The organism is Microbacterium sp. NPDC055683 (genome assembly GCF_053617895.1).
Genome location: NZ_JBSHGQ010000012.1, coordinates 1 through 85,570 on the forward strand (window position 1 = coordinate 1; position 85,570 = coordinate 85,570).

Annotated in this window: 72 protein-coding genes, 1 tRNA gene, 1 other RNA gene and 2 pseudogenes; 28 read left to right on the plus strand and 48 right to left on the minus strand. The window is 71.3% G+C overall.

Annotation, left to right across the window (positions count from 1 at the left end):
* Together ACWGPF_RS06655 and ACWGPF_RS06660 are read left to right on the plus strand one after the other, a co-directional pair.
* Positions 1-316 (plus strand): hypothetical protein (locus tag ACWGPF_RS06655; protein WP_452332082.1); only part of this gene is annotated, 316 nt, incomplete at its 5' end.
* A 308-nt stretch (positions 317-624) separates the two neighbouring features.
* Positions 625-1,176, plus strand: a complete 552-nt coding sequence (locus tag ACWGPF_RS06660) for a hypothetical protein (protein ID WP_452332083.1) — start codon at positions 625-627, stop codon at positions 1,174-1,176.
* 679 nt (positions 1,177-1,855) lie between these two features.
* Here ACWGPF_RS06660 and ACWGPF_RS06665 read toward each other — a convergent pair.
* A tRNA-Lys gene (locus ACWGPF_RS06665) sits at positions 1,856-1,928 on the minus strand.
* Between the two features lie 171 nt (positions 1,929-2,099).
* Here ACWGPF_RS06665 and ACWGPF_RS06670 point away from each other — a divergent pair.
* Together ACWGPF_RS06670 and ACWGPF_RS06675 are read left to right on the plus strand one after the other, a co-directional pair.
* Complete coding sequence (locus ACWGPF_RS06670) at positions 2,100-2,924, plus strand: inositol monophosphatase family protein (protein WP_452332084.1); 825 nt, start codon at positions 2,100-2,102, stop codon at positions 2,922-2,924.
* Entirely contained in the window at positions 2,921-3,469 is a 549-nt protein-coding gene (locus ACWGPF_RS06675) for a hypothetical protein (RefSeq protein WP_452332085.1), read from the plus strand. Before ACWGPF_RS06670 ends, ACWGPF_RS06675 begins: the two co-directional genes overlap by 4 nt.
* A gap of 7 nt (positions 3,470-3,476) precedes the next feature.
* Here ACWGPF_RS06675 and ACWGPF_RS06680 read toward each other — a convergent pair whose 3' ends face one another.
* Entirely contained in the window at positions 3,477-4,814 is a 1,338-nt protein-coding gene (locus ACWGPF_RS06680; RefSeq protein WP_452332086.1) for a hypothetical protein, read from the minus strand.
* 59 nt (positions 4,815-4,873) lie between these two features.
* Positions 4,874-5,407: an RNA polymerase sigma factor gene (locus ACWGPF_RS06685; protein ID WP_452332087.1), complete on the minus strand. Its 534-nt coding sequence runs from the start codon at positions 5,405-5,407 to the stop codon at positions 4,874-4,876.
* Between the two features lie 89 nt (positions 5,408-5,496).
* Between ACWGPF_RS06685 and ACWGPF_RS06690 the strand changes: the two genes are divergently transcribed.
* Both ACWGPF_RS06690 and ACWGPF_RS06695 read left to right on the plus strand, forming a co-directional pair.
* Positions 5,497-6,324 carry an aldo/keto reductase gene (locus ACWGPF_RS06690; RefSeq protein ID WP_452332088.1) on the plus strand — a complete coding sequence of 276 codons (828 nt, stop codon included), beginning with the start codon at positions 5,497-5,499 and terminating at the stop codon, positions 6,322-6,324.
* 24 nt (positions 6,325-6,348) lie between these two features.
* Positions 6,349-6,642: a DUF1905 domain-containing protein gene (locus tag ACWGPF_RS06695; RefSeq protein WP_452332089.1), complete on the plus strand. Its 294-nt coding sequence runs from the start codon at positions 6,349-6,351 to the stop codon at positions 6,640-6,642.
* Positions 6,643-6,648: 6 nt separating this feature from the next.
* On the opposite strand, the gene ACWGPF_RS06700 is transcribed toward ACWGPF_RS06695, so the two are convergent.
* Both ACWGPF_RS06700 and ACWGPF_RS06705 read right to left on the minus strand, forming a co-directional pair.
* Positions 6,649-7,542 carry a D-alanyl-D-alanine carboxypeptidase family protein gene (locus ACWGPF_RS06700; RefSeq protein WP_452332090.1) on the minus strand — a complete coding sequence of 298 codons (894 nt, stop codon included), beginning with the start codon at positions 7,540-7,542 and terminating at the stop codon, positions 6,649-6,651.
* Between the two features lie 53 nt (positions 7,543-7,595).
* Positions 7,596-7,898 (minus strand): annotated as a pseudogene (locus ACWGPF_RS06705) (DUF427 domain-containing protein).
* Positions 7,899-8,006: 108 nt separating this feature from the next.
* On the opposite strand from ACWGPF_RS06705, the gene ACWGPF_RS06710 reads away from it, so the two are divergent.
* The gene (locus ACWGPF_RS06710; protein ID WP_452332091.1) at positions 8,007-9,572 is read left to right on the plus strand and encodes a DHA2 family efflux MFS transporter permease subunit; all 1,566 of its coding nucleotides are present in this window, start codon (positions 8,007-8,009) and stop codon (positions 9,570-9,572) included.
* A gap of 9 nt (positions 9,573-9,581) precedes the next feature.
* Here the strand turns inward: ACWGPF_RS06710 and ACWGPF_RS06715 are convergent, their stop codons facing one another.
* The gene (locus ACWGPF_RS06715; RefSeq protein ID WP_452332092.1) at positions 9,582-10,562 is read right to left on the minus strand and encodes a LacI family DNA-binding transcriptional regulator; all 981 of its coding nucleotides are present in this window, start codon (positions 10,560-10,562) and stop codon (positions 9,582-9,584) included.
* A 118-nt stretch (positions 10,563-10,680) separates the two neighbouring features.
* On the opposite strand from ACWGPF_RS06715, the gene ACWGPF_RS06720 reads away from it, so the two are divergent.
* Together ACWGPF_RS06720 and ACWGPF_RS06725 are read left to right on the plus strand one after the other, a co-directional pair.
* Positions 10,681-11,697, plus strand: coding sequence for a Gfo/Idh/MocA family oxidoreductase (locus ACWGPF_RS06720; protein ID WP_452332093.1), 1,017 nt, complete (start codon positions 10,681-10,683; stop codon positions 11,695-11,697).
* Positions 11,698-11,732: 35 nt separating this feature from the next.
* Positions 11,733-12,479, plus strand: coding sequence for a TIM barrel protein (locus ACWGPF_RS06725; protein WP_452332141.1), 747 nt, complete (start codon positions 11,733-11,735; stop codon positions 12,477-12,479).
* Positions 12,480-12,672: 193 nt separating this feature from the next.
* Here ACWGPF_RS06725 and ACWGPF_RS06730 read toward each other — a convergent pair whose 3' ends face one another.
* Positions 12,673-13,329, minus strand: coding sequence for a hypothetical protein (locus tag ACWGPF_RS06730; RefSeq protein ID WP_452332094.1), 657 nt, complete (start codon positions 13,327-13,329; stop codon positions 12,673-12,675).
* Positions 13,330-13,381: 52 nt separating this feature from the next.
* Here ACWGPF_RS06730 and ACWGPF_RS06735 point away from each other — a divergent pair, with 52 nt between their 5' ends.
* Together ACWGPF_RS06735 and ACWGPF_RS06740 are read left to right on the plus strand one after the other, a co-directional pair.
* The gene (locus tag ACWGPF_RS06735; protein WP_452332095.1) at positions 13,382-13,654 is read left to right on the plus strand and encodes a hypothetical protein; all 273 of its coding nucleotides are present in this window, start codon (positions 13,382-13,384) and stop codon (positions 13,652-13,654) included.
* Between the two features lie 170 nt (positions 13,655-13,824).
* Positions 13,825-14,079 (plus strand): annotated as a pseudogene (locus ACWGPF_RS06740) (tyrosine-type recombinase/integrase); the annotation flags it as partial.
* Between the two features lie 60 nt (positions 14,080-14,139).
* Here ACWGPF_RS06740 and ssrA read toward each other — a convergent pair.
* Positions 14,140-14,509: a transfer-messenger RNA gene (ssrA, locus tag ACWGPF_RS06745) on the minus strand.
* 154 nt (positions 14,510-14,663) lie between these two features.
* On the opposite strand from ssrA, the gene ACWGPF_RS06750 reads away from it, so the two are divergent.
* The 6 genes from ACWGPF_RS06750 to ACWGPF_RS06775 all read left to right on the plus strand — a co-directional run bounded on the left by ACWGPF_RS06750 (position 14,664) and on the right by ACWGPF_RS06775 (position 24,330).
* Positions 14,664-16,307, plus strand: a complete 1,644-nt coding sequence (locus ACWGPF_RS06750; RefSeq protein ID WP_452332096.1) for a hypothetical protein — start codon at positions 14,664-14,666, stop codon at positions 16,305-16,307.
* Positions 16,308-16,348: 41 nt separating this feature from the next.
* Positions 16,349-17,821, plus strand: a complete 1,473-nt coding sequence (locus ACWGPF_RS06755) for an MFS transporter (protein ID WP_452332142.1) — start codon at positions 16,349-16,351, stop codon at positions 17,819-17,821.
* Positions 17,822-17,923: 102 nt separating this feature from the next.
* Positions 17,924-18,703: a hypothetical protein gene (locus tag ACWGPF_RS06760; protein ID WP_452332143.1), complete on the plus strand. Its 780-nt coding sequence runs from the start codon at positions 17,924-17,926 to the stop codon at positions 18,701-18,703.
* Positions 18,700-20,280: a DNA polymerase Y family protein gene (locus ACWGPF_RS06765; RefSeq protein ID WP_452332097.1), complete on the plus strand. Its 1,581-nt coding sequence runs from the start codon at positions 18,700-18,702 to the stop codon at positions 20,278-20,280. Before ACWGPF_RS06760 ends, ACWGPF_RS06765 begins: the two co-directional genes overlap by 4 nt.
* A complete protein-coding gene (locus ACWGPF_RS06770) occupies positions 20,280-23,750 on the plus strand; it encodes an error-prone DNA polymerase (protein ID WP_452332098.1) in 3,471 nt (1,156 codons plus the stop codon). Before ACWGPF_RS06765 ends, ACWGPF_RS06770 begins: the two co-directional genes overlap by 1 nt.
* 58 nt (positions 23,751-23,808) lie before the next feature.
* The gene (locus ACWGPF_RS06775) at positions 23,809-24,330 is read left to right on the plus strand and encodes a hypothetical protein (RefSeq protein WP_452332099.1); all 522 of its coding nucleotides are present in this window, start codon (positions 23,809-23,811) and stop codon (positions 24,328-24,330) included.
* Positions 24,331-25,081: 751 nt separating this feature from the next.
* Here the strand turns inward: ACWGPF_RS06775 and ACWGPF_RS06780 are convergent.
* Both ACWGPF_RS06780 and ACWGPF_RS06785 read right to left on the minus strand, forming a co-directional pair.
* Entirely contained in the window at positions 25,082-26,449 is a 1,368-nt protein-coding gene (locus tag ACWGPF_RS06780) for a DUF6716 putative glycosyltransferase (protein ID WP_452332100.1), read from the minus strand.
* Positions 26,450-26,459: 10 nt separating this feature from the next.
* Entirely contained in the window at positions 26,460-28,178 is a 1,719-nt protein-coding gene (locus ACWGPF_RS06785; RefSeq protein WP_452332101.1) for an acylneuraminate cytidylyltransferase family protein, read from the minus strand.
* 183 nt (positions 28,179-28,361) lie between these two features.
* On the opposite strand from ACWGPF_RS06785, the gene ACWGPF_RS06790 reads away from it, so the two are divergent.
* On the plus strand, positions 28,362-29,276 hold the full coding sequence (locus ACWGPF_RS06790) for a 5'-3' exonuclease (RefSeq protein WP_452332144.1): 915 nt from the start codon (positions 28,362-28,364) through the stop codon (positions 29,274-29,276).
* 21 nt (positions 29,277-29,297) lie between these two features.
* Here the strand turns inward: ACWGPF_RS06790 and ACWGPF_RS06795 are convergent, their stop codons facing one another.
* Both ACWGPF_RS06795 and trpD read right to left on the minus strand, forming a co-directional pair.
* The gene (locus ACWGPF_RS06795; RefSeq protein ID WP_452332102.1) at positions 29,298-30,527 is read right to left on the minus strand and encodes an MFS transporter; all 1,230 of its coding nucleotides are present in this window, start codon (positions 30,525-30,527) and stop codon (positions 29,298-29,300) included.
* Positions 30,524-31,588, minus strand: coding sequence for an anthranilate phosphoribosyltransferase (trpD, locus tag ACWGPF_RS06800; protein ID WP_452332103.1), 1,065 nt, complete (start codon positions 31,586-31,588; stop codon positions 30,524-30,526). The genes ACWGPF_RS06795 and trpD overlap by 4 nt, the downstream gene beginning before the upstream one ends.
* 166 nt (positions 31,589-31,754) lie before the next feature.
* On the opposite strand from trpD, the gene ctaE reads away from it, so the two are divergent.
* Genes ctaE through qcrB form a run of 4 tightly spaced genes read left to right on the plus strand, consistent with a single transcriptional unit; the run spans position 31,755 to position 35,961 of the window.
* Positions 31,755-32,348 (plus strand): aa3-type cytochrome oxidase subunit III, encoded by a 594-nt coding sequence (ctaE, locus tag ACWGPF_RS06805; protein WP_452332104.1) that lies wholly within the window; start codon positions 31,755-31,757, stop codon positions 32,346-32,348.
* 21 nt (positions 32,349-32,369) lie between these two features.
* Positions 32,370-33,170 (plus strand): cytochrome bc1 complex diheme cytochrome c subunit, encoded by an 801-nt coding sequence (gene qcrC / locus ACWGPF_RS06810; RefSeq protein ID WP_452332105.1) that lies wholly within the window; start codon positions 32,370-32,372, stop codon positions 33,168-33,170.
* A 35-nt stretch (positions 33,171-33,205) separates the two neighbouring features.
* Complete coding sequence (gene qcrA, locus ACWGPF_RS06815) at positions 33,206-34,270, plus strand: cytochrome bc1 complex Rieske iron-sulfur subunit (protein WP_452332106.1); 1,065 nt, start codon at positions 33,206-33,208, stop codon at positions 34,268-34,270.
* Positions 34,267-35,961 (plus strand): cytochrome bc1 complex cytochrome b subunit, encoded by a 1,695-nt coding sequence (gene qcrB, locus ACWGPF_RS06820; protein WP_452332107.1) that lies wholly within the window; start codon positions 34,267-34,269, stop codon positions 35,959-35,961. Before qcrA ends, qcrB begins: the two co-directional genes overlap by 4 nt.
* 74 nt (positions 35,962-36,035) lie before the next feature.
* Here qcrB and ACWGPF_RS06825 read toward each other — a convergent pair whose 3' ends face one another.
* The 6 genes from ACWGPF_RS06825 to ACWGPF_RS06850 form a co-directional block, all read right to left on the minus strand.
* Positions 36,036-36,995, minus strand: a complete 960-nt coding sequence (locus ACWGPF_RS06825; RefSeq protein ID WP_452332108.1) for a D-2-hydroxyacid dehydrogenase family protein — start codon at positions 36,993-36,995, stop codon at positions 36,036-36,038.
* A 78-nt stretch (positions 36,996-37,073) separates the two neighbouring features.
* A complete protein-coding gene (locus tag ACWGPF_RS06830) occupies positions 37,074-37,496 on the minus strand; it encodes a cytochrome c oxidase subunit 4 (protein WP_452332109.1) in 423 nt (140 codons plus the stop codon).
* Between the two features lies 1 nt (position 37,497).
* Positions 37,498-39,240 (minus strand): aa3-type cytochrome oxidase subunit I, encoded by a 1,743-nt coding sequence (ctaD, locus tag ACWGPF_RS06835; RefSeq protein WP_452332110.1) that lies wholly within the window; start codon positions 39,238-39,240, stop codon positions 37,498-37,500.
* A 2-nt stretch (positions 39,241-39,242) separates the two neighbouring features.
* Positions 39,243-40,142, minus strand: coding sequence for an aa3-type cytochrome oxidase subunit II (ctaC, locus tag ACWGPF_RS06840; protein ID WP_452332111.1), 900 nt, complete (start codon positions 40,140-40,142; stop codon positions 39,243-39,245).
* 169 nt (positions 40,143-40,311) lie between these two features.
* The gene (gene erpA / locus ACWGPF_RS06845) at positions 40,312-40,677 is read right to left on the minus strand and encodes an iron-sulfur cluster insertion protein ErpA (RefSeq protein ID WP_345434755.1); all 366 of its coding nucleotides are present in this window, start codon (positions 40,675-40,677) and stop codon (positions 40,312-40,314) included.
* Positions 40,678-40,778: 101 nt separating this feature from the next.
* Positions 40,779-42,173, minus strand: a complete 1,395-nt coding sequence (locus ACWGPF_RS06850) for a M20/M25/M40 family metallo-hydrolase (protein ID WP_452332112.1) — start codon at positions 42,171-42,173, stop codon at positions 40,779-40,781.
* Between the two features lie 48 nt (positions 42,174-42,221).
* Between ACWGPF_RS06850 and ACWGPF_RS06855 the strand changes: the two genes are divergently transcribed.
* Entirely contained in the window at positions 42,222-42,788 is a 567-nt protein-coding gene (locus ACWGPF_RS06855) for a DUF3043 domain-containing protein (RefSeq protein WP_452332113.1), read from the plus strand.
* A 67-nt stretch (positions 42,789-42,855) separates the two neighbouring features.
* Here the strand turns inward: ACWGPF_RS06855 and ACWGPF_RS06860 are convergent, their stop codons facing one another.
* The 24 genes from ACWGPF_RS06860 to ACWGPF_RS06975 all read right to left on the minus strand — a co-directional run bounded on the left by ACWGPF_RS06860 (position 42,856) and on the right by ACWGPF_RS06975 (position 69,522).
* Entirely contained in the window at positions 42,856-43,887 is a 1,032-nt protein-coding gene (locus ACWGPF_RS06860) for a quinone-dependent dihydroorotate dehydrogenase (protein WP_452332114.1), read from the minus strand.
* Between the two features lie 26 nt (positions 43,888-43,913).
* Positions 43,914-44,396 (minus strand): transcriptional regulator NrdR, encoded by a 483-nt coding sequence (gene nrdR, locus ACWGPF_RS06865; RefSeq protein WP_345434747.1) that lies wholly within the window; start codon positions 44,394-44,396, stop codon positions 43,914-43,916.
* Positions 44,397-44,401: 5 nt separating this feature from the next.
* Complete coding sequence (gene hisD / locus ACWGPF_RS06870; protein ID WP_452332115.1) at positions 44,402-45,709, minus strand: histidinol dehydrogenase; 1,308 nt, start codon at positions 45,707-45,709, stop codon at positions 44,402-44,404.
* 63 nt (positions 45,710-45,772) lie between these two features.
* A complete protein-coding gene (locus ACWGPF_RS06875) occupies positions 45,773-47,290 on the minus strand; it encodes a hypothetical protein (protein ID WP_452332116.1) in 1,518 nt (505 codons plus the stop codon).
* A gap of 61 nt (positions 47,291-47,351) precedes the next feature.
* Positions 47,352-50,864, minus strand: a complete 3,513-nt coding sequence (gene dnaE / locus ACWGPF_RS06880; protein WP_452332117.1) for a DNA polymerase III subunit alpha — start codon at positions 50,862-50,864, stop codon at positions 47,352-47,354.
* A 48-nt stretch (positions 50,865-50,912) separates the two neighbouring features.
* Positions 50,913-51,836: an RluA family pseudouridine synthase gene (locus ACWGPF_RS06885; RefSeq protein ID WP_452332118.1), complete on the minus strand. Its 924-nt coding sequence runs from the start codon at positions 51,834-51,836 to the stop codon at positions 50,913-50,915.
* Positions 51,833-52,447: a signal peptidase II gene (locus tag ACWGPF_RS06890; protein WP_452332119.1), complete on the minus strand. Its 615-nt coding sequence runs from the start codon at positions 52,445-52,447 to the stop codon at positions 51,833-51,835. Before ACWGPF_RS06890 ends, ACWGPF_RS06885 begins: the two co-directional genes overlap by 4 nt.
* An 8-nt stretch (positions 52,448-52,455) precedes the next feature.
* Entirely contained in the window at positions 52,456-53,079 is a 624-nt protein-coding gene (locus ACWGPF_RS06895) for a DivIVA domain-containing protein (protein ID WP_345434735.1), read from the minus strand.
* Positions 53,080-53,203: 124 nt separating this feature from the next.
* On the minus strand, positions 53,204-53,500 hold the full coding sequence (locus ACWGPF_RS06900; protein WP_345434733.1) for a YggT family protein: 297 nt from the start codon (positions 53,498-53,500) through the stop codon (positions 53,204-53,206).
* 37 nt (positions 53,501-53,537) lie between these two features.
* Positions 53,538-54,038: a cell division protein SepF gene (locus tag ACWGPF_RS06905; protein WP_452332120.1), complete on the minus strand. Its 501-nt coding sequence runs from the start codon at positions 54,036-54,038 to the stop codon at positions 53,538-53,540.
* A gap of 34 nt (positions 54,039-54,072) precedes the next feature.
* Complete coding sequence (locus ACWGPF_RS06910; protein ID WP_452332121.1) at positions 54,073-54,759, minus strand: YggS family pyridoxal phosphate-dependent enzyme; 687 nt, start codon at positions 54,757-54,759, stop codon at positions 54,073-54,075.
* Positions 54,756-55,937 (minus strand): cell division protein FtsZ, encoded by a 1,182-nt coding sequence (gene ftsZ / locus ACWGPF_RS06915; RefSeq protein WP_345434726.1) that lies wholly within the window; start codon positions 55,935-55,937, stop codon positions 54,756-54,758. Before ftsZ ends, ACWGPF_RS06910 begins: the two co-directional genes overlap by 4 nt.
* A 170-nt stretch (positions 55,938-56,107) precedes the next feature.
* Positions 56,108-57,106 carry an FtsQ-type POTRA domain-containing protein gene (locus ACWGPF_RS06920; protein ID WP_452332122.1) on the minus strand — a complete coding sequence of 333 codons (999 nt, stop codon included), beginning with the start codon at positions 57,104-57,106 and terminating at the stop codon, positions 56,108-56,110.
* 6 nt (positions 57,107-57,112) lie between these two features.
* Complete coding sequence (gene murC, locus ACWGPF_RS06925) at positions 57,113-58,522, minus strand: UDP-N-acetylmuramate--L-alanine ligase (protein WP_452332123.1); 1,410 nt, start codon at positions 58,520-58,522, stop codon at positions 57,113-57,115.
* A gap of 52 nt (positions 58,523-58,574) precedes the next feature.
* Positions 58,575-59,651 carry a UDP-N-acetylglucosamine--N-acetylmuramyl-(pentapeptide) pyrophosphoryl-undecaprenol N-acetylglucosamine transferase gene (locus ACWGPF_RS06930; protein WP_452332124.1) on the minus strand — a complete coding sequence of 359 codons (1,077 nt, stop codon included), beginning with the start codon at positions 59,649-59,651 and terminating at the stop codon, positions 58,575-58,577.
* A gap of 39 nt (positions 59,652-59,690) precedes the next feature.
* Entirely contained in the window at positions 59,691-60,920 is a 1,230-nt protein-coding gene (ftsW, locus tag ACWGPF_RS06935) for a putative lipid II flippase FtsW (RefSeq protein ID WP_452332125.1), read from the minus strand.
* A complete protein-coding gene (murD, locus tag ACWGPF_RS06940) occupies positions 60,886-62,442 on the minus strand; it encodes a UDP-N-acetylmuramoyl-L-alanine--D-glutamate ligase (RefSeq protein WP_452332126.1) in 1,557 nt (518 codons plus the stop codon). Before murD ends, ftsW begins: the two co-directional genes overlap by 35 nt.
* Positions 62,439-63,551: a phospho-N-acetylmuramoyl-pentapeptide-transferase gene (mraY, locus tag ACWGPF_RS06945; protein ID WP_345434714.1), complete on the minus strand. Its 1,113-nt coding sequence runs from the start codon at positions 63,549-63,551 to the stop codon at positions 62,439-62,441. Before mraY ends, murD begins: the two co-directional genes overlap by 4 nt.
* Positions 63,548-64,960, minus strand: a complete 1,413-nt coding sequence (locus ACWGPF_RS06950; RefSeq protein WP_452332127.1) for a UDP-N-acetylmuramoyl-tripeptide--D-alanyl-D-alanine ligase — start codon at positions 64,958-64,960, stop codon at positions 63,548-63,550. Before ACWGPF_RS06950 ends, mraY begins: the two co-directional genes overlap by 4 nt.
* Positions 64,961-64,988: 28 nt before the next feature.
* Positions 64,989-66,779 (minus strand): peptidoglycan D,D-transpeptidase FtsI family protein, encoded by a 1,791-nt coding sequence (locus tag ACWGPF_RS06955; protein WP_452332128.1) that lies wholly within the window; start codon positions 66,777-66,779, stop codon positions 64,989-64,991.
* Between the two features lie 45 nt (positions 66,780-66,824).
* Positions 66,825-67,415 (minus strand): hypothetical protein, encoded by a 591-nt coding sequence (locus tag ACWGPF_RS06960; RefSeq protein ID WP_452332129.1) that lies wholly within the window; start codon positions 67,413-67,415, stop codon positions 66,825-66,827.
* Complete coding sequence (gene rsmH, locus ACWGPF_RS06965; RefSeq protein WP_452332130.1) at positions 67,412-68,365, minus strand: 16S rRNA (cytosine(1402)-N(4))-methyltransferase RsmH; 954 nt, start codon at positions 68,363-68,365, stop codon at positions 67,412-67,414. Before rsmH ends, ACWGPF_RS06960 begins: the two co-directional genes overlap by 4 nt.
* Positions 68,366-68,462: 97 nt before the next feature.
* Entirely contained in the window at positions 68,463-68,894 is a 432-nt protein-coding gene (mraZ, locus tag ACWGPF_RS06970) for a division/cell wall cluster transcriptional repressor MraZ (RefSeq protein WP_345434704.1), read from the minus strand.
* 241 nt (positions 68,895-69,135) lie between these two features.
* Entirely contained in the window at positions 69,136-69,522 is a 387-nt protein-coding gene (locus ACWGPF_RS06975; RefSeq protein ID WP_452332131.1) for a DUF3040 domain-containing protein, read from the minus strand.
* Between the two features lie 65 nt (positions 69,523-69,587).
* Between ACWGPF_RS06975 and ACWGPF_RS06980 the strand changes: the two genes are divergently transcribed.
* The gene (locus tag ACWGPF_RS06980) at positions 69,588-70,670 is read left to right on the plus strand and encodes a polyprenyl synthetase family protein (RefSeq protein WP_452332132.1); all 1,083 of its coding nucleotides are present in this window, start codon (positions 69,588-69,590) and stop codon (positions 70,668-70,670) included.
* 25 nt (positions 70,671-70,695) lie between these two features.
* Here the strand turns inward: ACWGPF_RS06980 and ACWGPF_RS06985 are convergent, their stop codons facing one another.
* Positions 70,696-71,046: an Rv2175c family DNA-binding protein gene (locus ACWGPF_RS06985; RefSeq protein ID WP_452332133.1), complete on the minus strand. Its 351-nt coding sequence runs from the start codon at positions 71,044-71,046 to the stop codon at positions 70,696-70,698.
* A gap of 160 nt (positions 71,047-71,206) precedes the next feature.
* Between ACWGPF_RS06985 and ACWGPF_RS06990 the strand changes: the two genes are divergently transcribed.
* Both ACWGPF_RS06990 and pknB read left to right on the plus strand, forming a co-directional pair.
* A complete protein-coding gene (locus ACWGPF_RS06990; protein WP_452332134.1) occupies positions 71,207-72,493 on the plus strand; it encodes a LysM peptidoglycan-binding domain-containing protein in 1,287 nt (428 codons plus the stop codon).
* Positions 72,494-72,590: 97 nt separating this feature from the next.
* Complete coding sequence (gene pknB / locus ACWGPF_RS06995) at positions 72,591-74,564, plus strand: Stk1 family PASTA domain-containing Ser/Thr kinase (RefSeq protein ID WP_452332135.1); 1,974 nt, start codon at positions 72,591-72,593, stop codon at positions 74,562-74,564.
* 62 nt (positions 74,565-74,626) lie between these two features.
* On the opposite strand, the gene ACWGPF_RS07000 is transcribed toward pknB, so the two are convergent.
* Together ACWGPF_RS07000 and ACWGPF_RS07005 are read right to left on the minus strand one after the other, a co-directional pair.
* Entirely contained in the window at positions 74,627-75,964 is a 1,338-nt protein-coding gene (locus ACWGPF_RS07000) for a class II 3-deoxy-7-phosphoheptulonate synthase (RefSeq protein WP_345434692.1), read from the minus strand.
* 49 nt (positions 75,965-76,013) lie between these two features.
* Positions 76,014-76,697 (minus strand): lysophospholipid acyltransferase family protein, encoded by a 684-nt coding sequence (locus ACWGPF_RS07005; RefSeq protein ID WP_452332145.1) that lies wholly within the window; start codon positions 76,695-76,697, stop codon positions 76,014-76,016.
* An 88-nt stretch (positions 76,698-76,785) separates the two neighbouring features.
* On the opposite strand from ACWGPF_RS07005, the gene ACWGPF_RS07010 reads away from it, so the two are divergent.
* Positions 76,786-78,654, plus strand: a complete 1,869-nt coding sequence (locus ACWGPF_RS07010) for an AMP-dependent synthetase/ligase (protein WP_452332136.1) — start codon at positions 76,786-76,788, stop codon at positions 78,652-78,654.
* Between the two features lie 4 nt (positions 78,655-78,658).
* On the opposite strand, the gene ACWGPF_RS07015 is transcribed toward ACWGPF_RS07010, so the two are convergent.
* The 3 genes from ACWGPF_RS07015 to ACWGPF_RS07025 are packed head-to-tail and all read right to left on the minus strand — an operon-like array spanning position 78,659 to position 84,618.
* The gene (locus ACWGPF_RS07015) at positions 78,659-79,153 is read right to left on the minus strand and encodes a peptide deformylase (protein WP_452332137.1); all 495 of its coding nucleotides are present in this window, start codon (positions 79,151-79,153) and stop codon (positions 78,659-78,661) included.
* A gap of 11 nt (positions 79,154-79,164) precedes the next feature.
* On the minus strand, positions 79,165-81,168 hold the full coding sequence (locus tag ACWGPF_RS07020) for a nucleotide-binding protein (RefSeq protein ID WP_452332138.1): 2,004 nt from the start codon (positions 81,166-81,168) through the stop codon (positions 79,165-79,167).
* Positions 81,169-81,210: 42 nt separating this feature from the next.
* Positions 81,211-84,618 (minus strand): pyruvate carboxylase, encoded by a 3,408-nt coding sequence (locus tag ACWGPF_RS07025; protein ID WP_452332139.1) that lies wholly within the window; start codon positions 84,616-84,618, stop codon positions 81,211-81,213.
* An 88-nt stretch (positions 84,619-84,706) separates the two neighbouring features.
* On the opposite strand from ACWGPF_RS07025, the gene ACWGPF_RS07030 reads away from it, so the two are divergent.
* Positions 84,707-85,531 (plus strand): ParA family protein, encoded by an 825-nt coding sequence (locus tag ACWGPF_RS07030; RefSeq protein ID WP_452332140.1) that lies wholly within the window; start codon positions 84,707-84,709, stop codon positions 85,529-85,531.
* The last annotated feature ends 39 nt before the right edge of the window (positions 85,532-85,570 follow it).

Genomic DNA, 85,570 nt, shown 5'->3' on the forward strand with positions numbered 1-85,570 from the left:
CGACCCGGCTCTTCAGCGTCTCATCGGTCTCGACGATCATGTGCGCGTCGATCCCGAACCCCGCCATCACCGCGAACGCCTGGCGCTCGATGCCGGTGCCTTCGATCCATCCGAGGTCGATCTTCCGCGACTCCGCAAGACAGTCTTGATGTTGGGTGCAGCGGTATCCACATCCATCTTGTTCGCGTCGTCGGCTCAGGCCTCGGTTGCGCCGGATGATCGGCGAGCGGCGATGAGGCGCCGTGGATCCAGGAATTTGACGATGAAAGCCTGGCGTTTCTCGATGAAGAGGAGGCGGCAGCTGTATGGCAGCTAGAAGCTGGACCAGTCATAAAGACTCTTCGTGAACGGTTCCCTGATGACTTCGCGGTGGCATGGATTCGCGACAAGTACGTAGAAGTAGCGTTCGCAGCCGCAACTCCCCCTCGCGCAACAGCGATCATTGACGGCAGTTCGTTTCCGATCAAGACGATTGAGGTTTCAGTGCGTCAGAGGTGCAGATGGCCACCATAAGCAGAAAGATCCACGACACTGCATTGACCTACGTTGGGGAAGGCGTAGCGGTCACCTCGGGGCCGATTCCCGATCGCAAGGTCTACCAAGTCGAGTTTGCATTGGAGAACGATGACGCAGTGGCGCGCGAGCTGCACGTCCGGTTTCGTCGTTAGTGCGAGAGTTGGCCCTGACATCGGGGTCGTGACTGCGGGCCACTGCTCAAACAACTTGCGCCAGATCTCGCCGAACGGAAACTTCAACTTCAATTTCCGCGCTCAGCATATCGGGACATACGGCGATATGCAGTGGATGCGAAGCCCCGTCATGATGGATGCCTGGTTCCATTACGATCATGGCCTGGGCCGCGCGCAGAAGGCCCGCAGTGACGTAAGTATCAACTCGGCTGTCTACGTTTACGGCCAAAATGGCGGACGACAATCAGCGAGGGTGATTGGCCTCAATCAATCACATACCAGTGGTGGTCAGACCTCCTATGGCCTCGTAAGAATTAACGGGTCGACGGTGCAGCCCGGAGACAGCGGTGGACCGGTGTACCTGGGAAACACTGCCTACGGGATCGTCAAGGGGTACGGAGCCTTTGACGACTTCTACACCCCGATCAATCCAGTTCTCAACCAGCTTCAGGTCGACCTGTGCATAGACCCGCCCGGTTGCCAGTGATGAAGAAGCTCCTCGCTGCCGCATCATTGGCGGCAATCGCCGCTCTGCTGCTCTCACGTTCGGCGCGGATCACTATCGACGAGGCGACACCATCACGTTCGTCGGCAACGAGATTGGCGATCTGAGCGAGCTAGACGCAACAATTCCAGCGGGCTGCTCTGCGGGACCCTTCTGGATTGTCGGTGCGCTCCGCGATGAGGACACGGACACGCCGATCAACGAGGGAACGAGAGTTGCGACGAGCTTCTCTTCTTCGGTGACAGCTGGGGGCAGCTGAGCGCACCTCGCCGCACTTGCGGCAGATACCGAGAGCACAAGGCGTGAGAACGGAGCAGCCCGCGACATCGTCGGCGTACAGCCACGACGAGCCGTCCGCGAGGACGGCGACCTCTCTCGCTCGCGGCCCACTTCCGCCGCTCGATAGCGCAGCTCGGGAGACAGGTCCCGCCAACTGCGCGCATCACATGGGACGACCGAAGGTCATCGAGGGCGAGGTCGTGATGATGGGGCCCGCCCGTTCGGGTCATGTCGGGAGACGTGTTCGCCCTCGACATCCCCAGCGCGCCCACGCCGCACCGCTGAGGCACACGCGCTGTTCTCGCGCTGTTGCCCGATCCTGCCGGAAACGGGAGAAGGCCCGGACTCTGATTTCGCTCAGAGATTCCGGGCCTTCCTGGTGTGCACCCCCTGGGACTTGAACCCAGAACCCACTGATTAAGAGTCAGTTGCTCTGCCGATTGAGCTAGAGGTGCGTTCCGTTCTCGGGAATGCCTTCCCTCGAACCGAGAGACTACGTTACCAGCGCCACCGCCCGCACGCGAATCGACGTCCGCATCCGCGCGTGTCTGAGCATCCGCTGTGCGCCCGTCACGGGTCGACCGAGCCTCCCGACAAGCCGGACAGCCCGCGGATATCCTGGGCGGGTGACCTCCGCCGCGCCCGCCTCCCGCCCCGGACTCGCCGACGATCTCGCGCTCGCACTGCGTCTCGCCGACGCCGCCGACGCCGAGACGCTGCATCGCTTCGACTCCGCCGACCTCCACGTCGAGCGCAAGGCCGACCGCACGCACGTCACCGACGCCGACCTCGCCGCCGAGCGAGCCATCCGCGCCGTCCTCGCCGACGACCGCCCGGACGACGGAATCTTCGGCGAGGAGTACGGCGAGGGCGAGACCGCGCCGCGCCGCTGGGTGATCGACCCCATCGACGGCACCGCGAACTTCCTCCGCGGCGTGCCCGCCTGGGGCACGATGATCGCCCTCGACATCGACGGCTACCCGCGCCTCGGAGTCGTCAGCTCGCCCGCGCTCCGTCGCCGCTGGTGGGCCGCCGAGGGTCTCGGCGCCTGGACGAGCGTCGAAGGCGGCGCGCCGCGCGCCATCCGCGTCTCCGCCGTCGACGATCTCGACGACGCCAGCGTCAGCTTCCAGAGCATCGCCCAGTGGGACGAAGCGGGCCACCTCGACGAGCTCGTCGCCCTCTCGCGCCGTGTCTGGCGCGATCGTGCCTACGGCGACATCTGGTCGTACATGCTGCTCGCCGAGGGGCGCCTCGAGTTCGTCGCCGAGTTCGGCGTGAAGGAGTACGACCTCGCCGCCGCCGCCGCCATCGTGACGGAGGCGGGCGGACGCATGACGTCCTTCGACGGCGCGCCCTCGATCGCGAACGGATCGGCGCTCGCGACGAACGGCGTGCTCCACGAGGCGTTCCTCACCCTCCTCGCGCCCCCCGCCGGGACGACGGCATGAGCACCGGCGCCGCGCGCCGCCGCAGGACGGCCGTCGGCGCCCTCGTGCCGAGCATGCTCCTCCTCGCGGCCTGCGCGTCGCCCCTGGCGCCAGACAGCACGCCCTCCGAGTCCCCCGATGCGGCCGGCTCCACGGGATCCGGCCAGGCCCCGGGCTGCGACACGATCATCCCGACGGCACTCGTCGACGAGTTCGCCGACATCGGATGGTCGTCGCGCGCCGATCCCTTCTATATCGGTCCGAACGAGCTGTCGGGCGGAGTGAGCTGCACGTGGGGCAACTTCGACGTCGGCGCGACCGACATCGTCCAGATGTACGGGTGGGCACCGCTCGCCGCAGAGGACGCGTCGGGTTACCAGGAGTACCTTGGGAGCGAGGGCTGGATCCGCGAGGAGGGCGACGGCGTCGTCTACCTGACCGAGAGCATGCCCTCGTCGGAATGGGCGGATGAGAACGGCTACGGCATGACGTACGCCTTCGGCGACGGGTGGGTCGCGCTCTCCGACACGAAGAGCGGGCTCGACGTCATCACGTGGCACGGCTGACCGTCGGTCAGTCGATGACCTCCGCGCCGCCGAAGACCATCTGGCCGCCGGCCGAGAAGTCGAGCGACTCGTCCGCCACGGCGATGACCGACCACTCGCCTCCGCCCGCATCCCCGAAGACGTATGTCGGCACGAGAAGCACCGAGCCGTCGGCCTGCCACTGGCTCGCCAGCCCCAGACGCACCGAGACGATCTCGACGTCGTTCACCCCCCACGACACCGCCGAACCCGGCGCAGCCAGCGCGGGAGGCTCGGTGGGCGGCATCCACTCCGTCCCGGCATCGCCCTCTCGTGCTGCGAGCGGGAGGGTCGTCAGCTGCGCGCCGAACCGCGGGTCCGAGAGGCGATCGAACGCCTCCTGCTCGCTCACGACGGGGTAGTCGCCCATCGGCACGACGTCGGCGAGGCCGCCGTAGACGCTGACGATCCCGTCGGCCGCGAACTCGAGCCACCACGACTGCCCGACCTGCTGGCCGTCGATCGTGCGGGAGGCGTACGCCGTGCGCGTCGCCGACCCCTCCCACGTCTCGGAGGAGTACGTGAACGCGTCAGCGTCCTCGCCGATCCGCGTGAGCAGATCGCGCAGCGCGGCGATCGCGGGAGCCTCCTCCGGGGCTGTGCACGCCTCCCCGCATGCCGACCACGGGTCGAGCGTGCTGTAGTAGCCGGCGCTCAGCTGACCATCGAGGCTCACCCACAGCGACGGGCCCGTCCCATCCGCGGCCCCGACCTGCCACGACCCGTCGCGGATCTCGGGTGTTCCCTCGACGCCGAGTGCCGAGGCGAGAGCCGCGATCGTCTCGGCATTCGAGGCCGACACGGCATCGAAGCCGTAGGCCGCGGCCGCCCCCGCACCGGGCGAGAGGATGGTCGAGGCATGGAACGCGTTCCGACCCGTCCAGCCCCACGGGACCATCGAGTCGGCTGTGAGGAAGGACTCGGTCGACGAACCGGCCCCGCCGCTCATCCCGCCAGCCTCCGCCCCGCCGCCTGCCGCCCCGCCGCCCAGGGTGACCGGGGGCAGCACGCCATCCGGCGCGGCTCCACCCGACACCCCGCCATCCGACGGCGAGTCGGCGGATGCCGTCGTCTGTCCCGCGGTCGCGATGCCGTACCCCGCGACGCCGCCGATCACCACCGCCGCGGCGATCGACGCCGCGATCGACGCGATCACGAGCCCGCGTCGGGGCCTGCGGCGAGCACGCTCCGCGTCGAGATCGGCCGGCGCCGGCACCGCCGTCGTCGCAGCGATGACGTCCGCCCCGAATCCCTCGCGCGGCTCGACATCCGCCGCGGGGTCGGCGGCGCGCAGCCGGTCGACGGGGTCCTCGTCGTGATCGCTCATGGTGTCCTCCTCGTGCTCTCCCCTGTTCATGTCGCGGGAGGGGCGGATCTTGCACGGGATCAGAACTCGAGGCGCCGCCCCCACGCCGCGCGCAGGCGCGAGCGGGCGCGCGACAGGGCGGCATCGGCACCCGAGCGCGTGATGCCGAGGACGGCGGCGAGCCCGTCGCCGTCGAGCCCCTCCCACGCATGAAGGAGGAGGATCCGCCGGTCGCGCTCCCCCACGCTCGCGAGCGCGCCGCGAAGCTCGTCGTCGAAGAGCGCGCTCAACTCCGGGTCGTCGCGCACGCGCCCCGTGCCGCGCTCGGGGACCATGTCGACCGCGAGGTCGTGGTGCTTCCGGCGTGCGTTGGCGAGCGTCAGCTCGGCCGTGCGGTAGAGCCACGGCAGCTCGTCGCCGCGCGGCACGTCCGCGCGCCGCCGCCATGCCGTCGCGAGCACGTCGGCCGCGAGATCCTCCGCGTCCTGCCGAGGGCCGCGGCGTGCGAAGTACTTCACGAGCGCCGACGCGTGCGTCTGCACGACCGCGGTGTACCACCGGATCTCGTCGCGCTCGGCGGCATCTCCGTCGGCGCGGCCCCCTTCAGCGGTCACGGTCGTCACACCCTGCCTATGTCGCGAGCACGCCGGATCTTGCAGCGGTCATCCGAACTCTATCGGCGCCCTGCGGCAGAGTGGTGTGCATGACGACGCTCCCTGTGCCGGCCATCCCGCTCCCCGACGGACGCACCATCCCGCAGCTCGGGCTGGGCGTCTACAAGATCCCCGACGACGAGGCCGCTGCGTGCGTGCGCACGGCGCTCGACGCGGGCTACCGCCACATCGACACCGCCGCGCTCTACGCCAATGAGCGCGGGGTCGGCGAGGGGCTGCGCTCGAGCGGCGTGCCGCGCGGCGACGTCTTCGTCACGACGAAGGTGTGGAACGACGACCACGGCTACGACGAGACGCTGCGGGCGTTCGACGCGAGCCTCGACCGCCTCGGCACCGACTACGTCGACCTCTACCTCGTGCACTGGCCCGTCCCCTCGCGCGACCGCTACGTCGAGACCTACCGCGCGCTCGAGAGGCTGCGGGCGGATGGCCGTGCCCGCTCCATCGGGGTCTCGAACTTCGCGATCGCGCACCTCGACCGGCTCCGCGCCGAGACGGAGGTCGTGCCCGCCGTCAATCAGATCGAGCTGCACCCGCTGCTCCCCCAGCACGAGCTGCGTGCCTACGGTGCGGCGCACGGCATCGTCACGGAGGCGTGGTCGCCCCTCGCGCGCGGGCGGCTGCTCGACGATCCCGTCCTGGCCGCGATCGCGCGCAAGCACGGGCGCAGCACCGCCCAGATCGTCATCCGGTGGCACCTCCAGCTCGGCACCGTCGTCATCCCGAAGTCGGTCTCCCCCGACCGCATCCGCGCCAACGCCGACGTGTTCGGGTTCGCGCTCGACGACGACGACCTCCGTGCCGTCGCCGGACTCGAGTCCGGCCTGCGGACGGGCCGCGACCCCTCGCTCGACTGAGGTCGTCGAGGCTATCCTCGGCTCATGGTGTGGACGTTCGCGAGCGTGCTCATCGAGTGGCGGGGTCCCGCACCGTACGTGTTCGCCCCGTTGCCGGGCGATCTGACCGACGACATCAAGGACGCCGCGCGCGGGCTCGCGTACTGGGGTCAGATCCCCGTCACGGCGACGATCGGCGAGAGCGAGTTCGACACCGCGATGTGGCCGAAGGACGGGCGCTTCCTGCTGCCCGTCAAGGCCGCCGTGCAACGCGCGGAGCGCATCGACATGGGCGATCCCGTGACGGTGGTGGTGCGCCTCCCCGGCGAGATCGGATGAGCCTGCTCACCGGGAGACGATGGCCTCCGCCTGCGCATAGAGCGCACGCGACTCCGTGAACCGGGCGTCGTCATCCGGCTGCCCGAGCACGACGGCGAAGACGCGCACGGTGCCGCCGTCGCCGTCCGGCACATCCTTCGCCGACAGCAGGCTGCTCCCCTCGAGGGTGCCGGTCTTGATCCCCACGACGCCGGCGTCGGCGAGCAGGTCGTTCGTGTTCTCGACGAGACCCGCGCCGGGAAGGTCGACCGTCGCCTGCGCGACGATCTCCGCGACGACGGGATGGGCGAGCGCCAGGCGTCCCAGCGCGATGAGCGCGGCGGGGGTGGCGGTGTTGCGAGGGTCGATGCCGGTGGGCTCCACCATCGTGATGCCCTCGAGCCCGTGGGCGTCGACGAAGCGTGCGGCCGCGTGCGCGAACGCCGCCTCATCGCCCCAGATGCTCGCGACGAGGATGTCGGCGTAGTTGCAGGCCGAGCCGACGAGCATCCCGTCGAGCAGCTGGCGCTCGGTGAGCATCCCGCCCACGGGGATCTTCAGCGCCGACTCGCCGCGCGCGAGGTACTCGCGGTAGGCGGCGTCCCACTCCTCCGTGAACCAGTAGTCGCCGCCCGTCTCGCCCGGCTGCAGCGGACGCTCCTCGAGCACCATGAGCGCCGTGACGACCTTCGAGATGCTCGCCATCGGCACGGGGGCGTCCGAGCTGGCGACGACGGGGCCATCCGCCACGGCCACCGCGGCCGATCCCGAATCGGGCCAGCGGACATCGCCGAGCGCCTCGGGCTCGCCCGCGGCGGCGGCCCACGTCACGACGCCGACGACGAGGGCGATCAGCGCCGCGACGGCCGAGAGGAGGACGACGAGGCGAAGCGGACGGGTGCGCGGCGAAGAGGAGGACATCGTCCTCCAGTCTGGACAGCCGCCCGCTCCAGCGGATCAGGGACGTCCCTGATTCACTCCCCCTCGATCGACACCCGCGGGTCGAAGGCGACGTAGCCCGAGAAGTCCGCGCCGACGCGGTCGGCCGCGCCGTCGAAGGGATGCGGATAGCTCCACGCCCCGTCGGAGAGGCCCGACCCGCTCCGGATGTCCCAGTACTGCGCGATGCCCTTCCACGGGCACGTGTACGGGGTCGCGCTCTCCGTCAGGGCCCCGTCCCTCACCGACGACGGAGGGAATTACCAGTTCCCCTCGATACGCACGAGGTCCTCGCGCGCCGCCTCCGCCACGATCTCGCCATCCCATATCGCTCTCATGAGGAGACGGTAGGCATCCGCCCTCCCGCGCGGCAACCCCTCGACAGCGGGAGTACGATATCGACCGAGGCTTTTATCACGCCTGGCACTTTAATAGATCGGCTAGCAATGACATCCACGGATCCGCGCCGGTGGTGGGGACTCGGCTTCATCAGCGTCGCCGTCTCGCTCATCATCGTCGACTCCACCATCGTCAACGTCGCGGTGCCGGCGATCGTCTCCGACCTGGGGATCTCGTCGACCGAGGTGCAATGGGTGCAGGAGGTCTACACGCTCGTGTTCGCCTCGCTGCTCCTCCTCTTCGGCGCGACGGCGGACCGCATCGGGCGTCGTCGTGCCCTGCTCACGGGCGTCGCGCTCTTCGCCGGCGCGTCCGTGGCGGCGGCGTTCGCACCGATCGGCGGCCTCCTCATCCTCGCCCGCACGGTGCAGGGCGTGGGCGGCGCGCTCATCCTGCCCGCCACGCTCTCGCTCCTCAACGCCGGATTCCGCGGTCGCGAACGCGCGATCGCGTTCGCCGTGTGGGGCTCCACGATCGGCGGGATGGCCGCTGTCGGCCCCCTGCTCGGCGGCTGGCTCACGACGGCGTTCTCCTGGCGGTGGGCCTTCGGCGTCAACGTACCCCTCGGCATCCTCGTCGTCGTCGGCGTGCTCGCGACCGTGCGGGAGTCGCGGGAGACGTCGGCGCGCATCGATCTCGTGGGATCCGCGCTCTCGGTCGTCCTGTTCGGGACGCTCGTCTTCGCCCTGATCGAAGGGCGCACGTTCGGATGGTGGACGGCGGAGGACGGCATCGAGCTGGGTTCCGTGCGGTGGACCGCGACGATCTCGCCCGTCCCGATCGCCTTCGCGGTGAGCGCGGCGGCGCTCGTCCTCCTGCTCATCTGGAGCCGTGCGCGGGCGAGGAGGGAGCGCCCCGCGCTCCTCGACCTCTCCCTCTTCCGCGTGCCGACCTTCGCGCGCGGCAACCTCGTCGCGCTCGTGGTGGCGCTCGGCGAGTTCGGCATCATCCTCTCCCTGCCGCTGTGGCTGCAGTTCGCCCAGGGGTTCGACGCGCTGCAGACCGGGCTCGTCCTCCTCGCGCTCGCCATCGGCTCATTCGGCGCCAGCGGGCTGATCGGCGCGCTCAGCGCGCGCGTCCGCCCCGTGATCGTCGTGCGCGCGGGCCTTCTCGCCGAGATCGTCGGCATCGTCGGCGTCGGGCTCGCCGTGGGCTCTGGCACCGGATGGGGATGGCTCGTCCCGGCCCTCTTCGTCTACGGGTTCGGCGTGGGGCTCGCGACGGCGCAGCTGACCGGCGTCATCCTCGCGGACGTCCCCGTCGAGCGGTCCGGCCAGGCATCCGGGACCCAGTCCACGGCGCGGCAGGTCGGCTCCGCGCTCGGCGTCGCGATCCTCGGAACCGTGCTGTTCACCGGCACGGGCGCGGCGCTGTCGTCGTCGCTCGACGATGCCGGTGTCGACGCCGGTGCGCGCGACGCCGTCGTGTCCCGCGTCGTCGACTCCGCGGGAGCGGCGATCTCGTCCCTCGAGGGAGACGAGCACGTCCTGGCGGAAGAGGCGTTCACGACGGGAACCCAGCTGTCGGCGTTCACCGCGGCCGGCTTCCTCGCGATCGGCTTCGCCGCCTCGTTCGGGCTCGGATCCGCGCGGCGCGAGCAGCAGCCGGCCTAATGGGTCGCGTCACCTCGCCGTCGTACGACGCACGACGAGCCGTGGCGCACGGACCCGTTCGGCCCCCGGTCGCCCGTCGACCACGAGGTCGACGGCGTCGGACGCGAGCCCTGCGGCATCCTGGGCGATCGTCGAGAGCCCGATCGTCTCGAGCCGGCCGGCCCGGATGTCGTCGAACCCGATGACGGCGACGTCGCGCGGGACGTCGACGCCGGCGCGCAGGAGCGCATCGAGCACGCCGATCGCGCAGCGGTCGTTGAAGGCGGCGACGGCGTCGGGCAGCTGCGGACGATCGAGCAGCTCCCGCGCTGCGCGCACCCCCGCCTCCTCGTCGAGACCGCCGGCGATGATGTCAGCAGGGAGGCCCGCCTCGGCCATCGCCTCGAGATGCCCCTCCCGTCGTTCGCGTCCTCCCGCCACGTCGCCGCCGTCGAGGTACACGACGCGGCGGCGGCCGAGCTCCACGAGATGCCGCGCCGCGAGCCGTCCGCCGGCGCGATCATCGGTGCGGGCCGCCGGCATGGCTCCGCCGGTCGGGCGCGCCACGGCGACGGACGGGATGCGATCGGCGACGTCCAGGAGTGCGGCGGCCGGCAGCGCGCTGCCGAGGAGCACGAGCCCTTCCACCCGCTCGTCGAGGAGCGACTCCACCGCGACCCCCTCCGTCCGCATCGGCGTGATGGCCGACAGCGAGAGGGCGAGCCCGCGGCTGGCGGCGGCGAGGTACAGCTCCTCGACGAGCTCGCCGTGGAAGGCGGCATGCACGTCGAAGACGACCCCGAGCGTACGCGTTCGGCTCTGCCGAAGCAGTTGCGCGCGTCGATCCATGCGGTACCCGAGGCGCTCAGCCACCTCGCGCACATGGCGGCGGGTCTCCTCCCCGGCGCCCGGCGCATCCCGGAAGACGATCGACACGAGGGCGCGCGAGACCCCGGCTGCCTCGGCCACGTCCTTCATCGTGGGGCGGCCGCGCCCCTCCTGCTGCGCCATCCCCCCATTGTGTCGGCCGGATGGCACGACGGTCGATGTTGACAGGACAGCCCGATCCCCTCATCATTGACTAGATCGATCTAGTTCGATTTGACATCGTCGTCCACGGAGGACCCCCATGACCGCACCCGCCCCCGTCCGCCTCGGACTCCTCGGCTCCGGATGGATCGGCGCCTACCACGCCGAGAGCATCGCGCGCCGCATCGCCGACGCCGAGCTCGTCGCCGTCGCCGACCCCTCGCCCGGTGCGGCCGCCCGCGTCGCCGAGCCGCTCGGCGTCGCACGCACGTACACGGATCCCGCCGAGCTCCTCGCCGCCGACGACATCGACGGCGTCGTCATCTCCTCTCCCGCATTCACGCACGCCGACCTCGTCGTCGCGGCGGCGCAGGCCGGCAAGCACGTGTTCGTCGAGAAGCCGATGGCGCTCACGCTCGAGGATGCCGACCGCGCGATCGCGGCGGCGCGCACCGCGGGCGTCGTCCTGCAGGTGGGTTTCAACCGGCGGTTCTCGCGCGACTTCGCGGAGGCGCACGGCATCGTCTCGGGAGGCGGGGTCGGCGAGCCGCAGCTGCTGCGCTCGCTCACGCGCGATCCCGGGTTGGCCGACCCCGCGGCCGTGAAGCCGAACGTCATCTTCACGGAGACGCTCATCCACGACTTCGACACGCTGAACTGGTTCAACGAGGGGGCGCACGCCGTCGAGGTGTTCACGGCAGCCGACGCCCTCGTCGCTCCCGATTTCAAAACCTCGGGCCTGCTCGACACGGCCGTCGTCACCATCCGCTACTCGAACGGCGCGATCGCGACGGCCGAGGCGAGCTTCTCCGCCGCGTACGGCTACGACGTCCGCGGCGAGGTGTTCGGTTCGGCCGGGATGGTCGCGGCCGGAGACGTGCGCACGACGAGCACGCGGCACTACCGCGCCGACGGCGCCGCGGCGTCGACGACGCGGCTCAACGTCGATCTGTTCGCGCAGGCGTACACCGACGAGCTCGCCGCGTTCGCCACGGCCGTCCGCACGGGAGTGCACGACGGGCCGCGCGGGGAGGACGCGCGGGCCGCCCTCGCGATCGCCCTCGCCGCGATCGCGTCGCACGAGTCCGGTGCGCCTGCCCCGGTCGCGGCATCGTGACCTCGGCGCCCATTCCGCTCGCCGTCTGCGCGGAGATGGTCTTCACCGACCTTCCCGTCGTCGAGCGTGCAAGCCGTCTGCACGAGCTCGGCTTCCTCGTCGAGATCTGGGACTGGTCGGCGAAGGACCTCGGCGCCCTCGCCGGCACGGGCGCCGTGTTCTCGTCGATGACGGGCTACCTGCGGGGCGACCTCGTCACCGCCGACGGCGCCGACGCACTCGTCGAGACGGCGGAGGAGTCGCTGCGCGCCGCCGAGACGATCGACGCGCCGCGCCTGAATCTGCACGGGACGGGACTCGACACCCGAGGGCTGCCGGTCAGGGCCGGCGAGACGGCGACGGGCGCCGACTGGGTCGCCGCCGCCCGCACGCTCGAGCGGCTCGCTACGCTCGGCGAGCGCCACGGCCGTGTGTTCACGCTCGAGAACCTCAACACGGCGGTCGACCATCCCGGCGTGCCGTTCGCCCGTGCCCGCGACACCCTCGCTCTCGTCCGCGCCGTGGACCATCCGCACCTGCGCCTGAACCTCGATCTCTACCACGCGCAGATCGGCGAGGGGAACCTCATCGAGCTCGTCACCGAGGCGCTGCCGTGGATCGGCGAGATCCAGGTCGCCGACGTCCCCGGTCGGCGCGAGCCGGGGACGGGCGAGGTGCACTACCCCGCGATCGCCGACGCGCTGCGACGCCTCGGCTATACGGGCGTCGTCGCGATGGAGGCGTGGGCGTCCGACGACTCCGCGACCGCCGTGGAGCGGTTCCGCACGGCGTTCGGAGGGTGAGACGACAGAAGGCCGCCCCGAGGGGCGGCCTTCTCTCGGTGCGGCGACAGTTCTCTCGTGATGAGTTCGGCGACGCCATATCGCTGCAGCAGTAGCTGGACGGTATGATGCGCTCTGGAATACAACGATGAAAGCGCCTATCCCGGCCGTAGCTGAGAGGGGGGCGGTCTTTCGTCGCGCGGACGGCCACAGGTCAGCGCGTGCTGGTGAGCTCTTCCCAGGTGTACTCATCGGCCAGGTCCGCACGGACGAAGCGGAGCTCGACTTGTACGTCCTCAAGGGCGCCCGCCGGCGAGAGTCGTGCGAGTCCGCACGCGACTTTCACCTCACTGCCGTCCTTGCTGAACGTGGCACTTCCGGAGAGCGTGTAGCCGGCCGGTGCCTGGATCGTGCCGATTCCGCGGCCGAGGAACGTGCCGGGGCCTTCGCTGCATCGGGTGGCAGCGTTGGAGGAGACGGTCTTCTTGTACTGCACGACCTTCGGCGTGCCGACCCAGCGCCCGTATGGGTTGACCCGGTACAGCTCCGTAGCCAGACGGATGTTGGCGGCGGCGATCTGGCACGTCACGGTGGACTCGACGTTGATCGTGCCGGAGACGTGGGTGGAGCCGTGCGGGTGATGAACCTTGAGGTCGCAGGTGAAGGTCTGCGCCATGGCTGCGAGCTGCTCGCTGGAAAGGTCGGAGTCGGGCTGCGTGACCACGGTCACCTGTGCGCCGTCGGTTCGGAAAGTCTCAGATTCGGTGTCGTCGATAGTCTGCGCGTTGGCTGGACCCATGAAGCCTGCAGTAAGCAGCGAGGCGACGACCGCGGTCAGGCCGATCCGTCGAAAAGGGTGTGCGGGATTCATTGAGTTGTACCCCCTGGTACGTCGGCGGACTATCCGCCATACAGTGCTCTACATGCAAGCAACAAACGTCGGAGAAGGCGACGCGACGATCAAGGTCAACGCGCCGACCTATCGAGTCGAGTTCTGGGAACGCCCCGGACCGGGTTTCGGATGGAATCTCGACGCATGGGAGCTCGAAGACTGCGCGTCAGCCGACGAAGCCGCCGCATGGGCAAGAGAGCACGCGAGGGGCCGGCTGTTCACGCTGTACGTCGCCTTGCGCGACCATGAGGCCTCCGAGTCAATTCACGTTCGCCTGCTCGGTTCGGACCCCAACGAGGTCTGAGCACGACGAAACCGCCCCCTCCCGGAAGCCGAGAGGGGGCGGTGGTGTGTCAGGCCGCGAGGCCGTAGCGGTTCGCGATCCAGGCGATGGCCTTCGCCATCGTGGCGTCGTCGTGTGCCTTCGCGAACAGCCAGCCTCGCGACCAGCTGGCTGTGGTGCTCGCCGTGACGCCGTCGCGCCCTTGCTGTCGCGCGCACAAAGGCCCGGACGACCTCCCATTCCCGAACGACATCGAAGGCTTCGTCCGGCGACCGAAGACGGACGAGGACAGCGTTTCGTGGTTCCGGGCGGCTCAGCGGGCGATCGGCCTGGAGCGGCTCACGCTGCACGATCTGCGGCACACCGCAGCATCCCTCGCCATCCGCGCCGGCGCGAATGTGAATGCCGTGCAGCGGATGCTCGGACACAAGTCAGCCGCGATGACAAAAGCCCCGCGCCCCCTACGGAGAGCAGGGGGCGCGGGGCTTCCGCGTGGCGACAGCGATCGGTGGAGCTGGGGGGAATCGAACCCCCGTCCAGCGCTGAGTCTCTGGGGCTTCTCCGGGCGCAGTCCGTGAAAGTGTTCTGCTCGGCTCCGACCTTTGTCACGAACACCTAAGTCGACGAGCCCAGTCGAGAAAGAGTCCCGCGCGGCGTCCCGACACCGCCGCGCAGCGAGATCCCTAGATGACGCCAGAATCCGTGTCGGGATCACCCACGGTCTGACGGACTATCGGGCTCGCTTAGGCAGCGAGGGCGAAGTCAGTGCGCTTGGTTTCGGCACTTATTGGTTCGCAGGGAGCGTTTACGAGATAACCCTGCATCCTCGGCCCGCTTCTCGCAGATTCGCAAGCACTGTCGAAACCGATCAGCCCCGGGAATCCTTCCTGCGAAGGGAACCGCTGTCGCACTGTGGAGTTGTCAACCTCGGGCACGCCCGAGCACTACAGACTACAACGGATGGCGACGACACGCCATTCCGCGCCTCCCGCGCGTCGCGCGCCCGTGCGCGCGTCACTAACCTGGAGGCGTGATCCGCCTCCTCAGCGCCTTCGCCCTCGGAGCCGGCCTCGCGGCTGCGCTGTTCGGCCTCCTCGTCGACGACCGGTTCATGTGGGTCTGGATCACGGCGATCGTCGTCCTCTCCATCGCCCTCCCGCTGTTCCTCGTCGGACGCACGATGGGCTCGCTCGCGACGGCCTCGCCGAAGCTCGTCGCCGAGGCCCGCGCCGCCGGCCGCATCGCCGCGGCGCGTGTCGACGCGATCCGCCGCACCGGGACGACCATCAACGACCAGCCCGTGTGCGAGCTCGACCTGTCCGTCGCGCCTTCCGACCATGCCCCGTACCGGACGACCATCCGCCAGCTGGTGGACATCGTCGACCTGCCGCGCCTGCAGCCGGGGGCGGCCGTCGCCGTCGCCCGCCTCCGGGCCGACGCCCCCGACGTCGTCCTCGTCGACGACCGGCTCGACGACGGGGAGGCACGCCTCGCGCGGCTGCCGAGCCGCGACCGCATGAGCGACTGGAGCGCCGGCCCCGTCGTGCTGGGGGCGGAGCCGCCGAAGCCGCGCCGCAGCGGTCCGCTCATCGGCATCGGGAGGAAGGGCCGCGGATGGCGCTTCGCCGCGTACGCCGCTCTGTTCGCCGCCGGCGCCACGGCCGTCCTCCTCCCCGCGTCTGCCGACGTCGAGCGCGCCGTCGCGGAGATCGCGACGGGCGAGGACCGCACGTCCTTCTTCGCCGAGGGGCGCCTGGAGACCGCGATCGCCGCGATCGCCGAGGCCTCCGGGACCGACGAGAGCGTGGGCGTCAACGTCTACGGCGAATACGTCATCGCCGACATGGCGACCTCCGACGGAGCGTCCACCTTCGACACCTGGACGTTCCGCGACGGCGCGGCGACGCGCGATGGAGCCGCGACCATCCAGCCGAGCGATCCGGAGCTCGAGCGGTTCCACCTCGACGAGGTCGCGTGGAGCACGTTCCCGGCCCTCATCGAGCGCGCCGTCGAGGTCGCCGACGTCGACCGTCGCGATCTCACGAGCGGCCCCTACGCGTTCGTCGAGCGAGGATGGCCCGTCGACGACGTGCGCGAGCCGCTCGTCGTCCGGGTGTCGTTCGGAGACGACTACACGTCGTACTCCTCCGACGCGACGGCCGACGGGCGCCTCCATGACGACGTGCTCGCCTCAGGCCCGAAGGCGACCGGCGTCGCGAAGCCCGCGGAGGACCTGCTGGCGTCGGGCCTTCCCCTCGCCATCCAGCGACTCCAGGCCGCCGGCGACTCGGACGAGACGACCGGCGTCACCGTGTTCCCGACCTGGATCGACACGGCCCTCGCGACGGCGCCGGGCGCCGACACGTTCGACGACTACTCGTACGAGGAGCGCAGGGCGACCGCCGATGGCACCGGGTCCACGGCGTCCGACCCGGCCCGCGACGTCTTCCGCCTCTCCGACGTTCCCTGGGAGCGCGTGCCCGAGCTGCTGGCCGACGCGTATTCCCGCGCAGGCATGGATCCCGGCGGCGACGACGACCCGTACGTGATCGTCGACCGCTCGCCGTTCTGGGGCGACGCGTACCCCGTGACGATGCTCTTCTACCTCCCCGGCGCCTACGAGACGACGGTCGTCGAGTACGGCGTCGACGGCGCGTTCCTCGATCTGTTCTGACAGCGGGCTCGCGAGGGGTCTACCGTGACGGTGTGACCCGAATCGCGCGCCCGGCGCGCCCCCGCCCCGCACCGCGCTCCACAGCGCGCTCCGCACCGCGCCTGGGAGTGCTCACGACGGTCGTCGGCTTCCTCGCCGCCGTCGAGTTCACGAGCGGCGTGCTGCAGGGCTACTACACGCCGCTCCTCACCAACATCGCGCGCCACCTCGGCATCCACGACGCCGACGTGAACTGGCTCGAGGGCACGCAGCTCATGCTGTCGGCCCTCGTCGTGCCGGCCTTCGCGAAGCTCGGCGACCTCGTCGGGCACAAGCGCATGCTGCTCGTGTCGACGGCCGTCACGGCGGCCGCCTCGCTCGCCCTCCCGTTCATCGACTCCTTCCCCCTCTTCCTCGCCGCCTGGGCGCTGCAGGGCTTCTACGTCGTCTGGCTCCCGCTCGAGATCGCCCTGATCTGGTCGCGGTCGCGGGCGCTCGGGGCGCCCGCCGTGCTCACCGCCCGCGCCGCGGGCATCCTCGTCGCGTCCCTCGAGGCGGGCGCCATCTCCGGAGCGCTCGTCGGCGGAGCCCTCGTCGACGCGCTCCCGCTCCGGGTGGTCCTGCTCATCCCCGCCCTGTGCGTCGCGGTATGCTTCGTCGTCATCCTCTTCGGCGTCGCCGAGGGGCCGCACGCGGATCGAGGCCGCTTCGACACGGTCGGCCTCGTGCTCGTCTCCCTCGCGCTCATCGCCTTCACGGGCGGTCTGTCGCTGCTGCGCCTGGGAGGGCCGGGCGACCTCGCCGCCTGGCTCGTCGTCCTGCTCGGCGTCGGCCTCTTCGTGCCGTTCGCCCTGTGGGAGCGGCGCCATCCCGATCCGCTCATCGACGTGCGGATGTTCGCCGATGCCGCGCTGTGGCCCGTCTTCCTCACGGCCGGACTGTTCGGGGTGAGCGTGCTCGGCGCGCAGGCGCCGCTGTCGACCTTCGCCCGCACCGATCCCGCCGTGCACGGCTACGGCCTCGGGACGAGCGGGTTCTCGACGTCGCTCATCATCGGCCTCTATCTCGTCGCGATGATCGCGGGCGCGCTCCTCTACCCGCTCGCCGCTCGGCGGGCGACGCCGCGGTCGGCGCTCATCGCGGCCTCCGTGCTCGTGGGCGCGGGGTACCTCCTCTTCTTGCCGCTGCACGACGCGTACGGGCAGGTCGTCGTGAACATGATGATCGCCGGCGTCGGCTCCGGCGCGCTCGTCGCCGCCCTCCCCGCCGCCGCGGCGGCGGCGGCCCCGCCCACGCAGACCGGCGTCGCGACGGGCCTCACGAACTCCGTGAAGACGGTGGGCGGTGCCATCGCCTCCTGTGTCTTCGGCATCGCCCTGCTGCAGGGCGTCGCGGATGGCGCGGGTGCGGCCGAGGGCACGGCGGGGTCGTTCACGGGCTATGTCACGGTCTGGCTCGTGTGCGGCGTCACGGCCCTCGTCGCCGCCGCGGCGCTCCTCCTCGTCCCGAAGGGGGCGTTCTCCGACCCCGCCTGAACGGGCCCCGCCCCTCCGACGCCGATGTCGGAGGTCGGAAATAGTGTTCGAACATCCCCGCTGGACGGGGTAGAACATAGTTTCTATGATGGTGGGGTGGGTATGGCGCTTCCGGTCGAGGTGCTGCGTCTGCAGACCGAGATCAGCAGGATGCAGCGGGCGAGCGCGCGGGTCGACGCGCTCCCCGTTCACGGCGCACTCTCCCCCCTCTTCCCCGAGGGCGGTCTCCGCCCGGGCGCGGCGTACGCGCTCGAGCCCTCGACGAGCCTCCTGCTCGCCCTGCTCGCCGAGCCGTCGCGCGCGGGATCGTGGTGCGCCGCCGTGGGGATGCCCGATCTCTCGTCGGAGGCCGCGGAGGCGGCGGGCGTCGACCTCTCCCGTCTCGCCCTCGTGCCCGAGCCCGGCGAGCGCTGGCTCGCCGCCGTCTCCGCGATCGCCGAGGTCTTCCCCGTCATCGCCGTGCGCCCCGTCGGCGTCCCGCGCGACGCCGACGTCGCCCGGCTCTCGGCGCGCCTGCGCGACCGCGGCGGCGTCCTGCTCGTGACGGGCCGCTGGCCGCAGGCCGAGGCCGTGCTGCGCCTGGAGGATCCGACCTGGTCGGGCATCGGCGACGGGCACGGCCTCCTCTCCGCCCGCACCGTGACCGTCGCCGCGACGGGCCGGCGCTCCCCCGTGCCGCGCCGCGTGCGCGTGCAGCTGCCCGGCCCGCAGGGTGCGCCCGTCGCCGTGCCCCGCCCGCGCCTGACGCCCGTCACCGAGCCCGAGCCGACGAAGACGACGACGACGACCGAGGACGACAGGACAGCCCGTGCCCGCGACGTGCTCGCGCGCGCCGAGCAGAGGATGCGCGCGCCGCGTCGCGGTCTGGCGGCGATCGGATGACCCGGTCGCTCGTCGTGTGGCTGCCCGACTGGCCTGTCACGGCGCACCTGCGCACCGCCGCGCGGACGGCGGAGCGCCGTTCCGCGCGCCACGGCCCCGTCGCACCCGCCGCGGGCCCGACGACGGCCGACGCCGCCCCGCCGATCGCCGTGCTGCACGCGAACCGGGTCGTGGCGTGCTCGGCCTCCGCGAGGGCGGAGGGGGTGCGGCGCGGGCAGCGGCGTCGCGACGCCCAGTCGGCGTGCCCGTCGCTGCGCATCGTCGCGGCCGACCCCGGGCGCGACGAGCGCGCCTTCCTCCCCGTGCTGGCGCGCCTCGACGAGCTCGCCCCCGGCGTGCAGCCGCTCCGCCCCGGCCTCGCGGCCATCCGCGCGCGCGGTCCCGCGCGCTTCTACGGGGGTGAGCACGAGGCGGCCGCCCGCCTGCTCGAGGCGCTCGGGGGGCTCGGCCTCCCCGGCGCCCGCGTGGGGATCGCCGACGGCGTCTTCACGGCCGACAGGGCCGCGCGCCTGACGACGCCCGCTGCCCCCGTCCGCCTCATCGCGCCCGGCTCCTCCGCCGCGTTCCTCGCGCCGCTGTCGATCGCCGCGATCGACGACGAGGCGCTCGTCTCGCTCCTCGTGAAGCTCGGGGTGCAGACCCTGGGCGGGTTCGCCGCCCTCGACGTCGGGCAGGTCAGGGCGCGGCTCGGTGCCGACGGCGTGCGCCTGCACGACCTCGCACGCGGGGCCGACTCGCGCGCCGTCGAGCCGCGCACGCCCCCGCCCGAGCTCGCCAGGGAGCTCGCCCTCGAGCCGCCCCTCGAGCTCGCCGACCAGATCGCGTTCGCCGTGCGGCAGATGTGCGACGACGTGTGCACGGCGCTCGGCGAGGAGGGGCTCGTGTGCACCGAGGCGCGCATCGTCCTCACCGACGACCACGGCACGCGCAGCGAGCGAGTGTGGCTGCACCCCACGCGCTTCGACCCCGCCGCCCTCGTCGACCGCGTGCGCTGGCAGCTGCAGGCAGAGGAGGGCGGCGCCCTCGCGGGCGGCATCGTGCACGTGCGCATCGAGCCGGAGGCCGTCGACGACAGCGTGCACCACCAGCCCGCGCTCATCGGCCAGGGCCCCGACGAGCGGCTGCACCACGCCATGTCGCGCGTGCAGGCGATGCTCGGCCATCGCGGCGTCGTCTCCCCCGCGATCGGCGGCGGCCGCTGGCTCGAGGAGCGCGAGGTGCGCGTGCCATGGGGCGACGGCGAGCGGCCGGCGCAGAGCAGGGATGAGCCGTGGCCGGGCTCCCTGCCCGCCCCGCTCCCGAGCGAGGTGCTCCATCCGCCCCGCCCCGTGCGCGTGACGGGAGAGGGCGGGGTCGCGGTCGACGTCGACGAGCGCGGCGCGCTCACGACGCCGCCCGCCGTCGTCGACGGGCGGGCCGTGATCGCCTGGGCGGGCCCGTGGCCCGTCGTCGAGCGCGTCTGGGACGCCGAGCGGATGCGGCGAGCGCACCGGTTCCAGATCGTCGACGCCGCGCAGGACGCCTGGCTGCTCGTGCTGGAGGGCGGGGCGTGGCGCGTCGAGGGCAGGTATGCCTGATGGGCTTCCACAACCCTCCCGTCCCGTGGTCGACGCTCGAGAAGGCGCTCAACGGCAGCCGCCCCGATCCCGTTCCCGCCGGGGCCGACGGCGGCGACAGCCCCGCCTGGAGCCGCAAGCGCGGCGCCTATGCGCCGCCGTCCATCGAGCGGCCGGACGACGCCGTCCCCTACGCAGAGCTGCACGCGCACTCGTCGTTCTCGTTCCTCGACGGCGCGTCGTCGCCCGAGGCGCTCGTGGAGGAGGCGGAGCGCCTCGGGCTGCATGCGCTCGCGCTCTCCGACCATGACGGCTTCTACGGTCTGGCGCGGTTCGCCGAGGCCGCGGAGAGCACATCGGTGAAGACCGTCTTCGGGGCGGAGCTGTCGATCGGGCTGCGCGAGCCGCAGAAGGGGCACGCCGATCCGGAGGGGTCGCATCTGCTCGTGCTCGCACGCGGGGAGGACGGCTACCACCGGCTCTCCGCGGCGCTCACGCGGGCTCAGCTGCGCGGCGGGGAGAAGGGCCGCCCGTTCTACGACGTGGAGGAGCTGGCCGCGCAGGCGGACGGCCACTGGGCCGTGCTCACGGGGTGCCGCAAGGGCTCCGTGCGCCGACGGATCGAGCCGGCCGTGCGGGCGGCCGGCTCCCTCGACGGCGGGCGCGCCGAGCTCGACCGGCTCACGGCGCTGTTCGGCCGGGAGAACGTGCACGTCGAGCTCGTCGACCACGGCGACCCGCTCGACTCGCGCCGCAACGACGCCCTCGCCCTGATCGCGCACGACGCCGGCCTCCCCACGGTCGCGGCCAACAACGTGCACTACGCCGCGCCGTCCGACGCCCGCCTCGCCGCCGCCGTCGCCGCCGTGCGCGCGAACCGCAGCATGGACGATCTCGACGGGTGGCTGCCCTCCCACACCGCGGCGCATCTGCGCTCGGGGGCGGAGATGACCCGGCTGTTCTCCCGCTACCCCGGCGCCGTGGAGCGCACCGTGCCGCTCGCCGACGAGCTCGCCTTCCCGCTGCGCCGGGCCAGGCCGGCGCTGCCGAAGCTCGACCTCGACGACGGCTGCACCCCCATGGAGCACCTGCGGCATCTCGTCTGGGAGGGCGTCGACCGCAAGTACCCCGGGCGTCGGGAGGAGGTGCGCACCCGCATCGAGAAGGAGCTGCACGTCATCGAGCAGAAGGACTTCCCCGGCTACTTCCTCATCGTGCACGGCATCGTGCAGGAGGCGCGTCGCCGGGGCATCCTCTGCCAGGGGCGCGGCTCGGCCGCCAACAGCGCCGTCTGCTACCTGCTCGACATCACGGCCGTCGACGCGATCTTCTTCGACCTGCCGTTCGAGCGGTTCCTCTCGGCGCTGCGCGACGAGGAGCCCGACATCGACGTCGACTTCGACTCCGACCGCCGCGAGGAGATCATCCAGTGGGTCTACGAGCGGTACGGGCGGGATCGTGCCGCCCAGGTCGCCAACGTCATCCAGTACCGTCCGAAGAACGCGGTGCGCGACATGGCGAAGGCGCTCGGCTTCTCCCCCGGGCAGCAGGACGCCTGGTCGAAGCAGGTGGAGGGATGGGGAGCCTCGCTCGAGACCGGGCCCGACCACGACATCCCCGCGGAGGTCGTGCGCTACGCGACCGAGCTGCTGAAGGCGCCGCGGCACCTCGGCATCCACTCCGGCGGCATGGTGCTCACCGAGCGCCCCGTCGGCGAGGTCGTGCCGATCGAGCACGCGCGCATGGACAAGCGCACGGTCATCCAGTGGGACAAGGACGACGCCGCGTGGATGGGCCTGGTCAAGTTCGACCTGCTGGGCCTCGGCATGCTCGCCGCCCTGCAGCACTGCTTCGACATCATCCGCGAGGCGACAGGCGAGACGTGGACCCTCGAGACCCTCCCGAAGGAGGAGGCGGCCGTCTACGACATGCTGTGCCGCGCCGACTCCATCGGCGTGTTCCAGGTGGAGTCGCGCGCGCAGATGGGCCTGCTCCCCCGGCTGCAGCCGCGACGCTTCTACGACCTCGTCGTGCAGATCGCGCTCATCCGGCCCGGGCCCATCCAGGGCGGTGCCGTGCACCCGTTCGTGAAGCGCAAGGCCGCCCTGCAGGAGTACCGCGCGGCCCATCCCGAGCTCGACCTCGAGGAATGCATCGCCGCCGTCGTCGAGTACCCGCATCCGAAGCTGAAGAAGGTGCTGCGCCGCACCCTGGGGGTGCCGATCTTCCAGGAGCAGCTCATGCAGATGGCGGTCGCCGTCGGCGACTGCACGGCGGCGGAGGCCGACCTCCTGCGCCGCGCCATGGGCTCCAAGCGCGGGCAGGAGAAGATCGAGACCCTCAAGGACAAGCTGTACGCCGGGATGGCCCGCAACGGCATCGAGGGCGCACTCGCCGACGACCTGTACGGGCGCATCCAGGCGTTCGCGAACTTCGGGTTCGCCGAGTCGCACTCGCTGTCGTTCGCGCTGCTCGTGTACGCGTCGTCGTGGATCAAGCTGCACTACCCCGCCGCGTTCCTCGCCGGGCTGCTGCGCTCGCAGCCCATGGGGTTCTACTCCCCCGCCTCGCTGACGGCCGATGCCCGCCGCCACGGCGTGCGCGTGCGCCGCCCCGACATCAACCTGTCCGGGGCGGTGGAGAACCTGGAACCCCTCGACGACGTCCGTCCTCCCGTCCCCAGCCCCACCGGCCGATCGTCCTGCGCCGAGCCGGAGCAGCCGCCCGTGCCGCCGTTCGACCGGTCGGCGCCCGACGAGTCGGGCGCGCACCGCCGCGACGGCGCCCACGTCGTGCGGCTCGGGCTCGCGGGCGTCACGGGCGTCGGCCTCGCGACGGCGAAGCGGATGGTCGCCGAGCGCGATGCGCACGGCCCCTACGCCGACCTGCACTCGCTCGTGCGGCGGACCGGCATCACGGAGGCGCAGGTCGAGGCGCTCGCCACGGCCGGCGCCTTCGAGAGCCTCGGGCTGACCCGGCGCGAGGCGGTCTGGATGGCCGGGGCCGCCGCCCTCGACCGGCCGGAGTTCCTGCCCGGCACGGTCGCCGCGGTGCAGCCTCCCCTCTTCCCCGATCCGTCGAGCTTCGAGCGGCTCGCCGACGACCTGTGGGCGACCGGGATCTCCGTCTCCGACCATCCCCTCGCGCACTACCGGACGGCGCTGAACGCCCGCGGCGTGCTGCCGTCGACCGCCCTGCGCGGCCACGAGCCGGGGCGGCGCATCGAGGTCGCCGGCCTCGTCACACACCGGCAGCGGCCGGCGACGGCGTCGGGCATCACGTTCCTCAACCTCGAGGACGAGCACGGCCTCATGAACGTCATCTGCTCGCAGGGGGTCTGGAACCGCTACCGACGCGTGCTGCGCGACAGCCCCGCCCTCATCGCGCGGGGCATCCTCGAGAGCACGCCGGAAGGGGTGGTGAACCTCGTCGCCGACGCATTCGACGACCTGCGCGTGGGCGTGAAGCACGCCTCCCGCGACTTCCGCTGACGTGATGGGGCTGTGGACAACTCGCGCGCGCAGACCGCGACCCCACTACCGTGAGGCCATGCCGTGCCGTCGTCTCGCCATCGCCGTCGTCTCCGCGACCCTCGCCGTCGCGCTGACCGCCTGCACGCCCGAGCCCGCCGCGACGCCGACCCCCACCGGCTTCGCGAACGAGGAGGAGGCCTTCGCCGCCGCCGAGGAGACGTACCGGGCGTATATGACCGCTCTGGAACTTCAAAACTCCGGGGATGAACGAGCTGATCCCAAGCAATATCTCACCGGAGAAGCGCTCGATTCAGAAATAGCCGCGGAGCAAGCGCTCGCGGAGGCGGGAAACCACGTCAAGGGCGCCACTGAACTCGTCGAGTTCATTCCATTGGAATACACCGCCCTTGGACTCTCGGCACAAATAGAAGCTGACGTATGCCTGGATTCCTCTAAAGCAAAGGTGGTGGATGATTCCGGAAGGATAGTAACGCCAAACGACCTCGACCCCATCTATGTCCTGCATATTACGTTCGCCACAGTCGACGCAGAGCTACGGATCGCCACAACAGATCTGAAATCGCAAGGATCATGCTAAGCGTATTTCCCATCGCCACAATTCTTCTAGCCGCACTAACTCAACCCACACTCAATACCGATTCGTTCGCCGCAGGGTGTACCCAGATCGAGTACATCTCGGGAATGTGCCCCGACATCGACAACGGCGGCGATCACGTCCAGGTCGGCGGCGAGCAGGAGCTGCCGGGGTCGCAGGGCGAGACGCAGCCGCAGCCGATCGACATCTCGGGAGGCGTCCCCGGCGGAGGAGGCGGCGGCGGAACCGGCGGCTCGGGCGGAGGCGACGGCGCTCCCGCCGAGCCGGAGGAGTGCACGATCGACGAGTGGAACGAGTCCGGGCACCGGTGCATCCTCGAGAAGCCTCCCGTCGAGAACGAGCCGGAGGAACCCCAGGCGCCGGTCATCCCCGCCATCACGGATCGCGACGTCGCGACCTTCGCTCCTCCCGGCCCTGCGCTCTCGACCGAGCCGGCCGGCGCCGCCATCGTCGGCATGCCCTTCAACGCGATCGCTCCCGCGCAGGAGACGGTGGCCGGCGGCTCCCTCTTCGGGCTCCCCGTCTCGGTCGTCTTCACGCCGATGTCGTACGCGTTCGACTTCGGCGACGGCACGATCGTGAGCGCGACGTCGGGCGGCTCCTCGTGGGACTCCCTCGGCCTGCCCGACTACGCCGCGACCGCGACGAGCCATGTGTATGCCGGCCGCGGCACGTTCACGGTCGTCGCCTCGGTCTCGTACCGCGCCGTCGTCGGCTTCGGGCCGTGGGGGGTCTACCCCGTCGACGGGCTCGTGACGGTCTCCTCGTCCGCGACGACCGTGCGCGTCGTCGAGACGCACACGGCGCTCGTCGAGTCCACCTGCATCGAGGATCCCGCCGGCCCCGGCTGCTGACGATCCCGTTGACGACGGGCCCTCCGCGCGGCCCGCAGCACCGTGCGCACCGGCACGCCGACGGCGTACGCGACGGCACCCGCGAGCGAGCGGTCGGACGTGCCGAGCGCGAGCCGCCGCTCCCATGCGTCCCGCGCCCGCCCGCCCCACCGCACGTACGGCGGACGGCCGGGCGCCCCTCCGGCCCGACGACGCTCCACGAGCTCGTCCAGCCGCGTCGTCCAGTCGTCGTCCTCGGCCGGATGGAAGTAGTTCTCGCGCAGCCACTCCTCGCGCGGCGTGCGGAACGCGCGCCGCACGACGTCGTCGAGACCGCCGAGCACGCCGCTCCCCTCGAACACGAGGTTGATGAGCCGCGCGGAGACGCCGAAGTCGTCGATCGCGATGACGGGCACACCCCGCGCGATCGCCTCGACGGCGGCCGTGGAGCTCACCGTCACGAGGCCCTCCGCCGTCTCCAGCGCCTCCCCCATGGGCGCGGTCGAGAACACGAGGTTCCGGGGCACGGGGCCGAGCTCCCGGATGAGGCCGGGATATGCGTCGTGCTCCTCGTGCGTCTGCTTCTCGCCGGTGGCCCCGCGGAGCTTCACGACGACCCTCCGCGACGGGTCGGCGCGCGCCGCGTCGACGAGCGTGCGCGCGATCCGCACCCGATCCTCCCGCTCCCGCGGCACGATCGCCTGCCCCGCGAACACGAGATCCCGCCCCGATGGACGATCGCCATCCGCCGCATCGACATCCGACCCCGCGCCCTGCGCCGCTCGCGCGAACGGCAGCCGTGCCAGCGCGAAGTCTTGCACCATGCCGCGTTCCGCGGCGAGCGCCCGGAACGCCCGGATCTCGCGGTGCGCGTGGAGCACGAACAGATCGCATTGGCGGCGGAAGTGGAGCGCGAGCCACGTCGCGGGCACCGAGATGCCCGGTAGGCCCGTGACGAGCACAGGTCTCGGCGTCAGCGCGGCGATCTCCCGCGCGACGACGCGCACGAGCGGGCCGCGCGCCGCGACGAGCACGGCGTCGGCGCCCTCGACGAGCGCGGGCAACTCGTCGAGCCCCGCCCGCCGGACGCGACCGGCAGGCAGCCCGCTCCCGGCGAGCGCCGAGGCGAGCTGGGCGTCGCTCACGACGAGCTCGGTGTCGAGCACGACGAGCTCGGCGACTCCCTCCGGCAGCGTGCCGAGGAGCGCCGCCGCCCACTTGACGTACGAGTCGGTGTCGGCGACGCCGACGATGCGACCCGCCCTCACGCCAGCGCCGTCATGCGCCGATCGCGGCGGCCTGCCGGGCGAACCGGTCGATGAGGGGCGCCATCGCGCGCGACATCTCGAGCTGCTCCTCCGAGTCGATCTCGATGGCCGTCCGCTCGGGCACCTCGACGATCTCGATGCGGCCGAAGAACCGGTGCCGCGCGCGGCGGAAGCCAGCGGCGTCCAGCACGTAGAACGCGCCCGTCTCGAGGTAGTGCGGTTCGCGGTCCTGACGCCGCGGGCGATGCCCGACCTCGTGGTTGACGGCGTCTGCACCGTCGGCCGTGCGACGCCACAGGAAGCCGTACGACTCCACCGCAGAGAACGCGCTGTCGGCGGCGCCGCCTCGCACCCGGTCGACAGCCCCGCGCAGCGCGTCGGCGTCGATGAAGGGCGACGTCGCCTGCAGGAACACGAGCACCCGTGGCGCCACCCCGCGCTGCGCGAGGGCGTCGAGCGCATGCAGGAGCGCCGACTCCGAGCTCGCCGTCGACCCCGCCAGCTCGGCGGGCCGGTCGATCACGTCGGCGCCGTGCGCACGCGCCGCAGCCGCGATCTCGGCGTCGTCGGTCGACACGTAGACGCGGTCCACCCCCGCCGCGTGCGCGGATCGGACGGCGCGGCCCACGAGCGGCACGCCGCCGATGCGGCGCAGGTTCTTCCCCGGCACGCCGACCGAGCCGCCGCGGGCGGGGATGACCGCGACGACCTCCGTGCTCGCGGCGGCCGACACTCCCCCGGGGTCCCCCGACCCCTCCGCATCGACCGCCGCAGCCTCACTCGGAGCCGCGGCCCCGGAATCCTCGCCCAGCGCCTCGCCCGTGCGGCGCACGACGCCGTCCTTCTCCCGCAGCACGCTGCCGGTGCCCTCGAGCAGGAGCGGGAGAGTCGTCGTCGCGCTCGTCGCGAGCGACACCACCTCGAGGGGCCGGCCCGCGCCCGCGAGCACGAGCTCGACGGGCAGGCCGAGCCGCGCGAGCGTCACGCCGGGGAGCGCGGCGACGAGCTCGAGCTGCTCCTCCGGCTCGCGCCGGTGCGGCAGATAGGTGACGGGTTCGGCAGCCGCCTCGTCGGCGACCCAGGCGATGTAGTCGGGCAGCGGCATGCGCCCGTCGACGGGGCGCGCGCTGCCGAGGAGGAGGCGGTCTCCGACCACCGTCCGGCGCGTGCGCTCGCTCTGCGGGCGCGAGCGGAGCCATCCGAACCCGTGGCTGCGCACCGCGACCCCCGCGCGGGCGAGTGCCGTCTCGCGGTCGACACCGAGAGGGAACGCGGTGAAGAGGTCGACGTCGCCCGCCGCGGCGCGGCGGCGCACGTGCTCGAGGGCGGCCGGCGCGACGCGCGTCGTGAGCCCCCGCTCCCGGTTCCCCGGTCGCGCGTACGGCCGCGTCCCGGTGATCGCATCCGCGAGCGCGAGCGTGTTCGCGCCGTCGTCGAGGAACGTCACGCGCGAAGGCCGCAGCACGCTCGCGGCCAGGCGGAACTGCCCCGAGAAGCCGTCGCCGACCACCCAGTGGGGGTGCGTCGCGAGCAGCCGCCACGGGATGCCGAGGTACGGCGTCATCTCGCCGAGCGGAGCACTCCGTGCCGCCAGCTCGGCGGCCGTCTCGGGCATCTGCGCCGTCAGGCGGCACGCGACATCGAGGACGATGCGGTGGGCGCTCGCCCACTCGGCCGCCCCGAGGAGCTGCAGCGGCGACTCCACCCAGGCGATCGGCTCGCGCTCCATTCTCCACCTCCCCGTGACGCTCGGCGGACAGGATGCGCCCACCGTGGCTCCCAGCGTGCGCACACGGTGTGAACGACACCGGATGGCCGGATGGCGCGGGGGCGACGCGCGGGTGAACGCGCGGTGACCCGCGCGCACGTCGGCGCGCGCTGGCAGGATGGCGGGGTGACGACCCCGCGACTCATGCTGCTCGACACGGCGAGCCTGTACTTCCGTGCCTACTACGGCGTCCCCGACACCGTGCGCGCCCCCGACGGCACGCCCGTCAACGCCGCGCGCGGGCTGCTCGACATGATCGCGAAGCTCGTGTCGCTGTACGAGCCGACGCACCTCGTCGCCTGCTGGGACGACGACTGGCGCCCGCAGTGGCGCGTCGACCTCATCCCGTCGTACAAGGCGCATCGCGTCGTCGAGGTGGTCGCCGCGGGTCCCGACGTCGAGGAGGTCCCCGATCCGCTCGAGGCGCAGATCCCCGTCATCCGGGCAGAGCTCGCGGCGCTCGGCATCCCCGTCGTCGGCGCGGCGGCGCACGAGGCCGACGACGTCATCGGCACGCTCGCGACACGCTCGCGCATCCCCGTCGATGTCGTGACGGGCGACCGCGACCTCTTCCAGCTGGTCGATGACGCCCGCGGCGTCCGCGTGATCTCCACGACGAGGGGGATGTCGAACCTCGAGGTCATGACGGAGGACGCCATCCTCGCGAAGTACGGGGTGCGCGCCGACCAGTACGCGGACTTCGCGACCCTGCGCGGCGACGCATCGGACGGCCTGCCGGGCGTCGCGGGCATCGGCGAGAAGACGGCGGCCGCCCTCCTCTCCGCGCACGGCGATCTGGCCGCCATCCGCGCCGCCGCGGAGGCGGAGACCGGCCTCACGAAGGCGCAGTCCGCGAAGGTCCGCCAGGCGGCCGCCTACCTCGACGTCGCTCCGCGCGTCGTCGCAGTGGTCCGCGACCTCGAGCTGGGCCCCGTCGACGGCGCGCTCCGCCCGCTCGACGACGACGCGCGGGCCCACGCCGCCGCCCTCGCGGAGCGCTTCGCCCTCGGGACGTCGATGGACCGCGCGATCGCGGCGATCGACGCGCTCCCGGCCTGACGAGGGCCCCGCCTCCCGCCGTCAGCGGCGCGCCGCGACGACCGCCGCCGAGAGGAAGGCCGTGAAGCCGATCGCGAGGGCGAGCGTCACCCCCAGCGGCGCGGTCCATCCGCCCGTGAGCTCGTGCAGGGCGCCGATCGCCGGCGCGCCGGCCGCACCCATCACGTAGCCGCCGCCCTGCACGAGGGCGGAACCGGTCGCCGCCTCGGCATCGCTCCGCGAGTGGCCGACGAGCACGGTCATCACGACGACGAACCCGCCGCCGTGCGCGATGCCGCCGACGGCGGTCCACAGGAGGAAGGCGTCGGGCGCGAACAGCAGCCCCGCCGACAGGGCGAGCCAGCACGCGCTCACGACGGCGGCCGGCACGAGGATGGGCAGACGGTGCGCGAGCGCGGGCACGAGGAGGGCCCCCACGATGCCGGCTCCCTGGAAGATCGACGCGAACGCGCCGGCCTGCGTCGGGTCGGACCCCGTCGTGTCGCCGATGAGCGTCGGCAGCCACGTCGAGATGGCGTAGTAGCCCGCCGACTGGCAGCAGAAGGTCGCGACGAGCAGCCACACGACGGGGCTGCGCGTCGTCCGCCCCGAGCGGGAGACGGTCGGCACCGGTCCCGTGAGCACGATCTGCTCCGGCCCACCCGCCTCGCCCGAGTACCGCTCCGCCCACGTCGCGCCGGGCACCCGGTCGCGACGCATGTGCAGAAGCCACAGCGCGAGCCCGGCGATCGTGATCCAGATCCACGAGAGCACCGCCGCCGACCATCCGACCAGCTCGGCGATCGGCGCCGTGCCGAGCGTCACGACGAGCGACCCGACGTTGAGGAGCGCGGCGTACCCGGCCGTCACGGTCGCGACGTGGCGCGGCGGGACGTCGCGGCGGATGATGACCGGCAGCACGACGTTGCCCACCGTGATGCCGGCGCCGATGACGACCATCCCCGCGAGCATCCAGGAGAAGCCCGGCAGGAGCCGCACGAGCGTCCCGACGACGATCCCGACGAGGCACGCCAGCAGCGCGAGCTCCGCGCCCGCCCGCCGGATGACGAGGGCCGCGACGGGGGTGAGGGCCGCGAACATGATCACGGGGAGCGTCGTGAGGAGCGACACCGTGGCCGCGTCCACGCCGAACGCCTCCTCGATGTCGCGGAGCACGGGCGTCACGGCGAGGATGGGCGCGCGCAGCGTGAGGGACGCCGTCAGCAGGGCGGCGACGACGAGCCAGGGGAACGCGTGGCGCGCGCGCGTCACGCCGCGGCTGGCCTGCGCGTCGCGGCGATCCAGGCGTCAAGCTTCGCCGTCGCGCGACCGTCGTCGACCGCCGCCGCCGCCTCGCCCAGCGCCTCCGACAGGCGCTGGATCATGTTGCGCTGGGCCTGGGTCGGGTCCTGCGCGAGCCGGTAGGCGACGATGCCCGCCGCCGCGTTGAGCAGGACGATGTCGCGCACCGCGCCCTGCTCCCCCGCGAGCGTGCGCCGCAGCACGTCGGCGTTGTGGTCGGGCGAGCCGCCGAGCAGATCGTCGATCGTCGCCGACGGCAGCCCGACGTCGCGCGGGTGGATGTCGAACTCGTGCATGTCGCCGTTCGAGATCTCCCAGATGCGGCTGTAACCCGTCGTCGTGAGCTCGTCGAGGCCGTCCTCGCCGCGGAACACGAGCGCGGTCGCCCCGCGCGTGCGGAAGACGCCCGTGATGAGCGGGACGCTCTCGAGGCGGGCCACGCCCACGGCGTTGGCCTCGGCGCGCGCGGGGTTCACGAGCGGGCCGAGATAGTTGAACACCGTCGGCACGCCGAGCTCTGCGCGGACGGCCGCCGCGTGCCGGAAGCCCGGATGGAAGGCCGCTGCCCAGGCGAACGTGATGCCGGCGTCGTCGAGGACGCGCGCGACATCCTCCGCCGGCAGCCGGAGGTCGATGCCGAGCGCGCTCAGCACGTCGGAGGACCCCGACTTCGAGCTCGCCGCCTTGTTGCCGTGCTTCACGACCGGGACGCCCGTCGCCGCGACGATGATGGACGCCGTCGAGGAGATGTTCACGGTGCCGTAACGATCTCCCCCCGTCCCGACGATGTCGAGCACGTGCGGGTCGACCGGCAGAGGGACGGCGGCTTCGAGGATGGCGTCGCGGAACCCGATGATCTCCTCCACCGACTCGCCCTTCGCCCGCAGCGCGAGCAGGAATCCGCCGAGCTGCGCGGGCGTCGCGTCGCCGTTCATGACCTGCCGCATGGCCCACGTCGCCTCCGACACGCTGAGATCGCGGCGGGCGAGCACCGTCGTCAGGAGCGAGGGCCAGGACAGAGCGTCGGTCATACCCCGATCTTACGGCGACCGCAGGGCGGTCTCCCAGCGGGTTGTAAGGCGAACCTAAGTCCAACCGGGGGTCGGCACACACCCCGCGGTGCCAAAATCATGCGTCGGAATCGGCCATAATGGACGGGTGACGACCTCAGCTACGTATGCCCCAGCGCCGAGAACCGTGAAGCGCCCAGATCCCGTCGCCGTCGGCACGATCGTCTGGCTCGGCAGCGAGGTCATGTTCTTCGCGGGACTGTTCGCGATCTACTTCACCCTGCGCAGCACCTCCCCCGACCTGTGGGCGGATCGCACGGAGATCCTGAACGTGCCGTTCGCGTTCGTCAACACCGTCATCCTCGTGCTCTCGAGCGTGACGTGCCAGATGGGCGTGTTCGCGGCCGAGCGCATGCAGCCCTACAACGACCCCACCCAGAAGGGGTGGAAGCGCATCGGCATGGTGCCCTGGTACTGGGCGACGTTCTTCATGGGCGCGGTCTTCGTCTCCGGCCAGGTGTGGGAGTACGCCCAGCTCGTCGCGGAGGGCATGCCGTACGGCGCCGACTCGTACTCGGCCGCGTTCTTCCTCACCACCGGCTTCCACGCGATGCACGTCACGGGCGGCCTCGTCGCATTCCTGTTCACCATCGGCCGCGCCTACGCGGTCAAGAAGTTCACGCACAAGGAAGCGACCACCGCGATCGTCGTGTCGTACTACTGGCACTTCGTCGACGTGGTCTGGATCGCCCTGTTCGCGGTCATCTACTTCCTGAAGTAAGAGCGGAGCAACAACACCCTCATGGCACGACTGAAGAAGCGCCGCTCGAACGGCCGTCGCAGCCCCCTCGCCGCCGCCGCGCTCATCGGCATCGGTCTCGTCCTGTCCGGCGGCATCTACGCAGGCGCATCCGCCGCCGTCGCCGCGACGAACGAGTCGACGGCGTCGACCGCCCTCACGGCGGAGGACGGCGAGAAGCTGTTCCAGGCCAACTGCGCGACCTGCCACGGTCTCGATCTGCAGGGCACCGACAACGGCCCGTCCCTGTACGGCGTCGGCGAGCTCGCCGTCGAGTTCCAGGTCTCCACGGGGCGCATGCCCATGGCGATGCAGGGCCCGCAGGCGGACCAGAAGCCCGTGCAGTTCACCGAGGACCAGATCCTCGCGATGGCGGAGTACGTGCAGTCGGTCGCGCCCGGTCCCGAGTACCCGAGCGAGCACACGCTCGACGGCGAGGGCGATGTCGCGCGCGGCGCCGAGCTCTTCCGCATCAACTGCGCCATGTGCCACAACGTCGCCGCCGCGGGCGGCGCGCTGACGGAGGGCAAGTTCGCCCCCGACATCATCGACACGAGCGCCCTGCACATCTACGCGGCCATGGTCACGGGCCCGCAGAACATGCCGGTGTTCAACAACCTGAACCTCACCGCCGAGGACAAGCGAGACATCATCTCCGCGCTGCTGTACCAGCAGGACGCGCAGGCCCCCGGCGGGTTCACGATCGGCTCGCTCGGCCCCGTGGCCGAGGGCCTCTTCGTGTGGATCTTCGGCATCGGCGGTCTCGTGGCGATCACCGTGTGGATCACGGCGAAGTCGAACTGACGATGGCGAACCACGAAGACATCACGAGGAGCGACATGGCACACGAGCACGACACGCAGGCCGTCGAGAAGGCGCGCACGCCTTCCCGCGGTCTCGCCGTCGCGGCCTCCGACCCTGTGCAGAACCCGGGGCTCCCCCCGCACCGCGAGCGCATCACCGACAAGGACCCGAAGGCGCAGCAGCGCGCGGTCCGCACGGTGTACACGCTGTTCTACATCTCGGTCGCGGCGAGCATCTGGGCGGTCGCCGCCTACATGCTGTTCCCCATCGAGGGCGAGTACGCCACGATGACGAACATCCGCCACAACAACCTCTACATCGGCCTGGGCATCGCGTTCGCGCTCCTCGCCATCGGCATCGGCGCCATCCACTGGTCGAAGGCGCTCATGCACGACCACGAGGTCATCGAGAACCGCCACAGCACGCGAGGCAGCGAGCCGACGCGCGCGGCAGCGGTGAAGGTCTTCGAGGCCGCCAACGAGGAGTCCGGCTTCGGGCGTCGCAAGATGATCCGCAACGCGCTGTTCGCCGCTCTCGCGGCGAGCGTCATCCCCGGGATCACGCTGTTCCGCAACCTCGCCCCTAACGACGGCAAGGACCCCGTCCAGCTGCTCAACGAGACGATGTGGAAGGAGGGCGAGCGCCTCGTCCTCGACCCCGAGGGCACGCCCGTCAAGGCGTCCGACGTGACGCTCGGCTCCGCGTTCCACATCATCCCCGAGTCCCTCTCGACGCTGAGCCACGAGGACGGCTACCTCGAGGAGAAGGCGAAGGCGATCGTCCTCCTCGTGCGCGTGCTGCCCGAGCAGCTCATCGAGAGCGAGGAGCGCAAGACCTGGTCGTACGACGGAATCGTCGCGTACTCGAAGGTGTGCACCCACGTCGGCTGCCCGGTCGCGCTCTACGAGCAGCAGACGCACCACCTCCTGTGCCCCTGCCACCAGTCGCAGTTCGACGTCACCGACCACGCCAAGGTCATCTTCGGCCCCGCGGCCCGTCCGCTGCCGCAGCTGCCCATCGCCGTCGACGACGAGGGCTACCTCGTCGCTCAGCGCGGCTTCACCGAACCCGTCGGCCCGAGCTTCTGGGAGCGTCATTGAGTACCGCAGCCGCCACTGACAACGCGCAGCAGGGCGAGAAGCAGAAGCCCCTCGGCGGTCGATTCGTCGGCGCCACTGCGAACTACCTCGACGAGCGAACGAGCCTCTCCGGCCTCGTCAAGGAGCTCGGACGCAAGGTCTTCCCCGACCACTGGTCGTTCATGCTCGGCGAGATCGCGCTCTGGTCGTTCGTCGTCGTGCTCATCTCGGGCACGTACCTGACGTTCTTCTTCCAGGCGTCCATGGTCGAGACGCACTACACGGGCGCCTACCCGCTCATGCGCGGCATCGAGATGTCCGCCGCGATGGAGTCGACGCTGCGCATCAGCTTCGACATCCGCGGCGGCCTGCTCGTCCGCCAGATCCACCACTGGGCGGCCCTCGTCTTCGTGGCGGGCATCGGCGTGCACATGCTGCGCGTGTTCTTCACGGGCGCGTTCCGCAAGCCCCGCGAGCTCAACTGGGTGATCGGCTTCGTGCTCTTCGTCCTCGCCATGGCCGAGGGCTTCACGGGCTACTCGCTCCCCGACGACCTCCTCTCGGGCAACGGCCTCCGCATCATCGACGGCATGATCAAGGGAATCCCGCTCATCGGGACGTGGACCTCGTACCTGCTGTTCGGCGGCGAGTTCCCCGGCACCGACATCGTGGGGCGCCTCTACACGCTGCACATCCTCATCCTGCCGCTGCTGGTCATCGCGCTCATCGCCGTGCACCTCCTGCTGATGATCATCAACAAGCACACGCAGTTCGCCGGCCCCGGCCGGACGAACGACAACGTCGTGGGCTACCCGATGATGCCGGTCTACATGTCCAAGATGGGCGGCTTCTTCTTCATCGTGTTCGGCGCGATCGTGCTCATGGCATCGCTCGTGCAGATCAACCCGATCTGGAACTACGGCCCGTACGACCCGTCCCCCGTCTCGGCGGGAACGCAGCCCGACTGGTACATCGGCTTCGCCGACGGCATGCTGCGCCTCGCCCCCTCGAACTGGGACATCCAGCTGGGCGACTACACGCTGTCGATGGGCATCCTCGCGCCGCTCCTCATCATCGTGGTGTTCCTCATCGCCGTGTTCCTCTACCCCTTCATCGAGGCGTGGGTCACGGGCGACAAGCGCGAGCACCACATCGCCCAGCGTCCGCGCAACGCCGCGACGCGCACGGCGATCGGCGCCGCCGGTGTCGTGATGTACGCCGTGATGTGGGCGGCCGCGTCCTCCGACATCATCGCCACGCACTTCCGCCTCACGATGGAGGGGATCATCCACTTCCTGCAGGTGTCGCTCTTCGTGGCGCCCGTGGTCGTGTACTTCATCACGAAGCGTGTCTGCATCGCCCTGCAGAAGAAGGACCGCGAGATCGTGCTGCACGGTTTCGAGTCCGGTCGCATCGTGCGCCTCCCCGGTGGCGAGTACCGCGAGGTGCACAAGCCGGTCGACGAGTACGAGCGCTGGAAGCTCGTCGCGGAGGAGACGTACGAGCCGCTCGTCGTCCGTCCCGACGACAACGGACGGATCGGCTTCGGTCAGAACCTGCGCGCGTCGATCTCGCGCTGGTTCTTCGAGGACCGCCTGGCGCCCGTGACCGAGACGGAGTACCGTGCGGCGCTCGAGCACCAGCAGCATGCCCTGCACGAGTACGGCGACCCGCACCACGACGAGCTCGAGTCGGGTCACGACAAGCACTGAGCCTCCGCGCTCCGCCAGAGGGCCCCGGATCTTCGGATCCGGGGCCCTCTCGCATGCGGGACGAAGCGGGCTCCTCAGCCGATGACGCGGAGCGGGCGACCGTCGAGGTACGCCAGGACGTCCTCGACGATCGCGGGGTAGAACGCGCGGTACGACGCCGTCGTGACGTACCCGAGGTGCGGCGAGAGCACCGTGCGGGGAGCCGCCAGGATCGGGTCGCCGACCGGGATCGGCTCGACGTCGAACACGTCGAGCGCGGCGCCCCCGAGCCATCCCTGCTCCAGCCCTCGGATCAGCGCCGCGGTGTCGACGAGGCCCGCTCGCGCCGTGTTCACGAGAAGGCCGTCGGGCCCGAGCGCCCGGAGCACGCGCTCCCCCACGATCTCACGGGTGGACGGGGCGAGCCGCAGATGGAGCGTGAGGAGGTCGGCGCTCTCCGCGAGTGCGAGCAGGCTCTCGGCACGCCGTGCTCCGGCGGATCCGGCCCGCGCGTCGTCGAGGTGCGGGCTCCACGCCCGCACGTCCATCCCGAACGCGTGCGCGTAGCGCGCGATGCGGGTGCCGATGCGGCCGAGGCCCACGATGCCGATCGTCAGGCCCTCGGCCTCGCGTCCGACGCCGCCCTGCCAGAGCCCGTCGCGCAGGCGCCTCTCCTCCGTGGGCAGGTCGCGGAGCGCCGCGAGCAGCAGTGCCCAGGTGAGCTCGGGCGCCCCGGGTGACGACCCCGGCGTGCCGCACACCGTGACGCCGCGCGCCGCGGCGGCCGCGAGGTCGATCGAGGCGTTCGCCATCCCCGTCGTGACGAGGAGACGGAGAGCCGGCAGGGCGGCGATCGTCGACGCGTCGAACGGCGTGCGCTCGCGCATCGCGGCGATCGCGTCGACACCGGCAAGCGCGTCGAGCAGGCGCTCGCCCAGGGGATCGTGATGGAACACCACCTCGACGCCGCGGTCCCGCAGCGCGTCCCAGTCCGCATACGACGCCGCCACGTGCGTGTAGTCGTCGAGGACCGCGAGACGTCGGATGGCCACCATGGTGCCGAGGCTACCCGCTCGCGGGCATGCAGAAGGCCCCGGCACCGAGAAGGTGCCGGGGCCCGTCAGAGCACGGTGTCAGCGCGCGAAGTTGCCGCGGTAGTACTCGTACACCCATCCGAACAGCGCGACGATGAGCAGACCCGCCGCGATCGGGATGAGGAAGTGCGCCGTGGCGAGCGAGATCGCGCCGATCGCGACCGCACCGCCCAGGACGAGCGGCCACCACGACCACGGGCTGAACTCGCCCTGCTCGGCCTGGCCGTCGTCGATGTCGGCGTCGAGGCGGTCCTCCGGCAGCTCCACGCCCTTCTGGCCCTTGTAGACCAGCTGCACGTAGAACCCGATGAGGGCGGCCATGAGCGCGGTGAAGAGAAGAGCGACCGCGCCGACCCACTCGAGGTTGCCGCCGTAGTAGATCAGGCTCCAGATGGCGTACGCGCCGAAGCAGAGCAGGAAGAAGCCGCTCAGCAACCACCAGATGACGACGTTGGACCGCATGTCACTTCACCTTGCCTTCCGCGAGGTCGACGACGGGCGCGTCCGGCGCGTCCTTGGCAGGACCGACGCCGACGGGGATGCCCGCCTCGGGGTGGTTCAGGTCGAACGCGGGCCGCTCGCTGCGGATGCGCGGGATCGACGTGAAGTTGTGGCGAGGGGGCGGGCAGGAGGTCGCCCACTCGAGCGATCCGCCGTAGCCCCACGGGTCGTTGACCGTGACCTTCGGCGCGGTGCGCGCCGTGATCCACACGTTGAGGAAGAACGGCAGCAGGGACGCGCCCAGGATGATCGAGCCGATCGTCGAGAGCTGGTTCTGCCAGGTCCACCCGTCCGCCGCCGAGTAGTCGGCGTAGCGGCGCACCATGCCGTCGACGCCCAGCCAGTGCTGGATGAGGAAAGTCATGTGGAAGCCGATGAACAGCATCCAGAAGTGCACGTAGCCGAGACGCTCGTTCAGCATCTTGCCCGTCCACTTCGGCCACCAGAAGTAGAAGCCGGCGAACATCGCGAACACGACCGTGCCGAACACGACGTAGTGGAAGTGCGCGACGACGAAGTACGAGTCGCTGAGGTGGAAGTCGAGCGGGGGCGACGACAGGATGACACCCGTCAGACCGCCGAACACGAACGACACGAGGAAGCCGAGGGCGAACATCATCGGCGTCTCGAACGTCACCGATCCGCGCCAGAGCGTGCCGATCCAGTTGAAGATCTTCACACCCGTCGGCACCGCGATGAGCATCGTCATGAGCGCGAAGAAGGGCAGCAGGACCGCACCCGTCACGTACATGTGGTGCGCCCACACCGACACCGACAGCGCCGCGATCGCGATGGTCGCGTACACGAGCGTCTTGTAGCCGAAGATCGGCTTGCGGCTGAAGACCGGGAAGATCTCCGACACGATGCCGAAGAACGGCAGCGCGATGATGTACACCTCGGGGTGGCCGAAGAACCAGAACAGGTGCTGCCAGAGGAGCACGCCGCCGTTGGCGGGGTCGTACACGTGCGAACCGAAGATGCGGTCGGATGCTGCGGCGAACATGGCCGCGGCGAGCACGGGGAACGCGATGAGGATGAGCAGGCTCGTGATGAGCGTGTTCCACGTGAAGATCGGCATGCGCCACATCGTCATGCCGGGAGCGCGCATCGTGATGATCGTCGTGATGAAGTTCACGCCGCCGAAGATCGTGCCGAAGCCCGAGATGCCGAGGCCGAGCATCCAGAGATTGCCTCCCACGCCCGGGGAGAACGACGCGTTCGCGAGCGGCTGGTAGGCGAACCATCCGAACGACGCGGCGCCCTGCGGGGTGAGGAAGCCGGCCACGGCGATGATCGAGCCGAAGGTGAAGAGCCAGAACGCGAAGGCGTTCAGTCGCGGGAACGCGACGTCGGGAGCGCCGATCTGCAGCGGCAAGAGGGCGTTCGCGAAGCCCGCGAACAGCGGCGTCGCGAACATCAGCAGCATCACGGTGCCGTGCATCGTGAAGAGCTGGTTGTACTGCTCCTTCGTCGGCACGATCTGCATGCCCGGCGCGAACAGCTCCGCGCGGATGACGAGCGCCATCACGCCGCCGAGGCAGAAGAAGAGCATGGAGACGATGAGGTACATGTACCCGATCGTCTTGTGGTCGGTGGAGGTGATCCACTTGACGACGATGTTGCCCTTCTGCTCCACGCGCGAGCCGCTCAGCAGAGCGGCCTGGCGCGGAGGAAGCGGCGTCTGGCGTTCGGTGACGGTCGCCATGTTCAGTGCTCCTCTTCCGTCGTCGCGACAGACCCGGTGCCGGGGTTGTTCGAGAGACGGTCGTATGCGTCGTTGATGTCGCCCGTCTGGCCCTCGGCCTCGAGCTCGTCGAGGTACGCCTCGTACTCCGCCACGCTGACCACCTCGACGTTGAACAGCATCATCGAGTGGTACTCGCCGCAGAGCTCAGCGCACTTGCCCTCGTACGACCCCTCACGGGTCGGGATGAAGGACCACGAGTTGTCGTGGCCGATGTACATGTCCTTCTTGTAGAGGAAGTCGATGATCCAGAAGGAGTGGATGACGTCGCGCGACTCGAGGTTGATCGTCACGCGCTCGCCGACAGGAAGCACGAGCGTGGGCAGCTGCGACTGGTCGACGTTGCCGTCGGCGTCGGTCTGCGCCTGGATGCCCATGGTCCAGACGGCGTCGGAGTTGTCCTCCGCCTCGCCGTCGTACTGGAAGTCCCAAGCCCACTGCTTCGCGATCGCGGTGATCTCGACGTCGGGGTCGGCGTGGGGCTCCTCGATGGTCGCCTGGTCGCGCGCCGTGAAGGCGAACAGCCCCAGGACGAGGATGAGCGGCACCGAGGTGAAGAAGATCTCGATGGGCATGTTGTAGCGCAGCTGGACGGGCAGACCCGTCTGGCCCTTGCGGCGGCGGTACACGACCATCGCCCACAGCATGAGGCCCCACGTGATGATGCCGACGACGAGCGCGGCGACCCACGACCCGACCCACAGCGACGCGATGAGGTCGGTGTGGTTGGTGGTCGCGACCCCGGATTCGTCGAACCCGGGGAGGTATCCGTGCAGTTCCGTGGGCGTGCACCCGGCAAGAGCGACGGCTGCCGCGGCGACGGCGGGGATCGCAGCCCAGCGGAGATGGCGTTTCGACGGCACGAATTCACCTTTCGAACGTGGATAGGGCATCTGCAAGTCTAGGGCAAGCGCACACCCGATTCCGGCCAAGCTCCCAGCGCGTGCGCGACATCCCGCGGCAGATCCGGACAATGCGAGAGCCCCGCACCGGCGTGGCGCGGGGCTCTCGGGGCGCGGAAGGCGCCGGAGCTCAGTGGAAGCTGTCGCCGCAGGCGCAGGAACCGGACGCGTTGGGGTTGTCGATGGTGAACCCCTGCTCCGAGATGGTGTCCTTGAAATCGATCGAGGCGCCGTCGAGGTAGGGCACGCTCATGTTGTCGACGATGACCTCGACCCCGTCGAAGTCGACGGTCTCGTCGCCCTCGAGGTAGCGCTCGTCGAAGTAGAGCTGGTAGATGAGGCCGGAGCAGCCGCCGGGCTGCACGGCGACGCGCAGCCGCAGGTCGTCGCGGCCCTCCTGCTCGAGCAGGCTCTTGACCTTGGCCGCTGCGGCGTCGCTGAGGCTCACGCCGTGAGCGCGCGTCGCGGCGTCGGCCGCAAGTGTCGTGTCTGTCATGACGCTCCTTCGGGATGGCCGCGCGCGGCGGCGGGTTCGGTCCATCGTAACGCTGGAACCGGGGAGCGGGATCGGCGGATCCGCTCCCCGTGCGCTCCGCGTCAGACCGTGCGGGCGTTCGCTCGCGCGAGCAGAAGCGTCTCGGCGCGGACGGCGTGCCGGAACGTGTCGAGGTGGAGGGACTCGTTCGGGCTGTGCGCACGCGAATGCGGGTCCTCCACGCCCGTGACGAGGATCTGCGCGCCGGGGTAGCGCTCGACGAGGTCGGCGATGAAGGGGATGGATCCGCCCACCCCGTAGTCGACGGGATCCTTCCCGTATCCGTCCGCCATCGCGCCGCGGGCGAGCTCGACGGCCCATCCGCTCGTGTCGACGAGGAACCCGTTGCCGAGGTCGACGTCGGAGAACGCGAGCTCGGCGCCGAACGGCGCGCGGGCGCGCAGGTGCCGCTCGATCGCCGCGTAGGCGTCCTCGGCCGTCTGCCCCGGTGCCACGCGCGCGCTCACGACCACGGTGACCTCGGGCGACAGCGTGTTCGACGCCGCGGCGACCGACGTGAAGTCGATGCCCGTGACGGTGATCGACGGCTTGTTCCAGATGCGCGAGAGGATCGTGCCGTCCCCGATCGGACGGACGCCGTCGAGGAGGCCCGTCTCGTCGCGGAGCGTGCGCTCGTCGTAGGCGGGCGTCTCGGCATCGCGGACCGCGAGCCCCTCCACGGCGACGCTCCCGGCGTCGTCCCAGAGCGTGGACAGGAGCTTCACGGTCGCGAGCATGGCGTCGGGGACGGCACCGCCGAACATCCCGGAGTGCGACGCGTGGTCGAGGGTGCGCACCGTCAGGTGGAACTTCGCGTTGCCGCGCAGCGACACCGTGACGGCGGGCGTCTCGGAATCCCAGTTCCCGGAGTCCGCCACGACGATGACGTCGGAGCGCATGGCCTCGGCATTGTCGGAGAGGAACTGCGTGAACGATCGCGAGCCGTACTCCTCCTCGCCCTCGATGAACAGCACGATGCCGAGGTCGAGGTCGTCGCCGTACGTCTCGCGGAGGGCGCGGAGCGAGGCGATGTGGGCCATCACGCCGGCCTTGTCGTCGGCCGCGCCGCGCCCGTACAGGCGGCCGTCGCGCACGGTCGGCTCGAAGGGAGGCGTCTCCCACAGGGCGTCGTCGCCGGGAGGCTGCACGTCGTGGTGGGCGTAGAGCATGACGGTGGGGCGGCCGCCCCGTGCGGCGCGCGTCGCGAGGACGGCGGGCTGCCCCTCCTCGTCGGTTCCGGGGATGCGGGCGCGCAGCACGCGGACCTCGTCGAAGACGCCCGTGCCCTCGGCGAGCTCGGCGATCGCGGCGGCGCTGCGACGCAGCTGCTCCTGGTCGAAGGCGGGCCACGCGATGCCCGGGATCCGCACGAGACGGCCGAGATCGGCGATCGCCGAGGGGATGCCGCCCTCCGCGGCGTCGAGGAGCTGGTGTTCCGCAGGGAGCTGGGAGGTCATGCCGGTAATCTTAGGGAAATCCCGCGAGCAGACTTCCGAGGTTCCTCCATGGCCAAGACACCTTCCGCCGAGAACGACGCGTCCGAGGCGACGCCCCCTGCCGGCAAGGGACGACCCACGCCGACGCGTGCCGAGCGCGAGGCCGCCAACCGCCGCCCGCTCGTGCCCGACACCAAGGAGGCGAGGCAGGCGGCGAAGGCCGAGCTGCGCGTCCGCCAGGAGCGCGCCCGCATCGGGATGGCCAACGGCGAGGAGAAGTACCTCCCCATCCGCGACAAGGGTCCGCAGAAGCGCTTCGCGCGCGACTGGGTCGACGCGGGGTGGCACCTCGGCGAGTTCCTCATGCCGATGATGCTCCTCGTCATCGTCGCGACGTTCATCCCCCTCTACGTCACGCAGTACTGGTCGTTCATCGTGCTGTGGATCTTCATCCTCTTCGCCGTGGGCGACATGGTCCTGCTGTCCAACCGCATCAAGCGGAAGGCCGCGGAGAAGTTCGGCGGCAAGGACAAGCTCGAGCGCGGCCTCGGCTGGTACGCCGCCATGCGCTCGGTGCAGATGCGCTTCATGCGCCTGCCGAAGGCCCAGGTCAAGCGCGGCCAGTACCCGGTCTGATCCGCACAGCGAAGAAGCCCCGAACCCCGCCACGGCGGGTTCGGGGCTTCTTCGCTGTGCGCGCGCGTCAGCGGCGCGCGCGCAGCGCCGCCAGCTCGCGGTTGAGCCGTCGCGCCCAGAACGGGCCCTCGTAGATGAACCCGCTGTATCCCTGCACGAGCGTCGCGCCGGCGTCGAGTCGCTCCTGCGCCTCGGCCGCCGTCTCCACGCCGCCGACGGAGACGACGCAGAACGCCGGATCGGGGACGGCGCGGCGGACGATCTCGAGCACGGCGAGCGACCGCGCCTTCAGCGGCGCACCGGAGAGTCCGCCCTCCCCCGCGCCGACGATCGTCGCGGGGTCGCTCGAGAGGCCGTCGCGCGAGATCGTCGTGTTCGTCGCGATGAGCCCGGCGAGTCCCAGCTCGACGGCGAGGAGGGCGACCGCCTCGACCTCGTCGTCGGGGAGGTCGGGCGCGATCTTGACGAGGAGCGGCGTCTCCCCCGCCGCCTCCTTCACCGCGGAGAGCAGGGGGCGCAGCGTCTCCACGGCCTGCAGACCACGCAGCCCCGGGGTGTTCGGCGACGACACGTTGACGGCGAGGTAGTCGGCGAGCGGGCTCAGGATGCGCGCGCTGGCGACGTAGTCGGCCCTCGCGTCCTCGACCGAGACGACGCGGCTCTTGCCGATGTTGACGCCGACGACGGCTCCCCCGCGTCGCAGTCGCGCGAGCCGGCGGGCGGCGGCCGCCGCGCCCTTGTTGTTGAACCCCATCCGATTCACGAGCGCCCTGTCGGCCGTGAGGCGGAACAGTCGCGGCGCGGGGTTTCCGGGCTGCGGGATGGCCGTGAGCGTGCCGACCTCGACGTGTCCGAAGCCGAGCGCGTCGAGCCCGCGCACGCCGACGACGTTCTTGTCGAAGCCGGCGGCGATGCCGAACGGCGTCGGGAAGTCGACGCCGAGCGCGTGGACCGCCAGCCGCGGGTCGGGCCTGGTGAGCGCCCGGACGACCCAGGACACGGGCGGGGTGCCCATGACGCGGATCGCGAGCATGCCGAGGTGATGCGCCGATTCGGGGTCGATGCGCGTGAGGACGTGCCGGAAGAGGAGGGGATACATCCCCGCCAGGGTATCGGGTGCGGCCGTCAGTCCGCCGCCGACGGCTCCGCCTCGAGACGGCGGAGCCGGTCGGCGCGGAGATCCGCGATCGACGTCTCGAAGTCCTCGAGCGAGTCGAACGCCTGATAGACGCTCGCGAAGCGCAGGTAGGCGACCTCGTCGAGCTCACGCAGCGGGCCGAGGATCGCCAGGCCGATGTCGTTCGCCTCGAGCTGGCTGAGCCCCGTCTGGCGGACGGCCTCCTCGACCTTCTGGGCGAGGAGGGCGAGATCGGCGTCGGTGACGGGACGGCCCTGGCAGGCCTTCCGCACCCCCGACACCACCTTGTCGCGGCTGAAGGGCTCCACGGCGCCGGAGCGCTTGATCACGTTGAGGCTCGACGTCTCGATGGTCGAGAATCGGCCCCCGCACTGCGGACACTGGCGGCGTCGCCGGATCGAGAGGCCGTCGTCGCTCGTGCGCGAGTCGATGACGCGGGAGTCGCCGTGACGGCAGAACGGGCAGTGCACGACGCCTACTCCCCCGCGAACCGGGCCGTGACGGCCTCGCCGTGCGCGGGCAGCGCTTCGGCGTCCGCCAGCGCCACGATCGCGTCTGCGACTTCTGCGAGACCGTCGCGGTCGTAGGCGATCACCTGCTGCGGACGCAGGAAGGTGTGCGCTCCGAGGCCCGCCGCGTACCGCGCCTGGCCGCCCGTCGGCAGCACGTGGTTCGACCCGGCGAGGTAGTCGCCGAGGCTCACCGGTGCGTAGGCGCCCACGAAGACGGCTCCCGCGCTCGTGTAGCGCGCGGCGGCGGTGTCGGCGTCGGCGAGGTGGAGCTCGAGGTGCTCGGGCGCGTAGGCGTTGCTGAACGCCTCGGCCGACGCGGCGTCGTCGACGAGCACGATGGCCGACTGCTCGCCGGCGAGCGCCGTGGCGACGCGCTCGGCGTGCCGGGTCGCGCCGGCGATCCCCGGCAGGGCGCTCGCGACCGCGTCGGCGAGCTCCGCGGAGGTCGTCACGAGCACGGCGGAGGCCTGCTCGTCGTGCTCGGCCTGGCTCACGAGGTCGTAGGCGATGAGGCGCGCGTCGGCCGAGTCGTCCGCGACGACGAGGATCTCGGTCGCCCCGGCCTCGGCATCGGTTCCGACGGATCCCGCGACGGCGCGCTTGGCGGCGGCGACGAAGTTGTTGCCGGGGCCCGAGACGACGTCGACCGGATCGAGCCCGATGCTCGCGACGCCTGCCGCGAACGCGCCGATCGCGCCGGCTCCGCCCATCGCGTACACCTCGTCGACGCCCAGCAGGCCGGCGACCGCGAGGATGGTCGGGTGCACGCGCCCGCCCTGATCGGCCTGCGCGGGAGACGCGAGTGCGATGCTCTGAACGCCTGCGACCTGCGCGGGCACGACGTTCATCACGACGCTGGAGGGGTAGACCGCCTTGCCGCCGGGGATGTAGACGCCGGCGCGCGCGACGGGCTGCCAGCGCTGCACGATCCGAGCCCCGCGCCCGATCGCCGTCTCGGCGGCGGCGGGCACCTGCGCCGCCGACGCCTCGCGCACTCGGCGGATGGCCGTCTCGAGCGCGTCGCGCACGGCAGGGTCGAGCGCCGCGAGCGCCTCGGCGATGTGCTCCGCCGGCACGCGGATGTCATGTCCTTCGACGCCGTCGAAGCGGACTGCCTGCTCCCGCAGCGATTCCTCCCCGCGCCGGCGGACGTCGGCGACGATGTCCGCCGCGACGGTCGCCGCGGTCTGCAGGGCCTCTGCGGCCCGGGGGACGACGGCCAGCAGCTCGGCGGGGTCGAGGGTGCGGCCGCGGAGGTCGATGGTGCGCATGCACCGATTATCCCGCGCCCGGCGGGCGGCCCGTGACGGAGCCGCCCGACCGGGAGGGAACCGTCAGCCGCGGGTGACGCCGCTGACGTCGGTGAGGTAGCCGATCCGTCCGTCGTCGTCACGGACGACGAAGTGGTCGCCGCGGTCCTCGAGGACGAGCGCCCAGGCGGTCGGGCCGATCCGGAATACGGGGGTGCCGTGCTCGTCGACGACCTCGCGCTCGACGGGGACGAGCGCCCAGAACGGCTGCGAGGCGGGAATCGCCTGAGTCTGCGCGGCGGGCTCGGCGACCGGGACGGCGCCCGTCTCGTCGAACATCGGCGCGAGCTCGTCGACGCCGCCGTGCGGAGCCGGCGCCGGCTGCTCCGCGTCGGGCTCCGTCACATCGACGTGCTCGTCGTCGTCGTTCGTGAGGATCGTGTCGTAGATGCCCTCGTCGGCGCCGGGCGCCTGCTCGGCGGGCGTCTGCTCGGCGGGCGTCTGCTCGGACGCATCCGTCACGACGTCGTCCTCTGCGGCCGCAGCGGCGCCCTCCTCGGACGCGTCGGCGTGCGCCGGCGCGACGTCCGCGGGCGGCGCGGGGGTTGCGAACGGATCCCCCGCGGCGGCACGCTCCGGGGCGTTCGCCTGCGCGTCGGGTGCGTCGGCGTAGGGATTGGGCGTCGACGGCGCGCCGGCGCCGGCATCGGACGCGGGAGCCCACGGCTCGCCCGCCGGCTGACCGGAGGGGGCGTGCTGCCCGTACGGCTGCTCGCCGTAGGTCTGCTGCCCGTACGGCTGCTGGCCGTAGGTCTGCTGTGCGTAGGGCTGCTGCTGTCCATAGGGCTGCTGCCCGTACGGCTGCTGCTGTCCATAGGGCTGCTGCCCGTACGGCTGCTGCTGTCCATAGGGCTGCTGCTGCCCGTACGGCTGCTGTCCGTAGGGCGCGGGCTGCCCGTACGGCTGCTGCTGGCCGTATGCTCCCTGCGCGCCCTGCTGCGGCGCGTACGGGTTCTGCGGGTCCCATCCGTTCGGCGCGGGAGCCTGGCCTCCCGGCTGCTGCCACGCCGGCTCGGGCTTGGGCGCCCGGCGGATGGGCCGCGCGGCCCGCGCTGCCGGATGCGCGACGCTCTCCGCTCGCCCCGCGAAGTCGTCGCGGAACGGCGGCACGAACGGCGCGACCACCGTGAAGAACACGCCGGCGAGCGCGAGCAGCGCTTCCAGCCAGGGCACCCACGTGGCCGCTCCGTACGACCATCCGATGCGCCCCAGCCACGTCACGGCGGCGACGGAGAACGCGACGGAGGCCACCTGGTCGACGCCGAGCGAGCCCACGCGCGTGATGGCGCTCGGGGCGAGGCGGCGCAGCACGAGGAGGAACGCGGCGCCGGCGGGCAGGAGCACCCCGAGCACCCAGTCGAGCCCGCTCGCCCAGATCGGCACGTAGGCGAAGCGGATGAGGGAGAAGAACGAGAACAGGAAGAGCAGCCCGCCGAGGATGACGAGGATGAGCTCGCGGGCCGTGAACGGCCCGACGCCGCTCTGCGCGGCGGCGCCATCGGGCTGGGGAGCGGGTGCGCTGCCGTGTTGCTGGTCGGTCACCGGGGTTCCTTCCGTCGTCGGATCGCGTCGATCCTACTGGTGTGCACTGTCGGGTCCGGGGTCATCCCAGGCACTGCGGCCCGAGCAGCGCCTTGAGGTCGCCGAACAGCTCAGCCGTGATCGAGACCGGCATCGGCACCTCGAACACCTTCGCGGTCCGGCCGCGATGCATCTTGAGCCGCACCTCGGTCTCGCCGCGATGGCGGCGCAGCACCTCGGCGAGCGATTCCGCCACCTGCTCGGTGGCGCGCTGCTCCGGCAGGAGCAGCAGGAGGGGGCCTGCGGCCTCGAGGGCTCCGACGTCGGGCACGAAGGCCGACTGCGCGTGCAGGTTGAGCCCGTCGTCGCGGCGCGAGACCCGGCCGCGCACGGCGAGAACGGAGTCCTGCTGCAGGATCGGCTGGAACTCGGTGTAGGTCTTCCCCATGAACATCACCGTGACCTCGCCGTCGAAGTCCTCCACGGTGATCATGCCGTAGGGGTTGCCGCTCTGCTTCGCCACGCGGTGCTGCGCGCTCGTGACGAGCCCGGCGACCGTCACCTGGTCGCCGTCCTGCAGGTCCTCGGAGGCGAGCAGGTCGCTGATCGTGATGGAGCGGTGCTTCGCGAGCGGCACCTCGAGCCCGGCGAGGGGATGGTCGGAGACGTAGAGGCCGAGCATCTCGCGCTCGAACGCGAGCTTGTCCTTCTTCGTCCACTCGGGGCGCTCCGGCACCTTCTGCGCCGCCTCCGGCTCGTCCCACAGGCTGTCGAAGTCGAACCCGATCGCGCCGCCCGCCGCGTTGCGCTTGTCGGTGACGGCGAGCTCGACGGCCTGCTCGTGGACCTCGAGCAGCGCGCGGCGCGACGATCCCATGGTGTCGAACGCCCCCGCCTTGATGAGGGACTCGACCGTGCGCTTGTTCGCGACGTGCATCGGCACGCGCGCCAGGAAGTCGTGGAAGCCGGTGTACGGGCCGTCGGCGCGCGCGGCGATGATGCCGTCGACGACGTTGGATCCGACGTTGCGGATGGCGCCGAGCCCGAAGCGGATGTCGTCGCCGACGGCCGCGAAGAACCCGATCGACTCCGAGACGTCGGGCGGCAGCACGTGGATGCCCATGCGCCGGCACTCGTTGAGGTACATCGCCAGCTTGTCGCGCGAGTCGCCGACGCTCGTCAGCACGGCGGCCATGTACTCGGCCGGATAGTGCGCCTTCAGGTAGGCGGTCCAGTACGACACGACGCCGTACGCCGCCGAGTGCGCCTTGTTGAAGGCGTAGTCCGAGAACGGCAGAAGGATGTCCCAGAGCGCCTTGATGGCCCCCTCGCCGTAGCCGCGCTCGGTCATGCCGCCCGCGAAGCCCTCGTACTGCTTGTCGAGCTCGGACTTCTTCTTCTTGCCCATCGCGCGCCGCAGGATGTCGGCCTGTCCGAGGCTGAAGCCGGCGACCTTCTGCGCGATCGCCATCACCTGCTCCTGGTAGATGATGAGGCCGTAGCTCGTGTCGAGGATGTCGCGCAGGGGCTCCTCGAGCTCGGGATGGATGGGCGTGATCTCCTGCTGCCCGTTCTTGCGGAGCGCGTAGTTCGTGTGCGAGTTCGCGCCCATGGGGCCCGGACGGTACAGAGCGATGACGGCCGAGATGTCCTCGAAGTTGTCGGGCTTCATGAGCCGCAGGAGCGAGCGCATGGGCCCGCCGTCGAGCTGGAACACGCCCAGGGTGTCGCCGCGCGAGAGGAGCTCGTAGGCCCCGCGGTCGTCGAGCGGGAGGTGCTCGAGATCGAGCTCCTCCCCGCGGTTGGTGCGGATGTTGTCGAGGGCGTCCGACAGGATCGTGAGGTTGCGGAGCCCCAGGAAGTCCATCTTGATGAGGCCGAGCGACTCGCACGCGGGGTAGTCGAACTGCGTGACGATCTGGCCGTCCTGCTCGCGGCGCATGATCGGGATGATGTCGATGAGCGGCTCGCTCGACATGATGACGCCGGCGGCGTGGACGCCCCACTGGCGCTTCAGCCCCTCCAGGCCGACGGCGCGGTCGAAGACGGTGCGCGCCTCGGGGTCGGTCTCGATGACCGTCCGGAACTCGCTCGCCTCCTTGTAGCGCGGATGCTCGGGGTTGAACATGCCGTCGAGGGGCATGTCCTTGCCCATCACGGCGGGCGGCATCGCCTTGGTGAGCTTCTCGCCCATGCTGAACGGGAACCCGAGCACGCGGCCGGCGTCCTTGAGCGCCTGCTTCGACTTGATCGTGCCGTAGGTGACGATCTGGGCGACGCGCTCGGAGCCGTACTTCTCGGTGACGTAGTCGATCACCTCGGAGCGGCGCCGGTCGTCGAAGTCGACGTCGAAGTCGGGCATCGAGACGCGGTCGGGGTTGAGGAAGCGCTCGAAGATGAGGCCGTGCTCGAGCGGGTCGAGGTCGGTGATGCGCATGGCGTATGCCGCCATCGAGCCTGCGCCGGATCCTCGGCCGGGTCCCACGCGGATGCCGTTGTCCTTCGCCCAGTTGATGAAGTCGGCGACGACGAGGAAGTAGCCGGGGAAGCCCATCTGCAGGATGATGCCGGTCTCGTACTCGGCCTGCTTCCGCGAGCGGTCGGGGATGCCGTCGGGATAGCGGTAGTGCAGGCCCTTCTCGACCTCCTTGACGAACCAGCTCTCCTCCGTCTCCCCCTCCGGGACGGGGAAGCGCGGCATGTAGTTCGCCGAGGTGTTGAACTCGACGTCGCACCGCTCGGCGATGAGGAGCGTGTTGTCGCACGCCTCGGGATGGTCGCGGAAGAGCTCGCGCATCTCCTGGGCCGTCTTGACGTAGTAGCCGTCGCCGTCGAACTTGAACCGGTTCGGGTCGTCGAGCGTCGAGCCGGACTGCACGCACAGGAGCGCGGCATGCGCGTCGGCCTCGTGCTGGTGCGTGTAGTGGGAGTCGTTGGTGGCGACCAGGGGGATGCCGAGGTCCTTCGCGAGCCGCAGCAGGTCGGTCATCACGCGCCGCTCGATGGAGAGGCCGTGGTCCATGATCTCGGCGAAGTAGTTCTCCTTGCCGAAGATGTCCTGGAACTCCGCCGCGGCCGCCCTGGCCGCGTCGTACTGGCCGAGACGGAGCCGCGTCTGGATCTCGCCCGACGGGCATCCCGTCGTCGCGATGAGGCCCTTGCCGTACGTCTGCAGGAGCTCACGGTCCATGCGGGGCTTGAAGTAGTAGCCCTCCATGCTCGATCGCGAGCTGAGGCGGAACAGGTTGTGCATGCCCTGCGTCGTCTCGCTCCACATCGTCATGTGGGTGTAGGCGCCCGATCCCGAGACGTCGTCGCTCTTCTGATCGGGCGATCCCCACTGCACGCGCGACTTGTCGCCGCGGTGCGTCCCCGGCGTCACGTATGCCTCGAGCCCGATGATGGGCTTCACGCCGGAGGCCTTCGCCGCCTTGTAGAACTCGAACGCCGCGAAGGTGTTGCCGTGGTCCGTGACGGCGATCGCCGGCATGCCGTAGTCGGCTGCCGCCTGCGTCATGGCCCCGAGCTTGGCCGCCCCGTCGAGCATCGAGTACTCGCTGTGGACGTGCAGGTGGACGAAGGAGTCGGACGCCATGCCTCGAGTCTACGTTTCGCGTCCGACAGGAGGCCGACCGCCCGCCCGCTACTCCCCGCGCAGAACGGCCAGCGCGTGCGCGAGATCGGCCGGGTACTCCGAGGAGAACTGCACCCACTCCCCCGATGCGGGATGGGCGAAGGCGAGCTCGTGGGCGTGCAGCCACTGCCGCGTCAGCCCGAGCCGCGCCGACAGCGTCGGGTCCGCGCCGTACAAGGGGTCGCCGACGCAGGGGTGCCGGTGCGCGGCCATGTGCACGCGGATCTGGTGCGTGCGTCCCGTCTCCAGATGGATCTCGAGGAGCGAGGCCCCGGGGAACGCCTCGATCGTCTCGTAGTGCGTCACGGAGTCCTTGCCGTCCGGAGTCACGGCGAACTTCCACGAGTGGCTCGGATGGCGCCCGATCGGCGCGTCGATCGTGCCGGCGAGCGGGTCGGGATGGCCCTGGACGACGGCGTGGTAGATCTTGTCGACCGTGCGCTCCTTGAATGCGCGCTTGAGGAGCGCGTAGGCCCGCTCGCTCTTCGCGACCACCATCAGGCCGCTCGTGCCGACATCGAGGCGGTGGACGACGCCCTGGCGCTCCGCGGCCCCCGTCGTCGCGACGCGCACGCCCGCGGCGAGCAAGGCTCCGAGGACCGTCGGGCCCTCCCATCCCAGCGACGGATGCGCGGCGACGCCCGCCGGCTTGTCCACCACGACGATGTCGTCGTCCTCGTGGACGATGCCGAGCTCGGGCACGAGGGTCGCGACGACGCGCGGCTCCTCCTTCGGCGACCACGACACGTCGAGCCAGGAGCCGGCCGACACGCGGTCCGACTTCCCGACGACGAGCCCGTCGAGCTCGATCCCGCCCGCCTCGGCGACCTCCGCCGCGAAGGTGCGGGAGAAGCCGAGCATCTTGGCGAGCGCGGCGTCGACGCGCGCGCCGTCGAGGCCGTCCGGAACCGGGAGACGGCGGAACTCGCTCATGCCGAGCGCTCCGCCGTGCCCTCGTCGGCGACGGGTGCCTCCGCCGTCGAGGCGTCCGAGGCGGATGCCGCGTCCGCGGGGGCGCGACGTTCGCGTCGTCCGTCGAATCCGATGCCGATGAGGACGAGGATCGCGACGGCGATCATCATGGTCACGATGAACATGTCGGCGACGTTGTAGATCGCCGGCGTCGTCCAGAACCACATCCACGGCGTGAGGATGAAGTCGACGACGTGGCCGACAGCGAAGCCGGGATCGCGGAACAGGCGGTCGGTGAGGTTGCCGAGCACCCCGCCGAGCAGCAGCCCGAGCACCACGGCCCACAGCCGGGAGCGGATCCGCGTCGCGGCGAGCCAGACGATCCCGACGGCGACCGCGGCCATCGCGATCGTGAAGATCCAGGTGACGCCCTCGCCGAACGAGAACGCGGCACCCGGATTGTAGACGAGGTACCACTGCAGCGCGTCGCCCGCCACGGGCACGGCCTCGCGTTCGGGGAGCGCCGAGATGGCGAGCTGCTTGGTGAACTGGTCGGCGGCCAGCACCACGAGCGCGAGGATCGCGATCGGGGTGCCGGCCGCCGCGGCACGCAGAGGGGGTCGGCGCGACAACGCCGGTCTTACAGACCGATGGCCGACACCGGGCTGGAGCCCGACGACGAACCCGTGGAGTCGAGGTCCTTCAGCTTGGTCTCGAAGTAGCTGCGCAGCTGCTGGCGGTAGTCGCGCTCGAACTGGCGGAGCTCCGTGATGCGACCCTCGAGCGTCTTGCGCTCGGAGTCGAGCTGCGCGGTGACCTCGCGCTGCTTCGCCTCGGCGTCCGCGACGATGCGGCTCGCCTGCGACTTCGCGTCGGAGACGATCTGCTCGGCGGTCGCCTGACCCTCGGCGACGTGCTCGTCGTGGAGGCGCTGGGCGCGCTCGATGATGCTCGCTGCGCTCGACGCGGTCGCGGTCGGCGCAGGCGCGGCGGGCGCGGCCTCGACGACGGGAGCGGGCGCAGGAACGGGCTCCGGCTCGACGACGGGAGCGGGCTCCGCCACGGGCTCCTCGACGGCGGCAGGGGCCTCTCCCGACTCGTAGGCCGCGAGCTTCGCCTTCAGCTGCTCGTTCTCCTCGATGGTCTTGCGCCACTCGACGACGATCTCATCCAGGAAGTCGTCGACCTCGTCCGGGTCGAAGCCCTCCTTGAACCGGACGTGCTGGAACTGCTTGGTGACGACGTCATCCGGGGTCAATGCCATGGTGTTGGCTCCTCTTTCGATGAGTACTCGGTCGGCGGCCGGGATGCGCCCTGGGCCGTGTCCGTGGTTGACAGCATAACCACCGCTCCCGGACGTTGCCGTTCCGGAGGCGGTGGATGAGGGTCTAGATGAACGCCCGTGTGACGGACAGGAGGATGAAGCACACGAGCATCGTGAGGGCGAAGGCGAAGTCGATCGCGATACCCCCCACGCGCAGCGGGGGGATGACGCGGCGGAACATCTTGATCGGCGGGTCGGTCAGCGTGTACGCGACCTCGGCGAGGACGAGAACGGCTCCCCGGGGACGCCACTCGCGGTTGAACATCGGAATGTACTCCAGGACGAGACGTCCGAACAGCACGAAGATGTACAGCAGGAGCGCGAAGTTCAGGATCGAGGCGATGACGCCGATGATGCTCACGACGGCGGATCCTGATCGATCGCGACGCGCGGACGCGTCACGACTGCGCGAACGGCGCCGACTCGATGTCGGCGTGCGCGATGCCTCCGTCGCCCGAGACGGCGATGTTCTCCGGCGAGAGGAGGAACACCTTGCTCGTGACGCGCTCGATGCGTCCGTAGAGTCCGAGCGAGAGGCCGCTCGCGAAGTCGACGAGCCGGCGTGCGTCGGCGTCGCTCATCTGCGAGAGGTTGATGATGACGGGGATGCCCTCGCGGAAGTGCTCCGCGATGGTCTGCGCGTCGCGGTACTGCTTGGGGTGCACCGTCACGATCTCGTTGACGGCGCCGGCGGCCGGCTGCCGGACGACGGCGGGACGGCGCAGCGGCGTGACCGGTGCGGGGGCCAGCTCTTCGATGACCTTCTCCTCTCGGTGGGGGCGCTCGTCGCGCACGACGCGCTCCTCGCGGTGCGAGCGGGGCTGGGGAGCCTCCTCCTCGTACTCCTCCTCGTCGGCGAGGCCGAGGTAGACCATCGTCTTCTTGAGCGGGTTCGCCATGACGTCCTCCGTAGTCTTCGCGTCTTCTCAGAGGCTAGCCCCGCGTGTCGCGGGGGCCGGTGATTGCGGAGCCGATCCGCAGGTGTGTCGCGCCGCAGGCGATCGCCTCGGCGAGGTCGGCCGACATCCCGGCCGAGATCCAGGTCGCGTCGGGGGCGAGCGCGCGCACGCGGTCGGCGCATGCGGCCAGCCGCGCGAACGCGGCGGCGGGCGCCTCGTCGAGCGGTGCGACCGCCATGACGCCGCGCAGCGCCAGGGACGGCGCGGCGAGCACGCGCTCGGCGAGCGCCTCGACATCGGCGGCGGAGACGCCGCCCCGGCCCGGATCGTCCGTGAGGTTCACCTGGACCAGCACGTCGAGCGCGGGGGCGCCCGGCTCGGCCGCCGCGTCGAGCGCGTCGACGAGGCGCTCCCTGTCGACCGAGTGCACGGCCGACGCGCGGCGACGCACGGCCCGCGCCTTCTTCGTCTGGAGCTGGCCGATGAAGTGCCAGCGCAGGGTGTCGAGGTCGGAGAGCTCCTCCGCCTTCGCCACGAGCTCCTGCTGCCGGTTCTCCCCCACGTCCGTCACGCCGAGCGCGTGCAGGTCCCGCACGAGCGCGGCCGGATGGAACTTCGTCACGACGATGCGCGTGATGCCTGCGGGATCGCGGCCCGCCGAGCGAGCCGCGTCCGCGATGCGCGCATCGACGGAGGCGAGGCGCTCGGCGAGACCGCTCACTTCAGGAAGTCGGGGATGTCGAGGTCGTCGTCGGCGAACGCCGGGTCGAATCCGCCGGCATCGGGCAGCACGGGGCTCGACGTCGCGGCGACGCCGACCGCCTCACGCTCCGAGCCGGTGTCCGCCGGCTTGTCGGCGGCCGGCTGGGCCGCCGGCGCGACGGGGAGGGCGGTGGGCTTCTGGGGCTCCGTCCGACCGCCGAAGGCGGGCACGTCGACGCGCGGCTGGGGCTCTCCGCTGTCGAAGCCGGCCGCGATGACGGTCACGCGCACCTCGTCGCCGAGCGTGTCGTCGATGACCGTGCCGAAGATGATGTTCGCCTCGGGGTGAGCCGCTTCCTTGACGAGCTGGGCGGCGTCGTTGATCTCGAAGATGCCCAGGTTCGACCCGCCCTGGATCGACAGCAGCACGCCGTGCGCGCCCTCGATCGACGCCTCGAGGAGGGGCGACTCCACGGCCAGCTCCGCCGCCTTGATGGCGCGGTCCGCCCCGCGCGCGGACCCGATGCCCATGAGCGCCGACCCGGCACCCTGCATGACCGACTTGACGTCGGCGAAGTCGAGGTTGATGAGACCGGGGGTCGTGATCAGGTCCGTGATGCCCTGCACACCGGCGAGCAGCACCTGGTCGGCGGTGGCGAACGCCTCCACCATCGAGATGCCGCGGTCGCTGATCTCGAGCAGGCGGTCGTTCGGCACGACGATGAGCGTGTCGACCTCCTCCTTCAGGGTCGCGACACCCAGCTCCGCCTGGTTCTGACGACGGCGCCCTTCGAACGAGAACGGCTTCGTCACGACGCCGATGGTGAGGGCGCCGATCGACTTCGCGATGCGGGCCACGACGGGTGCGCCGCCCGTACCCGTGCCGCCGCCCTCGCCCGCCGTCACGAACACCATGTCGGCACCCGCGAGGGCCTGCTCGATCTCCTCGGCGTGGTCCTCCGCCGCGCGACGGCCGACCTCGGGGTCGGCGCCCGCTCCGAGCCCGCGGGTCAGCTCGCGTCCGACGTCGAGCTTGACGTCGGCGTCGCTCATCAGGAGCGCCTGCGCATCGGTGTTGACCGCGATGAACTCGACGCCGCGCAGCCCGAGCTCGATCATGCGGTTCACCGCGTTGACGCCACCGCCGCCGACGCCGACGACCTTGATCACGGCGAGGTAGTTCTGGTTCTGGCTCATGCCGGCCTCCGTATCGAACCCAAGCTTTCCGAGCTTCAACCTTCACGTTCAGCTGGAGGGTTAAAGTGTTGCCCGGTATGTATTTCTTCCGTGCTCGACGCTACGGGGCGCACCGTCGCGTGCGCGGCAATGCGCGTGGGCGTGTCGGCAGAAAGTCGCGGATCCGGTCGTCAGCGCACGATGAGGTTGCCCGGCGCCGAGACGTCGAAGGTCGTCACGCCCTCTGGCAGCTCGGCGCCGAGGGCGGCCGTGAGCGCGCTCGCCTTCTCCGGCGAGTCTTCGACGCTCCCCCAGATCACCTGCAGCGCTCCGCCGTCGAGCGCGAACGCGACGTCCTCCGGCGAGGTCGCCGTGACGTTCGAGACGCGCGCACGCAGGTCGGCGGGCAGCGAGCGGACGACCTGCCCCGCCGCGAGGAACGCCGAGGAGCCCGCTCCGCCCGAGGCGTCGATGAGGGGCAGTCCGGCCGGCGGCTCGGCGGAGGTCGCGAGCGCCACGCCCGCGGCGTCGACCGACGTGAAGCCGGCCTCGCCCTGCACGACGCCCACGGGGGTCCGCTCCACGACGCGCACGACGAGGTCGTGCGGTGGGCGCGCCTCGAGGGCGTACGTCTCGATGAGGGGGAATCCGACGAGTGCGGCCTTGACCGCGCTCGCGTCGACGAGCGGGAGCGGCGTCCCGACCTGCTCGGCGAGCGCGGCCTCCACGGCGGGGACGTCGAGCTGATCCGCGCCCTCGACGACGATCCGCTCGACGGCGAAGAGCGGGCTGTACGCCGCCCCGGCGCTCGCCGCCACGACCGCGAGCACGGCGCCGATGCCGATGAGCCAGGCGCGACGACGGCGGCGGGTGCGCGCCGTGAACCGCTTCACCTCGGAGCGCAGCGCCCTGCGGCGCGCCCGCGCCGCACGCCACACGGAGGCGCGCGGAGCCCGCGGCTCGTCCGAGCCGTCGACGGACGGCTCGTCCCGTCCTGCGGCGGACGGCTCTGCGGGGCGCAGCACCGCGATCGGCGCGGTGTCGACCTCGGGCTCCCTCGCGGGCTCGCGATCCTCGATGCCGAGGCGCCGCATGGTGGAGCGCCGTTCCGCCTCCCGACGCGCCTCGTCGGCGGAGACGTGCTCCGCCTCCGTGCGGGAGGAGGACGGCAGCGGACCCGGACGCCGCATGGCCGCCTAGTGCGCCGCCCCGTCGCCCGTGCGGGCGAGCGAGCCGAGCACCTGCGGGATGATGCGGTACACGTCGCCACAGCCGAGGGTGATCACGTAGTCGCCCTCGCGCGCGACGGAGGCGGTGTAGTCGGCCGCCGCCTGCCAGTCGGCGACGAAGTGCACGTTCTCGGGGTCGGCGAACGCGCCGCTGACGAGTTCGCCCGTGACGCCCGGGATGGGGTCCTCGCGCGCGCCGTAGACGTCGAGCACGACCGTGTGGTCGGCGAGGTCTTCGAGCACGCGCGCGAACTCGCCCGCCATGAGCTGCGTCCGGGAGTAGGTGTGGGGCTGGTGCAGGGCGATGAGGCGCCCTGAGCCCACCACCGTGCGCGCGGCAGACAGCGCGGCCGCCACCTCGGTGGGATGGTGGGCGTAGTCGTCGTACACGCTGACGCCCCGCTCGACGCCGTGCAGCTCGAATCGGCGCACGGTGCCGCCGAAGCCCTCCACGGCCCGCAGCGCCGGCTCCAGCGCGTAGCCGAGCGCGATCAGCACCGCGACCGCGCCGGCGGCGTTGACCGCGTTGTGGCGGCCGGGCACGGCAAGGGCTCCCGCAACGCGGACGCCGTCGTGCTCGAGGGCGAAGGACACAGGACCGTCCGTCGCGATGTCGACCACGCGGATGTCGGCGCCCTCGGCCTCGCCGAAGGTGAGCACGCGGGGATGCGCGAGACGCGCCGCGACGCGCTGGGCGCCGGCGTCGTCGGAGGAGATGACGACGGCCTCGCTCGCCGCGTCGGCGAAGCGCACGAACGCATCGTCGAACGCCTCGTGCGAGCCGTAGTGGTCGAGGTGGTCGGCATCGACGTTGGTGATGAGCGCGACCGCCGTGTCGTACAGCAGGAACGTGCCATCCGACTCGTCGGCCTCGACGACGAAGAGCTCGCCCGAGCCGATACCGCTGGACGCGCCGACCGACTGGATGACCCCGCCGTTGACGAAGGAGGGGTCGGCGTCGAGGGCCGTGAGCCCCGTGACGATCATCCCCGTCGACGTCGTCTTCCCGTGCGCGCCGGCGACAGAGACGAGGCGGCGTCCGCGGATGAGGTAGTGCAGGGCCTGCGAGCGGTGGATGACCGCGAGACCGCGCTCCTTCGCGGCGAGGAACTCCGGGTTCTCGGGCCAGATCGCCCCCGTGTACACGACGGTGTCGACGTCGCCCAGGTTCGCGGCGTCGTGGCCGATCGACACGGTCGCGCCGAGCGCCTCGAGATCGCGCGTGTTCTGGCTCTCCGCGCGGTCCGACCCCGACACCGGGATGCCGGCGGCGAGGAACATGCGGGCGAGCCCCGAGATGCCGGAGCCGCCGATGCCGATGAAGTGCACGGCGTCGATGCGCTCGGGGATGGGGACGGTGAGGTCGGGCTTGATCATGGCTCCCCGAGTCTACGTGCGGCGCCTGGCAGGTCGGCCGTGGCGCGCCCGGTCAGCGTCCGGCGCGGGCCGCGTCGAGGTGGGCGATGACGTTCTCGGTGCCGTGCCGCGTCCCCGAGCCCTCGGCGGCGGCGGCCATCGCGTCCAGCCGCGCCCGGTCGGCGAGGAGGGGCAGCACGGCCGTGCGCACGAAGGAGGGCGTGAACGCGGCGTCGTCGACGAGGACGGCCGCACCGGCGTCGACGGCGGAGGCGGCGTTGAGCCGCTGCTCGCCGTTGCCCACCGCGTAGGGGACGTAGACGGCGGGGATGCCGAGCGCGCTGATCTCGCTCACCGTCGACGCGCCCGACCGCGAGACGACGAGGTCCGCGAGCGCGAAGGCGAGGTCCATCCGGTCGACGTAGCGGCGCAGCGCGTACCCCGGCGCGCCGGGATCGGCGAGATCGGAACGCTCCCCCGTGATGTGGAGCAGCTGCCATCCCGCGTCGAGGATCTCCTGCCACGTCGCGGCGATCGCCTCGTTGATCCGGCGGGCGCCGAGGGAGCCGCCGAAGACGAGGAGGGTGGGCGCGTCGGCAGCCAGGCCGAAGTGCTGTGCGGCCTCGGCGCGCGAGCCCGCGCGATCGAGGTGCACGATCTCGGGGCGCAGCGGCATGCCGACGACCTCGCCGCGCGCGAGCGGGGTGCCCTCGAACGCCACGCCGACCGCCGCGGCACGGCGAGCGCCGAGCACGTTGGCGAGGCCGGGACGCGCATTCGCCTCGTGCACGACGAAGGGCACGCCCTCCTTGCGGGCGGCGACGTAGGCGGGTGCCGAGGCGTATCCCCCCACGCCCAGCACGACGTCGACGTGGCGCTCGCGGATGTGCCGCCGCACCTCGCGCACGGCCTTCTGCCAGAGCGCGGGGAAGCGCAGGGCGTATCCGTCTGGTCGTCGCGGGAACGGCACCTTGTCGACGAACAGCAGCTCGTAGCCCCGTTCGGGCACGAGACGCGACTCCAGCCCCTCGCGGGTGCCCAGCACGAGGACGTCGTCGGAGGCGTCGCGCGAGCGGAGGCCGTCCGCGACGGCGAGGAGCGGGTTCACGTGGCCGGCGGTGCCGCCGCCGGCGAGGAGGTACGTCGTCACCCCCCGATCCTCGCACGGAGGCCGCGGGGCGCCGGGGCGTCAGGCGCGCCGGGCGGCACCCGGGCGCGTCGGGGGGCGCGTCGGATCGGGCCGCATCGGGAGCGTGCGCGCGCACGCGAGCAGGACGCCGCAGGCCACGAGGAGCGCGATGAGCGACGAGCCGCCCGCCGACATGAACGGGAGCGGGACGCCGAGGACCGGGAAGACCCGCAGGACGACCCCGATGTTGATGAGGGCCTGGCCGATGATCCACACCGTGATGCCGCCCGCCGCGATCTGCACGAAGAGATCGTCGCTCCGGCGGACGATGCGCAGCGCCGCCCACCCCAGGACGACGAACAGCCCCAGCACGACGAGGCAGCCGAGCAGGCCGAGCTCCTCCCCCACGATCGCGAAGATGTAGTCGTCGGCGGCGGCCGGCAGCCAGTCGTACTTCTCTTTGGAGTTGCCGAGGCCCAGGCCGAACAGGCCCCCGCTCGCGATCCCCCAGATGCCGTGCAGCGGCTGGTAGCAGTCGTTGAGGTAGCAGCTGAGGTCGTCGGGGTTCAGCAGACTGAGGATGCGCTTGAGCCGGTTCTCGCTCGTCACCGCGAGGGCGACGACCGCGACCGCCCCCAGGATCGTCGGGAGGACGAACATGCGCAGCGAGGCGCCGGAGAAGAAGATCGCGCCGAGGACGATCAGCACGACGACGATGGCCGTGCCGAGGTCGTGGCCCACCAGGATGAGCCCGGCCGCGAGCACCGCGACGGGGATGACGGGCACGAAGACGTGCTTCCACGACGTGAGGAGCGTGCGCTTGCGGAAGAGGATCGCCGCGATCCAGATGACGAGGGCGAGCTTGATGAACTCGGACGGCTGCAGGGACACGCCGCCGATGTAGATCCAGTTCTGGTTGCCTCCCACGGCCCGTCCGAAGAGGATCACGAGGAGCTGCAGCGCGAGCGATCCGATGAGCGCAGGCCACGCGAAGCGCCGGAGCACGTTCACCGGCATGCGGCTCACGACGAGCATGAGCGGGACGCCGACGACGGCGACGATGAGCTGCGAGAGCCCGCCGTCGAAGGGGCTCTCCCCGCTCTGCAGCGAGGTCACGGTCGTCGCGGAGGTGATCATCACGACGCCGAAGGCCGTCAGGAGCACGACCGCCGAGAGGATGAGGAGGAACTCCAGCGGGACGGGCTGGAGGGCCTTCCCGAGCGAGACGCGCGCCGACAGCGCGCGGCGCGGCCCGTCAGTGCCCGAGGGAGGCGTCGTCGTCTGCGTCATCGTCCTCCCCGAACCTCTCCCTCACCGCCGCGGCGAAGCGGTCTCCGCGGTCGCCATAGCTCCGGAACTGGTCGAACGAGGCGGCCGCGGGGGCCAGCAGCACCGTGTCGCCCGCGAGGGCGACGGAGGCCGCGAGCTCCACGACGCGCGCCATGACGTCTTCAGTGTCGGCGTGGTCGACCTCGAACACGGGCACCGCCGGCGCGTGTCGCGCGAACGCGTCGACGACCTCGGCGCGCTCCACGCCGATGACGATCGCCGCGCGCACGCCCGCGCCTCGCGCCGCGACGAGGTCGGAGATGTCGACGCCCTTGAGGAGGCCGCCCACCACCCAGACGGCACCGGGGTAGGCGGCGAGCGACGACGCCGCCGCGTGGGGGTTCGTCGCCTTCGAATCGTCCACCCACGTCACGCCGCCGGACGCGGCGACGACCTCGATGCGGTGCGGGTCGAGGCGGAAGCCCGCGAGGGCCGATCGGACGGCGGCGGGCGCGACGTCGAGGGAGCGTGCGAGGGCGGCCGCGGCGAGGATGTTCGCGACGATGTGGGGGGCGGCGAGCCCCGCGGCGGCGAGCTCGTCGACCGTCGCGAGCTCGAGGGCGCTCGTGCGGCGGTCGTCGAGGAAGGCGCGGTCCACGAGGATGCCGTCCACGACGCCGAAATCGCTGGGGCCCGGCACGCCGAGGTCGAAGCCGATCGCGCGCGCGCCCTCCACGACGTCGGCGTCCTCGACCATCCGCCTGGTCGCCTCGTCGGCCTTGTTGTACACGCAGGCGGCGCGGGTGTTGCGGTAGACGACGGCCTTGGCATCGCGGTAGGCGGCGGCGGATCCGTGCCACTCGAGGTGGTCGTCCGCCAGGTTGAGGCACACGGCGGCGTGCGGGCTGACGGCACCGGGGCCCTCGCCGTCGGCGAGCCCGACGTAGAACAGCTGATGGCTCGAGAGCTCCACGACGAGCACGTCGAACCCGGCGGGGTCGCGTACGGCGTCGAGCACGGGCACGCCGATGTTCCCGCACGGAGCGGCACGCAGGCCGCCCTCGGCGAGCATGGTCGCCGCGAGCCGCGTCGTCGTCGTCTTGCCGTTCGTTCCCGTGACGAGCACCCACGCGGCCGGCGTCCCGTCGGGGCGCACCACCTTGTCGCGCACGCGCCAGGCGAGCTCGATGTCGCCCCAGAGCGCGATTCCGCTCTCGCGCGCCCACCGGACGACCGCGTGAGACGGCGGGAAACCCGGCGAGGCGACGACGACGTCGGGCGCGAAGTCGACGAGCTCGTGCGGGGCGGCGTCGAGGGCGCCCTTCCACAGGCGTGCGCCGATGACCGGCAGCAGCCGTTCGTACTCCTCCGCGGCGGCCTCCGTCACGACCAGCACGTCCGCGCCGAGCTCGACCAGGGTGTCGGCGACCGAGAAGCCCGTCATCGACAGACCGAGCACGGCGACGCGCAGGTCCGTCCAGTCCGCATGCCAGCTCGTGAGGGAGTCGAGCCGCGATCCGGCGGCGTCGTGCGCTTCGGTCATACCTGGGAGAGCCATTCGACGTAGAAGAGGCCCACGCCGCTGACGGCGAGGAGGCCTGCGATGATCCAGAACCGCACGACGATGGTCACCTCGGGCCATCCGCGCAGTTCGAAGTGGTGGTGGATGGGGCTCATGAGGAAGAGCCGCTTGCCCTTGGTCGCCTTGAAGTAGAGGCGCTGCAGGATGACCGACCCGGACGACATCACGAACAGCCCGGCGATGAGCACGCCGAGCAGCTCGGTGCGCGTGAGGATGGCGAGGGCCGCGACGACGCCGCCGATCGCCATCGAGCCGACGTCGCCCATGAAGACCTTCGCCTTGGGCGCGTTCCACCACAGGAATCCGACGAGCGACCCGACGAACGCGGCGGACACGATCGCGAGGTCGAGCGGGTCGCGCGCCTGATAGCAGGCCTGCAGGTACTCGTCGGCGAGCTGCGTCGTCGAGCACGCCTGGTTGAACTGCCAGAACGCGATGAGGCTGTAGGCGCCGACGACGAAGATCCCCGCGCCGGCGGCGAGGCCGTCGAGCCCGTCGGTGAGGTTGACGCTGTTGGAGAAGCCCACCCCGAGCAGCGAGAGCCACGCGAGGTAGAGGAACCATCCGAGCACGGGCCCGAGCGCCATGAACGACAGCACCGGGATGTCGCGGAAGAACGAGATGTAGGCGCTCCCTGGCGTGAGCGCGTAGGTGTCCCCGAAGTTCATCGCGACGATCCCGAACGGGATGACGACGAGGATCTGGCCGATGATCTTCTTCCAGCCCGACAATCCCGCGTAGTGCTGCATGCGCACCTTGAGGAAGTCGTCGATGAAGCCGACGGCGCCGAAGCCCACCATCATCCACAGGACGAGCCATCCCGACGCGGTGGGCGGGTTGTAGCCCGTGTACGCCCCGACGAGGTAGCCGACGATCGTGCCCGCGATGAAGACGACGCCGCCCATGGTGGGGGTGCCGCGCTTGAGCTCGTGCTTGGGGGCGTTGAAGTTCTCGCCGTCCGTGCGGATGACCTGACCCCAGCCCCATCGGCGGAACGCGCGCAGGAACAGCGGGGTGAGGAAGAGCGTGAACGCCAGTGAGATCGCCGCGGCCGTCAGGAGTGATCTCACGAGAACGATTCTCCCAGACGATCGCCGAGGAAACGGAGCCCGGCGGAGTTCGACGACTTGACGAGCACGCGGTCGCCGTCGCGCAGCTCGCCGACGAGGTAGTCGTAGGCGGCGTCGGCGTCGGCGAAGAAGACGGCCTCGTCGTTCCAGGAGCCCTCCGCCACGGCGGCGAGGTAGAGCGCACGCGCCTCCTGGCCGACGACGACGATGCGCGGGATGCGGAGGCGGACGGCGAGCAGGCCGATCTTGTTGTGCTCGTCGACGGCGTGCTCGCCGAGCTCGCTCATGGCGCCGAGCACGGCGACCATCCGCTCTCCCTCGCCCGTGATCTGCGCGAGGGTGCGCAGGGCAGCCTGCATGGAGTCGGGGCTGGCGTTGTAGGCGTCGTTGATGATGCGGATGCGATCGGAGCCCATCACCTGCATGCGCCAGCGCTCGGCGAGCTCCACCGTCTCGAGTCGGGCGATCGCGTCGGAGAAGCGCACGCCGAGCGCCATCGCGGCGGTCGCGGCCGCCAGCGCGTTCTTGATGTGGTGTCCGCCCAGGACGCGCAGGCGCAGCGGCAGCCGCTCGCCGTCGGCGATGACGACGGAGTGCGTGCCCGACGCCGTGACGTCGAGCTCCGCGGCGCGCACGTCGGCGGACTCCGACTCGCCGAACCAGCGCACGGCGAGTCCCCGCTCGCGGGCGATCGACGCCATGCCCGCCACGCGCGCGTCGTCGGCGTTCAGCACGGCCGTGCCGCCGGGGCGGATGGCCGACACGAGCTCGGATTTCGCCCTGACGGTCGCCTCGATGCCTCCGAAACCGCCGGCATGGGCCATCCCGACCATGAGGACGACGCCGACGTCGGGGGTCACGAGGCCCGCGAGCCGCGCGATCTGACCGGACGCGTCGGCGCCGAACTCGCACACGAGGTACCGCGTCGACTCCATCACGCGGAGCATCGTGAGCGGAGCGCCGACGGCGTTGTTGTACGAGCCGACGGGCGCGACGGTCTCGCCCTCCTCGCGCAGGATCGTCGCCAGCATGTTCTTCGTCGTCGTCTTGCCGTTCGAGCCCGTGATGCCGACGATCCGGAGCGCGCCGAGGGCGCGCACGCGCGCGACGACCTCGCGGGCGAGGTCGGCGATGGCGCGCACGACGTCGGGGACGACGATCTGCGTGACGGGCTCGTCGACGACGCGCTCGACGAGGGCGAGCACGGCGCCCTGGGCGACGGCTCGGCCGACGAACAGGTGCCCGTCGGTGACCTCGCCGGGCTTTGCGACGAAGACGCCGCCTGCGCCGATGGCGCGCGAGTCGGTGTCGACGTCGCCGCTCACGGTCGTCTCGGGCGTGGCGTCGCCGTGCAGGCGCAGTTCGCCGCCGACGGCGCGCGCGATCTCGGACAGGGACAGGGCGATCATGTGATGGGGTTCCTCCGCGCGCTGCGCGTCATTCCGCGAACTTGGGAAGCGGGTCCTCCGACGTCTCCGAGGGCATCACCCGGTAGGTCTTCAGAGTCTGGGTCATCGCCTTCTGCAGGGCGGGCGCCGTGGCCGCAGACGATGTTACCCGGGTGGGCTCGTCGAGCGTGACCATGACGATGTACTGGGGGTCGTCCGCGGGGACGACGCCGAGGATGCTCGTGAAGTAGAGGCCCGCCTTGTAGCCGCCGTTGCCGTCCGACTTCTGCGCCGTCCCCGTCTTGATCCCGATGCGGTAGCCGTCCACGGCGACCTGGTCGGCGAGCGTGCCCTGCGTGGCGACGTTCTCGAGCAGCTGGATGGTCGTGTCGGCCGCCTCCTCGCTCACGACGCGCTCGGGGTCGCTCAGCTCGGGCTCCGTCACGGTGCCGTCGGCGGCCGTGCACGACTCCACGATGTGGAGGGGCTCGCGCACGCCGCCGTTCGCGAGCGTCTGGTAGGCGTTCACGACCTGCGGCATGGTCGTCGTGAAGGCCTGGCCGAAGGTCGTCGCGTAGTGCGTCTGGCCGTCCCACTGGTCGGCGGGGTAGATGAGCCCCGACTCCTCGCCGGGGAACCCGATGTCCGTCGCGGTGCCGACGCCGAAGCGCTGCAGGTACTCGTAGCGCGTCTCGTCCGAGACGAGCTCGCCGAACTTCGACAGCGCCACGTTGGAGGAGTCGATGAGCGCGCCCGTCAGCGTGTAGTTGTACGCGGGATGCACGAAGGCGTCGCCGACGACGGCGCCGTTCGGGAACGTCTCGTGCGACGACGCCGTGACCGAGGTCTCCGGCGTCGCCGCGCCCTGGTCGAGCAGGGTCGCCGCCGTGATCGCCTTGAACGTCGATCCGGGTTCGAACGTCGTCGAGAAGATGCGCGAGCCGCGGTCGGCCTCCTCGGTCGCGCCCGGGTCGTTGGGGTCCACGGTGGGATACTCCGCGGCGGCGCGCACGGCGCCCGTCGCGACCTCGACGACCATGACGGCTCCGGCCCTCGCCCCCTGGATCCCGACCTCCTCCGCGATCATCTGCTGCATGTACCACTGCAGATCGCTGTCGACGGTGAGCTGCAGCGTGCCGCCGTCGACCGCCGCCTCCGTCGTCTCCGTACCGGGGATGATGAGCCCGTCGGAGCCCTGCTGGTAGGTGAGCGCGCCGTCCTCCGCCTGCAGGCAGGAGTTCTCGGCCGACTCGTAGCCGGCCAGCGGCTCCCCGTCCGTGCCCACGAAGCCGAGCAGGTTGCCCGCGACGGCGCCGTTGGGATACGCGCGGGACTGGCTCGATTCGAAGTAGAGATACGGGAGGCCGAGTGCCACGAGCTCCCGGTACTGCTCTGTCGTGAGGCCGTCCGCGAGCAGCGCGTACTCGCTGTCGGGGTCGGCGGCGAGGGCGTCGGAGATGATCCTGTCGACCTCGAGACCCGTCATGCCGACGATCGCGCCGATGTCCGCCGCGCTCTCCGCCCACGTGACGGTGTACTCCTCGCCGTCCTCGCCCTCGTGCTCGATGTCCTTGACGTGCTGCGGATCGAACTTCGCGAGATACTCCATGGAGCTCGAGGCGAGCACCGTGCCGTCGGCGTCGACGATCGTCCCCCGCGTGCCGTAGAGCACCTGCGAGTTCGTGATGCCGCTGTAGGCCGCACGGTTCTCCATGTGCTCCTGCGCGTTGACGACCTGGATGTCGACGAGCCGCACGGTGAATCCCGCGACGATCACGACGACGACCGCGCCGGCCACCGCGGTGCGCCTGCGTACACTGCGCCGGGCCTTGGCGTGCATCTGTCCTCCTCGGTCGGCGGGCGGGCGGGGTCGGTCGGCGTCGGCTCAGTGGGTGCTCGGGCTGGGCAGCCCCTCGTCGATCGCGGGGGGCAGCTGCTCCGCGGGCTCCTCCGCCGTGGCGGCCTCCCCTGCCGAGGGTGCCTCATCCGCCGCCGCCTCCTCGGAGGACGCCTGCGTGTCCGCGAGAAACTCGTTGCCGACCGCGGCCGGGCCGTTCGCGTCGACGGTCGAAGCGGACCCGGCCGCGACGCCGCCGCCGATGACGGCGCCGTCGCTCAGGCGCAGGTATCCGGGCGCGGCATCGATGACCATCCCGAGGTCGGCCGCCTTCTGGGCGAGGTTCTGCGGCGAGCTCAGACCCGCGACCTCCTCGTAGAGCTGCTGCGACTCGAGCGTGAGCTCGCGCTGCTGCGCGTCGAGCGCCGCGACCTCGAACGTGCTCTGCGTCGTCATGACGCTGAGTCCCATCTGCGCGGCCGCGATGAGCACGGCGCCGACGACGGCGACGACGGCGTACGCGACGCGGGGGCGTCGGCGGCGGGACGGCGTCTCGACGGGACGCAGGTCGGGGCGGCGCCGCTCCTCCTCCCGGCGTGCGGGCGCGACGCGGGCGGTGGCCAGGGCTGCGGGGCTCATGCGGCCTCCTTCACTCGCTCGACGGCACGCAGGCGCACCGGCTTGGCACGGGGGTTCGACGCCGCCTCCTCGTCGCCGGCGAGCTCGGCGCCGCGAACGAGCAGTCGGAACTCGGCGGCGTGCTCCGGGAGCTCCATGGGGAGCCCGGCCGGCGCCTTCGAGGCGGTCGCCTCGGAGAACAGGCGCTTCACGAAGCGGTCCTCGAGCGACTGGTAGGACAGCACGACGAGGCGCCCGCCGACGGCGAGCGACGCGAGGGCCGCGGGGATGGCCCGTTCGAGCGCGGCGAGCTCTCCGTTCACCTCGATGCGAAGCGCCTGGAAGACGCGCTTGGCGGGGTGTCCGGCGTTCTTGAGCGCCGAGGGCGTGGCGTCCTGCAGGATGTCGACGAGCCGACCGGATCGCTCGATGGGGGCCTCGGCGCGTGCCGCGATGATGGCCCGCGCGTAGCGTCCGGCGAGCTTCTCCTCGCCGTAGCGCTCGAAGATGCGGCGGAGGTCGCCCTCGCCGTAGGCGGCGACGACGTCGGCCGCCGTCATGCCGCCCGTGGGGTCCATCCGCATGTCGAGCGGTGCGTCCTGCGCGTAGGCGAAGCCCCGCTCGGCCTCGTCGAGCTGCAGCGAGGAGACGCCGAGGTCGTAGAGCACGCCGTCCGCCCGCTCGACGCCTGCCGACGCGAGCGCCTCCTGGATGCCGTCGTACACGGTGTGCACGAGCGTCGTCCGCGAGGCGAACCGCTCCAGTCGCGCCCCCGCGATGCGGAGGGCGTCGGGATCGCGGTCGAGTCCCACGAGGCGGATGCCCGGGAAGCGCTCCAGGAACGCCTCCGAGTGCCCGCCCATCCCGAGCGTGCCGTCCACGTACACGGCGCCGTCGTGGTCGAGCGCGGGCCCCAGCAGCTCGACGCAGCGCTCGAGCATGACGGGGGTGTGGATGTCGCGGATGCCCATGTCGTCTCCCTCGTCCGTCCCCGGCTCTGATTCCCAACCGCTCGACCTGCCGCCGGGGAAGTGGCGTCAGGGCTGCGGGTGGGGATCACAACCGGGGTCAGAACAGTCCGGGGATCACCTCCCCCTCCAGCTCGGAGTAGCTCTCCTCATTGCTCTCGAGATATGCGTTCCAGGCGGCCGCATCCCAGATCTCCGCGTGTGCGCCGACACCCGTCACGACGAGCTCCTTCTCGAGGCCCGCGTAGGCCCGGAGATGCGACGGGAGCGTGATCCGGTTCTGGCCGTCCGGCGTCTCGGCGCTGGCTCCGGACAGGAACATGCGCAGGAAGTCGCGCGCCTGCTTGTTCGTGAGCGGAGCCTCCCGGATGCGCTCGTGCACGCGCTCGAACTCGGCCGTGCTGAAGACGTACAGGCAGCGCTCCTGTCCGCGCGTGACGACGATGCCGCCTGCCAGCTCCTCGCGGAACTTCGCGGGGAGGATGACGCGGCCTTTGTCGTCGAGCTTGGGGGTATGCGTGCCCAGCAGCATCGGCCATCACACCCCCTTCGTTCCGGCCAACTCGAGGTGTGCTCCACTTTACTCCACTTGCCTCCACTGTCTAGGGGCGATTGGAGATTCCCAGGGAGCTGCCACGACGAGAAACCCCGTGTTCTCAAGGGAGCACGGGGGTGGAGGAAAAGGGAGACCCTGTGGCGGACCGGACCGGTCGGGGGCATAGAAAAAGCGCCGACCCGGAGGTCGGCGCTTCTCGAGTGGAGCGGGGTGGAGGCTACTGGCCCTGCTGCCGGCGGTCCCATCGGTCGTTCATGCGGTCCATGAAGTTGCCGGACTGCGTGGGCGTCTGCGGCGGACGGCCCGTTCGCGGCTCATCCCCGGGGTCGCCGCCCTTGGCCGGCGTGGTGGCGAGGATGACGCCGCCCACCATGGCCGCGAACCCGACGACGCCGAGCGCGATGCCGACGGCGAGGACGCTGTTCCAGACGGCGATCCCCGCGACGACGGCGGCGAGGCCGACGAGGACGAGGACGGCCCCGTAGATGACATTGCGGTAGCTCAGCGCACGGCGGCCGGAAGCGCTCACGACGTCGGCGTCGTTCTGCATGAGATGGCGTTCCATCTCGTCCAGCAGGCGCTGCTCCTGTTCGGAGAGTGGCATGGTGTCCCCCTCGGGTGAAACTCGTGGTTCATTCTATCGCCGCGTGCGCTCACTAGGCTAGGCCCGTGACGCCCGCCTCCCCGCTGATCGACGTGATCTCCCAGCGACTCGAAAGATTCTCCGCCGATCGCCTGGACGCGGCCGCCGATCTGGGAGACGACGCGGCCGGATTCGTCGCCTCCGCAGCGGACGCGCTGCGCGGCGGGAAGCGGCTGCGCGGGCGCTTCTGCGCGACCGGGTGGCGCGCCGTGCGCGGATCCGACGGGGCCCTCCCGGCGCCGGTCGTCGACGCCTGCGCCTCCCTCGAGGTGTTCCAGGCCGCGGCGCTCGTGCACGACGACATCATCGACAACTCCGACACCCGCCGCGGACGTCCCTCCGCTCATCGCGCGCTGCAGGCGCAGCACGCGTCGGCCGGATGGACCGGCGACGGCGACACGTTCGGGAGGTCTGCGGGCATCCTGCTGGGCGACCTGCTGCTCGCCTGGAGCGCCGACCTGTTCGACGACGCGCTCGACGGGATCGACGCGCCCCGCGCACGACCGCGCGCGGAGTACGCGCGGATGCGCGCGGAGGTGATGATCGGGCAGTACCTCGACGTCGCCGAGGAGTCGGCGTGGCCCCGCACCCCCGATGCGCAGCATGCCGGCCGGGCACTGCGCATCGCATCGCTGAAATCGGCCAGGTACAGCGTGCAGCAGCCGCTCGTCATCGGCGGCGCGCTCGCGGGCGGCGACGAGGAGCGGCTGTCGGCCCTCGCCCGCTTCGGGCATCCGCTCGGCCTCGCCTTCCAGCTCCGCGACGATGTGCTCGGCGTCTTCGGCGACGCCGTCGTCACGGGCAAGCCGGCCGGCGACGACCTCCGCGAGGGGAAGCGCACGATCCTCATCGCCTACGCGCGCGAGCGGTCGGATGCCCAGGGGCGTGCGCGGATCGACGCGCTGCTCGGCGACCCGGGCCTCGGCGCGGACGAGATCGAGGAGCTCCGCGCGGTCATCGTCCGGACCGGCGCTCTCGACCGCATGGAGGCGCTCATCGACGCCCACGTCGCGGAGGCAGGGCGCGCGCTCTCCGACGCGCCGTTCGACGCCCGCACCGCGGAGGAGCTCGGCGACCTGCTCCACGCCGCCACGCGGCGCTCGGCCTGATCCGGTCGGCCTGATCCGGTCGGCGTCAGGCGAGGGTCTGCGCGACGCGGCGGACCTCGCTCTTCCGGCCTGCCAGGAGCGCCGTGATCGGGGCGACGCCGATCGTCGGCTCGGGCGCGAGGAGCCAGTCGATGGCCTCGTCGTCGCTGAACCCCGCATCGGAGAGGACGATCGCCGTCCCGCGCAGCGACGAGAGCGGCTGCCCGTCGACGAGGAAGACGGCGGGCACCTTGACGGGGCCCTCGCGACGCGAGCCGAGGAGGACGCGCTCGTCGAGGAGACGGCGCACGCGGCTCTGGGTCTCGCCGAGGATCTCGACGAGGTCGGGGATGGTCAGCCAGTCGGTGGGCACGACGTCAGGGTTCTCCGCAGTCACTCCCCCAGTTTCGCATCCCGGACGACCGTCTCGGCGGCCACGTCAGTCTCATCCGTCACATTCGCCACTTGCGGTACCACAGATCACGACAGGTGTCAGCAATTGACTTGATAACACTTCCGTGACAGCGTGAGATCGTCCGACCGTTGGGGGTACCACCGTGCATCGACCGTCTCCGCGCCGCCGGCGCGACCTGCTCACCGCCGTTCCCGTCGCCGTCACCGGCGCGCTCGCCGTGACGATCGCCGCTCCCGCGGCCGCCGTCGCCGCCGAGCCGAAGCCGCGCGAGACGGGCCGTCAGCTGCCGTCCGCGTTCGGCCACACCGTGGGCGCCCTCGCGCTCGCCACCGTGGCGAAGTCGGTGCCGACCGCCGTCTCCTCCGCTCCCTCGACCTACACGGTCGCGGCCGGCGACACCATCACGGGCATCGCCATCCGGCACGGGCTGCGCACGATCGACGTGCTGACCTGGAACGGCCTCAGCTGGTCGAGCACCATCTACCCCGGTCAGAAGCTGACCCTGGCCGCCTCCGGCACGGCGACGGCGCAGGCGGCCCCCGTCGCGGAGCTGTCCGTCTCGACCGAGACCAACCGCACGACCCACACCGTCGAGGCCGGCGACACCGTCTGGTCGATCGCGCAGCGGTACGACGTGCCGGTCGCCGACGTCCTCTCCCTCAACAGCCTCTCGTCCGACGCGGTGATCTTCCCCGGACAGAAGCTCGTCGTCGCGGGTGCCGTGGTCGTGAAGCAGCCCGCGCAGCCGGTGCAGGAGGCGCAGTCCCCCGCTCCCTCGTCCTCCGCCTCGGACGAGACCTACATCGTGCAGGCGGGTGACACGCTGTGGAGCATCGCCGACGAGCACGGCGTGAGCGTGAGCGAGCTGCTCGCGGCCAACGGCCTCGGGGGCTCGAGCATCATCTACCCCGGCCAGAAGATCGTCATCCCCTCGGCCGACGCGCCGGCTCCCGCCGCCGCCGACACCGAGACCCCGTCGACCGGATCGATCTACGACTCCCCCGAGGACCAGCTCTGGCTCGCGCTCAACGCGCCGCAGACCGAGAACGCGCAGATGATCATCCGCATCGGCCGTGAGCTCGGCGTGTCGGACCGCGGGATCGCCATCGCGCTCGCGACGGCGATGGTCGAGTCGTCGCTGCGCAACGTCAGCTGGGGAGACCGCGACTCGCTCGGCCTCTTCCAGCAGCGCCCGAGCACCGGATGGGGCACGGAGGAGCAGATCCTCGACCGCGATTACGCCATCCGCGTGTTCTTCGGCGGCCCCGGCGACCCGAACGGCTCTGCCACGCGCGGCCTGCTCGACCTCTCCGACTGGGCCGGCATGGAGTTCGGCGCGGCGGCGCAGGCCGTGCAGATCTCGGCGTTCCCCGACCGCTACGGCCGCTGGGAGAAGGCGGCCTACACCTGGCTGTCGCAGCTCGGCTGAGCCTCGCCGCGGGGCACCGGGATCGTCATCGACCCGTGACCGGCGCCCTGGCGCGGCGCTCGCCGGCGACTCAGGAGCCCTTCCGTAGACTTCGGGGGTGTCCATGAGTCCGCAAGCCGACCCCCTCATCGGGCGGCTTGTCGACGACCGCTATCGCGTGCGCGCGCGCATCGCGCGCGGCGGGATGGCGACGGTCTACGTCGCGACCGACCTGCGGCTCGAGCGGCGCGTCGCGCTCAAGGTCATGCACAGCCACCTGAGCGACGACAGCGTCTTCCAGAGCCGGTTCATCCAGGAGGCCAGGACGGCCGCGCGGCTCTCCGATCCGCACGTCGTCAACGTCTTCGACCAGGGCCAGGACGGCGAGCTCGCCTACCTCGTCATGGAGTATCTGCCCGGCATCACGCTGCGGGAGCTCCTGAAGGAGCAGCGGCGCCTCACGGTCACGCAGACCGTCACCGTGATGGACGCCGTGCTCTCCGGCCTCTCCGCGGCGCACCGCGCCGGGCTCATCCACCGCGACGTGAAGCCCGAGAACGTGCTGCTCGCCGAGGACGGCCGCATCAAGATCGGCGACTTCGGCCTCGCCCGCGCCACCTCGGCGAACACCGCCACGGGCCAGCAGCTGCTCGGCACGATCGCCTACCTCGCACCGGAGCTCGTGACGCGAGGGACCGCAGACACGCGCAGCGACATCTACGCCCTCGGCATCATGCTGTACGAGATGCTCGCGGGCGAGCAGCCCTACAAGGGCGAGCAGCCCATGCAGATCGCGTACCAGCACGCCACCGACTCCGTGCCGCGCCCCAGCGTCCGCAACCCCGGCGTCCCCGAGCAGCTCGACGAGCTCGTGCTGTGGGCCACCGAGAAGGAGCCCGACGAGCGCCCGCGCGATGCGGCCGAGATGCTCGACCGCCTGCGCGAGATCGAACGCGAGCTGGGCGTCTCCCCCATCCCCACCCGCACGGCCGCCGCGAGCCGCTTCCCCGAGGCCGTCGATGACGAGCCCGCGGACACGGGAGGCCAGACGAAGATCCTCCCCTCCGACGGCGCCACCGCCGTGCTGTCGTCGACGGGCGCGGTTCCGTCGGCCGACGGCGCCGACAACGCGCAGACACTCCGTCGTCGCGCGCGCGGACGGCGCACCCGCGGTGTCTGGGCGCTCCTCGCGACGCTGCTGCTTGCCGCGGGCTCCGCCACGGCGGGATGGTGGTGGGGCTCCGGACCGGGTTCGCTCATCGCCGTGCCGCAGGTGGAGGGGCTCGCGTTCGCCGAGGCCCAGGACGCGCTGGAGGACCTCGAGCTCGCCGCGACGGAGCGCCAGGAGAACACCCTCGACGTGCCAGCCGGCGACGTCATCCGCACCGAGCCCGGCGCCGGCGCCCGTGTGGAGCGGGCGACGGAGATCACGGTCGTGACGTCCGCGGGCCCCGCGTCCGCGGAGATCGCGGCTCTGGCCGGACTCACCGCCGACGAGGCGCGGCAGGTGCTCGGGGAGAGCGTGATCGCCGTCGCAGACGACGAGACGCCGCTCTTCTCCGACCAGGCGGAGGGCACCGTGCTGGGTGCCGTCGTGACGCCGGCCGCGGGCGGCGACCCCGTCGACTGCGCCGAGGGGTGCACCGTGCACGAGGGCGACAGCGCCCAGCTCACGGTGTCGATCGGCGCGCTGCCGAACGTGGTCGGGATGACCGCCGACGAGGCGGCGACGACGCTCGAGGCCGTCGGCGTGGGCACCGAGGTCGTGTCGGAGGAGTACAGCGACACGGTCGCCGCCGGTGACGTCATCTACTACCTCGAGCGGGACGGCGGCGGCAGCTGGCGGCCCGGCGACACCGTGCGGCTCGTGACGTCGCTCGGGCCGCAGCTGTTCGAGGTGCCCGACGTCGTCGGGATGACGCGCGACGAGGCCAAGGCGGCCCTCGACGCCGCCGGGTTCGCATATTCGTACAACGGCCTGTGGGACGCCGTCATCGACAGCTTCACGCAGGTGGTCGCGATGACGCCGGAGGGCCTCTCCGCGCAGCCCGCGGGGACGACGATCACGCTGACGATCAACGGCTCGTTCTGAGCCCGGCTCGGCGGAAGCCGATGCCGCCGACCCGATCGGCAGACCGGGCCGGCGGCGTGCGATCAGCGCTTCTCGAGCTCCTCGGCGACGAGGAAGGCGAGCTCGAGCGACTGCATGTGATTGAGCCGCGGGTCGCACAGCGACTCGTAGCGCGTCGCGAGCGTCGCCTCGTCGATCTGCTCCGAGCCGCCCAGGCACTCCGTGACGTCGTCGCCCGTGAGCTCGACGTGGATGCCGCCGGGGAACGTCCCCACGGCGCGATGCGCCTCGAAGAAGCCGCGCACCTCGTCGACGACGTCGTCGAAGCGGCGCGTCTTGTAGCCCGTGGGCGTCGTGATGCCGTTGCCGTGCATGGGGTCGGTCACCCACAGCGGCTGCGCGCCCGACGCCTTCACGGCCTCCAGCAGCGGCGGGAGCGCCTCGCGGATCCGCCCCGCGCCCATGCGCGTGATGAAGGTGAGGCGGCCGGGCTCGCGCTCCGGGTCGAGCTTGTCGATGAGGGCGAGCGCCGTGTCGGTCGACGTCGTCGGCCCCAGCTTGACGCCGATGGGGTTGCGGATGTGCGAGAAGTACTCGACGTGCGCGCCGTCGAGCTCGCGCGTGCGCTCGCCGATCCACTGGAAATGGCTCGACGTGTTGTAGATCTCGCCCGTGCGGGAGTCGATGCGGGTGAGGGGGCGCTCGTAGTCCATGAGCAGCCCCTCGTGCCCCGTGTAGAACTCGACGCGGCGCAGCTCCTCGAAGTCGGCGCCGCACGCCTCCATGAACTTGATGGCGCGGTCGATCTCGTGGGCGAGGCCCTCGTAGCGCTTGTTGGCGGGGTTCTCGGCGAAGCCCTTGTTCCACGAGTGCACCTCGCGGAGGTCGGCGAAGCCGCCCTGCGTGAACGCCCGGATGAGGTTCAGCGTCGACGCCGACGTGTGGTACGCCTGCAGCAGGCGCTGCGGGTCGGCCTGTCGCGACGCCGTCGTGAAGTCGTAGCCGTTGACGATCTCGCCGCGGAAGGCGGGCAGCGTCACGTCGCCGCGCGTCTCGACGTCGCTCGAGCGGGGCTTGGCGAACTGCCCGGCCATCCGCCCCATCTTCACGACGGGCATCGACGCGCCGTAGGTCAGCACGACGGCCATCTGCAGCACGGTCTTGACGCGGTTGCGGATCTTGTCGGCGGTGGCACCCGAGAACGTCTCGGCGCAGTCGCCGCCCTGGAGCAGGAACGCGCGGCCCGCCGCGGCCTCGGCGAGCCGGGCGCGGAGGGTGTCGACCTCGCCCGCGAACACGAGCGGAGGGAGCGCGGTCAGCTCGGAGGCGACCTCCGCGACGGCCGCCGGGTCGGGATACTCGGGCTGCTGCTTGATCGGCAGGGTCTTCCAGGCGTCGAGTGCATCCAGCGTTCGGGGCATTGTCCGATCGTATCGCGAGCGCGCGTCGCGCCGGTGCACGCGGTCGGCGTCAGGAGGCCGCCAGACGGCTCTTCACGGTGGAGGCGTACTCGTCGCTGTACTCCTGCCCCCCGAGCCGCTGCAGCGCCACGATGATCTCGTCCGTGACCGACCGGAGCACGTAGCGGTCGTTCTCCATGCCCGCGTAGCGCGAGAAGTCGAGCGGCTCGCCGATGACGACGCCGGGGCGCATGATGCGCGGCAGCTTCGCGCCGATGGGCATCATCTCCCCCGTGCCGACCATGATGACGGGGATGATCGGGACCCTCGCCTCGAGCGCCATGCGCGCGAGGCCCGTGCGTCCGCGGTACAGCTTCCCGTCGGGGCTGCGCGTGCCCTCGGGATAGATCCCGAGCAGGTCTCCGCGGCCGACCACCTGGAGGGCCGTGTTGAGCGCCGCCTCCGAGGCCGACCCTCCCGATCGGTCGAGCGGGATCTGCCCCGTTCCCTTCATGAACCACCGGGTGGCCCATCCCTTCAGACCCCTGCCCGTGAAGTACTCGGCCTTCGCGAGGAACGACATCGGACGGTCGAGCATGAGCGGCAGGAAGATCGAGTCGATGACCGACAGGTGGTTGCTCGCGAGGATCGCCGCGCCCTTCTGGGGGACGTTCTCCCTGCCGGTGATCCACGGCCGGTAGACCGCCTTCACGAGCGGCCCCACCACGATGTGCTTCATGAGCCAGTAGAACATGTGCCTCTCCCCTGTCGGCATGGCGGCGCCTGGAAGTCTAGCCTTGTAGGAACCGTGCACGTGCGGTGGGAGACCCATGCGTCGGCATATGCTGGCAGCACCCGCACCCGGTACCGAAGGAGATGCCGTGAACGAGACCTCGACGCCCGCGATCGTGCCGGCCGACCCCCACGCGAACGTGTCGGACCTCCTGGTCGACAGGGTCGCCGAGACGCCCGACCGCCCGCTCTTCGGCGTGCCCGACGGTGCGGGCGGATGGCGCGACGTCACGGCGCGCGCGTTCCAAGACGAGGTGGTCGCGCTCGCGAAGGGTCTCGTGGCCGCGGGCGTCCAGCCGGGCGAGAAGGTCGGCTTCCTCGCCAGGACGACGTACGAGTGGTCCGTCGTCGACTTCGCCCTGTTCTTCGCCGGAGCCGTCATGGTGCCCGTGTACGAGACGAGCTCGCCCTCGCAGATCCAGTGGATCCTGTCGGACTCGGGCGCGACCGCTCTCATCGTCGAGTCGGCGGAGCATGCCGCACGCGTCGAGGAGGTCCGCGGGGAGCTCCCGCTCGTGCGCACCGTGTGGCGGATGGACGAGGGCGCGATCACGACGCTGTCGGCCGGGGGCGCGGGCGTCGCCGACGCCGAGATCGAGCGCCGTCGCTCGCTCGCCGACGCCGACGACATCGCGACGCTCATCTACACCTCCGGCTCGACGGGCCGCCCCAAGGGATGCGTGCTCACGCACGGCAACTTCGTCGAGCTCGCGCGCAACTCGGCGCAGTCGCTGTCCGAGATCGTCCTGCAGCCGGGGGCGTCGACCGTCCTGTTCATCACGACGGCGCACGTGTTCGCGCGCTTCATCTCGATCCTCTGCATCCATGCGGGCGTCCGCACGGGGCACCAGCCCGACACGAAGCAGCTCGTCCCGGCGCTGGGGTCGTTCCGGCCGACGTTCCTCCTCGCCGTGCCGCGCGTGTTCGAGAAGGTCTACAACTCGGCCGAGCAGAAGACCGAGTCGGAGGGGAAGGGCCGCATCTTCCGCGCCGCCGCGAAGGTGGCCGTCGAGCACTCGCGTCGCCTGCAGGACGGGGAGCGCATCGGTCTCGGTCTGCGTCTGAAGTTCGCTCTGTTCGACCGACTCGTCTACGCCAAGCTGCGCGCGCTCATGGGCGGCAGGGTCCGCTACGCGATCTCGGGCTCCGCGCCGCTCGGCGCGCGCCTCGGACACTTCTTCCACAGCCTCGGCATCAGCATCCTCGAGGGCTACGGCCTGACGGAGACGACGGCCCCCGCGACCGTCAACCTGCCCGCGAAGTCGAAGATCGGCACCGTGGGCCCCGTGCTCCCCGGCGTCGGCGTGCGCATCGCGCAGGACGGCGAGGTCCAGGTGCGCGGCATCAACGTCTTCCGCGAGTACTGGCGCAATCCGGAGGCGACGGAGGCGGCGTTCGACGGGGAGTGGTTCCGCACGGGCGACCTGGGTGCGCTCGACGACGACGGCTACCTCTCCATCACGGGGCGGAAGAAGGAGATCATCGTGACGGCGGGCGGCAAGAACGTCGCGCCGGCCGCGCTGGAGGACCCGATCCGCGCCAACCCGATCGTCGGGCAGGTCGTCGTCGTGGGCGACCAGAAGCCGTTCATCGCCGCGCTCGTCACGCTCGACCCCGACATGCTGCCCGCCTGGCTCGCCACGCACGGCGAGTCCTCCGACCTCACGCTCGAGCAGGCGGCCGTCAACCCGACCGTGCGCGCGGAGGTCCAGCGCGCCATCGACGAGGCGAACACGCACGTGTCGCGAGCGGAGTCGATCCGCAAGTTCGCCATCCTCGGCACCGAGTGGACGGAGGCGTCGGGCCACCTGACTCCGAAGATGTCGATCAAGCGCGCGGAGATCGTCCGCGACTTCGCCGACGAGATCGCCGGCATCTACGACGCGCCGATCGCGACGACGAACATCGCGATCGGCTGACGCCTCAGACGAGCCAGATCTTCTCGCGCACCTCGCGCATGGCCGAGCGGCGGTCGTCGGGCGAGAGCCGCTTGAGATAGAGCATGCCGTCGAGGTGGTCGGTCTCGTGCTGGAGCATCTGCGCGAACAGGCCCTCGCCCTCCAGCACCACCCGCGCACCGTCGAGATCGACTCCCTCGACACGCGCATAGGGATGGCGGAGGGCGTCATGCCAGAGGCCCGGAACCGAGAGACACCCCTCCCCCGTGGGGACGGGCTCGCCGCGCACCTCCACGATGCGCGGATTGAGCACGTAGCCGATGTCGCCGTCGATGTTGTAGCTGAAGGCGCGCACGCCGACGCCGATCTGCGGGGCGGCGACGCCCGCGCGCCCCGGCACCTTCACGGTGTCGACGAGGTCGTCGACGAGCGCGCGGACGCCGTCGTCGACAGCCCCCACCTCGCTGCACGCCTGGGCGAGCACGGGGTCGCCGATGACGCGGATCTCTCGGATGGCCATGTGCCCGTCCCTCAGACCGCCGCGCGCGTGCGCAGACCCTCGACGACGCGTGCCGCGAGTTCGCGGGCCGCGTCGCGCGTGGACTCCTGGAGCTCGCCGAACGCGATCGAGCTGCCCGTCGCGAGACGCGGGTCGTAGGGCAGGCGGACGACGGCGCGCACACGCGTGCGGAAGTGCGCCTCCAGCTCGTCGAGCCGCACGAGCGGCGCTCCGGGGGTCGACTGGTTCAGGACGACGACGGCCTCGCGCACGCGGTCGGCGTAGCCGTTCGACTCGAGCCACGTCAGGGTCTCGCTGGCGAGGCGCGCCTCGTCGACGCTGAGGCCCGCGACGACGACGAGCTGGTCGGCGAGGCCGAGCGTCGCGCCCATGACCGAGTGCACGATCCCCGTGCCGGTGTCGGTGAGCACGATCGAGTAGTAGTGGGCCGCGACATCGGCGACGGCGCGGTAGTCGTCGTCGCCGAACGCCTCCGACAGGCGCGGGTCGGGGTCGGAGGCGAGCACGTCGAGGCGCGTCTCGTCGCGGACGACGTGCGCCGACATGTCGGCGTAGCCCTGGACGGACGCGCGGTTGCGCACCAGATCGCGCACGGTGCGGGTCGCGCTGCGGGCGATGCGCTCGGCGAGCGTGCCGCGGTCGGGGTTGGCGTCGACGGCGATGACGCGATCGTCGCGGGCGTCGGCGAGGGCCATCCCCAGGAGGGCCGTGACGGTCGTCTTGCCGACGCCGCCCTTGCGGCTCAGCACGGGCACGAAGCGCGCCGCGCCGTCGAGCGGAGCCGCGATGCGCGTCAGGAGCTCCTTGCGCTCGCGCGTGCGCCGGCTGTCTCCCAGGTTCACGAGCCGGCCGGTCGCGCGGTAGACGAGCTGACGCCAGGGCCCATCGGGGGCGGGGCGGCGGACGGCGCCGGTGTCGAGGAGCCGGTCGGCGGTCAGCACGTCGGCGCTCTCGCGCCGCGCGCTCTCGCTCACCTCTCCCGCGCGACGCGATGCGACCTCCGCAGGGCGCACGGCCGGGGCCGCCGGTACCGCCTGCTCGATGAACGAGGGGCGCGTGAGCGGCGGGCGCTCGTCGTCGGCTGCGGGCATGTCGGTGTCCTCCTGTCGGTCGAGATCGGCGGCATCCGCCGCGACCTCGTCGTCGTCTCGTGTCGCGGCGACCGAGCGGAGGAACGACTCGTACCCCGTCGGGAGGGCCGCGTCGCCGGTGTCCGCCTCGTCGGCAGGCTCCGCGAGCCCCGGGGCTCGGTCCCGGTCGTCCGCGTCAGCGCCCGCGTCGACCGTCACTTCCGCCTCGTCGTCCGCCGCCGGTGCGTCGGTCTCGTGGTCCTCTTCGCCGATGTCGTCCGAGCCGTCCTCAGGGGCGTCCTCCACGTCCTCGCCGACCGGCCCGTCGTCCTCGGGGAGGGGGGCATCCGCCTTGACGACGAGCTCCGCGTCCTCCGCGGTGGGCGCTTCGTCCTCGACGCCCGGCTCGTCATCCACGTCGACGATCTCGTCATCCACGACGGTCTCCGCCTGCTCCTCGGCGGGCTCCACGTCCTCATCGACCGGCTCGTCCTCGCCGACCGACTCCGCGTCCTCATCGACCGGCTCGTCCTCGCCGACCGACTCGGCGTCCGCATCGACCGGCTCGTCCTCGTCGACGGCGGGCTCGGCGTCCTCATCGACCGGCACGTCATCCTCGACGGCGGGCTCGGCCGCGTCTCGCGCGGCGGCCACGGCGCTCTCGTCGAGCTCGCCCGAGATGACGTCGAGGTCGTCGTCCGGCTCGTCAGCCGGCAGCTCGATGACGATGCCGCCGCTGCGGACATCACCCCCAGGCAGATCGTCGTCGACGACGTCGGCGTCGGGGTCCTCGAGGCGCTGAGGCAGCACGACGCGCACCTGCGCCGTCTGCGTGCCGAGGAGGCCCAGGGCCGTCGTGTCGATGCCGGCCTCGTCGAGGACGCCGTGGTCGTCGCCCGGCTCCTCCTCAGGCCGCCCGTTGCGGTCCGAACTCAATTCAGTCAACTCCCCATGCGGGGCGCGGCAGGCGCCGCACCCCGCACAAGGTTACTGGGCGGGTGCGACGACGACCAAAAGGTCGCCGGCCTCCACCTGCTGCGTCGCCGCGATGGCGATGCGCTCGACGACGCCGTCGACCGACGCCGTGATGGCGGCCTCCATCTTCATCGCCTCGATCGAGGCGACCGGCTGGCCGGCGCTCACGCGGTCGCCGGGCTCCACCTTGATCGTCACGACGCCGGAGAACGGCGCGGCGACCTGCCCCGGCCGCGAGGTGTCGGCCTTCTCCGTCTCGCGCACCTCGACGGCGATCGTCCGATCGCGGGCCGCGACCGGCCGCAGCTGCCCGTTCAGGGTCGTCATGACCGACCGGATGCCCTTCTCGTCGGCGGCGCCGATCGACTCCAGGCCGGCGTACAGCTGCACGCCCTTCTCCAGCTCGACGACGTGCTCGCGCCCGTCCTGCAGACCGTAGAGATAGTCCGCCGTGTCGAGGAGCGACAGGTCGCCGTAGGTCTCGCGCTGCTCCTCGTAGATGCGCGTCGGCTGCGGGAACAGCAGGCGGTTGAGCGCCCGGCGACGGGTCGCGGAGTCACCGTCGAGTGCGGCGCGGTCGTCGTCCGACAGGGGCGTCACACCCGTGCGCGCCGTGCGTCCCGCGAGCACCTTCGTGCGGAACGGCTCGGGCCATCCGCCCGGCAGGTCGCCGAGCTCGCCCGCCATGAAGCCGACGACGGAATCGGGGACGTCGTACGTGTGCGGGTTCGCGGCGAAGTCGGCCGGGTCGGCCTTCACGGCGGCGAGATGGAGGGCGAGGTCGCCCACGACCTTCGACGACGGCGTCACCTTCGGCACGCGGCCGAGGATCTCGTTCGCGGCCGCGTACATGTCCTCGATGAGCTCGAAGTCGTCCGCGAGACCGAGGGCGATCGCCTGCTGCCGGAGGTTCGAGAGCTGACCCCCGGGGATCTCGTGCGCGTACACGCGCCCCGTGGGCCCCGCGAGCCCGGACTCGAAGGGGCGGTACAGGTGGCGCACCGCCTCCCAGTACGGCTCGAGGTCGGACACCGCCCGCAGATCGAGACCCGTGTCGCGCTCCGTGTGCGCGAGCGCCGCGACGAGCGACGAGAGCGAGGGCTGGCTCGTGGAGCCCGCCATCGGCGCGGACGCCGCGTCGACGGCGTCCGCTCCCGCCGCGCTCGCGGCGAGCAGCGTCGCGAGCTGGCCGCCGGGGGTGTCGTGCGTGTGCACGTGGACGGGGACGTCGAAGTTCTCCCGGAACGCCGCGACGAGCTTCGCCGCCGCCGCGGGGCGGAGGAGCCCCGCCATGTCCTTGACGGCGAGCACGTGCGCGCCCGCGTCGACGATCTGCTCCGCGAGGCGCAGGTAGTAGTCGAGCGTGTAGAGGTCCTCCGCGGGGTCGAGCAGGTCGCCCGTGTAGCAGACGGCGACCTCGGCCACCGTGCTGCCCGTCGCGAGGACGGCGTCGATGGCCGGCCGCATCTGCGACACGTCGTTGAGCGCGTCGAAGATGCGGAAGATGTCGATGCCCGAGGTCGCCGCCTCGCGCACGAACGCGTCGGTCACCTCCGTCGGGTACGGCGTGTAGCCGACCGTGTTGCGGCCGCGCAGCAGCATCTGGATGGCGATGTTCGGCAGGGCGCCGCGCAGCTTGGCCAGCCGCTCCCACGGGTCCTCCCCGAGGAACCGCAGCGCGACGTCGTACGTCGCCCCGCCCCACGCCTCCACCGACAGCAGCTGCGGCGTCGTCCGCGCGACGTACGGCGCGACGACGGCGAGGTCCCTGGTGCGGACGCGGGTCGCGAGCAGCGACTGGTGCGCGTCGCGGAACGTCGTGTCCGTCACGGCGAGCGCCGTCTGCTCGCGCAGCGCCCTGGCGAACCCTGCGGGCCCGAGCTCGAGGAGACGCTGGCGCGAGCCGGCGGACGGAGGAGAGGAGAGGTCGACGTCCGGCAGCTTGTCGCGCGGGTCGATCGACAGCGGGTTCTCGCCGTTGGGCTTGTTGACGGTGACGTCGACGAGCCAGTTGAGGATCTTCGAGCCGCGGTCCTTCGACTCCCGACCCCGGACGAGCCCTGGTCGCTCGTCGATGAAGGCCGTGGACAGGTCGCCTGCGAGGAACGCCTCGTCGTCCAGCACGGCCTGCAGGAAGGGGATGTTCGTGCTCACGCCGCGGATCCGGAACTCCGCGAGCGCGCGACGGGCGCGGCGGACGGCCGCCGTGTAGTCGCGCCCGCGGCACGTGAGCTTCGCCAGCATGGAGTCGAAGTGGGGGCTGATCTGCGCGCCCGCGGCGGTCGTGCCGCCGTCGAGGCGGATGCCCGCGCCGCCCGGCGAGCGGTAGGTCGTGATCTTGCCGGTGTCGGGGCGGAAGCCGTGCGACGGGTCCTCCGTCGTGATGCGGCACTGCAGTGCGGCGCCGTGCAGCACGATGTCGTCCTGGTGGAGGCCGAGGTCGGAGAGCGTCTCCCCCGCGGCGATGCGCATCTGCGCCTGCACGAGGTCGACGTCCGTGACCTCCTCGGTGACGGTGTGCTCCACCTGGATGCGCGGGTTCATCTCGATGAAGACGACCTCGCCGGCGCGCGAGCCGGCGGTCTCGAGCAGGAACTCCACCGTCCCGGCGTTCTCGTACCCGATCGAGCGGGCGAACGCGACGGCGTGACGGTGCAGGTCGGCGCGCACGCCGTCATCGAGCCCCGGGGCCGGTGCGATCTCGATCACCTTCTGATGCCGGCGCTGCACGGAGCAGTCGCGCTCGAAGAGGTGCACCGTCTCGCCCGTCTTGTCGGCGAGGACCTGCACCTCGACGTGGCGCGGACGCAGGACGGCCTGCTCGAGGAACATGCGCGGATCCCCGAAGGCGCTGTCGGCCTCGCGCATCGCCTCCGCGAGCGCCGGCGCGAGCTCGTCCTTCCTCTCGACCCGCCGCATCCCCCGGCCGCCGCCGCCCGCGACGGCCTTCGCGAACAGCGGGAAGCCGATCTCGTCGGACTGCGCGAGGAGCGCGTCGACGTCGTCGGACGCGTCGGTCGAGCGGAGCACGGGGACGCCGGCGGAGACGGCATGCTGCTTCGCGGTGACCTTGTTGCCCGCCATCTCCAGCACGTCGGCCGACGGGCCGATGAACACGATCCCGTTCTCGGCCGCCTTCGCCGACAGCTCCGGGTTCTCCGACAGGAAGCCGTAGCCCGGATAGATCGCGTCGGCGCCGGACTCGACGGCGACGCGGATGATCTCGTCCACGTCGAGGTAGGCACGCACCGGGTGGCCCTCCGACCCGATCCGGTACGCCTCGTCCGCCTTCAGGCGGTGGAGGGAGTTGCGGTCTTCGTACGGGAACACGGCGACCGTGCGCGCGCCCAGCTCGTACGCCGCGCGGAAGGCGCGGATGGCGATCTCGCCACGGTTTGCCACGAGAACCTTCGAGAACATACGCCTCCTCGGCGACGACGGGCTGTACGGGCTCTGCGCACCGGCAGGCTGAGCTCGCCCCCAGCTTAGGGGAGGGTAGGTTGGACACGTGCACGTACTCAGCGTCAGCTCTCTCAAGGGCGGTGTCGGCAAGACCACCGTGACCCTCGGGCTCGCCTCCGCGGCATTCTCGCGCGGCATCCGGACGCTCGTCGTCGACCTCGACCCGCAGTCCGACGTCTCGACGGGACTCGACATCCAGATCGCCGGCCACCTCAACGTGGCCGACGTCCTGGAGAACCCGAAGGAGAAGGTCGTCCGCCAGGCGATCACGGCGAGCGGATGGACGAAGGTGCATCCCGGGGTCATCGACGTCCTCATCGGCAGCCCGTCTGCCATCAACTACGACGGACCGCACCCCACCGTCCGCGATGTGTGGAAGCTCGAGGAGGCGCTCGCGGCGGTCGAGTCCGACTACGACCTCGTGCTCATCGACTGCGCCCCCTCGCTCAACGCCCTCACCCGGACGGCGTGGGCGGCGAGCGACCGCGTGGCGGTCATCACCGAGCCCGGCCTCTTCTCCGTCGCGGCGGCCGACCGCGCGCTGCGCGCCATCGAGGAGATCCGCCGCGGCCTCTCCCCCCGGCTCCAGCCGCTCGGCATCGTCGTCAACCGCGTCCGTCCGCAGTCGATCGAGCACCAGTTCCGCATCAAGGAGCTCCGCGACATGTTCGGCCCGCTCGTGCTGTCGCCGCAGCTCCCCGAGCGCACGTCACTGCAGCAGGCGCAGGGCGCCGCCAAGCCCCTGCACGTGTGGCCGGGCGAGTCCGCTCAGGAGCTCGCCTCGGACTTCGACCAGCTGCTCGACCGCATCGTGCGCGCCGGGCGCATCCCGGTGCCCGACGAGCCGGACACCCCCTCCGACGAGGAGTGACCGGTACGGCGAAGGGCCGGCTCCCGCGGGAGCCGGCCC

Coding starts and splice junctions, on each gene's coding strand:
- ctaD (WP_452332110.1), bottom strand. CDS start 39,240: ATGGCGACCGTCACCGAACGCCAGACGCCGCTTCCTCCGCGCCAGGCC.
- ACWGPF_RS06775 (WP_452332099.1), top strand. CDS start 23,809: ATGCCGTGCCGTCGTCTCGCCATCGCCGTCGTCTCCGCGACCCTCGCC.
- ACWGPF_RS06825 (WP_452332108.1), bottom strand. CDS start 36,995: ATGGTGGCCATCCGACGTCTCGCGGTCCTCGACGACTACACGCACGTG.
- ACWGPF_RS06885 (WP_452332118.1), bottom strand. CDS start 51,836: ATGAGCGAGTTCCGCCGTCTCCCGGTTCCGGACGGCCTCGACGGCGCG.
- ACWGPF_RS06660 (WP_452332083.1), top strand. CDS start 625: ATGACGCAGTGGCGCGCGAGCTGCACGTCCGGTTTCGTCGTTAGTGCG.
- ACWGPF_RS06770 (WP_452332098.1), top strand. CDS start 20,280: ATGGGCTTCCACAACCCTCCCGTCCCGTGGTCGACGCTCGAGAAGGCG.
- ACWGPF_RS06700 (WP_452332090.1), bottom strand. CDS start 7,542: ATGTCCTCCTCTTCGCCGCGCACCCGTCCGCTTCGCCTCGTCGTCCTC.
- ACWGPF_RS07000 (WP_345434692.1), bottom strand. CDS start 75,964: ATGCCCCGAACGCTGGATGCACTCGACGCCTGGAAGACCCTGCCGATC.
- mraZ (WP_345434704.1), bottom strand. CDS start 68,894: ATGCTGCTGGGCACGCATACCCCCAAGCTCGACGACAAAGGCCGCGTC.
- ftsZ (WP_345434726.1), bottom strand. CDS start 55,937: ATGAGCCAGAACCAGAACTACCTCGCCGTGATCAAGGTCGTCGGCGTC.
- ACWGPF_RS06855 (WP_452332113.1), top strand. CDS start 42,222: ATGGCCAAGACACCTTCCGCCGAGAACGACGCGTCCGAGGCGACGCCC.
- ACWGPF_RS06955 (WP_452332128.1), bottom strand. CDS start 66,779: ATGCACGCCAAGGCCCGGCGCAGTGTACGCAGGCGCACCGCGGTGGCC.
- ftsW (WP_452332125.1), bottom strand. CDS start 60,920: ATGACGCAGACGACGACGCCTCCCTCGGGCACTGACGGGCCGCGCCGC.
- ACWGPF_RS06765 (WP_452332097.1), top strand. CDS start 18,700: ATGACCCGGTCGCTCGTCGTGTGGCTGCCCGACTGGCCTGTCACGGCG.
- qcrA (WP_452332106.1), top strand. CDS start 33,206: ATGGCACACGAGCACGACACGCAGGCCGTCGAGAAGGCGCGCACGCCT.
- ACWGPF_RS06710 (WP_452332091.1), top strand. CDS start 8,007: ATGACATCCACGGATCCGCGCCGGTGGTGGGGACTCGGCTTCATCAGC.
- rsmH (WP_452332130.1), bottom strand. CDS start 68,365: ATGGGCATCCGCGACATCCACACCCCCGTCATGCTCGAGCGCTGCGTC.
- trpD (WP_452332103.1), bottom strand. CDS start 31,588: ATGACCGACGCTCTGTCCTGGCCCTCGCTCCTGACGACGGTGCTCGCC.
- ACWGPF_RS06695 (WP_452332089.1), top strand. CDS start 6,349: ATGGTGTGGACGTTCGCGAGCGTGCTCATCGAGTGGCGGGGTCCCGCA.
- ACWGPF_RS06905 (WP_452332120.1), bottom strand. CDS start 54,038: ATGGCGAACCCGCTCAAGAAGACGATGGTCTACCTCGGCCTCGCCGAC.
- ACWGPF_RS06830 (WP_452332109.1), bottom strand. CDS start 37,496: ATGCGGTCCAACGTCGTCATCTGGTGGTTGCTGAGCGGCTTCTTCCTG.
- ACWGPF_RS06950 (WP_452332127.1), bottom strand. CDS start 64,960: ATGATCGCCCTGTCCCTGTCCGAGATCGCGCGCGCCGTCGGCGGCGAA.
- ACWGPF_RS06730 (WP_452332094.1), bottom strand. CDS start 13,329: ATGAATCCCGCACACCCTTTTCGACGGATCGGCCTGACCGCGGTCGTC.
- qcrC (WP_452332105.1), top strand. CDS start 32,370: ATGGCACGACTGAAGAAGCGCCGCTCGAACGGCCGTCGCAGCCCCCTC.
- ACWGPF_RS06735 (WP_452332095.1), top strand. CDS start 13,382: ATGCAAGCAACAAACGTCGGAGAAGGCGACGCGACGATCAAGGTCAAC.
- ACWGPF_RS06920 (WP_452332122.1), bottom strand. CDS start 57,106: ATGCGGCGTCCGGGTCCGCTGCCGTCCTCCTCCCGCACGGAGGCGGAG.
- ACWGPF_RS07010 (WP_452332136.1), top strand. CDS start 76,786: ATGCTGGCAGCACCCGCACCCGGTACCGAAGGAGATGCCGTGAACGAG.
- dnaE (WP_452332117.1), bottom strand. CDS start 50,864: ATGGCGTCCGACTCCTTCGTCCACCTGCACGTCCACAGCGAGTACTCG.
- erpA (WP_345434755.1), bottom strand. CDS start 40,677: ATGACAGACACGACACTTGCGGCCGACGCCGCGACGCGCGCTCACGGC.
- ACWGPF_RS06850 (WP_452332112.1), bottom strand. CDS start 42,173: ATGACCTCCCAGCTCCCTGCGGAACACCAGCTCCTCGACGCCGCGGAG.
- ACWGPF_RS07015 (WP_452332137.1), bottom strand. CDS start 79,153: ATGGCCATCCGAGAGATCCGCGTCATCGGCGACCCCGTGCTCGCCCAG.
- ACWGPF_RS06680 (WP_452332086.1), bottom strand. CDS start 4,814: ATGAGCGATCACGACGAGGACCCCGTCGACCGGCTGCGCGCCGCCGAC.
- ACWGPF_RS06860 (WP_452332114.1), bottom strand. CDS start 43,887: ATGTATCCCCTCCTCTTCCGGCACGTCCTCACGCGCATCGACCCCGAA.
- ACWGPF_RS07005 (WP_452332145.1), bottom strand. CDS start 76,697: ATGTTCTACTGGCTCATGAAGCACATCGTGGTGGGGCCGCTCGTGAAG.
- ACWGPF_RS06895 (WP_345434735.1), bottom strand. CDS start 53,079: ATGGCATTGACCCCGGATGACGTCGTCACCAAGCAGTTCCAGCACGTC.
- murD (WP_452332126.1), bottom strand. CDS start 62,442: ATGACCGAAGCGCACGACGCCGCCGGATCGCGGCTCGACTCCCTCACG.
- ACWGPF_RS06785 (WP_452332101.1), bottom strand. CDS start 28,178: ATGGAGCGCGAGCCGATCGCCTGGGTGGAGTCGCCGCTGCAGCTCCTC.
- hisD (WP_452332115.1), bottom strand. CDS start 45,709: ATGCGCACCATCGACCTCCGCGGCCGCACCCTCGACCCCGCCGAGCTG.
- ACWGPF_RS06760 (WP_452332143.1), top strand. CDS start 17,924: ATGGCGCTTCCGGTCGAGGTGCTGCGTCTGCAGACCGAGATCAGCAGG.
- ACWGPF_RS06960 (WP_452332129.1), bottom strand. CDS start 67,415: ATGAGCCCCGCAGCCCTGGCCACCGCCCGCGTCGCGCCCGCACGCCGG.
- ACWGPF_RS06975 (WP_452332131.1), bottom strand. CDS start 69,522: ATGCCACTCTCCGAACAGGAGCAGCGCCTGCTGGACGAGATGGAACGC.
- ACWGPF_RS06715 (WP_452332092.1), bottom strand. CDS start 10,562: ATGGCGCAGCAGGAGGGGCGCGGCCGCCCCACGATGAAGGACGTGGCC.
- ACWGPF_RS07025 (WP_452332139.1), bottom strand. CDS start 84,618: ATGTTCTCGAAGGTTCTCGTGGCAAACCGTGGCGAGATCGCCATCCGC.
- ACWGPF_RS06690 (WP_452332088.1), top strand. CDS start 5,497: ATGACGACGCTCCCTGTGCCGGCCATCCCGCTCCCCGACGGACGCACC.
- ACWGPF_RS06675 (WP_452332085.1), top strand. CDS start 2,921: ATGAGCACCGGCGCCGCGCGCCGCCGCAGGACGGCCGTCGGCGCCCTC.
- ACWGPF_RS06720 (WP_452332093.1), top strand. CDS start 10,681: ATGACCGCACCCGCCCCCGTCCGCCTCGGACTCCTCGGCTCCGGATGG.
- ACWGPF_RS06725 (WP_452332141.1), top strand. CDS start 11,733: ATGGTCTTCACCGACCTTCCCGTCGTCGAGCGTGCAAGCCGTCTGCAC.
- ACWGPF_RS06790 (WP_452332144.1), top strand. CDS start 28,362: ATGCTGCTCGACACGGCGAGCCTGTACTTCCGTGCCTACTACGGCGTC.
- murC (WP_452332123.1), bottom strand. CDS start 58,522: ATGATCAAGCCCGACCTCACCGTCCCCATCCCCGAGCGCATCGACGCC.